Below are 115,343 nucleotides of genomic sequence, written 5' to 3'. Positions count from 1 at the left end.
AGCGCTGTAATTGACTTAAATCAAGATAATTGCTGCTGATATGATTTTCATTGCGGATATCTTTACTTAATCCTAATTCCTTTTGATAACGCGCATTCAATACCTCTTCTACTCGGTCGTTATAGGTAATCAAAGACAATCCTGAGGGTACACTGACACATTTTTGTGTACCAGCAATCGCAATATCCACTGCCCACTCGTCAACCATTAACGGCACGCCGCCATAGGTTGCAACCATGTCAACTACGAAGAAAATATCATTTGCGCGGCAAAACTGGCCAATTTTTTCAAGCGCCTGCATTTGACCGTTCGCCGTCTCTCCATGAACCATTGCTACGATTTTCGGTTGAACCTCTTTGATTGCCTGAATCACAGCTTCTTGTTCAAAAGGAGCATCCCACTCTTTTTCAAGATAATGAATTTCTGCTTGAGCACGTTCACATATTTCACCTAACAGATAGGCAAAACGTCCGTATACAGGAACCAAAACTTTATCTCCAGGCTCGATCAATGCAATCAATGCTGCTTCTAATCCTGAACGAGAGGTACCATCTATGGCAAACGCCTGCTCATTTTTTGTGCCGAAAGGAATCTTGATCATTTCCTTCACTTCATCCATGATTTGCAGGAATGCTGGATCAAATTGACCTAAAATCGACGCTGACATCGCTCTTAAAGCTGCCGGATGTGCTTCTACAGGACCTGGCGTCATAATTGTTCTACTTGGTATTGATATTTCTGAAAACATAACTCTTCCTCTTTTCTGTTTTATTTCCATCGTACTCTTCTAATCAAAAAAGTCATTGTGCCTATTCAACAAAAATACACAATATTCAGTTAACATGCACAACTCATTCTTGAATCTGCATACGCTATCATTTACAATAGTATTATTCTAATTATTGTTTACTCTAGGAGGAAATTGATTGACTATTTTAGAAGATTTATTAAAAATACCAAGATTTTCTGATTTAAAGTTACTTACACATCCATTACATGCAAATACAATTGTCGAAAGTATTGAGATTTCTGAAACACCAGACGTTGCAAATTTTATTCCAAAACGGATTTTTTTGTTAACAACTGCGATGGTTTATAAAGATAATCAACAGGAGTTGATCAAATTGATCGATTCACTAAAAGAACAGGAGGCTGCCGGAATTGGAATCAAAGTAGGACGTTTTATTGAAACCATCGATCCTGAGGTTGTCGCTTATGCGAATAAAATCAAATTCCCCCTTGTTCAAGTCCCAAGTACTCAGCCGCTTGGTGCGTTACTTCATCAACTTTTAAATTATTTATGGGATACTAAAACAGAGCAATTAAGTTATGCATTAGATATTCAAAAACGTTTTTCTGATTTATTAATTAACGATGTGAGCATCGCTCGATTTATTGCTGATTTTGGCAAAATGATCAACACACCTGTAATTTTGTTGAGTCCTTATCGCAAGGTCATTGCACATTCGAAGCATTTTACCCAGACGTCTAAACCTGCCGAATATTATGTTGAGCAGTTGGTAAATAAATATAATGATTGGAATGAAGATAGCCATGCTTCTTTTATTATTAAAGATTTAAATCAGCAGCCACTTCAAATTGCAGGCTTTTCAGTAATAGTCAATACCTATTTCCCACACTATTTACTGATTTTAAATCCAGAACAAGTACCTTATCCTATGTCAGAATTTGCGGTTGAACAAGCTTGCCTGGTTTTATCTTTTATGCTCTATAAAAACCAAAAAATTCAAGAATCACTTGAATTTTTAAAAAGTGATTTTCTAGGTCAACTGATCGAGCATCAACAAACGCCGCATCAAGTTCAGCGTGATTGGCTAGATTTAGGCGCGAATTATGGATTAAAGAAAAGTACACAATATCAAGTTGTATATGCGGTCTGCAGCCAAACGACGTCCACTGCAACAAAAATAAAATACCAGCAAGAAGAAAGTGACGTTGCCTTTCAATGGCTTCAAGAAAGCTTGCCTTTAAGAATCAAGAATACCAGCATTTTCAAAGTTAAAAATACGAATCATTTAGCGATACTGATTCAAAGCAAAGTAAATGATCTAGATCAAATTTTAAGTGAGATTTCCACTGAGTTAGCAGAAAAACTCCCCATCAAGATTAGGTTTGCTCTAGGTAATCTATATGAAACAGCAGAACAAATCGCAAACTCATTCATTGAAGCGAAAACTGCCTATGAAGAGACACTGACTATGACGGAATCACCGTTGATTCATCGCTATCATCCTAAAGGAATGAAGAGCCTTTTTGAAAAAATGAGCTTGGAAGATATTCACTACTTCTGTGAAACCACACTAAAAGAACTCGCTTATCCTGTTGAAGATTCTTTTATTGAACTTAGAAAAACACTGCAATGCTATCTTAGTTTCCAATGTGAAATTTCAAAAACAGCAAAAGAAATGTATTTGCATAGAAACACGATCAAATACCGCATTGATCATTGCGCTAAATTATTGGGTAAAAACATTCAAGATCCTAATAATAGCCTGAATCTCCGTTTGGCTTTGGAACTTTCTGAACGCTCTAATCAGCATTAAAATGGTTTCGTTACAAAAAAACAGAAAAGCAGCCACATCTAAGCACTAAATCTCTTAGATATGGCTGCTTCTCTGATTATGCTTTCTAGTCATTTTCCAGTTATAGAGAGTGCAGCAAACTTACTCTTTCGTTTTGCCTCAAAATCTATTTTTCTTAACCTGTAACTCTAGTACCAGCTTTTCCTGATAAAGCTAAATCCGCTTCTTCTAAAGAACAAATGATCGCTGTTTTTCCTTGTTTGGCAAAGGCAATTGCCGCTTCCATTTTTGGTCCCATGCTGCCATCTGCGAAATGTCCCTCGTCCATATAACGCTGTGCTTGGTCGACAGAGATCGTTTCTAATTTCTCTTGATTTTCTTTACCATAATTGATATAGACATTGCTTACATCTGTTAGCATCATAAATACATCCGCATCGACTTGTTCGGCTAATTTTTTACCTGTACGATCCTTATCGATCACAGCTTCAATTCCTTTAAGTAAGCCATTTTGACAACGAACAACAGGAATCCCGCCACCACCACCAGCGATCACGATCGTATTTTGATTCACCAGTTTAACAATTGCATCTACTCCGTGAATTGCTTTAGGTTGTGGAGATGGAACCACACGGCGATAGCCTCGTCCCGCATCTTCCATCATGACCCAGCCTTTTTCTTTTTCCATTTTTTTGGCTTCCAATTCCGAATAGAATATTCCAATTGGTTTATTCGGCTGTTCAAATGCTTTATCTTCTGCCGAAACTTCTGTTTGCGTCAGCAATGTCACTACATTGCTTGTCAGCCCTTTTGTTTCCAATGAATTTTTCAAACTTTGTTCTAACATATAGCCGATAAATCCTTGTGATTCTGCATTACACACATCTAATGGAAATGGCGGTACTACATCTTTTGCTTCTTCGTTCTGTCTTAAAATATTGCCGACTTGCGGACCATTTCCATGTGTCAAAATGATTTGATAATCTAGTTCTTCTATCTTGGCAATTAATTCTGCACTCACTCTTACATTTTCTAGTTGAACCTCTAATGTTGCTTCTTGGTTAGGCTTTAAGATTGCATTGCCTCCCAATGCGATAACGACACGATTTGCCATAATTTTCCTCCCTTGATCTATTACGTCCCTTTACTTTTAAAACATGGGCACAACAAATAACGCTTACATATACCTCTTTTTGTTTTTCTGTGAAGAGCTTAGTAAGTGAATCATCTACTTCTATTTGATTTTCTTTAAGAAGTTAGTAATCTTTACGACTACTAACTTCTACAGCACTTTATTCCGTAAAACCTAACTTTTTAGCATAAGCCAAGACTGCTTTTTCAAAACAATCGATTGGCGGTGTCACTGTTCCTGCACCAATTTGACCTAAACCTGCTTTTTTATTGGCAATTCCTGTATTAATTACAGGTAAGATCCCAGTTTCTACAACTTTTCTAGCGTCTATGCCTAAACAGATTCCTTTGAAATCCCATGTAGGTACTGGGAAATTTGGATTGCTGTCGATACAGATTTCAGTCATTTCGTTACTTGTATTCAATGCATCATAAAACCCACCAGAACCAACAAAACGAGTAACAGCTGGTGCTGCGATCATTGCCATACCGCCAACTCCAAAAGTTTCTGTAATGGCACTATCCCCCATATCTGGCGCCGCATCTGCTTCACTGAATCCAGAAAAGTACAATCCTTGTGGTGTATTAACTGGACCTGTAAACCACTCATCACCCATACCTGCAATTCGAATACCAAATTCATGACCATTTCTACACATTGCCGTCACAATTGTACCTGCTTGAATTTGTCTCGCACCATCCATTACTGCTTTTGCGGATGCCATCATAACATTCAAGAAGAACTGATCCGTATCAGCTAAAAATTGCACAACCTCTTCACGTTTTGTTTGGTCGATGTCAGTTAAACCAACAATGATCGGTGCCATTTCTTTTAGAAACGCTAATGAAGCAGCTATATTTCTCTGATGGAATTCATCCCCCATCGCGATCGCTTTTGCTACTAAAACATTGATGTTTAATCCATCTTCCTTCGTTTTTAAAGCAGCACTCAACACAGGTGCTAATGTATCTCTCATCCATCTTAAACGTGTAATCACTTCAGCTGAATAAGCGCCAAAACGTAATACTGCACCAATCCCTTCATTCATAGTACAAAATGCACGGTTACCATCTGTTTTATTTTCAACGACTAATACAGCCATATTTGCTGAGGTGATGCCTCCCATTGGTCCCACTGCATTCACGTGATGGCACGGGATCAACGTTACTTCACCAGATTCTAACATTTCTCTTGCTTCTTCTTCGGTCTCACACCACTCTTCAAAAAGTGCAGCACCGACACAAGCACCTTGAATTGGATCAACCATTTTATCATATGTGATCGGTGGTCCTGCATGTAGGAGAACCTTTCCTTCATTTAGTTCTTTAATAACTGTTTTTGCTGGAACTACATCTAATAAAAATGGAGAACCTGCAACGATCTTCGCTGCTACTGCCTGATTGGCTTCATCAATTGTTTTGTATACCATTGTTTGTTACCCTCCGTTAAAAGCTGAACAGGCTGCTTCACCTCAATGAAAAAATAAGATAGTGCCGTTCTTTTACACCTATTCTCTATATCAATGAGAAGCTAGCCTGCAAAGCTGGATAATTTTAATGCTAAATGAATGTATTCACAGTCACTTAAAAAAATGGAAAAATTAGAACGAAAACTCTTTTACAGCCACTTATCCTTTTCCAAGATATTCGCTCAATAAGTCTGATTTTTTCATTTACTTAACGCTACTTTGTTCAAAAATTGCAAGGCTTTTTGCAAAGTGATATTGCCGCCTGCAACTGGCTGCCAGTCATACTGAACAACTTTGCCGCCATGATTCGTAATGGCTTCTGAAAAGCTGCGCAACCCAACATTGATGAAGCTTTGAGTTGTTAATAAGGCTAACATTGCTTCTGAAGGGACAATGGACACAGGTGTAATCGACTTCTGTGCTTTAAGCGGCTTATCTTCCTGTTTCAAAGGATGATCCAAGATGGCTAAGGCCATCCGAACAGCTTGTGCATTACTGTCACATAGAATTGTACCCGCCTCTTTCATGATTGCTTCTTGTTCATGAATAGCTTGAGGATCTTCATCTGTCCCAACAATCGTACCAATCACAAATACTTCTCTACCTTCAGCCTTGGCGTTAGCTTTAACCTCTTTGATAGTCGGTGCTAGTTCTTGTGCCATATTGGCATGAGAGCCGTAACCTAATACAATATCCACTAAAATGATTGCCGTTTCTGGATCTTTTCCAACCGCTTCCAACATTTCTTTGCGCTTCGTAGGATCGATCATAGGATGTGGCTTGCCCTGCGTATATACATCATCGCCTAAATCAATGATTTCGTGACCTTTATTTTTTAGAATAAAGCCTTCTGGAGCATGTTCATCATCAACTAGATCCAGTCCTTCTTTGATTAGCATGGCGGCTTCATAAGCAAGTGTTCCACCTGAGTATAATCCCTTAACATATTTTTGTTCTGATTTGAAAGAATGTGCCGGCACACTCAATGTTTCTTTTTCTACTTTGATTTCCTTTTTATTCAATAATTGAACCGCAATTTGCGCCGCTTCTTCAAGCGTATAGGCACGATAAAGATTTTCCTCATGCGCTTCTGGCTTTTCTCCTAGAAAAATTGTCACAGCAGGCTTAGAAATACTACTTAAAAGATTCAATACATCATCACGAACTTCTGGTGCAGGTGGTTTAGAAATCACAACGACCACTTCCGTATTTGGGTCTTTTTCTAAAGTCATAATGCTGTCTTTAAGGGTGATGCCTCCGATTTCAGCTTTTAAATCACGACCTCCTGTACCAATAGCGTTGGTCACTCCGCCGCCTAATTTATGAATGATCGTTGTCACTTCTTGGATACCAGTTCCTGATGCGCCTACTACACCAATCTTTCCTTTACGAACGGCATTAGTGAAAGCAACAGGAATACCATTGATAATTCCAGTACCGCAGTCAGGACCCATTAACAACAGACCCGCATCATGCGCTTTTTCTTTTAGACGTTTTTCATCTTCGATCGCCACATTATCACTAAAACAGAAAACATGTTTTCCTTCGTCTAATGCTTTTTCGATTTCCAGTGCCGCATGCGTTCCCGGAATAGAAAATACAACTACTCCAGCATCTTTTCCCAGCTCAAAAGCTTTATCCCAAGTTTTTACAACTTCTTCACCAGCAGTGTCTCCGCCGCCTTTTGTTTGCTCTTCTAAAAACACATCGATCTCAGATAAAACTTGATCGATCAATGAATCGTCTTCGATATCAAGAACGATCACCATATCATTCGATGAAGCCTTTTCTAATTCGTCAGTATATAAACCACCTGTTTTGAAAATATCTTTATTCGCTGGAGTCCCCATCATTACAGAGACATTGTGAACACCATCAATCGTATTCAATTTATTCGTCAGCAACATCAATACGATGGAATCTTGATAACTGTTCGACTTGATTATTGTATGCAGCATTGAAATTCCTCCATTTGTTTAAAAGTGTAGCGGATTTGTCCAGCTCTGTGAAATGAAGGGAAACAACGATTGAACTGCTTTTATCATGATCTGACTTCCCCATTTTGCCAATGTTTTTCACTCTTTGACACTTACCTTTTAAAAATTGAAAAGATTGGAACAGAGCGTGGTACTTTTCCACATAGTTAGTGCATTTATTTTGCAAAAAAATTATTCTGCGAATTTGTTTTTGTGATCATAGCGATCATAGTGAACATCCTCACTGATCAGATACTCATAGATGTCATCAACAATTTCAATGCCATTTTCCTCATAATTTTTTTCGCGTGCTCGTCCACGTTCCCCTGGATAGTTTACTTCTGTAAATCCAGGACTTGGGCTGATCTCTTTGATTTCATCCAACATTGTTGAAATGTTCTTTTTAAATGTATCAATACCGATAAAGAATTCTGGATTGATCACAATATGAAGTTGGCCTAATTCTCGCCCTTTTGACAAATCATGATACATAGAAGAAACATGCTTACCAAAAGGTACACCTAATAAAATACCTGAGAGCACATCGACCATCATCATCAACCCATATCCTTTGGCTCCAGCAATCGGTAACAATGCATTAACTGCTGTAGAATCTGTTGTTGGATTGCCTTTTTCATCAACCGCCCATGAATCCGGGATCGCTTCTTTTTTTGAGCGAGCATGCAAAATCTTTCCCCAGGCTTGAACCGTTGTCGCCATATCAAACGTGATGATTCGTTCATCATTGCTTGGCGCTGCAAAAGCAATTGGGTTGGTTCCGAAATAGGGTTCACTCCCACCAAATGGAACAACCATAGGATCTGATTGACACACTGATATAGCGACCATCTCTTGCTCTGCTGCACGTTCCACATAATAGGCTAACGCTCCACTATGAGAAATGTTACGAACACCAACAACAGCAACACCATTTTTTCTAGCCATTTCAATAGCATGATCCATCGCTAATTTTGCTGCAACAAAACCAGAACCGTTATCACCTTCAAACATTCCGCAACTTGGTGCTGTCTGCTCAAAAGCAAACGTTGGCTCATTGGTTATGCCGCCTTTGGAGATCCTTTCAGAATAATATTCTACACGCATAGCTCCATGCGAGTGAATCCCTCTAGCATCGGCAAACGTCAATACATCGCTCACAATTGCAGCGTGTTCCTCTGATAAACCAGCTTTTGCAATTTTATTTTGAATCAATTGATGCAGCTTTTCCTTTGTAACTCTCATAAGTGAATCCCTCCTTTTAAATGATCAACACTTTCTTGCGAAAGTCTTGTACTGTTCAACATCAATTAACAAACCAAACGGAAGCAACGTTCCTTTCAGTCACCTTGTACCAATCAATAGCAACTCATCACTTCGTTGTATTTCTTGGCATATTTCTCAGCAAAAGCGGAACAAATCGCTTAATCCTTTAGAAAATTAGGAAATTGATTTTGTGATGCTTTTTGTCACACAGGCAGTTTGTCTATTTTCCTAAGGATTGATTTGCATAACTAAACATTAAAACTTATTAACTGTTCATTGATTTTATTTCTTTTCACCAAATGCATTCGTGTTTTCATAGCGATTGTAATGTAATGTATCACTCTTCAAATACTCATAAATATCCTTCACAATATCAATGCCTTCTGTCATTGATTTTTCGTAATTGATTTGATTGATTTCACCTGGATAGTAGACCTGATCGAAGCCGTCTGCCGCAGGAATTTCATGAAGTTCTTCCACCATTTCATTAACAGAAGCCTTAAACATTTCCAAATCTGTGAAACATCTTGGATCGATCAGAATATACATTTGACCGACATCGCGGCCTTTCGTTATATCGTCATACATAGAAGAAACATGTTTGCCAAATGGCAAGCCTAACAGCATACCAGATAAAATATCGACCATCATCATAAGTCCGTAGCCTTTAGGTCCTGCTATTGGCAATAAACCATTTACTTTATGAGGATTTGTCGTAGGTTTTCCCTCTTTATCGACAGCCCATGTATCAGGAATATCTTTATTTTTTGAACGAGCATCCAACACCTTGCCCCACGCCTGCACCGTTGTCGCCATATCAAAAACAACTGGCTCATGATCTTTTCTTGGCGCTGCAAAAGCAATTGGATTTGTTCCAAAATAATTTTCTTTGCCGCCAAATGGTACAACCATTGGATCTGACTGACACATAGCAATCGCAACTAAATCGTGTTGAGCGGCTTTTTTCACATAATAAGAAAGCGCACCACTATGACTGATCTTAGAAATACCAACGACGGCAACGCCAGATTTTTTCGCCATATCGATTGCATATTTAAGTCCAATATCAGCTACGTATTGTCCAGCACCATTTTTCCCATGAACGATTCCTGAACTTGGCCCAGTTTCCTCAAATTCAATTTTAGGCTCAAGGGTTACACCGCCTTTGTCGATCTGTTCTGCGTAATATTCCACTCTGACTGCTCCATGGGAATGGATACCGCATGCATCTGCAAATACCAAATGTGTCGCCACTTCATTTGCATGTTCTGATTTCAGACCAGCTTTTTTTAATTTATTTTCAATCAATTCATGCAATTCTTCTGGTTTCACTACAACAGTTTCATTCATTCTTAAACTTCCTCTTCACTAAATTAAATTTCCGGATCACGGTTACAATCTTTTGAATAGACATACATCAAGGGTTCATCACGGCCAACTGCATAGGCTGCTTGCTGTACATACGAACTCATAAAGATATAATCCCCTTTTTCAACCGGCATCCATTCGTTATCCAAATTGTACATGCCTTGTCCTGATAGTAGATACGCACCATGCTCTTGGTAATGGGTTTCAATGTAGCCATGACTAGCTCCAGGCTCAAAAGAAAGGATATGGAAATTCATATCGAAACCTAAATCTTTTGGCAAGAAATCCCACAAGAGGACATCCTTCATCCCTTCATATTCGATCGGTTCGATATCATTAACGTTTCCGACAACTTTATGTGCTTCATATCCCTCTAAAGGCTGATAGCGTTTTTTATACAAGAAAATTTCTGTGTCTTTATCTTGTCCATTTTCTAAATACATCAACGTACTAGCTGGTAAATACACATATCCACCTTTCGTTACTTCATGCGTTTCTGTGCCGTCACTGACTTTTAACACACCGTCTATGACATAAACGATCGTTTCAATTCCTTCACCGCCAAAACCACGTTTGTTATTGCCATCTTTGTGTAATGTAATGATGTAATCAACAAAATTTGCGCCTAATTGCTTTGAACCTAAGATTGAACAATCACAGTTTTCAAAACCTGGAATCACATTATTCACTAATCCGTCATGCGGGATCAAAGCATAATTATTTTTTTTGATCACAGCTCTTGATGACAACAAACCATCAAGATAACCTGTTTGATTATTTTTATACCCCATTTTATATTTGCCTTCTTTCTTATTTATATGCTAATTCGTACAACGTACTTGCTAAAACTTTTACGCCATTGACTAAATCATCGATATCAGTCGCTTCAGCTGGATTATGACTGATTCCGTCGATGCTTGGTACAAAAATCATAGCTGTCGGGAAATTCGGCGCAATGATCTGAGAATCATGGCCTGCACCACTATGCATGATTTTGTAGTTCATTTGTTCTTCTTTTGCTGCTTTTTCGATCGCTGTAACGATTGTTTCATCCATTGGAACTGGTGCTTCATCCATCCATAGATCAATATCAATTTCTAGTTCGTGCTCAGCAGCAATCTTTCTCATCAACGCTTCGATCTCTTTGGTAAAAGCGTGAAGTTCCTTGCTATCTGTGTGTCGACAATCCATCGTAAATAATACTTCTCCCGGAACAACATTGACTGTATTTGGTTTCGGCTCCACTTTACCAAATGTCAATACTAGCGGATCGCCTACTTCAAGAGCACGATCAATCGCTTGTGAACAAATTTTAGCAAATCCATAGACAGCATCTTTACGATAACCCATCGGTGTTGTTCCAGCGTGATTGGCTTCACCTTTCAACACGATCGTATATCTTCTTTGTCCAGCAATATTGTTTACCACACCAATTTGAAGCTTTTCTTTTTCTAAAACTGTTCCTTGTTCGATATGGATTTCAACAAAGGCTTTAATATCCTTTCGCACCGGTTGACTTTCATCGCGGAAGTCAAATCCATGACGACGCATTTCTTCGACGAATTTCAACCCATTGAAGTCAGCTATATCAATCACATCTTCTTTTTTCGCTTCACCAACGAAGTTTTTACTCCCCCAGAAAACGGTTGGGAAACGGCTGCCTTCTTCTTCCGCCATTGAAATAATTTCCAATGAACGTTTTGGCTTACCATGTGTTTCCAATAAATATTGAATCGCGACGTATGCGGCAATCACTCCGAATTGACCGTCTAGATTTCCACCATTTACAACTGTATCTATATGTGAACCTGATAAAATCGTTTCATCCGGAAAATCCGTTCCTTCGATTCTGCCAAAGAGGTTCCCGATCTCATCAAATGAAGCGGTCAGCCCAATAGCTTCTAATTTTTCTTTTACAGATTTTTGTGCTTCTAACCAAGAATCAGAATATAATAGGCGAGTCATTCCGCCGGTTGGATCATTGCCGATACTAGACAAGTAATCGATATTTTCTTGTAATACTTTATTTAAATCCATTTGATACATCTCCCTCTTTTGTTATCATATCCATTGTAAGCGGTTCCTGATTTTCACACACTATCCAACCTTCACAAATTAACTCTTATCTTTGTGCGCATTAAACATAAATATTGGGTTTACTTGGGTTAAAATAGAAATAAGTTCGTGAAACTATTTAAAGTTACGGAGGAATTCTCATGCTAAAACAAGAATTTTGCTATGGTCAATTAGACGATCTATTGTTATCTATGACCTTTTATTCTGATGAACGCACAACTGAAAGTAAAGCTACACTGCTCTATTTCCATGGTGGTGGTCTGGTTTATGGTGAACGAGATGATCTACCTAATTCTTATTGTGAACTACTTGTAGAAAATGGCTACAATCTATTGACTGTCGATTACCCGTTAGCACCAGAATGTAAACTTGCTGAGATCGACTCTTATCTTCAAAAAGCGATCGATTGGTTTTTGGCTAATCATCAAACTACATTGGGATTATCTAACGCTGATTATTTTTTATTCGGGCGATCTGCTGGCGGCTATTTGGCTTACTTACTCTCTTCAAAATACCAAAAAACCGAACAAAAAGGAATGATCAGCTTCTATGGGTACTACGATTTGACTGATCCTCGTTTTAGCCAGCCTAGTAGTTATTATAACCAGTTTGCTAAAGTAGCACCACTAGCAGCACAAGCGTTGATCTCTCCTAAACCCAAAGCAACCATATCGATCAACGAACGTTTTTCTCTTTACTTATCAGGTAGACAATTTGGGAATTGGTTAAATTATTTAGTGAAAACTCCTAGTGAAAAAAATACTTTTAGCTTATCCGAAACAGATTTAGCAAGCTTACCACCGGCTTTCTTAACTCATAGCTCTGATGATCATGATGTACCTGTTGAATTTTCTAGAAAAGCAGCTACTCTTATCCCAGCAGTGACTTATGAAGAAATCTCAGATTTGCCACATGATTTCGATCGTGACCTAAACAACGGAGAAGGGCTGCGTATTTATCGACTATTGATTGGTTGGTTAGATCAAATTACTTCAAAATGATGATTTTCAGCAAAAAAAAAAGGCATTCCTCATGAAAAGGAATGCCTTTTTTACTTGAATTATTTTTCTGTTGCAGTTTCAGTAATAACTTCTACAGCTTTCTTCATGCGAATATCATGTTTCAACATGTCTTCAGTTAAGACTTTTTTCACTTGATCGATCGGCATGTTGTATTGTTCTGATAATTCTTTGATTTCGTTTTCGATTTCTTCTTCAGAAATTTCGATATTTTCAGCAGCTGCGATCGCTTCGATCACAAGGTTTGTTTTCGTACGAACTTCTGCTTCTGCTTCAAATTGTTTGTGCAAGTCAGCTTCAGTTGTTCCAGTTAATTGGTAGTACATATCTGGAGCGATCCCTTGACGTTGCATGTTGTTTAAGAATTCATCCATTGAACGGTGAACTTCATCATGTACCATTACATGTGGAAGATCAACGATTTCTGCATTATCAACAGCTTGACGAATAGCAGCTTCGTCTTTTGCTTCTGTTGCAGCAGCTTCTTTAGATTCTGTTAATTCTTTGCGGTATTTTTCTTTTAATTCGTCTAATGATTCAACTGAATCGTCAACGTCTTTTGCAAATTCATCATCTAATTCTGGTAATTCTTTTGCTTTCACTTCGTGAACTTTCACTTGGAAAACAGCTTCTTGACCAGCTAAGTCTTCTGCTTGGTAATCTTCTGGGAAAGTAACATTTACTTCAACTTCTTCGCCAGCTTTTTTGCCAACTAATTGTTCTTCAAAACCTGGAATGAATGAGTTAGAACCTAGTTCTAGAGAATAGTTTTCACCTTTGCCGCCTTCAAAAGCAACGCCGTCTTTAAAGCCTTCAAAGTCGATAACAACTGTGTCGCCTTCAACTGCTGCTTCATCTTCTTTGATCACTAATTCTGCTTGTGATTCTAATTCACGTTGGATGCGTGCATCAACGTCTTCGTCTGTTACTTCGCGGTCTTGTTTTTCAACTGTTAAGTTTTTGTATTCGCCTAATTTTACTTCAGGTTTTACAGTGACTTCTGCAGTTACAACCCAATCTTCGCCTTTGTTCATGCTTTCAACGTCGATTTTTGGTTGAGATACTGGATCGATTCCAGCTTCTTTGACAGCTGCTTCGTAAACTTCTGGTAATACAGCGTTCAACGCATCTTCATACAAAGCTTCTTCACCATACATACGGTTGAATACTTGACGTGATACTTTTCCTTTACGGAATCCTGGAACGTTAAGATTTTTTTTGACTTTATCAAATGCTTGTTTCAAGCCTTTTTCAATTAGAGTTTGATCAACTGAAAAAGTTAACACACCATCGTTGGTGCCTTTTTTTTCCCATTTCGCAGACATTTGTTTCCCTCCGAATAACTTAATTTTATACATGAATTGATGTTATGCATACCTTTAAATAGTACACTATAGCTGGTTAATTGTAAACATTTTAGGTGAGAAGAAGCGAAAATATCCCAAGATTTTTTTATTCTTTCGCATTCTGGTTTATTTTTTTTACTTCTAAACAAATATCAAGGCAATAACAATGTTAAAAAACAACTGTAAAGCTTCTATTTTTTAAAATGTTTCTTGAGCTAATCTCTCAACTGATTCTATTGTCAAAAGTGAATCCAAACTTAATAAACCAATTCCAATAACCATTCTTTTATTTGCATTCATAACATATTACAATTTACTCTGTAGGTAATTTATTTATCTGCGGAACGTGAGCATATAAGCTTATCTATCCGACACACTATAATTTGTATGAGCAGCTACCTTCATCTCTAAAAAACTAAAATCAATACAGCCTTAGACTTAATATAGTACATTATCGTTTACAAATTACAAATACATCAGGATATTCAATTAATTTCACCCACTTAGAAATTGTTCTTCAAAGATAAAAAAACCAGTCTCACCAACCAAAGTAACTCCAGCTTCGCACTGAAATGCATGAAAGACTCTTCTTTAGCTTGTAGTTAATAAATTCCCTTTTCCCCAATTTTAATCAGCTTTTAGCTTTCAGATACACCATTTTTCAAAATATCTTTGCTCTACTTCTGTTACTCTTCCTAGAGGAACTCCAATTCCACGCCCACGATCATCAAAGATGAAAAAATAGTTTTTTTCAATTGCAATTGCTCGTGCACGACCTCGATGAAAGAGTAAATTCTCTTCATTTGTCCATACACAGATACTAGAAGCATCTCCTTGTAGCCTGCAGTTATTCATTCCTTGAGGATCTCCATTAAATTGATAGTTGATGACATGTTTTTTTATTTTAGTCTCTAATCTTTTCCACGTCCACTGATCACCAGATTTTCGATAGAATAAAATAATCGCAACAATAACAAATGGAAATAACAATATTCCAAAATCTGGTGCTAGATAGACACACAGAACCATTACCACTACAGCCACTAAGTACAAACTCATCAATGTACTCTTTTTTAATACCTTATAGCTATCGTTCAAGTCATGATAATAGCTATATTCTTCTACTGCTAAATAATCTTCCAACAACAAATTGTACTCCAACTCGATTTTTTCCATTCCAAACTCCTTATATTTATGACTTTTACCATTCATTATGTCATTTTTTACTACCTAAAACAACTGAACATTAAGATTCACAAAGAGTTTAGACTGTTATTTAAATCTATGCGTTAACTTTAAGCAAAAAAGCAATAGCAACGTCTACTTACGCTGATTCCATAATACTCATTAAATTGTCGAATCCTACCTATTTCCTTCATACCGCCCCTCATAATACTTCTCCAAGCGCTGTTGTCCCCAACCAATTGCGATACACAACAACCAATACATCACAGCCACTAAAACATACATCGACATATAATCAAACGTTCTTCCGCCGACAATTTTAGCTTTTTGAAAAATATCTGGAATCGTGATCATTGCTGCCAGTGAAGTGCCTTTTAATAAATCCATTGCCACATTTCCTAAAGCTGGTATCGAAATTCGAAACGCCTGGGGCAAAATAATTTTCCGCATCACTCTTCCAAAAGGTAATCCCAATGCATACGCCGCATCCCATTGTCCCGCATCCACTCCAGCAATTGATCCTCGATAAATTTCAGCTATAAACGCACTACTCGTCAAACTAAAACAAATACACGCTGCGGTCAGCGCACTTAACTGATACGGCAAGCCAAAGTACAACAGAAAAAGCAGTACCAGCCCTGGCACACCTCGCAAAAAAGAAATATAAAACCGGACAAGTCCTTTTAATAGTTTAGAAGGCAGCATACCCAACATCGTCAATAAAATTCCTAAAATGTTCCCGATAAAAAAAGTCACAATACTAATTCCCAAAGTATAAGGCAAACCTGTCAATAAAAACGGAATAGATTCAATCATTAACCGAACATCAAACACAGGAATATACATCTATTCTGCTGAAACACTTTCTTCAATTTTTTCCTTCGGTTCTACTGACACATCTGTTTGGAAATACGTTTCGGAAATTTTCTTCAAGGTACCGTCTTTTGACATTTCTTTTAAGGTAGCATTGATTTTTTCATTGAGTGATGTGCTTTCTTTTTTCATTAAAAAGCCCGTTGAGTTGACATTGAAATATACATCTTCTAAGATTTTAACAGGAATATCCGGTAGAGCATTTACAGACATTTTTTGTAAATAATAATCATTTAAAATCACATCTGTTCGACCATTGGCGACATCCGTTAGATATTGATCATTGGTCGCATTATCGTAGGTCACTAATGTTGCTCCATATTTCTCTGCGATTTTCATGTAGTTCGTATTTGGTTCTCCAGCCGCTTTTTTGCCTTTTAAATCTTCAAGAGAAGCAATTCCCGAATCATCACTTTTACGGACAATCATACTATCAAACGAATACTTGATCGGTGAGGATAAAAGGAACTTCTTCTTTCTTTCACCTGTTAGACTAAAATCATTTGCTGCTAAATCTGACTCGCCTTTTGCTACTGACGTGATTTGTCCATCTACGTTATATTCTTTAAATTCAACCTTAAGATCCAAACGTTTGGCAACCTCTTTGATTACATCAATGTCATAACCAGTCAATTCATTTTGATCATTATAGTAAGAAGAGGGAAACAGCGTTCCAGATGTAGCAACAGTTAATGTCTTTGCTTTTTCGACATTTTCCCAGCTTCGGTCTTTTCCTGAAGTCTTTTCATTTGAACCACCACACGCCGCTAAAACAAACAGCAATACAATAACACTAAAACTAGCAATGATTTTCTTCATATATTCCTCCTAAGGTTCTCTATAAAATTTAGGTAATAAGAATTTTTGTTCCTTTTCAAAAAGCTCTCCCACTTGAAAAAGCAAGTCCTCTCTTCCTTTAGAAGCCATAAACTGAACGCCTAATGGCAAGCCGGATTCAGCCACATGTGTCGGTAAACTGATCGCAGGCTGACCGGTCAAATTAGCTAGCTGAGTGAACGGCGTAATCGTCAAGCTTTTTTCAAACATGTCATAAATCAATTCCTGCAACTGTTTCTGAGAGAGTGTTTCTGCTTGCGCTAACTCCTTACGAATTTGTTCACTTTGCAATTCTGCATCAATTTTTGGTGCTGTGTCAGCAGCTGTCGGCGTTAAAAATAAATCATATTCCTCAAATAATTGCTCCATCTTATATGCCGCTTGATCCCACAATTGTAAAGATCGTGTATACTGACTTGCAGATAGCTGTATGCCATATTGATAAATTCCCCAAGTCATTAATTCCATATCTGCTTTACTAAGTGGTCGCTGCAATGATTCTTGAATCCCTTCAAACATGGCGGCTGTTTCTGCTCCATTCATCAAATAATAGCTGTCGATCAATTGACGGCCATTGACTGGATAGGAAACCTCAGTCACTTGATGTCCTTGTTTTTCTAAAAAATCAACGGCATTATGAACCGCTTTTACAGCTTCTGAAGAAACAGGAGTTCCTACCGGAGATTCAGTTAAAAAAGCGATCTTCAAGCTTTTTTTCTCTGTTGCCGCTTGATGGGACCATTCTGCCTTTGGCACTTGATACGGCGCTGCTTTTTCCGTTCCTCGTAAATGATAAAACAGTGTTTCCGTATCTCTCATCGAAACCGTCAAGGCAAAATCAATCGAAGCACCTTGCCAGCCCCGCCAACCATTTGGTCCTACTGGCATACTGCCACGTGTTGGTTTTAAACCAATCAAGCCGCTAAACGAAGCTGGAATCCGAATCGAACCACCACCATCACTTGCCCCAGCAATCGGAAACAAACCACTAGCGACAGCCGCGGCTGCTCCACCGCTAGAGCCCCCAGGTGAATAGTCTAAGTTCCAAGGATTTTTTGCAGGTCCATAAATCAGCGGATCAGAAATATTCTTAAACCCAAATTCAGGTGCATTGGTTTTTCCCAATGGAATAAATCCTAAACGCTCCAACCCTTGAACAAAATGATCCGTTGATGTCGCTCGTTGTTCTTTGAATAGGCGTGAACCTGATGAAGCCTTCATGCCTTTTTTATCCTGTCCCAACATTTTCAATGGAATTGGTAAGCCAAAAAACGGGCCGTTTTGCGTATCATTTGCTTTATATTGCTTTTTTGCTGCCTCTGCATCCCAGTCAACGAATGCATTTAATTCGGGATTTCGTTTGTTTAATTGCTGCTCTCGATCATCAATCCATTCAGTGACACTCAGCTTTTTGTCGCGAAATTGTGTTGCATAGTACAAGCCGTCCTTCATGATTCTTTCCTCCTTCTCTTCCGACGATTTTATTATACAGGCTGCTGTTGTTTTTTTATGTTGATTTGCTTAAAAAGACAGATTTAAATCAATTGACCTTCCTTTTGAGATGGTTTGCTTGTTTCATTTAGTTCATCCAAATAAGCAATAAACAAGCTACCAAGCCAAGAGCTACAACGGCAAAATTAATCAGCTGTTGCTTCGTTCCACCAATATAATCAGGTGTCTCGTGTTTATAGCTTGGATTGACCGATTTAATACTATAATCTAATGTACTGCTGAAAAAAACATCTGACGGAATCATAAAAATCAGCATGATCCCATAGATGATCGCCGTAATCGTAAAAATGGAGAGCTTGATCCATAGACTTGCTACTGCTCCTATTATTAAAGGAATAAGAATATAAAGTAAGCAAATAAGTAACTGTCTTTTTAATCGTTTATTTTTCATATCTGAACATCTCCTAATTTTATATAAATATTTTTAAGTGTATTAAAAAGAGTTCAGGCCTTGTTTCCTAAACTCTTTTTTGATTTATTTAAACAATCGTTTATTGAAAATCCACTTCATTTTTCTTTACGGTGTCATTAGAAAATTCGTAGTAGCACGGTTTATTATCATAGAATATTTCTTCAATAAAAGTAATTTTTTCTTCTGGTAAATCTGAAATGATCGCTGGTGGTACAAAGTATTCATTTGTGGGTTTAAATCGATAGAATAAGCTTGTCCCACACTTATGACAAAAGCCACGTTCACCAACCTCAGAAGAATTTAAAATCGACAGTCCATCTGTTTTAGTAAAATGAACATTTCCACCAGCTTCTAAACTTGCAAAGCCAGTAGACCCAGTTAATTTTCTGCACATTGAACAATGACAAACCGTTAAGCCAAAATTTTCTAAGTCCAATTCAAATTGCACTGATTCACAAAAACAAGCACCTTTATAATGAGTCATTTTCTCACGCTCCTTGTAGATAAGTCTAGGTGAAGTCCTTTGACATGTCTAGCGAACAGAAAATTAAATTTATTTGAACATATTGTCGATTCCCACTATCTTTTGTCATTCTTCATACACCATAAGACCATATCTTCTATGTATCAGTTCTGCTAATTGTCTTATTTGCTTTTTTGTATAAGGACGAACATTCCAAGCTACAATGGTTTGATCTTTAAAATGAAAGTGAATTTCTTGGGAAATATACGTCCCTTTCGCTCCATGGATTGTCGGCTCTTGAATTGTTGAGCCTAACTCTTTCGGCAAACAGAATTTCATTAATTTTTTCATATCCAATTTATCAATTTTTCTATCGAAGACATTTAAATTATTTCTTGCATAATAACGACTTATGATAAGCGTATCATTTTTCGCTGTATAGTACGTATTAAGATAACGCCATGGCATAAATATGCATAATATAAGATAAATGGGATTTTGTGGTCTGATTTTTTTCATTATTTTTCCTTTTCCACTGAAAAAAGTAAGACAATAATCAGTTTTTCCTGATTATTGTCTCACTTTTTTTCGTCTTAATTTTTATCGTTTTAGCTGTTTGTTTCAATCTGCTTATGCATCAATTGCTTAATCTTATCAGTTCCGTTCCTGCTTTATCCCATAAATCATTCATCATATCATAATACTCATCATCCATCACAACATCCACGAGCATTTTCGTTTGATCACCCATAGGCTTAAATAGGTAGTGCTCGAGCATTTCTGCAAATTCAGGAACTTCCACATATTTACCATCTGTAACTTCTCCTAAGAATGCGAATTTGATTTCTTTTTCTGGTTCAAAAACGACCACTTTAGAAACCAAACCATTCCCTATCTCATCAACAAATGAAATCGTTTCGTTCAATTTCATCTCACCAGTATAGGTTGATCCTGTTTGAAAAGCAGCCGCCCATATTTCATATTTGCTACGATCAACGACAAGCTGCCAAGCCTTTGCGGGAGTACAATTAAGTAAGAATTCTTTTTTGATATGTTTCATTGTAAATCCTCCTTTTACATCTTTTGGTGGAGATTTTTTAGTATATTTTTTCTGTATATAGTATATCATGTAAGCGGACTCAATACAGTCATACACGTACTGCTGATTGATAAATTGCTACATTTTATAATGTTACTTAAAATAAATTAAGAATAGTCGTTTTTAGCCTTCAAGTTAGTTTGAAGCTATCATCGATTAATCCAGCAATTTGACCAAGACTCTCCACAGCAGAAAGATCTATTGTGATCCAATGCTCTTTATTCATATGATACGCTTGGTAGTATCCATTTTTATTTCTTACTATCTCATTTAATTCTGGATTTATTTTTAAATTAATGACATCAATTTTTATCTCTTCATCTCCATAAAGTTTATTTCTAGGAATCGTCATTATAAGTCCAAACCATTTTTTCTTTCGCTTATGCCGAAAGACACAATAGTTAGGGAACTTTTCAAAAATAAATTCTGGATAAATCGTGTACTTTTCAACTATATAATCAATGATATTTTCACGTTCAATCATGTCTTTGATTTTCCTTTCATCAAGCTGAGCCTTCTTATTAAAAAAATGACTGCTTTCTGATTTTTTACTTTTACATTCTAGCTTCATTTGCAAAAGAACTCTATTGTTTGATCTTTTTGAGACCCTTTCTATGGATATGGAAAAAAAAATTGTTGTATGCTATAATACAAGTGATAAGAGAGATATGCGCTAACATACCTCTCCTATGTAGAGCCGTTTAAGACGGTAGCGAAGTTTTTATATGATTATGAAATAACCGAACTGGCTAAAGTTGACGGTTATTTCTTTTTGTCGTTTTTAAGCAATTCTACAACTAAACGAATTAAAGCAATGGTAAACATACCAAAGCTTAGTATCAGTTTAATTGTATCCAATGCTGACAAAAGGCTTCTCCTTCCATAGATTTTAGTACTCACTTTCATAAGCACCACCACCTTTCAGAAGTCGCCACCGTCATAACTTCTCTACGATGATAAGTATATCATACTAATTAGACTTTTTAAACGAAGGATTTCACTTTTATATGACTACCATTCGATAGTAAAAATAGTCTTTGGAAAAAAAATTTTGTTATTTTTCCTTATATATAAGAGGTTGATTTTAACCTGTTATTTAATTTTATTTTTTACAAAAGTGACTAGATTTCTCCCCTACTTTTTGTATATACTGAGGAAGTAGAATAGAAAAGATTGCTCATTATTAGCTTTGTAAAAAAACTGTGATAAGCAAAAAAAACAGTTCATGTGGAAATGGACTGTTGACATCAAAATATAAAATTGAATTGGCACTTCACTGTCCGGCAGCAACCAGACAGATGAAGCCTTGTAACGACAGCGGAAACTGCCCTGACAAGTTGCCAATAGTGCTAGCAGCAGATACTAGCTTTTTTCAGTGCACTCAAGGTTTGTCTATTTTTCTATAGACTTCTTGCTTTTAGTGTACGAAAAAAGTGATAGCTGTTTCTTTGGGACTATTGCAAACGATATTGGGTGAGTTTACCTGATATCGTTTTTTCTATTCTACAATTTAGTGAAAGGAGGTATTTTTCAAGTCTCAATTTAAAACAACATTAAGGTAACAACGTTCACCTTGTACTTTGCAGCATCTGCTCTGTCTTCATCAGTCGCAGTGGTGTAAAATAAAAAGGCACTTCATCATCTGACAGCAATCAAATGATGAAGCCTTGAATAGACAGCGGAAACTATCTATACAAGTTGCCAATTACTAGCACTTTCGCACTAGTTCTTTTATTGTACCTAATTTTTCTGTTATTTTCTAGCACATTTAGAAAGTTTTAGTTTAAGGAAGGTTTTTTATTTAGTTCTTGCGTTTTTTCTAGGAATTGATGGCGGTATTGGTAGTCCACAAACTCCAATAGCGTTTTTTTGTTTTATGTTGAGCAGACGGTGATATGAATACAGCGAGGCTTGGAGGGATAAGATGAAAGTCATTTGTGTCACTGGGTTTTAATTAGAAGTTGCCTTGGTCAATGTGTATAAACAGTACTGAAGAATGAAACGTTGAATGATGTTGTTCAGCGTTTCGTGTTACTGGTTTTAGCGTATTTTTAAAATAGGAGGAAATGGGTTATGAAAAATGAAGGTCAGAGTTTAAAAGCGATTCCTTATCAGGATATTACGGATTTACAGCATACGTTAGATCGGTTACAGTCTTGGGAGGAGCCGCTTGCTGTGTTGGAGCATTTTTTCAGTTTCGGAAAGGACCGATTAATAAGAAACAGGTTGTGAAGGAGTATTATGCTTGTGGGCATTTGTTTCATGCTTTTTTTGAGGAGTTTATGAGGTTGATGGTGGTTGAGGAGGAGAAGGTTAGGAAGTTTGATGGGGAGAGGAAGGTTTCGAGTGAAGTTTTGAGGAAGTGATTTGATAAAAATAAACTAGGTTCAATACATTGAATGCTCCTAGTTTATTTTGTATGATTATTACATTTCACCAAATACTGAGGATACCCTTATATACTATAACAAAATATTTTATTGATTTATATTTCATGATATATCCTTAATCTCTTCATTTGAAATTATAATATTATTTTCTTCCATGATATTTAAGGTTGCCTTTTCAGTTACTTTTTGTAATTTTGCTACACTATCAAATGAAAACTTAGCTGACTTACTCAATTTTGTTTTTGATGATAGTTCTATAGTTTTTGAAACAGTTTCTTCTCTCTTATTATTGTCTAGAAAGCTTTCCAAATCTTCTATTTCATTTTCTAAAATTGAAATTTCTTCATCACTGTTCTTACTTTGCTTTAAATTATAAACTCTTGTTTGGTGTAGATTAACCCTTTGTTTAGCTACGTTTATTAAAGTAGGTAAAAATCCTATTCCAAAAGCTACAATATAACAAAGAGGACTATTTTGAGAAATAGATTTATTTTCAAAAAATCTATAATTACTATGTTGAAATTTACTTCTCACAATCAATTCAGAACAGATGATTCTTAAATTATTTTTTTCTTTCACTAAAACTATTGGTCGGTTGGTGTTTAAAAAATTTCTTTTAAACTCTATATTAGGATCAATTTTTAGTTTACTATCTTCCATATTTTTAATAATGGATTCCAAAGAATAATTCATTGTTTCTATTTCTTCCATATTTTTCTCATAAAAATTAAGTTTCTTTTCTAGAGCCTTTATTTTTGCCTTATTAGCTTTATCAATAATATTTTTAGAAGTTATAAATCTAATTATTGTGTTTTTAAGAGAAAAGTTGGAACTGTTCATTTTTTGTTTCATTTCAAAAAGTGATTCTTTTTTATTTGGCAGAATTAGTTGATTCTTATTGCAAAAGGTAACAGTGGCTCTATAGGCTTCAAATATTACAAATATTTGTGATGAAAATTTATTAGGAAATAATGATATTGGTGAACCAAGATGATACCATTTGACTATATCTTTTTTATTATTAATATTCATAATACCAGATGAGTACTTAGTATATTGATTTCCAATATTTACTGAGTCATTCAATACGTATATATCTTTAGGATTAGTACCTTCAATTAATAATGCTCTAATGCTATTAATCAATTCATTCTGGTAATATACATTATTGATGGTCTTACTTATTCTTGTTATTTCCCAACCACTATACAAAGAATCCCGATTGCTAATAAGCTTAACAGTAGGCTTTCTTAAATCATTTTTTTTATTTTGCATTAATTCTGAATATCTATCCATTTTATTCTCCTTTTTGTTTCATTTTCAATAATTGATCCCTTTTTTCTTTTAGAAGCTTTTTATTTTTTTCTTTTAAACGTTCGATTTCTTTTACATGTTCATTTTCTTGTTCTATTTGTTCTTTAAAATCTAATTCGACTAAATTTAACAGAAGTAAACTGACACTGAGTGCCGTCAATCCCCCCCTTGAAGAAAATGATATGATATTTTTAATAATGCTAGAATCAATAATATTCCAACAAAATATCCCTGATACAACTAAAATTCCTATTAAAAAACTATAGTGCTTAATTCTATTACTGCTAATATTTTTGAACCAAGATAAAATTGGAGTTGAAATTGTCATAGTATTGGTAAGTATGGTTATGTATATTAAAAAATTATTAGCGATACTTGAATTATCATCTCCTAATAAGTATAAAGACATAAACATAGTGATTAGACTCAAAGCTATTAAAATATAATTTGGTAGATTAGTTTTTTTGATTTCAATCGCCTCGATTCAAATTAGATTTGTGTTTCTACTTAAGTATACAAATAAAAATTAGAATTTTTTACATTAAGTTCCAATATTATCTTTTGGCGTATCTATAACTCCGTATACTTCTCCTTAATCCCCTTACTCTTCTCAACAGGATACTTCCGATCATTCAACTCCAACTTCTTCTCAATAATCTCCTCAACGTTCAACTCCAAATCAGATGCCAACATCAAGCTATAAATCAGGACATCTGCCAATTCCTGTTCAATATTCTCTTGATTCTTCTCTTTCGCTTCTTCACTTGTTTTCCACTGAAAGTTCTCCAGCAATTCAGAAGCTTCTAAAGAAATTGAAATCGCTAAATCTTTTGGATTATGAAATTGTCGCCAGTCTCGGTCATCTCTGAATTGATTAACTTTCTTGATTAATTCGTCCATTTTGAATTCTCCTTTTGAATTGTCATTAACTTCTCTCTTAGTTTATCATCACTTGCGTAAATATATAAACCATTGATTCCCCGTTTTAACAAAACATTGATCGAATTCAAAATGATTTGTTCTTTCACTTTATCAATATTTTCGATTCCGTCACGACTTTTGAATGCTTCTGAATCTTTGTATTTTTCAATATCGATTTTCAATTCATTCTTTTCAGCATCGTAACCGATTGAAGGTCCTAAAATCACCCCAACATAATTTAAATCAAAGCCTTGTATTGTATAAATTGAACCAACCTCGTTAATTGTTGCTTCTTCTTCTGCCCAGCTTTTTTTATAATCAGTACGGTTCCATGGCGCAGAAAAATCCCCTTCTTCAACAAGATAATCTTTTCCATCTTTTTTATGTGTATAGTCAAAGGTTGAAACGATTCTACTTAAGCCAAATTTCTGATTTTTTGCTTTTATTTCCATTCGCATATCTTCAGCACTAGAGAAAAATCGGAAATCAAAATCCTTATCACCAAATCTTTTTTCTGATTCAGTCTTTTCTCGCTTTGTAACTTTAGGAAATGGCAAAATTTTTCGATTCACGAATGAATCTACCCAATGTACAATTTCAGGATCAGCTTTCATTCTAAATTGAGTTGTTAAATGGTATTCTTCATGAATTGGATATTTATTTTTTATTTCAACAAGACTATCTACATTCCAGTGACTTTTTAGTTTTAACACTTGTTTTTCATCAAATACAACAATCGTGACTTTACTTCTTTTGATAACCTCTTCCAGTTGGTTCTCAAATTCAAAGTTATTGTACTTGTCCTTTGTAGAAAGTAGTAAATGAGATTCATCTACCAACACGATGTCTGCTTTTTCTCGTTTTCCTTTATCAATGTCATTAATAAAACTTGTTGGTTTCATAAAATTTTTCTTTTTTAAATTTGGCAAACTTTCAGCAATGCTCTTATATGTTTTCAACATCTCATTATGATTCACCAAAAGATAATTATTATCCTGATTAAAGTCAGTAAACTCATTGACTTCTTTCTTTTCAGCTAAGTCTTGTATTGTTTTAAATATGGAGCTCAAAACTACGCTTTTCCCCGTTCCTGCTTCTCCTGCAATAAAAAAGACGTGGTGCTCGTTTTCCGTATCAGCTAAGCTTTGTTTACAAAAATCAATGACCTTTTCTTTTAAGTCTTGTTGTTCAGGTGATAATCCACGAAACGGTGATAATTTGAACGTATCTTTATTTCTTAAAAAATCAACGCTATGCTTAACAATTTTTTCATCTCTAAGCCGAGTCCAAATTTTTGGAAACAGCACTTCATCATAGTAGCTTTTGTCATAATAGTTATGCGATTCACTACCTTTGATTTGGCTTCTATTCACGACTGTATATTTTTCGTCAGCGACAAAACAACTGATTAAATTCGTCTCTATATTCAACGCTGCAGATACGTTCAATGTGTCATGTCCAATCATGACAATTTTTTTCATCATTGCTTTCTTATTACTTTTTAGATGCTCAGACATTCGTTTATCAAATCGATAACTTTGTCCGACATATGCTTCTGGTAGCTTTTTCTTATCTGTATTATATAAGATATATAAAATAGGATAATTTGTTTCAAAAGGATCTTTTAAATTTCCAACCTCTTTTTCACAGAAATCGTATTCTTTAAGTTGGATTTTTATAGTATCATCTTCATATTTCATACTTCCCACTCCCCTAAACACATTGTAACAATTATTTTCATAATAGGGAATCTTTTATTCAATAAAGTTCTAATTTTCAAATAACAATAGATATTTGAAATAAAAAAGGTCCTTTATAATTGTAAAATTTGATTTTCTATATCTGTTTGAGTTATTAAATTATTTTTCTATTAGTTGTAACTACGATAGATATTTCATTATCTACAAAATTCAGTCAAGAACAGACTTCACACCTAAATCGAGTTTTTAATTTTCTAATTCATCTCCATCATATAAGTTCTTCCAAAATAGATTTCAAATCTTTAGGACAAGATAAATGAATTATCTTGTCCTATTTCCTGTATCAACCATCTTCTACATATACCCAATCTACTGGTGTTTATTTATCCCAGAATCATTTCAAAAATAGTTCTATTTATCCGCAGATTTCCCTTCCCCCTTCAATATTTCATCAAGTGAAAAATCAAAGAAAAAACTTAACTCCACTAGTGTATCCAGATTAGGATACGACTGTTCATTTTCCCATCTTGAAACGGTCTGTCTAGTCACATGGAAGATATCTGCTACTTGTTGCTGTGTCAATTCTTTCTTTTCTCTATTTTCTTTTAGCAAATTTCCAATTTTCATCCTATTATCCCTATCCTTACCCATTTTTTCTCTACTTCTCCAATTCCTATAAGTTAAATATTGCATACTATAAGTGATTTAAAAAGCAATTACAATGTTACATAGACCTTGCAGGCACGAATCTTTTATTTCTTTTTTAACATAAAAAGAACAGGAAAAACAAAGGAAATAAATCACTTCGTTTGACCTGCGCTTTTTCTTTATGCTTCATTGCTCTTTATAGGAAGAACAGTCTGATTAAGTAAATCAGCTGATGATAGTGTCTGTTTATAAACCAGCCTTTATCTAGTAATTTTGAACAAAAAAATGAGTGGAACATGACTCTCTTAGTCATATCCCACCCACACTTTGATCAAACTATTTCCCTGTGATCGAATCCCAAAGACCGCTGAAGAAACTTTTGATGTTTTCCCAAAGTCCTTTTGATTTTTCTTGTAGCTGTTCTTTTGTTTTAGTTAAATCTAATTGATTAACAAAATCATCAAAAATATTCTTATCTTTCATATCGCTCATCAATGTCGTTAATTCGTTGACCTGATCTGATGTCATAACATCTTGAATTCCTTGACTTTTTAGAGCATTGTCAACCGCTTGTTGGATGTCATCTTTTGTTAATTTTGTTCCGTCAGCTGTTTTGGCTGCTAATTCTTTTTTGGCTTCTTCTTGTGCCGCATTCAGTGCTTCATCAGAATAGCCTTCTTTGTCTTTATTTTCTTCTGTGATTTTAGAAAGAACATCCATTTCGTCCTGAGCAACACCCACACGATCACGATTGATGATTCCACCTGACTCTTCTACGATTTTATAGACACCAGCTAAGGCACCTGAACCGTCGATCGGTACAGCTGAAGCAACTGTTAATTTAGCATCTGAGATACCAGCCGTCAGAGCGGCATTTTGATATTGAGCTGCAGTGATTTTGGTAATATTTTCTGGTGTAGCGATATCAACAGTGATACCATCACCTTTTTTCTGTGTCTCCATGCGAACAGAACTGTAGACCGCCCATTCCTTGTTGAAGCCGCCATCTGGGATGAAGCTCATCAAGTCAGCTCCGTTCGTGGTGTACGTTGGGGTTTCTCCTTTTGCACCTAAGGCTTTTAAAGTATACTCTTTTTGCTCTTGTGTTAATGCATTTCCTAAAGCTACTGCGTTTATTTGGAGCGCTTCTTCAGAAGTACTGCTTGTTTCTGTACTTGTAGCACTTGTCGCTGTGCTTTCGGTCGAGCTTTGTTGTGTAGCAAAGGCAGTTGTACCACTGTAAACTCCTGTAGAAAGTAAAAGTAAAGTCATCGCAAAAGCGAGTTGTTTTTGATTTCGTTTCATATAAATCCTCCTATAAAACTGTTCTTGTCATTAACTATACAACAATCTTTTTTGATATGCTTTACGGAAGATTCATTTTAAGAAAATTTTATTGTCTATCTTTCATTTTTGTCATAAAAATGCTATTTTTCTGTTCCCCACACCTCATTAGCGACATCGATCACCAATGCTAATTTTTTCCACTGATCCTCTTCCGTTAAAATATTGCCTTCTTCTGTTGAAGCAAAGCCGCATTGAGGACTTAAGCTTAATCTTTCTAATGGTACATATTTACTCGCTTCTTTGATTCTATTCACTAAGGTTTCCTTATCTTCTAATTTGCCGTCCTTACTTGTAACTAATCCCAAAACTACTTGCTTTTCTTCTGGAACAAAACGCAATGGCTCAAAATCTCCAGAACGTTCGTCATCAAACTCCAAGAAAAAGGCTTCAACATTTTGATTGCCCAACAATGTATCGGCAACTGGTTCATAGCCGCCGGAAGTAGCCCAGGTTGAATGATAATTGCCGCGACAGACATGGGTTGTTACATGTAAATCCTCCGGCAAGTCAGCGATCGCCTCATTATTCAAACGTAAATATAAATCCTGCAGCGCTTGAGTGTCATATTCGCCATTGGTCATCGTTGTCCAAAAGTTTTTATCCACTAACATGCCCCAAGTACAATCATCTAGCTTAATATCTCGACAGCCTAAGTCATATAAAGCCAAAATTGTTTCTCGATAGGCTTTGGCAATATCTTGATACAGCACTTCTCTATCCGGATAAAACTCATCTACCTTTTCTTCATTCGAACTACGAACCAATTCCGCTAACAATTGTGCTGGCGCTGGAATACTTTGACGAACAGGCGTCCCTTCCGCAATTTCCGTTAAAAACTTATACTCTTCAAAAACAGGATGATTTGGATTAAAGCTGATTTTTCCAGTTAAACGTGCTGAATCTGCACGCGTTTCTTCTCCATGAAACAAATACCCTTGATCCATCACATTATGCTCGATTCCATTGAATCCCCAGAAAAAATCAAGATGCCAATAACTACGGCGAAACTCTCCATCACTAATAACATTTAAACCAATTTCTTTTTGTTTTGCGACTAACGACCGAATCACTTGATCCTCGATTGTTTTTAATTCATCTGCTGAAATGGCACCAGATGCAAACTCTTCCCGCGCTTTTTTCAATGATTCCGGACGTAAAAAACTTCCTACGATTTCGAAATGATGTACTGAATTTTGACACATAATGTATTTCCCCCTCATTTTTTAAATAGAAAACAAAAAATCCCTAGAAAAGTCAAAGACTCTTCTAAGGATGTAATAAACATACATGGTACCACCTTAATTCACAAAAATTATAGGATTTTTGCCTCTACTCTAATACGCCGCCACTGCTTGATATTAGGATTCTTGCTAACGGGAATAACCGTGCACCTCTAAAATAATCTCTCGAAATGCCCACTCAAAAGCCATTTTCAAATTCGTTTTCTTCCGCCTCTTTTCAGCTACCAAGGCTCTCTTTTAGAAATTCCACAGAATTTTACTTTCTTTTTCTACGTGTTTTTTTATTCATTTTTAATTATGATAGCAGATGAAAAAGGTGGTGTCAAATGGATGCATGAAAGATTTTCTGATTTAATCTTCTACATGCAAAATATATCAAGGCCAATCGTATAGCACATCCGATTCTTCCTCTTCCATTAAGGTAATTATTGTATCAAATCTACTACCAAAAATTCTGTACTCAGATTCAATTACCTGAATCATCTGCCCTTTTTCTAGGCTCTCAAATAAATCATATGGTACTGTTAGTTTGTATATTTTCTTATACCCATCAATCTGCAAATTTAAATTAAATTCCTCTACAATGTTATCATAGTCTCCGCCAGGTGAACGGTATGAACCTACAACTTTTTCATTGATTTTCGCTTTCAATTCAATCTCTTTGACAGTACAAAAACTTGTTTCTGCTAATATATATCTGAACACTAACTGAATTCCCCAATAGATAAAAAACATCCCTGATATTCCAAATCCAGCGACTCCAACAACGATTACAGTTACAATAGCAAATTCAAACTTATCCTCATAGTTTGACCATTCTGTAAAATGTGTAGTTACCCATTGCCACATGTCTTTTAGAAATTCGATTTTACTGATCAGTAACCAACTTAGCAGGAATGTAAGTAACAAAATAATTATTTTATACAGATACGATGCTAGATAGTCCCCCAATTTATTTTCCTTCTTTACCATCTATTTACCCCTTTTTCTAGTGAAGATCCGCTTTTATTTTTAAATGAATCCATATTTTTTACGTGCGTTCTATAATAAATCTAATTGCTTATCTATAAATTAAATGCTTTCTTCACATTCTCATTTAAATATGACAAGAATTTTTTTCTAACCAAGAAACTACCTCTTCTTGCGAAACTTCATTAACGGCAATTCCCACACTTATATCTTCCAATTCACAGTCTTTCACTTTTAAAATAAAACCGTTTCTTTTCAAAAATATTAACATCGCTAAAACCGCCGTTCTTTTATTTCCATTATGAAAACAATGTTTCTTGATCAATTTTTCATATAGAATATAGGCTTTATCAAAAACAGTTGGATATAATTCTTTCCCAAATACTTCTTGCTTTGGTTGAGCAATCACCATTTCTAAAGAACCCATTTCTTTAACTCCAATTACTTCAAGCGGACTATAACGTTTAATCAAAGCATAATTCATTGCAATTACTTCTTCTATCGTCAAATACTTCATTATTTTTCAACCAAATTTTTAAACGCTTGATCATGTTTATTCATAAAAAAATCAATATCATCATAAAATTCCTTAGGAACATTATCTGATTTTATTGCTAAAGGTTTCTCCAATGAGACTTGTCCATCACGAATAATAAAATCTACTGTGTCACCTTCATTTAAAGATAATGCTTGAATGACTTCTTTAGGTAATGATGCCATATATGTACTTCCTTGTTTCCTAGTTTTTCTTGATTTTTTTATTATCTCAGTCATTTTTAATACCTCCTTGATTTTGTTTATTATAACATAAAAGAGTGTTTTCTGTAAAAAAAACACTTTTTTAAAATATATACATTTCTCGGTAAACCTACAATCTAGTATGATTCCCAACTTCAAAAACATTTCTCTCTCATGCTATAATAATCACAGATTAAAAACTCCACAACAAGAAGGTGACCCATCATGAAACTAAATAGAATGTTCGAAATCGTCTATCTTCTACTTGAAAGAAAAAAGCTTACCACAAACGAGCTAGCAGACTATTTTGAAGTCTCTAAAAGAACGATCCTGCGTGATATTGAAGCCTTATCCATTGCAGGAATTCCAATCTACACGACCAAAGGAAAAGGCGGCGGCATTTCATTGCTTGATAATTATGTATTAGACAAAACTCTTATTTCAACAGAGGAACAAAATCAAATTCTCTTTGCCCTTCAAAGTTTAGCTGCTACCCATCATTTAGACGCGACTGCTATTTTAAGCAAGCTGCAAACACTCTTTAGGAAAAGCGATACTAGCTGGATTGAAGTTGATTTTGCTCGATGGGGAAAAGCAAATTTCGATAATCATACATTCGATCTTTTGAAAAATGCTATTCTAGCAGAAAACGTGATTTCTTTTACTTATGCGAATTCTTATGGACAAACAAGCTCAAAAACTGTTTATCCATTAAAATTACTTTTTAAATCTAAATCTTGGTATATTCAAGCCTTTTGTATATCAAATCAAGACTATAGAACATATAAACTCAATAGAATCAGTCACATAGAAATACTAGACGAGTTTTTTTCTAGAAGCAGCTACACAGTACCAACTATCGGACAAGAAACTAGTCCTGTTCAGGTACATTTAAGCCTTTTGTTTTCAAAAGAGAGTGCCTTTAGAGCCTACGACGAGTTTGATATCAGTGAAATTCAAAAACAAGACGATGGTTCACTTCTTGTGACTACAGAGTTACCAGAAGACGATTGGTTATACTCTTTTCTTTTATCTCTGGGCGCTTCGGTTAGAGTCGTCTCGCCATTACATGTGGAAAAGAAGTTGATCAATTACATTGAAGAAATGAAGAAAAAATATTTCGATCTATAAAGTGACAGACAGTTGTCACCTTCTATATGATACGATGAGACTATAAAAAAGGAGAGTGAACATTATGCCAAGACCTACAACAAAAATTGATTTGATCACCACAGCGGATGAACAGTTTTCAAAATTATGGCAACTTATTGATTCTATGGATGATCAAAAACAACAAACCGCATTTGCGTTTAGCGAAGAGTTCTTACAAAAAAGAAAAGAAGCGCACTGGTTACGAGATCAGAATTTACGAGATGTATTGATTCATTTATATGAATGGCATCAGCTGCTCTTAAGCTGGGTGATTTCTAATCAAAATGGAGAAGAAAAATCTTTCCTTCCTGCTCCTTACAATTGGAGAAGCTATGGCAAAATGAATGAAGAATTCGTTAAAAAACATCAAAATACATCTTTGGATGAAGCAAAACAACTACTCAAAAAGAGCCATACTGACGTTTTGGAGATGTTTGAAACTTTTACAAATGAAGAGCTATTCGCAAAAAACACATTCACTTGGACTGGAACATCTACACTTGGAAGTTATTGTGTTTCTGCAACGTCCAGTCATTATGAATGGGCGATCAAGAAAATCAAACAACATATCAAATCGCTGGGGAAATAATTGTGCAAAAAAAATTTGTTGTCATTTGAATTGAATACGAATTTCTTTCTTAGAGCTTAACCTTATTTTTCTTTTTTTAATCATTTATTTCATAAAAAAAGTAGTCAAACCTTCAAAAGATTTGACTACTTTTATTCATTTCGATTACTTAGTGAACTCTTCAACTAATTCCATAACTTCTTCCATTGTATCGCAGTCATTCAACGCACGATCCGCAAGTTCAGTCATTTTCTTAGTATCTAGACGTTTCATCAAGCTACGTGTTTTAAGGATAGATGTAGCGCTCATTGAGAACTCATCTAAGCCCATACCTACTAATAGAGGCACCGCAGTTTGATCTCCTGCCATTTCTCCACACATACCAGTCCATTTACCTTCAGCATGAGATGCATCGATTACGTTTTTGATTAAACGTAAAATTGAAGGGTTGTAAGGTTGATATAGGTAAGAAACGCGTTCGTTCATACGGTCTGCTGCCATTGTGTATTGGATCAAATCGTTTGTTCCGATACTGAAGAAATCAACTTCTTTAGCGAATTTATCTGCAATCACAGCTGCTGCAGGAATTTCGATCATGATACCAACTTGAATCGTATCAGAAACGCTTGTTCCTTCAGAAACTAATTTTGCTTTTTCTTCGTCGAAGATTTTTTTCGCTGCTCTGAATTCTTTCAATGTAGCAACCATTGGGAACATGATACGTAAGTTACCATGAACAGAAGCACGAAGCAACGCACGCATTTGCGTACGGAACATTTCGTCACCACGTTCAGATAAACTAATACGTAATGCACGGTAACCTAAGAATGGGTTCATTTCATGCGGTAATTGAAGATAAGGTAATTCTTTATCTCCACCGATATCCATCGTACGAACCACAACAGGTTTTCCATCCATGCCTTCTAATACTGCTTTATAGGCTTGGTATTGATCTTCTTCTGTTGGGAAATCTGGAGAATCCATATATAAGAATTCTGTACGATATAAACCAACAGCTTCTCCGCCGTTATTGTGTACGCCTTCTAAATCTTTAGGTGTACCAATGTTTGCAGCTAATTCAATATGTTTGCCATCAGCAGTTACTGTTTCAGCATGTTTTAATTTATCCCATTCAGCTTTAAGGTCAGCATATGCTTTTCCTTTTGCTTCAAAATCAGCTTTTTCAGCATCTGTTGGGTGTACGATGACATCGCCATCGATCCCATTAACTGCTAAAATGTCGCCTTCTTTCACTTTAGAAGTGATTTCTTTTGTTCCTACGATTGCAGGAATTTCAAGAGAACGCGCCATAATAGCTGAGTGAGATGTACGTCCGCCGATATCCGTTACGAATGCTTTTACATACGTACGGTCTAATTGAGCAGTATCACTTGGAGTCAAGTCATGGGCAACCACAACTACTTCTTCGTTAATCATTGAAGGATTTGGAAGAGTCACTCCCAACAAGTGAGCTAAAATACGTTTAGCAACGTCACGAATATCTGCTGCACGTTCTTGCATGTAGGCATTGTCATCCATTGCTTCGAACATACCGATATACATATCAGTCACTTCTTTTAATGCTGCTTCAGCATTTACTTTGTTATCTTGGATGTTTTGTTTGATTTGACCAATCATTTCTGGGTCAGATAAAACCATTAAATGCGCATCAAAAACTTGCGCTTCTTCTTCGCCAAGGCTTTGTGCTGCTTTTTCTCTGATTGCTTGCAACTCAGTCGTTGATTTTGCTAATGCATCATCTAAACGGCTTTCTTCAGCAGATACATCATCTACAGATTTTTTGTCGAAAGATAGATCAGGTTGAACTAACAGGTAAGCTTTAGCGATAGCAACACCATCACTTGCGGCAATTCCTTTTAGCATATCAGACATTATTCTGACAATCCTTCTTTTTTCATTGTGTCAACGATTGCTGCTAATGCATCTGCTTCGTCTACACCATCAACAGAGATAGTAACGTCTGAACCTTGGCCAACGCCTAGAGACATAACGCCCATGATTGATTTAAGGTTAACAGATTTACCTTTGTATTCTAAGTTGATATCTGAGTTGAATTTACTTGCAGTTTGTACTAATAATGTAGCTGGACGAGCGTGAATCCCTGTTTCTGCTACGATGTGAAAATCTTTCTTTTCCATATGAATCGGTCTCCTTCGTAAGTAAAATAATTTTTTATGTTAGGGTTTTCCTTTCTCTGTTTGTTTCCAATGAAACACACATCTAAAAAATACCCTTTCAATTTTTAAGATTACCATTTTTTTAAAGTAGTTACAACACTTTTCACCTATTTTTTATCGGTTAAAAGGCTCTATTCATTTTCTTCCTTCATATGACGATATATAATTCGTCCATTTAATCCAGCTTCTCCGACAATCGACATCCGATCTGGTAAATTCTTCCATACTTCTCTAAATGCTGGAAAATCTTTTGGATCTACAATAATCTCTGAAATGGTCCCCACTCGTAAGTCCTCAATTTGTTTTTTAAATGGGTTTTCAATCACTTAATCACACCACTTTCTTTTTTATTTGTTGTCATTTTAGGATAAAATTGGTAAATTGTCTAATTTGTCAATCGAGTTCATTGTTTTAAAGTAAGTATATATAATGACGAAAAAAATATTTTTTATATGAAAATCACTAAACAGCTACTTTCTATTTCTTCATTTTGGTATAATTATTTTTTAATAACAAAAAAGGAGAGGGATTTAGGTATGAAGAAAAAAATTTGTTATTTTTTGTTGTTTGTTGGGTTAAGTATATTTTATTTTCCACAACTAAGCAATGCAGAACCAGCAGAAATGAGAGGCTTTGTAGAACTTAGTCAACCGACTAAGCAATCATTCAAGGCTGAAATCAGAGGCGATGAGTGGTTATCATATGCTGTTGTAGAAGACACACAGGAACTTTTAATTTTAGGTGAAAAAAATTATTGGTTCTATGCTTCAATTCATCCGGAAACAAAAGAATTGAAAGCAACTACAAGTAAGTATCTGATTGATTCTAAACCAGAAAATGTTGCTTATGAAAAAGATTTATCACAAGTGCATTTTAATCAACCAGAAGAGATTATTAAAGAAAATAAGGCTTTACGTACTATTAAAGGTCAAAAACAAAATCGAAATTTACTCGTAGTGATGATCGAATTTAATGATACACCACTTGAATATAGTAAATCAGATTGGTACAACAAGATCTTTGCTTCACAACAAGAGTCAGTGAATGATTACTATAATGAAGCGACTAAAGGCATGATCCAATTTAACCCAGTCAAAAATACACAGGTAGATGATACTCAGGATGGGGTAATCAAGGTTAAATTAAATAAAAACCATCCTAACTCTGGTTTTCTATCAGACGCTGAAGGTAAGTTCACTTTGCCACGTGAAATGCTCAATGAAGCTTTAAATCAGGCGAAAAATGATTTGAACCTAAAACAGTATGATAAAAATAATAGTGGGGTTATTACGCCCGACGAATTACATGTCTTAGCAATTTTCAGCGGCTACGCTGCAAGTGCAACAAATGCAACAACTGGGGTTTCCCCTACTATTTGGCCTCATCGCTGGGGTGGAAAAATAAATGTTGATGGTCTTTCATTAAATACGTACACAGCTGTTTCAGATAAAAGAAAATATTATTCACATGAAAAAGATAATCAGTCAACTATTGGAACGATTGTACATGAATTAGGTCATGACTTAGGGTTGCCAGATTTATACAATCCAGTTGGAACTACTGGACAAGGACTAGGTAGATACAGTGTAATGTCTGATAGCCATACTACAATGAATGGAAAATTAAGCGGTTCTTATCCCGCCCATTTTGATGCTTACTCAAAAGTTCAATTAGGTATAGTCGAACCAACTATAATAAATACGTCTCAAACTTTATCTATTAATGAGCTACAGCAGGATGATGTCAATATAGCAAAAATTGAAACATCCGATCCAAATCAATACTATTTGATTGAAAATCGTCAACCTAAAGGGTTTGATGCTGCCATGAAAGGATATATCCATTCAGGAGGAATCGGCATCTATTATGTAAATGAAAATATTGCTAAAAATAACGGTGTTGGCGAACAAATTGTGACATTAAAAGAAGCCGACGAAAGTCAACTTGGTTATTCTAAATTAAACGCAGGTATGTATAGTAATTTAGATGGTTTTTACTATAGAGGGATGAATATCAAAGGGACCAGACAGGTAACAGAATTAACTAGAACGACAACTCCTTCCAGTTTATTGCCTGACAATAGCCCAATCGATTTTGATATTTCTATAGAAGATTATTCTCAAGATAAAATGAATGTATCATTTAAGAGAAAAGTGGACGCTATTCAGATTTCTTCTATAGAATCAGAGGTTGAAGCTGGTCAAACATTAAAGTTATCTGCTACTATTTCGCCTGAAGATGCTCATGATAAGTCAATGCTTTGGAGTGTTTCAGATGATACCGTGGCAACAATCACGGAAGATGGACTTCTAACTGCCAAAAAATCTGGAAAAGTTATCGTAACTGTTACTTCTAAAGATACTGGTGTGAAAGATTCGATGACTCTGACTGTTAAGTCTAATTATTTTGGTACAGTGCCGTGGGAATGGGAGGAGCAAACACAAACTATTACTTTTGGTGAAGGAGCATTTCCTAACACAATTAATAATAATTCTTTACAAAAAGCAATAGAAAAAAATAGTCAATTGAATGGGATGAAAATCAAACATATTGTCTTTACTAAACCAATTGAATTAGCAGAGAACTCATCCTATCTATTCTCTAATTTGACTGAATTAATTAGTATTAACAATATTCAGCAGCTTCATACTAATAATGTAAAAAATATGAGCAATCTATTTGATAAAACAAGTAAATTACGTTCTTTGGATCTATCTAGCTTTAATACCTCTAAAGTAACGAATATGTCTGGTATGTTCAATGAAGCTTTTTCCTTAGCCACTATTGATTTATCTAGTTTTAATACTGAAAATGTTTCTACTATGAAATCTATGTTTGGAAGAACCCACTCCTTAACAAAAATAGACCTATCTAACTTTAATACTTCAAATGTTACAGATATGAGCCATATGTTTTATGGTATTGCCGCAACTTCTTTAGATCTATCTAACTTTAATACAGGAAAAGTTAAAAATATGTATGCTATGTTTTATGCAGCTTCCGCAATAAAGGAACTAAACCTTTCTAATTTCAAAACAGAAAATGTTACAACTATGTTTGCTGCATTTTCCGGAATGAACGCATTGACAAAAATAAATCTATCTAGTTTCGCTATAGAAAATGTAAAGGATGTACGTCAACTCTTCCATAAGTCAGATAAATTAGAAACGATTGTGTTAGGTAAAAAATCTAGACTTCCAAACTATGTTTATCTTTCCACAAAAGAAAACTATCCTCACAGCGGAAAGTGGATTCATAAAGAGTCTGGGGAAAAATATACTTCTAATGACGATTTTTTAAGCAATCACACTGAATCTGGAACTTATTTTAGAGAAGTTTATCAGGATAACCACTTTGGAACAGTGCCGTGGAAATGGGATGAGTCTACACAAACTATTACTTTCGGTAAAGGTGAGTTTCCTGATACTAGAATGAATACTTCTATTCACTCTATCATAGAGAATGACAAAAGCTTACAGGGTAAGAAAATTAAACGCATTGTCTTTACCCAACCAATTGAATTGGCTGAGAATTCATCTTATCTATTCTCTTATCTCTATGAATTAACGGATGTAAAAAATAGTAATTACCTTAATACCAAGAAAGTAATAGACATGACCTCTATGTTCAGTTACGCAAAAGCACTCTCAAAAATTGATTTATCAAGCTTCAATCTAGAAAGCCTTGAACAATCAAAAAATATGTTCAGTTTTACCCAAATGCTCGATACTCTAATCTTAGGTCAGCATACTAAATTTAACGGTACTGAGAATCTTATAATAAAAAACACTTACCCTTATTCTGGGAAATGGATTCACGAAGCTTCAGGAAAGAAATATCGTTCTAATAATGATTTCTTGGCAAATCAAAACGGAGCCGGAACTTATAATAGAGAATTCTTTCAAGAGAACCACTACGGAACAGTTCCATGGAGTTGGGATGAACAAACGCAGACAGTTACTTTCGGTAAGGGTGATTTCCCTGATACTAAACGGTATCATTCCATTAGGTCAATTATAGAAAAAAATCCGCAGCTAAACGAAAAAAAAATTAAGTCTATTGACTTTACCCAACCAATCAATTTGGCTGAAGACTCATCCTATCTTTTTTCCGACTTATCAGAACTAGCTGAGCTCAAAAATATAAGCTATCTCAATACTAAAAATGTAAAAAATATGTCTAGTATGTTTATAAACGCTAAAGCTTTGACTAATCTAGACTTATCTACTTTCAACACAACTAATGTTACAAACATGTCCACTATGTTCGCCTATTCATACGAATTATTGACACTGGATCTTTCAAGTTTTAACACGGAAAATGTTACGAATATGGGTTATATGTTTTCTTCTTTAGTAAAAATAACTAAATTAGATTTATCTACTTTCAATACTAAAAATGTAACTAACATGAACTCTATGTTTAAGTATATGAAAACACTTAAAGAATTAAATATTTCAAACTTTGACACGAAAAATGTAGTAGATATGACCTCCATGTTTGATAGTTCAATGACACTTTCTAAACTTGATCTTTCTGGCTTTAATACAGAAAAACTTCAACAATCAAAAAATATGTTTAGTTATACCAAAATGCTCGATACTCTAATCTTAGGTCAGCATACTAAATTTAACGGTACTGAGAATCTTATAGTAAAAGACACTTCCCCTTATTCTGGGAAATGGATTCACGAAGCTTCCGGAAAGAAATATAGCTCCTCTCTTGATTTCTTAACGAATCAAACCGATGCAGGAACCTACACTAGAGAAAAAATTTCCGAATAACTGAATCGTATTAAAGGAATAGCATTTTTGCTATTCCTTTTTTGATCACCAATTTTCTAGCTTTAGCATCCAACCGATCGTAGCTTCAAACAACGATTTACCCAAAACCAAATACTTGCTTCTTCTTAAAAAGATGCTATAATATTCTCAAAGGTCAAAAATGGTCAACCATTTTTTGACTTTCTTACATTGACTTTGATACATGATTAGTCTTATTTGAAAGGACGTGTTTTATCCTATGATCTGTCAAAATTGTCAACAAAATCCAGCAACAATCCATTTATATGCGAATGTCAATGGTCAAAGAAAACAACTGGACTATTGTCAAAGTTGCTACCAAAAATTAAAAGCACAAGCAAATGATAATCAACCTACAATGTCTCAACAAGATCCATTTGGTTTTGGAAGTTTAGATGATCTTTATCGTTCTTTGTCTCGTCAGATGCAGGAACAGCAAGGAAATCCGAATGGACAAACCCCACCGACTCAGTTTGGTGATGGAAATGGCTTTAATGGCGGACAACCTCCACGCGGCGGCGCTGGACAAGGCGAAGGGTTACTTGGAGAATATGGTATCAATATCACTCAAGCCGCACGAAATGGCGACATCGATCCTGTCGTTGGACGGGACGAAGAAATCAAACGTGTGATTGAAATCCTCAATCGCCGTACAAAGAATAATCCTGTTTTGATTGGGGAGCCTGGTGTTGGTAAAACAGCCGTTGTTGAAGGTTTAGCCCAAAAAATCGTAGATGGCGATGTTCCGCAAAAATTATTGGATAAAGAAGTGATTCGTTTAGACGTCGTTTCCTTAGTTCAAGGTACAGGAATCCGTGGTCAATTTGAAGAACGTATGCAAAAGTTGATCGAAGAAATCAAACAAGCAGAAAACGTCATTTTATTTATTGATGAAGTCCATGAAATCGTTGGAGCAGGTGCCGCTGGCGATGGAAATATGGATGCCGGCAACATTTTGAAGCCAGCTTTGGCTCGTGGTGAATTACAAATGGTCGGTGCCACTACTTTAAATGAATACCGAATCATTGAAAAGGATGCTGCTTTAGAGCGTCGGATGCAGCCTGTTCGCGTCGATGAACCAACAGTCGATGAAACGATCGCGATTCTTAAAGGTTTGCAAAAACGCTATGAAGACTATCATCATGTGAAATATACGGATGAAGCGATCAAAGCAGCGGCAACCTTATCAAATCGTTATATTCAAGACCGTTTCTTGCCAGACAAAGCGATCGATTTATTGGATGAGTCAGGTTCTAAAATGAACTTAACCATTCAAATCGTCGACCCTAAAACAATCGAAAAGAAATTAGCTGATGCTGAACAGCAAAAACAACAAGCGTCTGCAGAAGAAGATTTTGAAAAAGCGGCTTATTACCGTGATCAAATCAATAAATTGCAAGCGATGAAAGAAAAACAAATCAGCGATGAAGAAACACCTGTGATCGATGAAAAAAACATTGAAGCAATCGTTGAACAAAAAACTGGAATTCCAGTTGGTGACTTGAAAGAAAAAGAACAAACACAATTAAAAAACTTAGCAGACGATTTAAAAGCTCATGTTGTTGGACAAGATGACGCAGTCGACAAAGTGTCTAAAGCAATCCGCCGAAACCGCGTTGGTTTGGGCAAACAGAATCGTCCAATTGGTTCCTTCTTATTTGTGGGACCAACTGGTGTCGGAAAAACCGAGTTAGCAAAACAGCTAGCATTTGAATTATTTGGTTCTGAAGACTCAATGATTCGTTTTGATATGAGTGAATACATGGAAAAACACAGTGTTTCCAAATTGATCGGTTCACCTCCAGGATATGTTGGTTATGATGAAGCTGGTCAATTAACAGAAAAAGTTCGTCGTAATCCTTATAGCTTAGTATTACTTGATGAAATCGAAAAAGCGCATCCAGATGTATTGCACATGTTCTTACAAATTCTTGACGATGGTCGTTTGACTGATGCGCAAGGAAGAACTGTCAGCTTCAAGGATACCATTATCATTATGACAAGTAACGCTGGTACAGGTAATGTAGAAGCGAATGTTGGGTTTGGTGCTGCTCGTGAGGGAATCACTAAGTCTGTTTTAGGTCAATTAAACAACTTCTTTACACCTGAATTCTTAAATCGTTTTGATGGTATTGTCGAGTTTAAAGCATTGAGCAAAGAAAACTTGATGAACATCGTCAGCTTGATGTTAGATGACGTTAATAGCTTGCTTGGACATCAAAAAATCCACATTGAGGTACCAACAGACGTTAAAGAAAAATTAGTTGATTTAGGTTATGATCCGTCAATGGGTGCTCGACCATTACGCCGAACGATTCAAGAACAGATCGAAGATGGCATTGCTGAATACTATTTGGATCACCCTGAAGATCATGAGTTAGTGGCTAAATTAGATGATGAAGGAAAAATCATTGTTACTGGCGCAAACAATTCGGTTGTCTCAGATTCTACTCCATCAGATTCAAAAGAGAACGAACAACCAACTGAAGAATAAACTCAACGTTAGAATGTAAATGCTATTCACAAAAGCTCGGTATTGACCAAATTGGTCGGTATCGAGCTTTTTATTTAGCGCAAATATATTTTCTAAAGGTAAATGAGTCTTTGAAATCAAGAAAATGAGTACAAAAATCAAAATATTCTACGTTTTTTTAAATTTTTAAGACAAAATTCTTTTTATTTAGGCTAAAAAAATTTATAATAAAAATGAGTGAATATACATCAAATTTTAAGAAAGTTTATTCCAGCTCTTTTAGTCTGCGAATATTCCGTTTCTAATTTATCAAAACTATCGAACTAAATTGAGGTGAAAAAAATGAAATTAGTCAATGTAACCAACAGCTACAAACAATTAGTCAATAAACAACTGGAAAATACCGATGCCTATTTTGTTAAAGTCTATTCAGCGGGCAATACCACTGTTGTTTATTCTGAAGCAACAAAGCATGCTGAAATTTTGATCGTTAACAAAAAACGTGCAGTTCGAAAAACTGAAATCAATGAAATCTTAGCTTATTTTCTAAAACGTATTCCTAAAGAAAAATACAAGAAAGAAGATATTTCAATCATTGAACTAAAAGATGTGACTGAAATTTCGATTCCTGTTACATCAAGTTTAGTTGAACAATAACTAAAGGGGCACATTCTTTTTTGATTAGAATGTGCCTTTTTTCTTTTAACTAAATAGCTAGCAAGCTAGTCTTTACACAGTTGCAAGCGATGCTTTCTTGTTATACGACAACTTTCTCATTATGATTAAAGAACATCAACGAAAGGAAAATAGAAAATGGAATTTGGAGAGAAGATTAAAGAATTACGAACAACCAATCAAATGACACAAGAAAAATTTGCTTTGCGTTTAAATGTTACTAGGCAAGCAGTATCCAACTGGGAAAATAACCGCAACCTTCCAGATCTGGAGATGCTGATCCTCATTTCCACTATTTTTCATATCTCGCTTGATGAATTGATTCTAGGAGGAAGTACTGTGAACAACATGACTGAAAAATTGATCAAAGACGGTAGTGAAACAAGACGAGCAAAATTCAACATGATCACGACTTTGATTGGAGCTTTGTTTTTATTTTTAGGAGCTGCCTTTTTTTTTATCAAAGCACATTCCGTTGAATATATCGATTCATCTGGTATCCTACATGAGAATTTTTACCTTTTACCCACCGGTTTTTTCTTCATTTTCATTGGGATAATCATCTTTTTAACAACAGGTATTACATTCGTAAATTCGTATATCAAAAGCAGACGTTGATCAAGAATCGACGTTTGAAAAATTTTATCTAAAAAAGCCCGGAACAAAACTAAAAATCAGTTTTGTCCCGGGCTTTACATTCAAATAAACGCTTTTTTCTCGATCTTTTTTATTATAATAAGCTTTTTAGTTCGACATCTGGATATTTATCCGCAAACCAGCGTTCCGCAAATTGATTTTCAAATAAGAATAATGGTTGGTCAAAGCGGTCTCTAGCCAAAATATTACGGCTGGAACTCATACGTTCATCTAAATCCTCTGGTTTGATCCAACGAGCAATTTTACTTCCCATTGGCGTCATCACTACTTCTGCGTTGTATTCATTCAACATACGATGCTGGAATACCTCAAACTGCAACTGTCCAACAGCTCCAATGATATATTCTTCCGTCAAATATGTTTTGTATAACTGAATAGCGCCCTCTTGAACTAATTGATAGATTCCTTTATGGAAAGACTTTTGCTTCATGACATTTTTAGCAATAACTTTCATAAATAGCTCTGGTGTAAATGAAGGCAGTTCTTCATATTGAACATTCAGTTTTCCTTCAAATAAAGTATCACCAATTTGATAGTTCCCAGTATCGTAGATCCCGATAATATCTCCTGCTACAGCCTCTTCAACATTTTCTCTTGAATCTGCCATAAATTGCGTCACATTACTCAATTTGATTTTCTTCCCAGTTCTCCCAAGCGTTACATCCATCCCACGCTCAAAAGTTCCCGAACAAATCCTAACAAATGCAATACGGTCACGGTGAGCTGGATTCATGTTAGCCTGAATTTTGAAAACAAATCCTGAGAATTCTTCTTTGTAAGGACTGACTTCTTGCCCATCTTCAGTTTTATGACTGTATGGAGAAGGTGCAAATTGTAAAAATGTTTCTAAAAAGGTTTGAACACCAAAATTTGTCAAAGCTGAACCAAAGAAAACCGGCGTTTGATCGCCACGAGCAATCTTTTCAGTGTCAAACGCATCTCCTGCTTCCACTAATAGCTCAACCTCTTCTAAAACTTGACGATACACACTTTCTTTATGCAAAGGAGAATCACTTGGGATATCTCCATCAACTAATGGAATGAAGCGTTCGCCATTATTCGTTTCTGGACGATAGACCTCTACGCGCTTGTTATAAATATCGTATAGTCCTTCAAGCCCTTTCCCCATTCCGATCGGCCAGTTCATCGGATATGATTCAATATCAAGCAGCTCTTCTAATTCTTCTAATAAGTCTAACGGCTCACGGCCATCTCTATCTAATTTATTAATAAAGGTAAAAATAGGTATACCGCGTTTTTTTACAACTTGAAATAATTTTTTGGTCTGTGCTTCGATCCCTTTAGCACTGTCGATTACCATAACTGCACTATCGACTGCCATTAACGTTCGATACGTATCCTCTGAAAAGTCCTCATGTCCTGGGGTATCCAAAATATTGACCCGTTTTCCATCAAAATCAAACTGCATCACTGAACTTGTTACAGAAATTCCTCTTTGCTTTTCAATTTCCATCCAGTCAGATTTAGCAAAATTACCTGTTTTTTTCCCTTTTACTGTTCCAGCTTGACGAATTGCGCCGCCAAACAATAAAAGCTGCTCTGTAATCGTCGTTTTACCAGCATCTGGATGGGAAATAATTGCGAAGGTACGGCGACTATCAACTTGTTCTTTTAAATGGGTATTTTTCATTTGTTGCTCCAATCTCTCGTTTTTTCTTAAATTCGTTTAATAAGTATTCATCATTTATTTCAAAAACTTTCTACATAGGAAAATACTCCTTAGTCTTTATTATTCAACTAGTGTAGTATATCATGTAATTACCCTAGTTTTCAAAGGCTTTAGCTAAGTTTCAAAAAAGAGTAAGACGAAATCCTAAGATCTCGCCTTACTCTCAATAAAAGGGGAAGAAACAACTCTTAATAAGTCATTAAAAAATGTATCATTCAACTAAGAATTACTTTACACTTTTCAGAATAAGTATAATGTTCTCCTTATTCTTGTGCAAATATTCTCCGGTAGCACTCCCTACGGTGCTCTTTCCCCTGAAATTGTTATTTTAAGCAGCTTTTAAATTTTTATTTAGGAAAATCAAAAAACTATTCCGTTATTTATTCTGCTCAATCTATCTAAATTATTCAAAATAAACTAATTACTTTATTTTTATTGATAAATATTTATTAAAGGAAGTGAAAAAATGTTAGAAACAATGATGCTGGAAGATAATGACAAACGAAAACTAACTCTCTTTAGATTATTAACGATTTTCTCTGACAAACGGTATAGTATTAATTTTTTTGAAAACAAACTAGATTACTCCTATAGTCGAGTTGTTTATCTTCTAGAATTGATCCAACAGGACTTAACGGATATGACTGGTAAAACAGTCGATCTTCTCACGAAAGATGGGGTAAAACATACACAGGAAATCTCCTATGACATGTATTATCAGTACTTGATTACACAAAGTATCCCTTATCAACTCTTAGTTTCTATGCTTTACTTCCCGGAAGACAATCTCGATCAGTTTTGCGAAAAAAACTTTCAAAGTCGAACCACAGTTGTTCGAAAATCTAAACTGCTGATTACATACTTCAAAAAATTTGATATTAAAGTCAACATCTCTCAACTAGCTCTTTTTGGAGATGAACGTGTGATTCGAATCATGTTTTATAATCTCATCTGGTTGACTTCACAGGGAACAAATCTGCCTAAAGTTAGAAGAAATCCAATCGATTATGATCACGTCAGTAAAACTGTTAGCCCATATTTCCCAGATACCTTTAGCTATGGAGCAAAGAAACAGATATCTTTAATGGTCGAAATTATTTATTTGAGAATAAAAACCGGCAATATCTTAACCCAAAAAACAGCTATCGATCCTTATATCAATGTTAATGAAATCTATGACGATAACCGGCTTAGTACCCTGTTAACTGATTCTATGGCGATAGAAGCTGAAGCACAATTCGCAGCTTTCTTATTAACCGCTTCACCTAACTTTTTTAGAGAAGGAGAGCATCGTTTACTTCTCCTTGATTCTTATTTAGATACGCACAAAAACGAAGCGACCAAACTACTGGAAGAGTTCACTACTTATTTCAGTGAAAGATTCATGCCTTCTGGATTTTCTTGGGGAAATGAAGTAATACTTTTTGGAAATGTCGCTAATATTCTTTTTTCACTGACTATCCTTAAAAAGAATTTTCCTACTCTTTTTCACTTAACCGATCATTCTATTTTTTTTAATAATAAATCTCATCACAAATTATTTACTGAATTCAAACTATTATTTAAAAAAATTTCAAACCGAAAATATTTTGGCTGGCTTAAAGACCTTATTGTGCCTTTATCTGATACCCTAGCGGCTTTATTGCTACCTCTTTATGAATCTTTTCAACAGAACAATCTAATTCGTATTGCCTTAGTAGCAGAATCAAACTACCTACTAGTTGAACCGTTGACTCAATTTATTAAAGACATTCCCTTTGTTCAATTAGTTGCGTATAAGTATGGAGAATTTTCTTCATTTGATTTTATGGTAGCAACTTCATCTTTTTTGATCCCAGAAAACTGCCCGCTGCCGTCGTTTGTTTTTCGTTTCTCCGCTGATAGTGACGCACAATACCTTAATCTCTATCAAGCAATCAAAGAAGTCCATAATAAAAAAGGCAGTAACCTAACCTAAAAAAAAGAGACTAGGAAATTACTCCTTTGTCTCTTTTACTTTATCTTCTTGGTTCGTCATCTTCGAGTTCTTTACGGAAGAAACGACGATTCTCTTCGGGTTCTTCATCTACTATCTCTTCATCATGGAACACAACTTTTAAAGCTAAGACTCTAGTGCCTTCCATTTCTTCAGAAGTCAGTGTTAGGTTTCCGACATCAAAAGATAGTTTTTCCCCTTCATCAGGAATCGTTCCTAAGGCAGTAATCAAATAACCGGCCATTGTATCTACGTCACTCATATGAAGATCTGTTCCAAAAGCTTCATTAAATTCATCGATCAACATTCTTCCTTGAACGACATATTCATGATCATTGATTTTTGTATATAGATTTTCAACTTCATCTGATTCATCGTCGATTTCTCCAACGATTTCTTCCAATAGATCTTCTAATGTTGCTAAACCAACGACACCGCCGTATTCATCCAGCAAAATAGCCATTTGATTTTGTGTTCGTTTTAATTCATACAAGAGATCGTCGATAAAAATTGTTTCTGGTACGAATAATGGTTCTTGAATAATATTTTTTAATTGAACCTTATCAAAGCCTAATTTATGCGCTGCTTTTAATAAATTTTTTGTATGAAGAATTCCGACGATTTTGTCTTTGTCTTCATTATAGACAGGAATTCTTGAATAGTTTTCTGACAGTACTGCATCGATATTTTCTTGGATATCATCTTCGATATCGATCATAAACGCATCTGTTCGAGGAACCATCACTTCACGTGCAACTTTTGTATCTAAAGAAAAGACACCTTGAAGCATTTCTAATTCATCGTTATCCAACACACCCTCAGATTCTAGCATGTAACGCATCTCATCACGTGTCATTTTAGAATCAGCATCATCGAATTTCATTGGTGTAATCTTGGACAGTAAATCCGTCGAGGCAGAAAGCAGCCACACAAAAGGACGAGCGACCACACCGATCACACGGACAAAACCTGAAGTGGCTTGAGCAACTTCTTCTGATTTATTCATAGCGATTCGCTTGGGATACAGTTCACCAAAAACGATCGAAACATAGGTCAGTAAGGCTAAGATAATAATATTTGCAATATTTTTTGCTGCGGCACCTCCACCTAAAACAGGGGCTAGTTTGGCAGACAATGAGTCAGCTAAAGACGCACCAGATAAAATATTAACTAATGTAATACCGACTTGGATCGTTGATAAAAAGCTCGTTGGATCCTTCAAGACTTTTAATAGCTTGATTGCTTTTTTATCTCCGTCTTCTGCTTTTTGTTCGACACGATTCTTATTAACAGAAACTACCGCGATTTCTGATGCAGCTAGAAAGGCATTGATCAGTGTCAAAACAACTAATAATAAAATTTGTGCGATAAGCGACTGACTATCGGGGTCAGCATTATTCATAATGTTTTCTCTCCTTAAATGTTTATAAAAAAGCTGGATAAAGTACCAGACAATCCTATTAATTCGAAAGAATGAGCTCTTCCGTTTAAAAAACGTGACTACGAAATGTAGTCACGATAGAATCGTATCACAAATGGAAAGTGATTTCAATATTGCTAAACTATTTTTCCTTACTTGATGATGAATTTATTTCGCCAGAAAAATCTAACGCTAATTCTTCTGCCATTTTGTCCTTACGAATCATGCCATACACATGAACAGCAATCGTTTTGCAAATCGCATAAAATGGTACACCTAAGAAAATTCCAAGTAGTCCGGCAATATTCCCTGCTACCAATAAAATGATAATAATCGTTAATGGGTGAATTTGCAACGATTTACCAATCACATTTGGATAGATGATATTTCCATCGATCTGTTGAACGATTAGGACAACTACACAACAAAGCAAGGCTTTGAACGGTTCATCAAACACTGTCACAAAAACTGCTGGTGCTAGTCCTAGATATGGTCCTAAATAAGGAATAAGATTTGTGATTCCTGCGATAACACCGAATAAAAACGCGTAACGCACGCCGATCAATGAATACCCAATCACAGTAAATGTGGCTACAAATAAACATTCGATCGCTTGACCACTGATGTAATTGGACAACGTTTTATTTAGCTTTTCTAAAAGGTCAACAATATCATCCTGCCGTTTTTTCGGTAAAAAGTGCTTAATTCCAGGAACTAAACGATCGCCATCTTTCAACATATAAAATAGGATAAAAGGAGCAGTCACAACAATAATCGTTGTTGATGCAACAGTCGAAACGATCGAACCTAAACTACTGGATAAACCGCTGAGAAATTGTTGAATGATATTTCCGTAAGAAATATCGAGTTGTTCAATATATTTCGTCAACTCAGCTTCTTTAAAAATCGGCAGCTCAGACATTTGATTTACCCAAGCCTCAATACTTTTAAATACCTCAGGCATATTTGATGCCAAGCTGGATAGCTGAGAAACCAAACTGGGGATCACACTAACTAAAAGTAGAACAATTGCTGCAATCAATAGTAAAAATACGATCAAAATTGCATAAATCCGTTTCATTTTAGTTTTCATCAGTAAATTGACGATTGGATTCAAAATGTAATAAAGAAATCCTGCCACAAGAACTGGTGCAAATAATGTTGAAAAAAATGTACCGATTGGTGCGAAAATAAAATTGATTTTTGAAGACACAAAAATCAGCGTAGCAATCACCAATAATTCCGCTGACCAAAAAAATAACTTAGACTTCCTTAAACGTTCAAACACAGATTCTCCTCCTAAAATTAAAAGCTGAAAGAGCTGGGTAACTCTGACGAAAAATAGGAAAAATCGAGAGTGACTCTCCTTAGCACTCACTATTTTTATCTTTTTTCCGAAGAGTTGGCTCTTGATGCTAGATACAATAAAAGCTGAAAGAGCTGGTTACTATCTACTCCTAATGAATGCACTCATTCAGCTTGAAAATTTACTGTTTATTTATAGATTTTAGCATACCTGTTAAGAAATAAGATAGCAATACTTCTTAGGGCTGATTAAAAATTTATTCTTTATTGTATTTTTTCAAAAAATCCAGCGTATCTTGAAAAACGAGTTTAGCAGGGGCTGTTTCCATTTCAAACTGATATTCATGAGCTGTCTTATACTCTGTCTTTAAAAAAAATCGTTGACGAACTGGAATATCGCTGGCTTTCAGCTTTTTCACCATTTTTTTACTTTGATCTTCAAATGATAATGTATTACCGTCAGTAAGATAAGCTGGAGGAAATTCACGCGTAATAAAATTTGATATATTCGAACTTTCAGCTAATTTTCCATGGAGCCAATTTTTATCATGAGCATACCCCCAGCCAATCTTTTCAAACATAAATTTGACTGGTGGAATCGGGTAAAAACGCACCACTTCCGTCATATCATATACACCACAATAAAGTAACGTACCTCTTATCTGATCTTTACTTAACACTTGATCAATGTTTAATACTGCTCGGTACTTTTCATTCGTCTGAGTTGCAACAAATTGACTAGCAATTTGCGCGCCAGCTGAATCACCTGCTATAAAAAGATTATTTACATCAAATGAATACATTTCAGCATGCTTTTTTAAATGCGTTAAAAATTCTGCAGTTTGAACAACTGGAATGGGGTATTTTGTCTCTGGCACTAATGCATAATTCATCACAGCGACTGAATAGCCAGACTCAGCAAGCTTTGTCGCAAATTCTTTTTCCTCTAACTTATCACCGCCAACAAATCCCCCACCGTGTACCCAAGCAATTATAGGGTTTCCTTTCAATTGTTTTTTTGGTAAATATAGATCAAATTGATTATTCTTATATGCTGATTTATAGGTTTCATTCACTAAAACAGTGACATTTCCATCCACATATTCTTTCGCTCTTGTTTCCTTAGGGATTTTAAAAGCTGTGTATTTTGCAAAAAAGATAGCAGGAAAAGGCGAAAAATTGATGAAAACGAGAAACAAAGTTAAAAGAACAGTCAGTCCTCCAAGAATCCACAGTAGTTTCATTTTCATTTATCCCCCCTCCTCTAGGTGCTAATTATCTCACTTGATAGAAGTTTCATTATACCTGAGCTCTTTACAAAACAAAAGCTCTAAACTTTTTTTCCTTTCATTCTCAAAGATTTTTAAGGTATAATAAACAAAATAATAGATTTAGAGGTGCCAAATGAAAATCGTTCAAACTAGAGATACAATGAGTGACATTTATTTAGATGCCGTTCAGATTCGTCATCAAGTTTTCATGATAGAACAAGGCGTACCAAGTGACATTGAAATCGACAAGTATGAAGCATCATGTATTCATTTTGTTCTATATGATGATGTGAATACGCCAGTTGCTACTTGCCGTTTACTGCCACTTGACAATCAAATGATGAAACTACAGAGAATGGCTGTACAAAAAGAATATCGCGGGAAGGACTATGGACGCTTGATTGTGGAAAAAGCAGAGGAATTCTCAAAAGAACAAGGCTTCAAAGCAATTACGCTAGGTGCTCAAATCACCGCTTTAGGTTTTTACGAACGGATGGGCTATGTAAAAGAAGGTGAGATGTTCCTTGATGCAAACATCGAACATTATCAAATGACTAAGCAACTATGAAATAAGATGTATAATAAAACAGCACCTAAACCTTTATCAAGTTTAGGTGCTGTTTTGTTTTCACTTAACATCTTACATTCGCTATTTTTTTGATAGCTCTTGGTAACGTTGATACCAGATATCTACATAAGCCTCAGAGAACGGTCCTTTTCCATTATTAATCCAATCTACTAACGTTTTTACGTTTTCTTTTAGAATAAAATCGATATCTTCTGGATATTCCATGATTTTACTATGAAATTCGTATTCATCTACATCCAATAAACGCTTTTCTCCATCAGGAAAAACCTTGATATCCAAATCGTAATCGATATATTTCAATGCTTCATCGTCTAAAAGATATGGTGACGCAAGATTGCAGTAATAAGAAACCCCCTTTTCTCTGATCATCGCTATTATGTTGAACCAGTATTTTTTATGGAAATAAACGATTGCTGGTTCTCGAGTAACCCATCGGCGACCATCAGACTCTGTGACCAAAGTATGATCGTTTACGCCAATCAGTGAATACTCGCTTGTTTTTAATACCATAGTATCTCGCCATGTTCGATGCAAATGCCCATCGTGTTTGTAACTTTGAATCGTTACAAATTCACCTTCTTTTGGAATTGCCATAGTCCCCCAACTTTCCCTAGTACGAAAAATCGCGCATCAAAGCTGATTACGCTTCGTTTGGGTGTTCATTACACCGATATCATTTCAATTATATCATAATTTTCAACTTTGCATACTAAGGAGTTTTATTTCTCATGACAAAGAGAAATATCTATTAGAAATATTAACCTATTTTGTTTTTTTGAGGGTGAAATGGAACTGGGCAGTAAAAATAGAATGGACTCTTCGACAGAATTAGTATTTCAATCTACGAGCATATCTATTTATACTTTATCTAAATATGGTTTCAATTTACTAGCTCTAAACAGAGCTAGACCATTAATCGGTTATATAGCTGGACATTAGCACTCTATTTCAATCCACTAGCTCTAAACAGAGCTAGACTGTCAATAATTTTGTAAGTTAGCACTCTTTTATTAAGAATTTCAATCCACTAGCTCTAAACAGAGCTAGACTACTAATATTTTTGATGATGTTAACAAAATCGTTATTTCAATCCACTAGCTCTAAACAGAGCTAGACGTTCAGCTTTCTTAGGTAATGGCTTAGGATCGAATTTCAATCCACTAGCTCTAAACAGAGCTAGACAGTAGGTGGCAAAAACAGATTTAACAAAGCAAGCAGAATTTCAATCCACTAGCTCTAAACAGAGCTAGACGAAAAAAAGAATAATGAAACCAAGGAAAATTAGTTATTTCAATCCACTAGCTCTAAACAGAGCTAGACCCTAGCCACGATCTCACCACCTAAGCTATATAAACTGATTTCAATCCACTAGCTCTAAACAGAGCTAGACGAGTCCCTCCCTTCTATCTTTATTTTGGCGAATAAGAATTTCAATCCACTAGCTCTAAACAGAGCTAGACCTGTGCTTTCTGAAAAATCAATTCCTATATGCTTAGTATTTCAATCCACTAGCTCTAAACAGAGCTAGACTGTGAATTTGGTCAAAATACATGACATATCTTCCCCATCTCACTTCTTAAAACAGCATAACATTAAAATATAATTAGAAAAAACTGTTTTTTACTACTGAAATAAGCAAAATTTTGGTGCGAATCCCCTAGAGATTTTATGTGCACTTAGGGTTCGCACCAAAATCTTAATCCTATATCTTTAAATAATAGTTATATTTATTTTACCACAACCAAAAGTTGTATTTCCACCTAACTGAATATTTTTTAATCACTTACATATTGATTCTATCTTTTCAACATTAACTGTTCCTCCATATTTTCCTGTTTTAGATTTAGACTTTTTATCTTAGGTCTAGTCTCTGAGAAAGACACTTTATTAAAGAGACTAAGATCTCAAACTTAGCTTCTCGTAAACTTATATTATTTGTCCCCGAAGCTTGTGGGAGTAAATGATAAAGAATCAATTTTTATATTTTAAATTATTTCGAAATAAATGAAAAATAAAATTGACCATAAAATATTTAAATGATACAATCGACGTTGAGATTTGTGAATTCCCAAAAAAATTAGGAGGATAAGAAATGAAAAAAAGGTAGTATGGTTAATGTCTTGTTTGTTAGTGGTTGTTTCGTTAGGATTTACTGTAAAAGCTTACGCAGCTTATAAAACGAACTATGTTGATTTTTCTTTTACAATTAAGCCAAAACAACAAAACACTTATACTGGGACACGTTATAGACAAACAACGAACCGAGAAAGAGCGTGGATGGTACGACTTAGATCATCTGGCGAAGGTTGGATGACGTACACACGTTTTTGGTTAGAAAAGTCGAATGGTGAGAATGTTTCAAAAGGATTTAATGCGCAATCTGGAGGAGCTACACTTTATAATTCAGCGTATTCATCAGCGAGCAAACAAAACGTAAGGTTAACAGCAGAGAATAATAATTATAATAGCGCTAGCTATCCTTGTTATGGTACCTGGGATGAGGAAACTGCTTACATTATTTCTTCTTCTGGCGGCTTGCTGAATCGCCCATAAAATAACTTAGATTATTTATAGTAGATCTTTTGCTCTACTATATTTTCATAAAAGGAGTTAAGAATGAGATATTTTTTTAGACGTTTATTTAGTGATAAAAGAAGTTGTTTTATTTTTTTATTATTCTTTATGCTAGTATTACTTGATATATTTTTATTGTATAAATCGTTTGGTGGATATGTGCCCAACTACTCAACATTCTTGGCAGGTAATTCAGAAGGACATTATGCTCAGATGTTATTACTATGGCTATTACCCATATACTTGATATTTGGAACAAGTTCGTGGTTACTTAGTGATTTTAATTCTGGAAACGTACTGTCTGTAACTGCAAGGTCTAGTCGCAAATACTATTGGAAAAGTTATAATCAAATCAATTTTCTCTACGGCTTTTGCTTAGTATTCATAACAATGCTAATTAATTATATGCTTGTATCAGTAATTTTTATAAAAGAAACAACTGTTCCTTTTTTGATTGAAAAATCGGTTAATATATTTGATTTCAAAATATTTTTAACTAACTCCATCTATTGGGAACTTAATTATCCTGTACTGTCTAATTTCTTACATATAATAATGGTGGCAGTTATGGCTGGCTGTATGAGTGTGATTATCTCCACAATAAATATTTTTACTAAGTCTCTTTACTATACGGTTTTTATTGTTATTAGCATATGGTATTTATTAATTAGTTTTACGCCCTCAATAATGGTAGTATTTCAACCTTTTACAGAGTATTCATTTGCTTTAAAAATAGCGTACTTCATTTCATGTATAGTGCTATTTTTTATCTGTTTGATTATCCAAAGAAAATGGTGGCTTGAATATGATTTTGTATAATAAAAAATTCCTGCAAAGCAGTGTTCAAATTGTCGTTTTATTGGCATTATATACTACTCAATATTGGGCCAAAATTAATGATAAAAATAGTATTTTAGATCAGTTAACTAACTATTTTTCTTATTATGATCTCTCTTTTTTCATTCTTTTATTAATACCTTTATTTCTTTTTTCTCTAGCTGTATTTATACCTGAAAATAAGGTATATCAAGATGTACGATCAACCAAAAAAAACTTATATATTTCAATGTGCATTAGAAATAGTAAAGAGATCGGTAAATTCATAGCTATGTATTTTATTGTAGGGTTGCCCATATTTTTCATTTTTTCGAACCAAATAGTCTTATCTGAGTATGTAAAACAAACATTAATCTTTTTTCTTATATTAATTATATCTGTTCAATTTTATATGTTAATTGAAATAGTAAATGGGAATAAAAGAAAGTTTACAAACAGTTTTTTATCAGCCTTTCTAATTATGGGAAGTTATTTCCAATTTAAATCTTACTTTTCCTTTTTTAACTTGAACTATATTTATTATCTATTAAATTTGGATACAAGTATTACTTTATATTTGCCCATTCTAGTATCCATTCCATTGTTTTTATGTTGTTTGAATTATGAAATGTTCAAAAGGAAGGACTTTCTATGAGATATATTGAGATTAGTATAATATTGTTGCTCATTCTTTTTTTTGACTTTAGTTTTGATTATCACGGGAAAATAGAGTTCTCATTAATTGTTGGTTTGTCAGAAAACTATTCATTAAAAGAATTTTTATCATGGTTTTTAATCTACAGTTATATGTACACTTGTCTAATACTTTCATGTTTTCGTATAATAAACCAAACAATTACAAGTTATTCTCTTATCAGATATACGTATCGTAGACAAGTAATGAATTTCTATTTGAAAAAGGTTCTGATGGACTTATTTCTTAATGTAGGTATTATTGTTCTGGTAATTAGTATCAGAAAATTCTTAATGCCTGATTTAACAATTACAAGTGAATATCTTAGTCAATTGGTAATAATACTAACGATAGGAATATTTTCATCGTTAGTTATTTTTATCAGTAGAAATCTTTATTTTACAATAGTCCTAGTCAATGCTTATATTCTTGGAAGTATGGTCTTTTCAGATATACTATCCAATTTACCTATTTTAGGAGAAGTACTAAAGTTCCCTTTATTTTTAAGTAAAGAGTGGAGAGAAAGCTTCCCAGTCGTTTATTTTTCTTTGTTACTGATAAGTCTATTCACAGCATTGCATTATATCACGTCGAAAAAAATAAATTATTTGTGAGGAATAAAAATGTTAATTATTAATAATATATCAAAAAATATGAAGAAACATTCTGTTTTAAAAAATATAAATCTTATTTTTGAGGAAGGTCATGTCTATGGCCTAGTGGGAGAAAATGGTTCTGGGAAAACTATGTTATTACGTGCAATGTCAGGCTTAATACGAATTCAAGAGGGCTCTATCACGTATAATGATAAAATTCTTGGTAAAGATTTTGATTTTTTACCAAGGTTAGGTTTAATTATTGAACATGAGGGGCTAGAACCTACACTTAGTGCTTTTGATAATTTAAAACTACTTTCTGAAATTAACAAAGTTGCCAGTGAGAAAGACATAGATGATGCGTTAACTAAAGTTGGACTGGATCCAAAAGATCGAAGACCAGTAAAAAAATATTCATTGGGTATGAAGCAAAAATTGATTATAGCACAAGCTATTTTCGAAAATCCTAATGTATTATTGTTGGATGAACCAACAAATGGACTGGATGATGAAGCTATCAGCAGCTTCTACAAGCTTATAAAAGAATTTAAGTCTAATGGAAAAATCATCGTTATTGCTAGTCATAATAAAAAAGATATAGAGGAATTGTGTGATTCTATTATTACTATCAAAGATGGGAGAATTGTTTCATGAGAAAAGTATTATTGTCTAGCCTATGTGTCTGTCTGGTTATTTTTCTTGGAATAAGAATATTGAGTAATAACAAGGCTTCTGAAAATTTTACTTATGAAAATAACCCAGCTAAAGAGACACTCTTAAAAAGCAACAAAACATATACAGTAGTACCAAATTCCGAAAAGCTGTCATCAGGATATTACGATGTATCTGAAACAAGTAGTAAAGAATTATTTTTAGGTAATGAAAATTTAAATAAAAAAGATATTGTACGTAATCAAGCATTCTACGATACGAATAAATTTCAAACCCCTAAAAAAAGTTCAGTTTACCTAGTACCCTCAAAAGAAAAATATCTACCTGTTGAAGAAGAGGGAACTATTCATCTGAAAAATAGTTATGGTAACTTTTTCGTTCCAGATTCAATAAATGGTGAATACAAATTTGAACTTGTAGGTGACGGTGAAGTATTTTGCCAAATACAGGATATCAATGAAGATACAGGATTTATCAATAATGTGCTAGAAGATTTTGTGTTTAATAATTCTAATAGTGCTATAAAGAAGTTAAAACCAACTATGATTATTTCATTCTTTAAAAAATCAGGAGAAGGTGATATGTCTATATTAATATGTTCAAAAACTAAAGTATAAAGGTAGGAAGTTAAATCTCAATTGGCTATAGCATTACAAATGTCTAGCTCTAAACAGAGCTAGACAAAAGAACGGAAAGAATTTGCCCACTAATAACACCATTTCAGTCCACTAACTCTAAACAGAGCTAGATCTTACGCCCTTTAGCAGCAAACTGCTCCGCACGATCATTTCAATCCACTAGCTCTAAACAGAGCTAGACGAAATGAAACGACATTATCATTTTTTGATAACAGATTTCAATCCACTAGCTCTAAACAGAGCTAGACAGCTAGACCCATACAATGCAAACATATTTCTTTTATTTCAATCCACTAGCTCTAAACAGAGCTAGACCCAAAGAAGATTTGGACCTGTCAACGTATACAGAATTTCAATCCACTAGCTCTAAACAGAGCTAGACAGAGATGAAAAGACTACGCGAGCGCATGAAAGACATTTCAATCCACTAGCTCTAAACAGAGCTAGACTTTTAGCGGCATCTTGGTTAGATTCGACAAATGAGATTTCAATCCACTAGCTCTAAACAGAGCTAGACTGAAGCAACTCAAGCCCAAGTGATCGAAACAGTATTTCAATCCACTAGCTCTAAACAGAGCTAGACTTCATCATAAATTAAAATGGGATAATCTTCTAAATTTCAATCCACTAGCTCTAAACAGAGCTAGACTAATTAATTTATTCACTGGAACGTTCACAGATTATTTCAATCCACTAGCTCTAAACAGAGCTAGACTGCGATAAGAATATCGTCCAACCCTTCAAAATAATTTCAATCCACTAGCTCTAAACAGAGCTAGACGCGTTATTCGCAAGTCATATCTGCAGGTACCAAAAAAATTTCAATCCACTAGCTCTAAACAGAGCTAGACCAGAAAGAATCAGTCGTGATGGATATGTGTTGGTATTTCAATCCACTAGCTCTAAACAGAGCTAGACAAGCTTGTCGCTAGAGGATTGGTTGAAGTGATTGAGATTTCAATCCACTAGCTCTAAACAGAGCTAGACGTATGGAAACTTGGATCAAGAATGTGCATGAACGGATTTCAATCCACTAGCTCTAAACAGAGCTAGACTCCCTCTTCTAGCAAACCGAGGTCTACCTTGAGATTTCAATCCACTAGCTCTAAACAGAGCTAGACTATCAGATTGCTCAAATGTTCCAATCTTGGTTTTTTATTTCAATCCACTAGCTCTAAACAGAGCTAGACGCTCGTCGTCCTTCTCCTCGTTCTCAGCGAGATTGAATTTCAATCCACTAGCTCTAAACAGAGCTAGACGTTTCTCTGCATACAATGGGAATTTTTTTGATGTTATTTCAATCCACTAGCTCTAAACAGAGCTAGACATCAATAAGACCGTCTAAAATATCTAATATCTTTTATTTCAATCCACTAGCTCTAAACAGAGCTAGACTGTGAATTTGGTCAAAATACATGACATATCTTCCCAATTTCACTTCTTAAAACAGTATAACATTAAAATAGAATTAGAAAAAGCCTCGTTTTACTACTAAATTGACCGCAATTTTGGTGCGAATCCCCTAGCGATTTTATGTGCACTTGGGGTTCGCACCAAAAATTATTCTTCTATTCTTGATTCTTTCTTGTAAAGTTCTACCATTTTTTGTTGCGGTTTTGGAAAAACATAACTTGAAAATTCTTCTTTTGTTGACCAAATTTGATTTTCATTAGTGGTCAACGTCCCTGTTTGTCGTCCATAAAAAACTAACACATGCCATTTTAAGTGACTGAAAATATGCGTTACTTCTCCTAGAGCTCGCTTTTGCCAAACGACTTGGTCATACTCTTCGAAAATCTCTGGATTTTCTTCAGCAACTAAAAGTGGTTCTTCGAAATCAAGCGACAATTGCGCCTCTTCTTTTCCCCATGTTTTTTGTAGAAATTCAAAACGCTCTTTACTAACTTCTTTTATCGGGAATAACCACATATTTGCCAGTAACCCTTTTGAGTCGCGTTGTTCTAATAAAAATTCCTGTTGTTTATTTTCGATAATGCCGCCGATATAATAGACATCTTTGGGCTTTAATTTCTTTGATTTGACTGGAAAATTGGTCATCGTATTCTTTTCATAACTTAAACAATACTTTTGGATCGGACATTGATCACACTTTGGTGATGTGGGCGTACAGATCGCTGATCCTAGATCCATCATCGCTTGATTAAAGTCTCCTGGGCGTTTTTGATCGATGATTTTATACATAGCCTCTTCGAATACTTTTCGACTGCTGGCTTTGGCGATATCATCACTGATTTCAAATAGACGACTAACCACTCGCATCACATTTCCATCAATAGCCGGTTCAGGTAGCTGAAAAGCAATACTGCCAATCGCTCCTGCTGTATATGGTCCGATACCTTTTAATTGTCGAATTTCTTCAATTGTTTTAGGCATCTCTCCATTAAAATCTGTGACGATCTGTTGCGCTGCTATTTTGAGATTTCTTGCTCTGGAATAATAGCCCAAGCCTTCCCACGCTTTTAACAGCTTGTCATCTGGCGCTTCAGCCAAAGCTTTGATTGTTGGAAACCAGTCCATAAAGCGATAATAATAATCGATTACCGTATCTACTCGCGTCTGCTGCAACATGATTTCTGAAATCCAAATCCGATAAGGATCTAGATTTACTCGCCACGGTAAGTTTCGTTTTTCTTTTTCATACCATTCAATAAAATCTTCTTGAAAAGACTGGAGTTTTTCATCTCCCCAAGTCTCCCAATACTTCTCATTCTTCATTCTCTATTTCCTTTTCCTCAAAATATTGCTGAATCATATCTGGATCAAACTGTTTTTGAAATAGACCTTGTTTGACTTTCATTAAACGCTTATACGAATCGAGTTTACGATGTTTTTCCCATAAACGATCGCCTTCTTTTCTAATGACCTCTAATTCTTGCTCTTCATCTTTTTCGAAAGCTAATTCCTCAAACGCCAGATCGATCACTTCACGATTGAATCCTTTTTGCATCAAGTGCAACTGGACTTTTTGCAAGGCATCTTTAAAACTTTTTGTCCGGTAGCGTCTCATGGCTTTTTCAGCAGCGGCCTTCGCTACCTCGACCTGCTCTTCAATCAAGTAAAAAGTTAGACCGTACTGGATATCCTCATCTTTTAACCCTTTACGTTTTAACTGCTGTTCGATCATTTTAGGGCCTTTGTCACTTGTTCGCATCATCGTTCTGACAAAACTTTCACTATATGATTTGTCGTCCAACAGATTCATCTCTTCTAAACGAATAACGATTTTTTTACGATCTTCAGGTAAAATTTCTTTTTCCTTCAGATAGTCAAGAATCTCTTTAGTTGACCGCAGTTGATAACTTAAATAGTTTAGAGACATCTGCAAGCCTACGTCATAAGAGCCTGCCTTTTTTATTTGTTCGATCATTGCTTCTGTTACTTCTTGTCCTTTTAATAAGCGTTGGCGGACTAAGGTATCCTCTGATACGCGTAATTTTTCTCCTGAAGACAGCCAGATAAGATAAAACTGACCTTTGTCTTTCGTGATTTTCGTGATTGTTTCCATCTCTTCACGCCTTTCTAGTGAGAACATATATTCTACTATAACATATAAATGACAGAAGCTAAACTAAGCAAATTATGCTAAAATAAGATGATGTTGAAAGAAACAAGAAAAAGAAACGTGCTTATTTACTATAAAAACTACGAAATAAAAGGATGAAATCATGACCCCACAATTATTAAAAGAAGGACAAAGTATTTCTTTAAAAATAAAACGTTTAGGAATCAACGGCGAAGGCATTGGCTACTACAAAAAAACAATTGTTTTTGTCCCAGGAGCCTTACCTAAAGAGGATATCTCTGTAAAAATAACCAAAGTTGCCCCTCGTTTTGTTGAAGGACAACTGACGAAGATCATCAAAGCAGCTCCTGAACGAGTGATACCACCTTGTCCAGTCTATGAAGAATGCGGCGGCTGTCAGCTGCAGCATTTAGCTTATCCAGCACAGCTGACGTTTAAAAAAGATTTATTGAAACAAGCACTGAATAAGTTCAAACCAAGAAATTTTGAGAACTATCAATTACTTAAAACAATCGGTATGAACAATCCTTGGAATTATCGGAATAAAGCACAGTTCCAGCTAAGAAAAATCGATGGAGAAATCGAAGCTGGCTTATATCAAGCCGATTCCCACCATTTAGTGCCCATCGATAATTGTCTTGTCCAACAACCAGCAACTACAAAAGTCATGAATGTTTTAGTTGAACTGTTGAATAAGTATCAGCTACCGGTATACAATGAGCGGAAAAACAGCGGCATTTTTAGAACGTTGATGGTACGTGTTGGCATAAAAACCAATGAAGTACAGGTAGTTTTTATCACCCAATCAAAAAAATTCCCACAAAAAATGGCATTGGTTGATGAAATCACGCAGTTACTTCCCGAAGTGGTATCGATCATGCAAAACGTTCAAAACAAGCGAACATCGATCGTTATGGGCGATGAAACGGTCCATGTCTGGGGAAAAGAAAGCATTGAAGAACGAATCAATGAAGTAACATTTGATTTATCTCCACGAGCCTTTTTCCAGTTGAATCCCGAACAAACTGAAGTTCTTTATAACGAAGCAATCAAAGCTTTGGATCTAAAAGAAAATGAAACGGTCATCGATGCGTATTGCGGTGTGGGGACAATTGGCTTAAGTCTTGCTAAAAAGGCCAAAGAAATCAGAGGAATGGATATTATTCCTGCTGCAATCGAAGATGCAAAAGCAAACGCGGAACGTTTAGGCTTGACCAACACCCACTACGAAGTAGGAACAGCCGAAGAATTGTTGCCAAAATGGCTTCAAGCAGGATTCAAGCCAGATGCAATCGTTGTTGATCCGCCACGAACTGGGCTAGATCAAAAGCTACTAAAGGCAATCTTAAAGCAGCCACCAAAGAAAATGGTCTATATTTCATGCAATGTCTCTACATTAGCAAAAGATTTAGTAGATTTAGCCAAGGTTTTTGATGTCAACTATTTACAGTCAGTAGACATGTTTCCACAGACAGCACGTTGTGAAGCTGTCGTAAAATTGACTAGAAAATAAAAAACGAATGCTGCACTGAAAAAGAGGACTCTAGATCAAAATCCGATCTAGAGTCCTCTTTTTAGCGCTCTGCTTTCCCTTTTTCCAAGTAGCTCAAATCGCCGATTTTTTCAATCGTAAAGCTATCTCCTGCAACCTTGACTTTGGTCACACTACAATTTTTAATCTCTTCTCCCTGGTATCCACCAGGAACAAGTATTTCTAAAATTGTCGGAATTTCACTGCCATGAGCTACAATCAAAATATTTCCACCACCCTTATTTGAGGCTTCTTCTAAAATTTGATCCATTGCTGTTTTTGAACGTTCCACGATTTCTGCATAATTTTCAGCAGTTTTAGTTTTATCATTTGCAGCAATCTCATCAGCAATTTCTTCATCACTTAATTTTCGTGTTAATTCGCCGTATTGTGTCCACTCTTCATCAAATCTCAGTCCATTTTTTTCAAAAATCGGTGTCCACATCTCAGCATTATCGCGGCCTTCATAGCCACCATAATTCCATTCCCTTAAACCTGATAAGGTTTCTACGCTCAATCCTTTGCGGTCTCCTTCAGCTAAAATATAATTTGCTGTGGCGATTGCCCGACCTAAATCACTAGAATATGCCAAACTAAATGGTGTCTGCTTCAATCCTACAGCTAATTCTTTTGCGCCTTGAACTCCTTCTTCAGTCAATGGTGTATCAGACCAGCCCTGTACCTGTCCTGTTGTATTAAACATCGTCTTACCGTGACGGACAAAATACAGCACTGTTTCTTGCATTGGTTTTGTTTCAGATGATTGAGTTTTCTTTTCAACGTCTTTCGTACCACAGGCACTGAATAGAATAACCAAACTAATGAGCATCGCCCAACCTTTTTTCATAATGTCACCCCTTTGATCTATTATAAAACTTCCCCATTTGTTGCAATTACTTGTTTCATCCATTCATAGCTGTCTTTTAGATAGCGTGTTTGACTTCCTTTGCCATAGTCATCTTGGTCTACATAAATAAAACCATAGCGTTTGCTCATTTCTGATGAAGAACAACTAATAATATCGATCGGTCCCCACGCACAATATCCTCTAAGATCAACACCATCTTTAATTGCCTCTTTCATCTGCTCGATATGCGCTTTGTAATAATCGATCCTGTATTCATCATGTATCTTTCCATCCTTTTCAAGTACATCATAGCAACCGATACCATTTTCGGTGATATAGATCGGACATTGATAACGATCGTAAAAGGAATTCAACAACGTTCTTAATCCTAAGGGGTCAATCGTCCAGCCCCACGGATTTGCGGGCAGTTCTTTATTCCGATAGGGTTCAGCATGTTGCGCATTGCAAATTTGAGTATAATAATAAGAGAATGACATATAATCAGCTGTATTTCGTAAAATCGCTTCATCACCTTCTGAAAAGATGACGTTGATCCCTTGTTCTTCAAAGTAACGAAAAGCATAACCTGGATAATAGCCTCTTAATAAAACATCCGCAAAAAAATACTGCATTTGATTGATTTTTAATGTCGCCAGTACATCTTCCGGCTGACAGGTCGCTGCATATTCAGGACCACCGCAAAGCATCATACCGATTTCATACTGTTCATCTACCTGATGAGCGTATTCAGTAATAGCGGCTGAAGCAACCATCATATGGTGAACTCCTTGATATTTCGCTTCCAGTAAATTATCGACTTTATCCTCAGCGATTCCTAAATGATTAAAGGATTCGTGACTGATCAGATTGATCTGGTTGATTACGATCCAATACTTAACTTTGCCTTGATAGCGATCCAAAAGAACTTTAGCATAGCGAATGAAGAAATCAACCACTTCTCTAGAATACCAGCCTTGATAATTCAGCGTTAGATTTAGCGGCATTTCATAATGTGACAATGTGATCATCGGCTCCATACCGTTCGCAAGGATTTCATCAATCAATTTATCATAAAAGCGCAGACCAGCTTCATTAGGCTCTTGTTCATCTCCATTTGGAAAAATCCTTGACCAATCGATCGATGTTCTAAATAATTTTAACCCCATATCTCCTAATAATTTCAAATCTGCTGGATACGTTTCTTTAAAATTTATTCCCCAACGCTTTGGATAAATGCCTGTTTTGTCACGTAAAGCTTCTTCGATATACTGTGTAGAAATCTCGGCATTAGAACGCTTTTCTAATGGAAGATCCGCTCTAAATTCATTAATATCAGCAACACTTGTCCCTTTGCCTTCATACTCAAACGCCCCTTCACATTGATTTGCTGCTACCGCTCCGCCCCATAAAAAATCTTTGGGAAATCCTGTTGGTACTTGATACATATATATGACCTCTTTTCTTATTCTTGTTCAAGCAAAAGTAGACGCTCGTTGATTTGTTTTGCTATTTTGATCAAATGGTTCGTTAAATTGATTTCACTATAAATTGTCATCAGGGTATCTTGTGCGTGAGTGAATAATAACGAATGCGGATGAGGTTTGGCATCTTCACCCATTTCACTTTGAATCGCTTTTGTTTGAATCTGATGTGCCTGAGTAATATTGTCTTTGGCAATAGCCATCTCTTTTTTAGTCGTCTCAAAATCATTTTTCTCAACAGCGATAAGAGCATTTCGGCAGTTGACTCGCGCATCTCCTGCATACAAAATAATCTTCATCGCCTGTTCTGATAGCAAATCGTCCATTGATTTATACCTCCTTCAATCCTTGATTTTCAGCTTTTGTTTCCTGATCGTCATACGCTTTAAAAAATGGATACCAAATCGCTGTAGAAAGGACAAAAATAACAATCATTAAAATCAGCCCCGTAATCGTCCCTGTAGTAAACCAAGTCGCAAACGGAAATGGACAGTACCATAATTCAAATTGAACCTTTGGAATCGGCGCAAATGGGATCACTTTTGTAAAAATGTAAATAACAATCGGTAAAATAATTCCTTGCAGCCACATTGGGATCATCAAAAGCGGGTTCCAAGCGACAGCACCAAAAATCACCGGTTCATTAATATTAAAAATCGAAGGAACAATACATGCTTTTCCTAAAGCACTGATTTTCTTAGAACGAGCTCGGATCATCATCAACACTAGCGGCATCGTACAACCGATTCCACCGATCCAAAGATATGCGGAATACAATGTACTGCTTGTCACCAGATTCAGCGTCTCAACAGTCGCTGTTCCATTTTGAACAAGCGCAATATTTTCCGCAATTGCTTTCAATAGGACTGGCTGAACAACTGGTGTCAGTACCCAGGTTGAAATTCCCATAGAGTAAAGAAAACAAATTAGAAACATCATTCCGACAAAGCCTCCTGGAGATTCCATAAAACTGGATAAAGGCATAAAAATACTTAAAACAATATTATATAAATCCACTTTCATGATCAGAACAACGACCCAACCGAAAATAATAATGATTCCGATCGGCAGCATGGAATCAAACCAAGCTCTAACAAAATCGGGAATCACTGACTCTTCCTTAAAGAATGAGAATTTACCCAACATGACTAAAACAAAACCAGCGATCAATCCCGCCACGATTGCTACAAACATTCCACCAGCACCTAAAGCATCATGACCAAAACCAACAACTCCATCTTTTTCAATTTGAGGTGAAATAATCATTAAAAACAAGACGAGTCCACTCATTCCTGCAACGATTCGCTGCTTACGCAGTCGTTTTTTCTCCATCAAATTAAAAGGAATCAAAAAAGCCACAAATAACGAAATTTTGCCCATCGTCCAGCCAAACGGTACCCAAAAACTTGGCAAAGCTGGAAAATAATCATTCAGAATTGCCAACATTGAAAAGACTGATCCTAAAAAAATGAACGGCAGTGTCTGCATGATCGAATCCTTAATACTCACGATCCAGGGATTATTATTGATCTTATTCATCTTTGGTGAAAAACTATTTTCCAGCCAAAAAATCAATTTATTCATATTTTTCTCTCCTTTTTTGTATTAGTTATCTTCTGCTACAGATGCTAATAGATGTTCAATTGCCGCGGAGCCATCTAATGTGGCATAGTAGTCTTTCCTCATTAAGATAACTTTTACTGGAAATCCGTGGATGATTTCATCGATTTCGTCAATAATATACTCAAGATGAGGCCCAACCATCAAAGCATCAATTTCCTCTATATAGTTTTCAATTTCCGATTCACTTCTGGCGACAATATTCATACTCAGATTTTTTTCTTTAGCTGCTTTTCGCATATTAGCAGCCATAAAACCACTACTCGCACCTGACCCACAGACTAATAATACGTTTAATTCACTCATGTCTTATTCCTCCTCTATTAACCAAATTCATTTATTTTGTGATCAACAAGTCGCTAGCATTCTCTGTTTTTCATACTCTTATTTTCATTTTTTCAACTAATATTATCAAATACATTTCTTTCCTAATCGGCTATGTTTAGCGGAAAAAACTGTACTTGCTTTGACTTATAAAAGTCAGAATAATAAGAAGCATAAGAAATAGGAAGGAAAAATGAAGGAGGAAAATGATGTGCCGTTAAACAAAAAAGAAGCAGAACTCATTAGGCTATTAGTGCAGCATCAAGATTGGCTGTCAGCTATTTTTTTAGCTGAAGCGTTATCTACTTCAACTCGAACGATCCGTAATTACGTTACTCGAATCAATCAACATACTAAAACTGAGCTGATCAACTCTTCTAGACAAGGATATAAATTAAAAAAGGATGTACGTATTGAAGACATCCTTTCTCAAAATAATACAGAATTGAACACCCCGAAAGAGCGTATGAATTATCTAATGAACTTGTTGATCCAATATCGAGAAGTTGACTATTTTGAAGTAGCCGAAACATTATTTGTCAGTATCCCGACCATTGAAAAAGATACACTTCGCTTAAGGAAAAAGATAAGCAAGTACCAGCTAAAAGTGATAAAAAACGGCCATTTCCTCAGTATGAAAGGTGCAGAAGAAAATTTCAGAAAACTCACAAGTGATATGCTGCAAGATGAGGCTATGCACAATTTTCAGTCTCTTGATCATATTCAAACGATTTTCCCAACGATCGACATTGACGTACTCCAAACGATTGTTGTTGATCGCTTAAGTAGTCGAAATCTATATGTGAACGGCTATGCGATCAATAGTTTATTACTTCATATCGCAATTGCGATTGATCGTTTGGTTCATCATCAACGTTCAGACATCGAAAACATCTCAGAAATATTTTCAGAAGAACAACTCGAGCACCAAATTGCATTAGAAATCGGCAAAGATATCCATCAAGCTTTCTCTATAGAAATGGATCTTTACGAGATAAATAATTTAACACTTCTATTAATGACTAAAATTTCTTCAGCAAATGAGGATTTTTTAAAAAGCTATATGGATACAGGTATTTATTCTTTTATTGCGACAACGATGAACACTGTTGCAGAAAAATATTTTATCCCCCATACCTCTGATGATCTCGTTTTAAATTTGACCTTGCACGTATCTAATTTGATTTCTCGAGCAAAAAGAGGCAAACAAGTTCGAAACCCTTTATCTGAAGAAATAAAGCAATCCTATGCCTTCATTTATGAAGTTGCTGTCTTTATTGCCAAACAAATTCAAAAGCAGATGAGTATTTCTATTTCAGATGATGAAATTACTTTTATTGCTCTGCATATCGGTTCCTATTTTGAAGAAAAATTTGAAACTGAAAATAAACTAAGCTGCATTATTTACACACCAGAATACTATGATATGCATAAGCGTTTAGTTTATAAAATCAGTGATACGTTTAAGCCAAGTATGAACATTCTCGCTGCATTTTATCGATTAGACGGACACAGTATAGACGAAATGAAAAAAGTAGATTTAGTTTTAACGACTATCGAACTAAAAGAAATTCCTCATGCAATTCAGATATCCCCTTTTTTATCGAGAAAAGATAGTGAGATCGTGCAACAGGCTCTAAATCGGGCCAAGCAGCAGAAATTGATCAATAATTTAAGAGAAAGTATTCAAACGTATCTCACTCCTGAACGTTTTGAACGAAATATTTACTTGAATTCAGAGTCTTCCTACATTGATTATCTAGCTGCAAAATTAGTTGCAAGCAAACATATTGAGCCAGCTTTTATTGAGCTAATCAAAGAACGAGAAAAAATGTCGGCCACTTCTTTTAATAATTCAGTTGCACTACCTCATGCAATTGAAATGAGTGCAAATAAAACGGGTATTTCGATTATTTTAAACGACCGTCCAATTCAATGGGGAAGTCATTATGTTCAAGTCATCATCATGATTGTTATGAATCAGGGGGATATGAAAAAATTTAGGCAATTATTTGATTTTATGATCGATACCTTTTCTAATCAAGAAAAGCTTAGAAGACTTTTGAAAGTGGGAAGTTATGAAGAATTTATTGAAGAACTGTTTTTCGAATGAAAAACACATGTTACTGTGCTTAAGTCCTTCAAGTGATAGAGTAATCTTTATCAGTTAACATTGAACCATTCAGAAAAGTTGCCGTGTCAACTAGATAAAAAAGTAGCCTGTCTCATAATTATGAGACAGGCTACTTTTTTATCTATCTAATTTCTACCAAGGAAAAATGATACTACTGCAACTAAGATGACTGCACCAATAATTGATGGAACTAATGCCATTCCAGCAACTTGAGGTCCCCAACTTCCAAGAAGCGCTTGACCAATTGATGATCCTACTAAACCTGCAATAATATTGAAGATCCATCCCATTGATTTTCCTTTGCTAGTGATTGCACCGGCAATTGCACCGATAACGCCACCTACGATTAAAACCCATAACCAATGTAACATACTATGACCTCCTTACAAATAAAATTTAGAATAAAATATGATTACATAATTATGCTAACAGATTTGCGGAGAAGTTACGAAAGATATGCACTAAAAATCCTAAAAGTTCTTTTGGTGTATTGATTTAATCCATCCAAATAATTCTATAAAAATTACCATCCACCATGCTAATATCATCTAAAATAGGCTCACTAGGCAGTTTCTTTTTACAGATTCATAACTAAAATTAGTGAAGTAAAAGAGCTTGTGGTGTTTGTCCTATCTTTATTCCTTGTTGATTTGGATCATTTTAGAATAAACAGCTTGATATACTCTTCTATAAATTCTATTCTGTCAAATACTGTTGGTTTAAAATATGAGGTTACAGCAATAACAACATCATTTCCAGAATCAATGTAGATAACATTGCCACTATTCCCAATTGCTGAATATATATTTTTCTCAGAATCTAATATCCACCATAAATATCCATATTTCATATTTTGAAATTTTTCTAATGGATCACTTGTTGGTGTAATCATTTCTTCTATCCATTCAGATGGTACAATTTGCTTATTATTGTATCTACCTTTATTTAGGCATAGCTCACCAATTTTAGCCATATCTGTTGCCGAAAGACATAGTCCATATCCTGCAGTGCCGATTTTCAGAGGGTCACAAAACCAAATATGTTCTTTGGGGCTTTTGCTCATGGTAAACTGCTTATGTTCTTCTGCTGTTTCAGCATAATAATTTACGTGCTCTTTTACCCCAATAGGAGCAAACAAATATTCATTGGCAAAATCCACGGTTGTCATCTTACTTACTTCATATAATAAACCTGTTAATATATGCAAGCATACAGTTTGGTAATTAAATTCATCTGTCAGACCTTTTCTACCTCCTAAAAAATCTAATGATGTTTTAGTCCAATCTTCACTTGAACAAACTTTCGACCAAGGATCACCTTTTCCTTTATAGGGGGCTTTCATTGTCAGTAAATGCTTGATTGTTATTTCATATATTGTTTTTTCTCCACGTTTAACCTTATAGGCTGGAAAATAATCTAATATTTTATCATCGATGCTTTTAATTATTCCTTGTTTCAATGCAATTCCAATCAGTAAAGATACGATGCTTTTTGTTGCTGACATAACATGGCAAGTGTCCTCTTTGTTATAATTATTCCATTCATCTGAATAAACTTCTTCACCAGCCTTACGAGCTGTAATTTGACAGATATTAGGTTGCTTTTTGCTTATAAAATCATGCAATTCTTCTTTGGTCATAGAATGCACCTTCCTTTCATCTATAAGCATAAATCCATTAAAAATCGATTTCAAGGTTTATTTTAATTGGAAACTTCTTCAAAAACACTTTCGCTGTTCTTCATTTTCAACATATTTAACTGAAACAGAAGTCGTTGCTTGTATACCTGTGTCTAATGATGAATCGAAAATAGGTTATACTTTTTATTAGAACTTTCTTTATGCTGTAAAAACAAGCGTTTAGGCGAGATTTAGTGCATTATTAAATGAAGAATATTCAACGCTCCCAGCTTATTACCAAACAACATTTCTACTTGGAAAAAGTCAAAATGAATTTAAAAATAGACTAGAAATTTCTTATTCTAATGAATCATTGGAATCTTTAAATAACCTTATTAACGGATTTCGTAATTTTTACAATTTCAAGTTGAAAATTTCTTTATGTTTTGGCACGATTCTTTTTCAAGAAACAGAAAAACCTAGAGGAGGTTTCCTCTAGGTTTTATGATAAACGATTTATTTGTTTAGTTTTTCTTCACCAACATTCTTTGACAAAGAGCCAAATAAAAAAGTATAGTCAAACCAAAATTACAGAAAAAAAAACGTCCAACCCTTCGATATACAAAGGATTAGACGTTTTAAGACAATTAAGTCGATTATTTTACTGTTACAGAAGCGCCAACTTCTTCTAAAGCAGCTTTTAATGCTTCAGCTTCATCTTTAGAAACGCCTTCTTTAACTGGTGCAGGAGCGCCATCAACTACTGCTTTAGCTTCTTTCAAGCCTAAGCCAGTTGCTTCACGAACTGCTTTGATAACTTTAACTTTTTGGTCTCCAGCTGCAGTTAATTCTACAGTGAATTCAGTTTGTTCTTCGCCGCCACCAGTTGCTGGACCTGCTGCTGCTGCTACAGGAGCTGCTGCTGATACGTCAAATTTTTCTTCGATAGCTTTAACTAATTCGCTTAATTCTAAGATAGTTGCTGTTTCTAATTCAGCAACGATGTTTTCAATGTTCAATGCCATTTGAATTTCCTCCATTTAAATTAAAATTGTTTTATTTTTTTGTTGATAATTATGAATCAAGCTGCTATTAAGCAACTTCTTCGTTTTTCTCTGCGACTGCTTTGACAGCGTAAGCCACGTTGCGGACTGGCGCTTGCAATACAGATAATAGCATAGAAAGTAAACCGTCGCGGCTTGGTAGTTTCGCCAAAGCAGTGATTTCTTCTACTGAAGAAACTTTTCCTTCGATGACGCCACCTTTGATTTCTAATGCTTTTGCATCTTTAGCAAATTCGTCGATGATTTTAGCAGGTGCTACTACATCGTCATTGCTGAATGCTACAGCAGTTGGGCCTGTAAATACTTCGTCCAAGCCGTCTAAACCAACTTTTTTAGCTGCGCGAGAAAGGATAGAGTTTTTGATAACTTTCATTTCTACGCCTGCATCACGTAATTGTTTACGTAAGTTAGTGACTTCTTCAACTGTCAAACCACGGTAGTCCACGATTACTACAGAAGATGCTGCTTCAAATTTTTCAGCTGCATTTTGAACTAGGGTTTCTTTTTTAGCGATTGCTGCTTCACTCATTTATTTCACCTCCTGATTTTGATGGTGGAGTTTCACTGGGTTACACTATGTGGTTTAGAAGAATCAGATGAAACTTTGCTCACTACGTTCACCAAGTATTTATTTACATCAATTTTGAAAAAACTGTGTAAATAAATAAAACTCCATGCCACCGTAGACATAGAGGGACTGAATTGTATATAACTCAACAATTGTCCTCGGTAGGAAATTAAGACATACGTCACCTACTGTCTTCGGTACAGTTAATTATTTAACCTTGATTACCTTACCATAGATAAGGTAATCAAGTCAATATTTTTTTGTAAAACTTCTAATTAAAATGAAGCTTGGTCAACGTGGATTCCAGGTCCAAATGTAGTTGTTACTGAAATATTTTTGATGTATTGACCTTTTGCTGCTGATGGTTTAGCTTTTAACAATACGTCGTTGATTGTATTGAAGTTTTCGATTAATTTTTCGTTATCGAATGAAACTTTACCAATTGGTACGTGGATGTTTCCAGCTTTGTCAACACGGTAAGTTACTTTACCAGCTTTTACTTCGTTAACAGCTTTTGTTACGTCCATAGTTACAGTACCAGTTTTAGGGTTAGGCATAAGACCTTTAGGACCTAAGACACGACCTAATTTACCAACTTCAGCCATCATGTCTGGAGTTGCTACTACTACGTCAAAGTCAAACCATCCACCTTGGATTTTTTGAACCATGTCAGCATCGCCTACGTAATCAGCACCAGCTGCTTCAGCTTCTTTTGCTTTTTCACCTTTAGCGAATACTAAAACAGATTGAGTTTTACCAGTTCCGTTAGGTAATACTACTGCGCCACGGATTTGTTGGTCTGCTTTTTTAGGGTCTACATTTAAACGGTAAGCAACTTCAACAGTTGCGTCGAATTTTGCAATATTTGTTTCTTTAGCCAAAGCGATCGCTTCTGCTACTGGGTAAACTTTTGATGATTCAACTTTTTTTAATGCATCTTGCATTTTTTTGCTCTTTTTAGCCATTTTGTTTCCTCCTTGATTGTGGTTATAACGGTAGAACCTCCCACGTAATTCATATCTTTAAATATGAAATAAACTGAGAAGCTACTTCTTTGGGACGTTAGAATAAAATTATTCTACAGTGATTCCCATGCTTCGTGCAGTTCCTTCGACCATGCGCATTGCTGCTTCAACATCAGCGGCGTTTAGGTCTGCCATTTTAAGTTCAGCGATTTCTTTTACTTGATCGCTAGTTACTTTAGCTACTTTAGTTTTGTTTGGCTCACCAGAACCTTTGTCGATTTTTGCAGCTTTTTTCAATAATACTGCAGCTGGTGGTGTTTTAGTAATGAATGTAAATGAACGATCTTCATATACAGAAATTACTACTGGAATGATCAAACCAGCTTGATCAGCTGTACGAGCGTTGAATTCTTTTGTGAATCCCATGATGTTGATACCCGCTTGACCTAATGCAGGACCTACTGGCGGAGCTGGTGTTGCTTTACCTGCAGGAATTTGCAATTTAACTAATTTTTCTACTTTTTTTGCCACGAGACATACCTCCTTGAGTCCGTGATGTGGTTAATTGGAGATGAAGATTTCTCCTCCCACGTCAATCCTTCTTTGATCAATCAAAGAATTCTTATGCGCAAAATTGCACACTAAAATAGTATACTCTGCTTCTGATAAATTTTCAACACTTTTCTGTTGTTTTCTTACTGTAATTTTGATGATCAAAATGAGAAAAAGCTAATTTTTTCTAGCATTTCTATTCCTTTTCTAGTTTCTTCTAAACAATTATGATAGACTTTCGTTAGAAAAATTCTGATATTAAAATAAGAAAACAGGTGAATTGAAATGGAAAATTTACGCTACAAAAGTGTTTTTGATATCATTGGTCCAGTCATGATTGGACCAAGCAGCTCTCACACTGCTGGAGCTGCTCGTATCGGTAAAATCGTTCGTAGCATTTTTGGGGAGCAGCCGGATACCGTGGATATTTATTTATATGAGTCTTTTGCCAAAACCTATCGTGGTCACGGGACCGATATTGCTTTAGTTGGCGGTTTGCTGGATATGGAACCAGATGATGAGCGTTTAGCGGATTCTTTAAAAATTGCTCATGAGCAAAATATGGAAGTTTTATTTGTTCCTCTTAAAGAAAAAGCTGAGCATCCAAACTCAGTAAAATTATTGGTTTCTAAAGGCGATCGTACATTGTCTGTTACTGGAATTTCGATCGGCGGCGGTAATATTCAGATTTCAGAGCTGAACGGATTCAAGATTTCTTTAACCATGGGTACGCCAACGTTCATCATTGTTCATCAAGATGTACCTGGAATGATTGCTAAAGTGACCAACCTACTCTCTGAAACAAATATCAATATTGGAACGATGACCGTAACACGTGAATCAAAAGGTGAAAAAGCAATCATGATCATTGAGATTGATCATGCTGATATCGGTGATATCACAATGAAATTAGTTCAGATACCACATATTTTCAGTGTAAATTATTTTGATTAGATAAAGGAGCAGAAAAAATGTTTCTATCAATAGAAGAATTAGTAAAACAAGCAGCCAACTTTCCAAGTGTTGCGGAACTGATGATCGCAACAGAAATAGAAAATCATGGTCACAGTCGTGAAAAAATTATTGAAACGATGGAACGCAATCTTGCCGTAATGAAACAATCCATCGAAGAAGGTGTAGATGGTGTAACTTCTGTTACAGGCATTACTGGCGGAGATGCAACTCGTTTAAACAAATACATTGAAGCTGGCAATTTTCTTAGCGGTGAAACAATTTTGACTGCTGTAAGAAATGCTGTAGCTGTCAATGAGGTCAATGCAAATATGGGGCTGATCTGTGCAACACCTACCGCAGGCAGTGCCGGAGTGGTTCCTGGTGTCCTGATGGCGGCCATTGAGCGATTAGACTTAACACATGAACAACAAGTAGATTTCTTATTTACTGCTGGCGCTTTTGGATTAGTTATTGCGAACAATTCCTCTATTAGCGGTGCTGAAGGGGGTTGTCAGGCAGAAGTTGGATCAGCTAGTGCAATGGCCAGTGCAGCCTTAGTATGTGCAGCTGGCGGTACTGCTGACCAAGCAGCGCAAGCAATTGCAATTACTTTAAAAAACATGATGGGGTTGATTTGTGATCCAGTCGCTGGCTTAGTTGAAGTTCCTTGCGTAAAAAGAAATGCCTTAGGCTCTTCACAGGCATTCATCTCAGCAGATATGGCATTAGCCGGTATTCGTAGTGTAATCCCTCCAGATGAGGTTGTTGCTGCAATGTATCAAGTGGGTCGACAAATGCCTCAGATTTTCAAAGAAACTGCTGAAGGCGGTTTAGCAGTGACACCGACTGCACAACGGCTGGCAGAGGAAATTTTGAACAAACAAAGTGATAGTCACACTAATTAATCACTAAAAAGAGTATATGTATAAAAAGGCAAAAATAAGACGGGATACACAAAGATTGGTCTACCAATTTTCGTGTATCCTGCCTTTTTTTAACTATAAACTGCCTTTCAACACTCACTTTTCCAGGCTAAGCCTCTTCTACTCTTCCGTTATCTCTGATAATCTCACTTGGAACCGTGTCCTTATCAAAATTTTACTAAAAAGCTGCTTTTTTATTGTTTATATGCATTTTTGACTATCAACAAGCTAAAGCCTGTCATTAAAATCATGATTCCAAATAGAAGGGCTAATGTGTTACCTGTTTCTCCTGTACTTGGTAAACTTCTGCCATTTTTGGCACTGGATTTTTCTTTATTGGATAGCACTTGTTTATCTTTTACAGCAGTACTATTTTTTGTATGATTAAGAGCCTTATTTGGTTGAATAACTGTCATAGATTCTTTTTTACTGTTGAACACTGTGATTTCAGTTGTTTCGTTAAATTTAACCTTTACTTGGATAGAGGCTTTTTCTATTTGATAATTTTTTGGTGCTTTGGTTTCGATCAATTCATAGCTTCCAATCGGTAAATGGGCAACTTCGATGATTCCCTCTTCATTCGTTGTTAAATCACTTTTTACCACTTCTCCGGTTTCATTTTTCAGGTCAAAAACTGCGCCTTCTAGTACTTGTTGGTTTTCTTGGTCTTTTTTAATGACTTTAAGTGTACCAAATTGCTCGCTTGGCAATAGTTCTGTTGCTAAGATTTCCTTACTGTTGAAGACTGTGATTTCAGTTGTTTCGTTAAATTTAACCATTACTTGAACAGGAGCTTTTTCTACTTGATAATTTTTTGGTGCTTTGGTTTCGATCAATTCATAGCTTCCGATCGGTAAATGGGCAACTTCGATGATTCCTTCTTCATTCGTTGTTAAATCACTTTTTACTACCTCTCCAGCTTCATTTTTCAGGTCGAAAACTGCGCCTTCTAGTACTTGTTGGTTTTCTTGGTCTTTTTTGATGACTTTAAGCGAGCCGAATTGCTCACTTGGCAACAGCTCTGTTTCTAAGATTTCCTTACTGTTGAAGACTGTGAGTTCAGTTGTTTCGTTAAATTTAACCTTTACTTGGATAGGAGCTTTTTCTACTTGATAATCCTTTGGTGCTTTGGTTTCGATCAATTCATAGCTTCCGATTGGTAAATGAGCGACTTCGATGATTCCTTTTTCATTCGTTGTTAAATCACTTTTTACCACTTCTCCGGCTTCATTTTTCAAGTCGAAAACTGCGCCTTCTAGTACTTGTTGGTTTTCTTGACCTTTTTTGATAACTTTAAGCGAGCCGAATTGCTCACTTGGCAACAGTTCTGTATCTGGAATTTCCTTACTGTTGAAGACTGTGATTTCAGTTGTTTCGTTAAACTTAACTGTCACATGAATCGGTGTTTTCTCAATTCTATGTGCTTTGGGTGCTTTTACTTCTATTAGTTCATATTCACCAATAGCCAAATGAGAAACACTGATTATTCCTTGTTCATTTGTTGTTAAATCATCTTCTACAACTTCGCCAGATGCATTTTTTAACTCAAAAACTGCTCCCTTAAGCACACGCAAATCTTCTCGATCTTTCTTGATAACTTTGATTGCACCAAAATGTTCACTAGGCTGTAATTCTGATTCTGACAATTCTTTATTATTTAAAACAGTTACTTCAACCGTTTCATTGAACTGAACATTCACTTGGATAGACTTCGTGTCTAATTGGTAGCCCTTTGGTGCTTTTGTTTCTATTAATTGATACGTTCCAATAGGTAGATGTGCTACTTCAATTATCCCTTGATCGTTAGTCGTTAGACCACTTTCAACTGTTTCACCAGCCGCATTCTTTAGCTCAAAAACAGCATCTTTCAATACCTGATTATTTTCAGAATCTTTTTTGATGATTTTGATTCCACCAAATTGTTTCGCTGGTTCTAATGGTCGTAATGGTTGTTCCGGTGTATTTTCAAGTGTAATAAACGCGGTATTGTTTGTTTCTTTATTTTTTTCTAGTGTTACTTTGACCGGTGTAGGATCTAATTCAAAGCCAACTGGTGCTTTTGTTTCTTGCAAGATATATTCACCAAATTCAATTTTCTGAGAAGTTGCTTTCCCTAATTCGTCTGTGACTAATTGTTCAATCACACTATTATCCTTAGGATCAATCAGGTCAAATACAGCACCTTCCAATAGGTGAGTACTGTCTTCACTGCTTACCTTTTGCAATTCTATTTTACCAACCGTAGATCCTTCGATCCAAGAACCCACATTGATATTTTCGACTACTTTATTCACTGTTTGTGTTTCATAATCTTTATCACGTAATCGATATTCAGCTGTTGCATCATTTGTAAAAAATTCTACATCATTATTGATGATTTGAGTTTTATAAAGAATACGCATAGAGGTCTCAGATCCATCTGGGTAAGGTAAAACAACTTCAATTTTACCAGTGTTAACATCATAATCGAAAATCGCGCCTGAATGTTCACTCAAAAATTGCGCGATTCCTGAAAGTCCAATATAATCTTTATTTTCTCGACCAGCTAAGATAATTCTGAAGCTTTCAGGAATCAATTGGTGATCTGTAGGAACATTTCTGATCTGATCGATGATTGAAATTTTTCCATCTAATACATCTCTTTCTAAGTTTGCACTAACGTCCCATGAAATTTGTTCAGGATTTTCTGGATGAATCACTCCGGATTTAACCAAAAACGGATATTCTGATCCTGAAGATCCATGTCCTGCAGTATGAACATTTACGCCAGTCTGAATTTGTCCGCCATTTATGTAAATCGTTTCAGTAGACTCTTGTGAATTATCGTTGTGTACAACCGCCTCAAAATTAAAGCCGCCTTTGATATTCTCAATATCTTCTATGTTTTCATTAAAAGTAGCTACAGCTCCACTTGTTGTTATATGTACTGTTCCAACATTTACGCCCTCAATTGTTAGGTAAAATGTTTTCTCATACCCTTCAAGAATCGTCAACCCGATTTGAGGCCAAGATAGAGCAAGGTAATCGCCATTTTCTATTTCACCAGCAGAATTATCAAATAGTACTTCTATACTTATTTGTTCTCCGCTATTTACATTTGATGAATTCGTAGTAATTGATGTAATATGACTTTGAGAAATATCTCTCCCTGCTGCCTCTGCTTTCATAGGAACTAAATTTAAAAAAAGCGGTAAAATTAATGTGACAATCAATAATAAACTTCCTAGTTTTTTGTGCATTGTTTTTCCCCCTTGTATTTGTGAAACATCTATCTAGCAACGAGAGTATACACTATTTTTTTCTGAAAATTTTCTCAAATTTTTATTTTATTTTTCATTTTTTGATAAAACGTTTTTATTGACAGTTATATAAAATCAATACAAAAAAATGTGAGTAGTTCACAACACCGACAGTCATGACTTACTCACAAAAAACTATTTACACAAGGGTTCCAAAGCCTATACCACAGCTTTCTAATCTTCTTGCATATGCTCAAATTTATCTTGAGCTATTTTTTTTATAAATTCATTAAATTGATAAAATTGATATTCTCCAGGATAATCTTCAATTATAAATAAAGGACATGGGATATCTTGAAGTTGTACTGTGGAAACGATCAGATCATAGTTGCTAAATTCAATTTCCTCCCTATGATAAAAACCTTCCACTTTAAAATCAATGATCCCTAGGTGCTGGCTGCGATCTTTTAATCGGTTTACTATAAAATCAGCATGTGTTTTGCTAAAATCGCTAAGAACACCAATACTTAATGTGATTTTTCGATCAATCAAAAAAGGAAATTTCATAGATATTTCACTAATTAATGTGTCTAAAAAAATGGGTTCATTTAATTCTAGTTGATTTAGATAGGTTGAGCACATCTGAAAAAGCGCTGAATGGATCACTGGATTACGAAAGGCAAACAACCTATTGAACATTTTCAAGCGATCAACTATCGAATCAGTTGCATACGGAAACTGTTTATGATTTAGATAAAATTCCAGCAACATTTCTTGAAGATATTCATGCACTTCCTCCCATGTTGCATCAAATCTTGAAACAAATTCTCTAGAAAAATCAGACGCGACATGCAGAACACGCTCCAATTCAGCTTCAGAATCCCAGCCATAAAAGTAAGCAGAAAGTTTTTGCTTCAATCTTTCATGACTATCGGTAGTGGTTGTTTCATCTAAATGATATCCTTGATTTTCTCGCCACATGGAAACAAAATACAATACAGTTAGAAAAACGACCATTTGCTCTGATGGTTTTCGATCATTCGGAATAAGTTCCTCTTGGATTTGTTGCCGTAATTGATAGTAATTGGGGATGAATTCCAATAAGCGTCTGCGATAAAATCCAATAAATAAAAAAGTAAAAAAATGGCGCAATTCATGCTCGCCAGCTTCTGCTTCAATATAAAATACATTATTCTTTTTTACTAATTTTATTGGAAGACCTTTAAAAAATTTTTCCAGTTTTTTTATGGATCGATAAAAGGTTGGTAAACTACAGTATACTTGCTCTACGTAGTAGGTTGCATCTCTTTTTGTTTCTTTAAATAATAGTAATAATATCTTTAGATTGACATTATTATAAAGCAAACTTGTTAAAAGTTGATCAATGGTTCCGTTGGATAGATGGTTGATATGAACGATTTGATTTTCATCGATACGCACATCTAAGATATCATACCACTGTGAATCTAACTGGGTCAGGTCATTTTTTAGTGTATTCAAAGAACAACCAATTTGTTCTTTTAAAAGATTTAGCGGCATAGAACCATTATTTAAATCCATTAACCATAATTCATTTATGATACGTTTTTCATTACTGTCCAATAATGTCAGCATGTCGCAACACCTCTAGCCTATCCCAATTTTTATCGCTTGATCCAAATAAAGAATCTTAAGCTGCTCTTCTTGACACGACTTATAAAAATACGTGCTTCTTTATAATTTCATTCAATATTATATACTAAAAAATTGGATTGTTTAAATCATTCAGCCTCAAACCTGTAAACATCATATAAACAGTTCTATAGGTGTTTCCTTTTCATTATTCTATACATAAAAATGATCAAAACAAAAATCTTTCTCTCGTAAAAAAAATGCTTGAAGTTCAAGAAACCTGCCAAGCATCATAGTGAGTCTGTAAACAATAGCTACTTGCTGTTCTTCAATTTTTCCTAGCAGACAATAAAAGAACCCAATACAAAACCAAAAATCAGTTTTATATCGGATTCTAGGTGACTGGGTTGTCACTCATAGAGTGATCTCTCAGTCACTTTTATAAAATTAAAAATGTTCAATTTCGGACATGGTCGGCATTCCAGTTTGTGCGCCTAGTTTCGTAATGGAAAGTGTGGCGCCTTTTCCAGAAAGTGTTATCGCTTCTGAGATAGTCAGTCCTTCTGCCAAACATGCAGCTAAAATTCCATTAAACGTATCTCCAGCGCCCGTTGTATCAACAATTTTTACCTGCTCTGCCGGAATCGTAATGACATCGTTGTCTGTTGTGTAGGAGATCCCGCTTCCACCACGTGTTACGATCAACTGTGTCGCATTGGCCTTTGACCATTCAAGCATGTCTTTTTCAAATTGCCCCGCTTCCGTAATGTCATGCCCCAACAATCCCTCAAATTCTGTTTCATTTGGAGTAATGATATCAACGAAAGGCAACATTTCAATCACTTTTTCAGTATATGGCGCAGGATTTAAAATAGTTGTCGCACCTTTGTTTTTGGCAAGCTGTAGACTTCTTTTCACCGTATCAACTGGTATCTCCAACTGTGTCAAAAGAACATCACCAGTATTTATTTTTTCGTTTAATTCACTATCGATATCAGTCAATAACATGTTCGCGCCAGGTAAAACAACAATAGCATTGTCTTCTTTTAGTTTAAAAATAGACGCAACGCCTGTAAAAATGTTTTCCTCGTAAGTCACTGCACTTACATCGACCTGCTCATTTTCTAAATGCTTATATACCTTTGAACCAAACGTATCGTTGCCTATTTTACCAATCAAAGAGACCTCCGCACCCACTCGTGATGCTGCAACAGCTTGATTGGCTCCTTTGCCGCCTACATAATAATCAATTGTTTCTCCTAGAAGTGTTTCACCTATTTTAGGTAAACGGTCTGTTTCCATGACCATATCCATATTGATACTACCTACGATTACTACTTTTTTCATCTCGGACTCTCCTTATTTATATTTTCTTCAAATACTTATAGAAAGAACCCAGATGTTCTCTTTCAGTTTCAGTGTATTCTGAAATTTTTTCAAAACCATGTTTCTTAAAAAAACGCTGCATTTTGAGATTTGAGTGATTTGTACTTGAATAAATATATTTGCCTTTTCTTTCTTTTATTCTGTTTATTATATCATTCAATAAAATAGATGCATAACCATTTGACAAATAACTCGGATCTGTCGCTACTCTTCTCAGTACAAAATCGCCATTTCCTTGCTCGTTCAAGGTTGCGACGGCAACAATTTTTTGATCCTCACTTAGTTTATATAGTTGCCGCCTCGTTATATCTGATAGAATGATCGATTCATTTGGATAGGATTTTGTCCATTGTTCTACATGAGTCCGTTGCATTTGTCTTTTGGCTGCTTCAAACAGATAATTGATTTCTTTACTATCTTTTGGTTCAGCTTGTGTTATCTTCATTTTGCCTCTCCGTTTTTCACTATTTGATCAATAAGGCAGTAATAAAATCGATAAAACAACGACACAAATTATCCCTATGATCGTCGGTACACTTGTCCGTTTTAAAATTCGAACTGGGCTAACACCAACTGTTGATGCTACGATCATCACAACAGCTGCAACTGGTGAAATAGTCCTAGCTAAGTTAGCAATCATTTGCATTGGTAAAGAGATTAAAATACCATCGATCCCCGCTTTAGCGGCAATATCAGGAATCAGCTCGATCACTGCATAAAACATCGCTAAACCGCCGCCGCTCAGCATACCAAAAATGGTGGTAGCACCACTAAAAATCAACGTTGTAACTAAGCCTGCCGAAGCAGAAGATTCTACCGATGACATGATACTGTCAATGATTCCTAATGATTGAATCGCTGTGGTGAATAAAGATCCGCCAACGACCAACATAACTACTTGGCTAAAGCCTTGACCCATACCTTTGAACATTTCAGCTGCTGAATCTTGGATTTTTTTATAAGAACGATGTCTAATTGTTTCGAAAACAACGGCAACGAAAAAGGAGATAAATGTTAAAACAAAAATATCCATTTCAATGCCATCAACAAACATTCCTGTGATCCCAACGATTAAGATCAGAATCAACGGCAACAATGGCAAGATTGCGTAAAGCTTTGGTACATTAGATTCTTCTTGTGTTGTGAGTTCGTCATTTTCGATCGCAACAAATGCAGAAGCTCCTTCTTTCTTATCACAATATTTTTGCCAGAAATAGTGTGTGACTGCCATGATCAACAATACAGGGATTGAAATTTTTGCATTCCAAGCCACATAGGTCAAAAGATCATAGCCTAACGTTTCTGCTGCGATAACATTGTCTGCGCCAAGTGGAGTCGGCATGATCGTTGCGGTCATCGCAATTACTCCAGCAGCTGTTAGTGAAGAAATTCCCATACTAGACAACATAGGATACAAGATTGCCATCAAAATGATTGCCAAGCTGGAAGCACTTGGTACTACAAGAGACATTAAATTTCCAACTAAGAAAACTAAAGGAACAAACAACGCTTTTGATTTAATTTTCTGCAACGGTTTTACTAGAATATTTACAGCTACTTGATTCGCCCCAATAACATTCATATATCCTGAATAACCAAATAAAATCATGATCACGATTCCAGCAGAGCTAACTTGAGCAATAATCGTATCTTTGAATTTCAAAAAAACATCAAAAAATGCTAGACCAGTGCCTTCTCCTGCTGGATAAAGAGGATGACCTAATAAAGCGGCAAACATCAGTAAAATCAGGGCCCCGCTAATCAAACTCAACGCAGGATGATAATTTTTAATAATCAAATACGCAACAAGTGCTAAAACCACTAATACTAACAAAGACTCAATCATAATATGTCTCCTTTTTAATTAATTTTTTCTAAATTTGTTACAACCCACTTTTGAAATGCAGGAATATCAATATCCAAACAAACAACCGCATTCGTTGTGTCATGATATTTCATTTTTAAATCTGCAACCGTTGCTCCTGCTGCTGGTCCATCTAACGCAATTTCCACAAAGGTTTCCTGTGTTGTAAACAACTCTGGATCAGTCAGGTATGCAATTGCACAAACATCATGCATTTTAAGACCTGTTTGCAAACTGCCTCCGCGATAATGTTGAAACAATGAATAAAACATTGTCCCCACTCTGCCGAATTCTTTGATTTTTTCTGTTTCGCGCTTGGTTAATACCGCTGTGCTGGTTACATCCAATCCAACCATGACAATTGGAATGCCTGATTGAAAGACGATTTGTGCCGCGTGAGGATCTACGTATGTGTTGAATTCTGCACTGGTATTGGTATTCCCTCTAGATAAAGATCCGCCCATCATCACAATTTCTTTGATATTTTGTTTTGTTTCTGGATAGAGACTCAAAAGTAAGGCAATATTCGTCAAAGCAGCAATCGGAACTAAGGTAATCGGCTCTTCGCTGTTAAGAATACACTCTTTCATCGCCTCAACAGCATGAATATCAAGCGCTTTCAGATCAGAAGTTGGAAAATCATAACCATCCATCCCACTTTCCCCATGTATTTCCGCTGAGTCTTCCAACTGAATCAATAGAGGCTTATCACAGCCCTTAGCCACAGGAACATCTTTACCAAAAAAAGAGACTAATTTTAAGGTATTCTCCGTTGTTTTGTGTACGTTTACATTTCCTGCAACAGTGGTCAGTAACTTCACATTCAACTTGGGGTGATTCAGTGCGATCGATAAAGCAACCGCATCATCGATCCCTGGGTCTGTGTCGATAATAACTGCTCTTTCTTCTTTTATCATAAATCTATCTCCTCTCTTAGGTTAAGCGCATTACCAAAATGATAGAAAAAAATACTTTTCTTAATAAAAAAGTATTTTAGGTTAATCGCTTTACCTATCTGTCTAACATGATAGCGTTTTATTTTAGATTAGTCAATCACTATTTTAACTTTTTTACACTTCTTCCAAGAAACAGGCTAGGTTCCAAAACAATCGTTTCAGTCTGTTTCTGCTTGTTTGTTAGGATTTTCGTTAATAGATTGACAGCTTCTTCTGTTAACGAACAGCTGTTTTGCTCTATTGTAGTCAACGAAAGCCCTAAAATATCTGCCATTTCCAAACGGTCGTATCCGATGATAGAAAGATCTTCCGGAATTTTTACTCCATTGTTCAATGCTTGTTTCAGTACGCCAAAAGCAACCATATCATTAGCTGTAATTACGGCGCTGACTTCTTTTAACGCGAATAATTCTTTGGTTTTTTCCATTCCCACATTAAATCGGTAACCTGTTTCAATAAGATGTTCCTCTTTAACTGTAACACCATACTCATTCATTGCTTGCTTATAGCCGGTAATCCGCTCAAGTGTGCTGGGTACTTTTAAATCTCCAGTCATAAAAGCAATGGCTCGATGTCCATTTTTCAGCAAGTATTCAGTTGAAAGCTTGCCACCTGCCAAACTATCAAAGTAAACTTGGTTTACTCCATCAAATGCAACTTGTCTATCGATTAAGATAAACGGCGCATCGATCGTTTTCAAGAAGCGTTCCTGCTCGTCTTGAAAAGCAAAAGATTCATTGGACAAAGCAATGATCAAACCGTCAACACCTCTGTTTAATAACATTTGGATCAAATTTTTTTCTATTGAAAAATTGTCATTGGAATTGACAATGATCGTTAGATAACCGATTGCTCTAAATTGCTCCTCCAATTGTTTACATAGCTTCGAAAAAAATGGATTTTCAATATCCGGAATCACTACACCAATCGTTTGAGATGTGTTTTTTGCAAGACTTTGCGCCGCGATATTGGGAATATAGTTTAATTCCTCAGCGATTGCTTTGATTTCCTTTTTCTTTTTTTCTGAGATTCGAGAGGGTTTATCATTTAAAACTAGAGAAACTGCCGCTTCTGATACATTCGCCATTTTAGCGATATCTTTCATTCTGATTTTCATGATAGTCTCCTTTATTCATATACCATTTTCTAGTTCGTCTTTATTTACTGCCACAAAAAAGCTGCAACAGCCTGATCAACTTCGGTGTTTTCATGTAACTGACTATGCTGCGCGTTTTTTCCGTAAAAAACCTTGTACTGTACGTCATTTCCGTTTGACTTAAACAAAGATACCACACTCAAAGCATCAGCCACAGGAACAGCTTCGTCACTCAAACTACCGTCTTCTACATCGCCAGCAAGAATCAAAACCTTCATATCACGAGCAACCAAGTTGATTCCATTGACAAAATCTGCAAAACGTTCGCTTTGGACAGACGGACCATTACTAATCAGCTCATCCATCGTTTCTCCTTCGGATAGTTCAACAAAATTGTTGAATGGAACAGCGATCCCTACAAATTTTTGTACTTTAGGTAAACTAGCATCCCCACCAAATGTAGTCATATAACGTAAAGCACTGACACCGCCCATCGAATGACCGACAAGATTGACTTGATCAATCTTGTACGTATCACGAAGATAAATCAGACAATTTTTGATCCACTCAGCCTGATTCCATTCGTTATTTTTATTCTCTTCAAACAAGATTTGAACACTTGGGTTGTTCTCGCTTCCAGTAAGTTGTCCAGTTGCTGTTACTTGACCTTCAACATCGACAGTCAAAACGAGTTCCTTTTTTGTGAAATCAGCTGCTTCCATGCGTTTTAACATACCGCCAAAAGAACTATTGCCGCCACCATATCCATGAATGAACAGTGTTGGTATAGAAGACTTCGGCTCCATCTTACTGGAATTGGCTGTTTGAGTTATCGTTTGTTTGTTATTGTCTTTTTTACCAGCACAACTTGCTAAAAATAATAGGCAGATGACTAGCGTATAAATAAGCCAATGTCGTTTCAAAATTATCACCCTCCAGTATCAGCGAATCAAAAAAGCAAGAGTCTGGGACATAACTCTATGAGTGACAATCTAGTCACTTGACATCCGAATAAACGGTGGAAGCAAAAACAACCCCTTCGGAAATAAGCTGAAATTCACAAAAATTTGAAGAATAATTTTCGTGAATTCCAGCTTATTTCTCGGGGTTAAACGTTTCTGTCCCAGCCTCTTTTTTTCGACATTTTAAATTGAATCTACTTGCTCAAAGTCTAACTCTGTACTAGTTTCACGACCGAACATATCGATATTTACTTTTAATTTTTGGCGCTCTTCATCTACTTCTGTGACTTCTCCTTCAAGACCAGAAAATGCACCTTCAATGATTCGAACTGTATCGCCTAAGGCAACATCTAAATCAGACTGACGTGTACTCATACCGATCGAACGTAAAATGTGGTTGATCTCTTCTTGTAATAATGGTGCTGGCTTGCTTCCAGCTCCATGAGAGCCAACAAATCCAGTAACGCCTGGTGTGTTACGAACAACATACCATGAATCATCGGTCATCGTCATCTCAACTAAAACGTATCCTGGGAATGTTTTATGCACGATTTCTTTTGATTTTCCATTTTTCACTTCTGTTTCAGTTTCTTCTGGAACAACCACACGAAAAATGAAATCGCCCATTCCCATGCTTTGTGCACGTGATTCGATGTTTGCTTTGACCTTGTTCTCGTAACCTGAGTATGTATGAAGTACATACCAATTCTTTTCAAATGATTCCATTTGATTTAGCTCCTTTAGTTTTATAGTAAAAATACAGCAAAAGTCTTAAGAACATTCTTAAAACTCAGTTTCTTTTATAAGTGAAAATAAAAAAACCTCAGTTCCCCGAAGTTTTTCTCCTTTGTTATTATAGCACTGTTTGTACTAAAATACTAGTTTTAATTACTTAAGAATCCAGCCAAATACAGATTGAATTGCCGTATCCATCACGAAGAACAATGCTGCAAAAATAATTGATGTTTCAATAACAACTAATGTATCTTTGCGTAATTGTTTTTTTGATGGCCATGATACTTGCTTCATTTCATCTTTAACACTACGTAAAAATTTCATTTGAATACCTCCATGCTCTATTTCGTCTCTTTATGTAACGTGTATTTTTGACAGTATTTACAGAATTTTTTGATTTCTAACCGTTCTCCACGTTTTCCTTCACTGACGGCTTTAGAATAGTTTCTGGAGCCACAATCTGAACAAGCAAGTGCTGATTTTTTTGTTGCCATTGTTCAACCTCCTCTATTCACAAATTTACTCAATAACATTATCATTCTTTTGGTCGAATGTCAATGCATACTCAATAAACGTATGTGTCGAGTTGTTGGAGGTAAACGCTCATTCATTAGAATTTGATTAAAATACATATGAAATAAAAGTCAATTCTTTATGTTATTTTATGGAACCTCATTAAAATATAAGTGAGGTGTACTCCTTTAGTATACCATAAAATCGCCTATCTTATCATGCTTTTTGCTATAAAAATCAAAAGAAAAAAAGGAACCAGTCAAAGCCTTTCGCCTCTCCTGGTTCCTTTCAAGAAAATTTTTTCTCTTGATTCTCTCATAATTCTATGCTACCATAAAATCAATAAAGAATACGGAACACAAAGGGTCGACTTTGTGATACCCGCCTCAATCAAGCCTAAGGAACTTGATTGAGGCTTCTTTTTGGTTTTCAATCTGTCTTATTGTGGATAAGTTTAACAAAAAAAGTGCTATCCTGCAATCAGAATTACTATAAATGTGGATAACTTTTCCTAAATAGCCTTGCTAATTGCTGTCTTTCTAGCTCTGACTCCCTGTCTAATGCCACTTTGTACGTTTTTCCTGCATATTTTTCTTTAATGGCTCCTTGATTGTCTTCATCTGTCACAACCAAATAATCTGTGGATAGCTCTTTTTCCTCACGAATGAACCGCCAAAATTTTCCACAAATCTCCTCTAAGCTACCTTCACGATCACAAATAATGATTTTAGCCAGGTATTCTGCTCCCATTCCCCAGTGCATTCCTCGATGTTTCTGACGATAGGTAATTTTCTTATGTGTACTCTCAATCGCACCTAATCCTAAATGCTTCTTTTTAATAGCTAAATCAGCGCTCTTCAGTCTCCAGTTTATGGGTTCTAAATATGCCCAATTTCTAACCAAATACTTCTCTAACTTCTTTGTATGCTTTCTTTGACTACTATCTTCTGCTAAGGATTCCATTGTTGTTATGACTACCCCAACGTCCTCCATAGAATAGTTGTAAATCGCTCTTTTCATAATTGGAATCAGTTCTTCACAAAAAGACATACGCTGTGTTAACTTTAAATGCCAGTGGTATTCATCTAAAACATGAAAATGAGCTTTAGCACCCACAGAAAGCTCCTTAAAGAACTCTTCCTTTACACCAGGCCCATTATCTGAATTTGAAACAACCACTGTATTTTTCAAGTTGTACGTACTGTAAAGATATGCCTGAACTAATTTCTTCACTTCCCTCTTGTTAAACCCTACAAACTCTTTTACCGCAGTCAGCACACTCTCCCCTTCTTTTGCTAGGTCTTTACGCTTTTTTTCATGAATCAGGACATGTAATAACTCACGCCCCTTTTTTCGTTTGTTAAAAGGAATGATAATCCCATCTGCTTCTTCAACCAAAACATCGACTTCTTTTGTTCCTGGTTCTGCATAAGCATGTTCTAATTCATATGCTTCACAATTTTTGATTGTCTCTCCAACCGTATGAACAGCAGTTAAAACTGTATCTTTACTGATATGAAGTGGTGCAATTAAACTAGTAATCGTCGCTGCTGCTCGATAAGACGCATGTTCTGCCATACGTGCTAAAGTAACAAAGACTGTTTTAGAATGTCGTGCATATCGATCAATTTTCAATAGTTCATCAACCGGATAAACAATGTCTTTGTCCCTTTTCCAACATTTCCTTGAAAATGGAATCGTTCCAAATAGAAAAGTTACTTGTCGTGCCACTTCTTTTTCTTCCACATATCCTTGTGCTCTCATTTGAGAGGACTGTTTCCGATCATAGTTAGAGAGCCATTCACAGAAGTGCCCAGCGAAGGAATCATACATGAGTGAAAGCAGCTGACGCTCTCTTTCAAATTCATCGTATTCACTTGAAAGCATGATTCGTTCAATTTGATCTGTTAATATCTCCTTTTTCACCGGGACTTCATATTGCTGCATACACATTTCTCCTCATCGCCAAAATATCATTTATAAAAATTTACATAACCATTACGCCAAGCATATTCCATAATCCATGCGCTAAAACAGCCGCTTCAATTCTTCCGGTCTTCAGATACACACCACCAAAGGCTAGACCGAAACTAAAATAAACAATAAAACTTCCAATATTCGTTGGTGTATGACTAAAACTAAAAAGTACAGCTGCTCCAATCATCACTCTATATTTATATTTCTCTGGAAATAATGCCTGAATTCCTGCACGATAAATTCCTTCTTCAGTTATAGGCGCTGTGACTCCAGTAACTAATAAAAACAGACCTTTCGGTGTTTGATCCAATAACTTTTTTAGCTCTACCTGATTAATGGTTTGTTCTAATCCTTGCTGCTCAATAAGAAATTGACCTGCTGCTGATCCTAAAAAGCAAAAAGCACATGCTAGGATAATCCAGGGGATTGTCTTAAAAAGTCCTCTAAAGTTCCATAGCGCTATCTTTCTTTGTTTTTGCCAGGTTATAAGACCGAAGCAAATCACAAAACATAGAAGTGAAATAACAAAAAATTCAACACTTTTTGATATATTTTTTTGCAATTTTGTAAACAATTGAATGGTTCCCATAGGAACCTGGCTGATAATCAAGTAGCCTATTAACACTATCAATACACTTGATTTGGATTCTACTTTTTTCATTTTTCCAACTCCTAGCTTAAACTTACAGAATAATCTAAAAATTTTAACTTTACAATATAAAATAACACTTTTTATTGTTTTTTTGATCATATTGTCTGATTTCAAAATCTCATTGCGCAAGATTCTTGTGTACGATTATCCGTCAGATTGTTTCATTTCCACGTACTCTCCGTATTTCTGCACGTATTTCTTTCCACAATCTAAACATTGAAAGTAATACTTTAAATAAGCTCGCTCCGCTAATTCCCCACAATCACACTCTACATAAAATGTAAGGTTTTTATTAAAAGCTGTATTTTGAATTTTCCAGCGATCAAAGCTTTTCCTAACCATATTTTTCCCTCATTTCTATTTTGATTCTATACACACGATTGTTGTGTAAGATACTTGCGCAACAATCGTGTGTATAAATGTTGTGTAAAATTTTTTTAGCCCCCAAATGGCTGATCATTTTCTAAACACCATATAATGTGCGTTAGAAACTCTGAAGCATTTGCTTCCCCGCTGGGCTTAATAAATCCATAGTTTATAGCCAGCTGATCTAATGATTCTCTATCTTTCTTATACAGGGAAAAGTTAAACCGTTCTTTTTTTGGCTGTTGTTCTATTTTCTGAAGGTTAGCGTTTCCTTTTCGGACATTGGGCACATGGTGTGCTTGTTTGTTCAATTCAGTTTGCTCTTCTGCATTTTGTAGAATATTTTCAAATGGATTAGTCATTTTCCACTCTCCTTTTAGTACAATGTATCTAATGTTTCTTTGATCCTATCAATCAGATCAATAGTATCTTTCTTAAATTCATCATATTTTTTATCTTGATAATCTTTTTGTTCAAACAAATCTAGTACAGAAATTCTTTGCATTGCTGCTTCATTAAAGGCTGTTCTATCATGAAAATAGCCTAAATATCGCGAATTTCCTTTCATGGCTTCTTTAAATTGCCTACTAATTCTAGTATTGTGTCGGATCAAATTTCCTATAAAAAATACCTGAGCTTTGACATAGCTTTCATTAGTGACAGGGTGTGTTAGTTCACTTTTTAAATACTCAATATGTCCGACTAAATTTGTCAAAGCCTCAAACCCATCGGCTGAAGGATCGGTTACACCTAAAATCATGTCACTAGCTACCAGCATATTATTAGTTATAATATTGCTATCATTTCTAGTGTCAATCACTATATAATCATATTTTTCTGTTATTTTACTTTTGTTTAAATAAGATAAAAAAATTGTCGTGTTATTGATCCTACTGACTAGTTCAACGTTAACCGCTTCAAGTTCAGCGCTACCGGAAATAAGATCCAAATTGTGACGAACATTCATCGGAACAACTTCTTTCGACCGGAAAAGATTGCTAAGTTTTGATTGTTCATCAGCTGCAGACGTAAAACGCTTAGTAGCATTTCCGCTTTCATCAGCATCAATGAATAATACACGTCCATAGTAAGATAGTTTAACCCCAACATTTACTGCAGTAGCCGTTTTCCCAACGCCACCCTTTTTATTATTAACTGATAAAATTTTAATTGATTTCATTGTTTCATATCTCCTTACTCTTATTATTTATACACACGATTCTTGTGTACGATTCTTGTGTACGATTCTTGTGTACGATTCTTGTGTACGATTCTTGTGTACGATTCTTGTGTACGATTCTTGTGTACGATTCTTGTGTACGATTCTTGTGTACGATTCTTGTGTACGATTCTTGTGTACGATTCTTGTGTACCCGCCGAAATTTCATTCGGCGGTCACAGCCTTCAGTCTTGGTAAATAACTGCTGGAATATCTTCTATTTTTACCATGCCTGTTTGATAAGGAATCAGTATCGGCAACAGTGACTTCAGTAGTTCTTGATCGGTACATGTAGCAATCATATTGCCAAATGTATTTAACAGTAGATTATCTCCTGTATCCGTCACGATACATCGATGAGTATCCTCAATCCTCGCAACGTAGGAAGCTAAGTTTTTAGCTGTTCCCTTAATCCGCTTTCCTCCTCGGTGCTTTCCGTCTTCATGAATATCGTAGACCACAAATGTTTTCATAAAATTCCCTCCTGATTATTGAAACCCTTTTTCTGTCACATATCCCTCAATACTCCAGATGCCCAAATTCGCTTTTTTAGCCTGTTTTTGGCTTTCTTGGAGTTGCTGATGGTATTTTGTACTCGGTGGTGCAATATAAGCTATTCGAGCCAATCCTTCACGAATAAGAATATCTTGCAGTAATTCCCCCTCAATAAATACATAGGCTAGAACACGGTCGTATTTGTCTTTTGTGTCGCCCTGGTCTAATTCTATTTCTATTTTGTATCAGCTGTTCCGTCCGTTCACTCGCTTCTTTCCCAAATGGTTGTTGAGGGGTTCCCGGCTTTTTTGTTTCTGGAGTATCAATCAATAAATACCGCACTTTTATTGGTTGCTGGTTCAATAAAAACTCACTGGTATCACCATCTATAGGCTTACTAAATTGAACAGCTATTTTTTCCCCTTTTGGTAAGTCCGAAGGTTTTTCAAAGGATTCCCCACTAGTTGAAAAATCTATAACACTAAAAAAATGATGTTTTTTTGTTGCTGTATTAACGCTTACCGTTAAGAGGAGGGAAGCAACTGCGCAAAGCAGCCACTTCCATTTTTTCAGTTTTCTTTTCATTTAATTGTGTCCCCCGTATTGATTCATTCCTGGAATATTCGGCTGATTGTATGGATAAGCCGGCGGTTCATGTTGTTCATGATACACAGTTCCAGCTGGTTCTTGAGTATAAGGTGGCTGTTGGTTCATCTGCTCCCCTTGGTTGTTCCGCTTTCTTGCTTCAGACACAGCTCTACTTTCCAACAACTCTAAATACTCTACTTGAAACACGATTTCATAGCGCTTATTTCCTTCTTTATCCTCATAATTGTTATTATGAAATTCACCGATTAAATCGACCAATGCACCTTTACTTGTATAATTTTTTAAAGTCTCCGCTAAATTTCCCCATGCTTCAATTCTAAAAAAATCTGATTTTCGTTCATTGTCTTTTTTACTAAACCGATGACGTTTGACCGCTATTGTTGATTTTGCTACTTTTGAAATACCTTTTTCATTCGGGAACTCGTTGTAGTCAATTTCTTGTGTCAATCTTCCTGTTAATTTCACGCTTTGCATATTTTTTCCTCTTTTCTTCTTTTAGTTTTTCGTTTATTGCGAATAGATTAATCATCAAAATCTGGATATTTCTTTTCAAATGCTTCAATTCTTGCTTCAAAATAAGCACCAGCACTTTCACTTGTCGTTTGTAAAATCAATGTCAGAGCTTCTTCATATAATAAAACTTCTTGTTTTGTCGGAATTCTTATCCCTGATACATCAGTCAATAAAAGATTGATTGCATTTAATTCGCTTGTTGTTAGCTCTTCCTTTTTTGTTAACTTTTCCTTTACTGACCATAATTTTTCAACTATATCTTTTTTCAATATATGCACGTCCTCATTTCCCTGTCTGCTACTATACAAAACAAATGATCCATTCTTTTTCACTAGAGAGGGGGCAAGCCCCTCTAGTAAAAGCAATTCTATTTTTCTGTCTTTCGTCCGCAATAAGTGCAACGGTAGTAATCTGTTCCATGGCTCCACATACCAAAATGTATTAGAGAAGCTATATCGCTTGAACTCTCGATGAAGATACTTCCTTTATTTCCATAACCACAAGCTGAACAGTCATTTTCTGCACGTTTTCGTTCAAATCTTTTTTGTTCAAGAAAAAGTTTGTCAAATTCTTCATCGGTCAAAGGGCGATGAAGCCCTTTTTCCCAATGAAACCGATAATTAAATACTTTTTTTACCTTGCTCATGTCAATATTCCTCCGCCAACAGTACTGCAATACCTATTTCATTTGGTAGGATATAAATTTCTTCCTCACAAGGAGTAGGTTTTATTAGCGGTAGAAAATGATTTTCTATTAATTCCGGCTTTTCTTGTCGATGTTGGATAAGTTGCATACTCGGCAACTCTTCAGAAATCGAAAGTTTGAAAATTTGTAAGTAATCTGTATCTATTTCCGATTCAACAACTCTTTTCATTGTAAGAAAGAGTAAAAACTCTATTATTTCTTCTGGTACTCGCTCTTGTATGCCCTTTGTAATTGCTACTGGTATCATTTGTTCATTCCTCCAAAAATTAATTTGCCTAACGCTCTTTGACTTAGAAAAACAATCATCTATCAGACGACGCTTAGCAATCTCTTAGGCTCTTTCTTCTCCTTTACTCGTTGTGACCCATACATTTCTCGTATATCGTCCATTTCAAAACTTTTTTTACTATATTTTTTATAACCTTTAGGGGATAAATACCATGCTGTTTTATTTTGGCTCCACTTAAACCCTAAGCCGTTTTTCCCTAACTGTTCTTTATAAGGTTTCGTGTTACCAGATATCCATAGGAACGAACCTACAACTTCAATCACAACACCGACCATTTTTAAAGCTAACAATTTAGAAATGATTTCTCGCCATTCTTCCGGTGTCTCTTCCGTTTCCTTTTTGTAAAACTCACCTTCTTTATTTTTGTGTATGTGTTTCAATTTCTGAAAAAGTTCGTCATACTCATTATTTAGTGCCTTCATGTTTTCTTCATCGCCACCACAATCAGGGTGATGTTTGAGTGATAAGCGCTTGTATTCACGCTTCAATTCTTCTAACGTTTCAACTTCTTTGATAAATTTCATTGTCTCGTTCCTTCCTTTTCGTTATTTTCAACAGAAATGTATGTTAAATTTTTCAGCCGACCCACCCTACTTTTCGGCAGCGGTAGTTTGGCCGGGGATTGGGGCAGAGCCCCGAGGTCTTAAGGTTTTGAAACGCTTTGCGTTTTTAAGGCGTGCGCCTTACCTTTTTTAGACGGTTGTTTTTCTGTTGTCAAAGATCGTGAGTGAAAATCAGTTGTTAGATTTCCTTTTCGTATAGCTGGCGTTCGGCATAAACGTCTCGAAGCTATGTTCTGAATTTTGACAAGGGCGAGCTTGCTCGTACATTTACCCTTGTCAAAATTCAGGTTATCGCTTAGTTTATACTGTCCGAATGCCTGGTATGCGATTAGGAAATCTTCAACTGATTGGAACGGGCATCGACACAACGGCAAGACGTTCTCAAAGTAGGACACCCCCGCTTGAAAAACCTGCGTTTCCTCGTGAAAGCTTGCTTTCACTTTTTGCAGTCAAGCGTGCGTACGCTTGGACGGGGTGTGGGGCTGGCAGGTCCCACGGTCTTGTTCTTAATCATTTTCACTGAATATCCGACTACAAATCAGTTCATACTCTTCTTTAAAAGAAGCTTGCGGAAGTATATAGAACCGTTCAAACTCTTTATATTGGTATCGATTAATAAAATATTCTCTGATCTGATTTAGCTTTACATAGATTCCAGGATTTCCCGTAACATAAAATAAAACATCATTTGGATAACTTTTTAACTGTTCTCTATACCATGGGAAAATCTCTTTCAAATAACGATTCTTTGATTTGATTGATAGTTCAATTTCAAAATAGAATCGTCTCTTTGTCTGACTCTCTTCTTCAAAGTGCAACTGAAAATCGGGAACGTTCATCGCTATAACTTGTTCAAAATCTACACCGTCTCTCATTTCAAAAAAAGCTCGTTGTTCAGTTTCCACATATGAAAATCTCGGCTGCTGCCTTGTGATTTCTAAGGAATCGATCAATACATCATTAATTTGCATAAAGTGATTTAAATGATAATCAGGATTTTTTACGGGCACATAAAACGAACTGATCGATTGGTTCCCTTTTTCGGTTAAAAAATACTTTCTTCCATTTCCAATCCGGATAAAATCCAGATATTCCTTCTCAACTAATTTTTTTACTACTCGATAAACAAATTTTTCTGATACAGCTTTATCTAAACAAATAACCTGATATAGCTGCCGAATAGTGGTTATTCGTAATTCATTTAGTACAAGCAGCACCAGCTCACGGACTGTTCGTTTGGCTAAATCCTCTTTACTGGAATAATCTCGTAATAACTCGTTCATTCTATGTCTCCTTATTCGTATAAATTGCGTAATGTAAATTTTTCTGTCATTCATTTCAATAAAAACTTTTTATAGCTGCCTCCACTACACAAAATGAAGTGCCTGCTCTTCAGCGACAGTCCCCTCTTAAAGAGTAAGAGGGGACGCAGGCGCAAGGGGTGTTTTTGAGACCCCATGATTGGGGTAGGGGTTGATACTACTCTCTTCAGTTGTAAATAAGTTTCAGCTGCTACTACTATAAAAATTTAGTGCTTGCTCTTCAGCGACAGCCCCCTCTTAAAGAGTAAGAGGGGGCGCAGGCGCAAGGGGGTGTTTTTGAGACCCAAGACTGGGTAGGGTTGATCATTTCTCTTTCTATTTTTATTTCCATCTGTTTTATTGTATTTTTCATTTTTCCATTTCTAGTTTTAACCGTCCGTCCACGCCGATTCTGATAATTGTTGTTATTTGTTTATTACCGGTTTCCTGACCTCACGATCTATACTTGGCTTTAGCCACGTAGAGAGTGTGAGGTCAGGAAATTTTTCTTATGCACCGCATATGAAAAAAGGTAACTAAACACCGCTATAACAACGTTTCCGCCTCAGAATCGGCGTGGACGGACAATCCCATAAAGTGCACCACTTTTCCTACACAGAGTAAACGTGTTTTCGTATAGAAAGTGGAGTAAAAAATAGAAAGAGTATTCAAGGATATCTTTACTCTTTCTTGTTATTTTCAATAGAAACTACTGTAAGAATTATTTTGTTTTTGACTATAAATTGAATATAAAACAAGTATGCTTTGAACACTGTTCATATTTCTACATCGAATAATCAGCAGATAAATAAAGAATGTCTAGCTTACTTTGCGCATATAAACTACTTTCGGACGTTCATTAATACTATCTGCTTTTCTGTAAACATAGTACTCACCTTTACGTAACGCTCTAATCCGTTTCGGATTTAAATAGTACCTTTCAACGTCACGAACAGTCCCACGTTGGGCAAGAAAATCTTTCTTTCCTATATCATATAATCCGGCTTGCTGTTCGATCATTGACGTTTTTTCAATATCATCGTATGTTCCGGCTAACTTCGCTAGATAATCGATTTGTACTCCACTGTTGATTTGTCCGATCATATACGTATTTACACTTCCAATTAACAACTCGAGCATACCTTCTTCTTTATCTTCAATATCCTGTGGCGTTTGTGGGCTGAAAATGCAACCTAAACCTGCACCACGCCCTTTATTTACACTGCTTATCGCATTCTTAGTTAAGTAACTTTGTGGCTCATCACCGATTAATAGAAATTCTGATTTATCAAAGTTGGCATATTTTTCACTAGCCATAAAGTTCAGTTCTGAGACCACAAAATGTCCCAACATGGAAATGTATTGATCATAGACTAAGCCGTTTAGAGTAATGAAGACGATCTCCTTTTTCTTATTCACTTCAAGAAAATCAAGTTCCTCTGCAGTTGAATCTGTTGTATCAAAGAGATACCCCAATTCACTATCCAGTAACATTGATAGATTCACTCTGAGCATTTCAGAACTCTTGTAAAGATACATAAATCCTTCTTTTTCATACTCATACTCTTCCATAAGCTGTGTGAACAAGCGGCGATACGCAGGTGTCAATTTGTCTTTCCGTTGTTTAATCTTCGTAAATCGTGTCTCCACAAGGCTTTCTCTCTTACGTCTTTTCTTAGCCGTTTTCTGTGCTTCTTCAGACTTTTCAACAAAACCACTTCCCACAAACAACTCCTCTTGCTCACCTACAATAGACGGTGTATCTTGTGTCAATCCTAATGCTTCTTCAAACAAGGAAAGCACTTGCCCCACATTAATATATTTACGGACGTTATGCAGCGTCCTGGCAATTTTGAACGTATCGAGTAACTGGATTGTATTCATTAATAGTGTTTGAGCATTTGCGGTATAGAAAGAACTCTCTGATCTTGCCAGTGTGACTAATCGATCTCGTATCGCTACACTATTTCCATGTTTCACCGGGTTATAGCGCAACTGATTTAATTCACTTAACACTTTAACCGATTTCCCATATCGAGCAGCTATACGCTCAATATCAGCGAGTGTCTCTCTCGCACCTTTTCCATCAAGAAAAACTAAAGGTAAATCATACTTACAAGCATGTTCTACAAAAATCATTAGTGCAGTAGTCTTACCTGATCCAGTTGTTCCGGAAAGTAATACGTGTTGGAATAATTCCACAAAACGGATATAGTTTGGCTTCCCGTATTCATCGATTCCTAATGAAATCTGTTGTTTTCCCTCTTCTAATTTGATGGTTAGATTTCGCTTTTTCGCTTCCCTATAATTTGTCTCTAGCGATTTGTTCTCTGCGGCAGCTTCTTCAAATCGATTTTCCCGGCGTTCTTGATATGCAGCACTACTCTGTACTTTCCGTTGCTTTTCTTCAATACCTTCTACTCGTCTTCCAGCTACAAAAGCGTGGATAGATAGTAAAAAGAAAACACCCCATGCAACACCCATAGGGAGTGCAAGAAGTGTTTGAGCATTAAATGATACCGTTGTGAACGGTAAATAGCAGGATAGAAAACCGTCCATTAAACCGCTAATGAATAGTAATGGATTAATCACTGTCAATGTTCCTACAACAATCAACCAAAACTTAAAATTACGAACAATCAATGATTGAAAGTTTGGATCATCTGGTTCATACTCCATGCGTTCTACTTTGTCTTTATACAAAAGATAGAAGTAAAAAAGGCTTCCTACAAGTATGTAGGGATATCCAACGAGTCCAATGACCATCGTTAATACAATCAAGGGATTAGTTTCTTTCTTCTCTTGTTTCTGTGATTTTTGGAACCAATCTTGTTGAAACATTTACTCTATCACTCCTTACTCAATTAGACCTTTTCCGTGGTAATGGTTTAGGTCTCCTTTGATTTTCTTCTGAAAATCCTCTCTTGTCCCAACGATCTGCACGTGCCCTCTCGTGTGTAGACGTTTGATCTGCGTAGCCTTGTTTCACATCGGTACCAAATTGACGAACGCTTTGTATTCCTCGACCAACAGCTTGTACAGCTGGATCTTGCCTAATTTCTTGAACTACCCTATTTCTTCCTCGTTGAATGTATTTAATCGTAGCTCTCCTCTGTTCAGTCGCACGTTTTGGAATATGCCGAGTATATGCGGCCATTGCCCCAATATTTTCAGCTGAAGTTTTAGGCATCTGATTATAGTTTTCTAACCCCGGCTGAAGCTCAATACTTCCAACTCTTTCTGCCTTTTTCACCATACGGTTACGAGTTGCAACTCGGTCTAATTTAGATTGATCCTTAGTTGCTCTATTTTTTGATGTTCTTTCGATCCTCTCTCTTTCTTTGGCTGGTATTTTTCCTGTTTCTTTAGGATTTTGCTTGGCTTTTGGCTCATTTACTACGCCTTGTTTCTTCTCTGGCTTTTCAGATTTTTCGGTATCTTTCTTATTTTTAGAAGTAGGGTTATCCTTCTTCTCTTGGTGCGTTCTTCTATATTTTGCCTGACGCTCTTTGGCTTGTTCATTCCGCTGATCAGCTTTCCCAGCATTAGGATTATTTTTGGTACCAGAATCTTCAGTTGCTTCTTTTTCTCTTGAAAGACCTTCTCTCTCTTCACTAACACCAAGTGTTTCTTTTACTTCCTTCGGCTTTTGCTGATTTTCTCCAGAAGGTATTTCCTCATTTTCCTTCTCTGATGTTTCTTGACGGTTAGAGGCTTGGCGATCTTCAGACAGAGATTCTTTCGTTTTGGCTTGTTTTGTTTGTTCCTTATTTTCTGCATTTTTTTCTTTGCCATTTTCCTTCCCTTTTTGTTCCTTATCCCTATCTCTATCTTGATTTCGCTCTTTCGATAATTCCCGCTTCTCTTTAGCATCTTTAGGACTAGAGGACGCTTCTTCTTTTTTACGTTTTTCAGCTTCTTCTTTTTGCCGATCACGCTCTTGCTGTTGTTTTCGCTCTTTAGCTTCAGCCTGGGCAAGTTTCCTAGATTTAGCAATATCTCGCCTCATTTTTACATTTCTTGCCTCCTGCATGGCTCCTCTAAGATCACCTTTTACCGCAGCAATGAAGAAGTATCTGAAGTAATAGAAAAAGACCGGCAAGAAAATGAACAGTAACATCATGAAAAATCGACCAATTCCGGATTTTCCAGCTGTTGACTGAAAACCAAAACTAATAATTGTTGAGTACATTAATAATAGAAAGAAAACGCCAGCTTTCATAAATACTAATGTTCCGGCACTTTTTCCATATTGAATCAGCACGCTTCCATCGGATTTGAATAGTGATATGATCAATACGATTACGAAAGCTGGCAAAATAAAGTAGCAGAAAAAGGCAAAGATATTTTTAAGAATAACGCCGACAAATAGAATAATCACCTGAAAAAAACCAACTATACTGAAGAGTAATGAATTACCAGCAACACCCATTGCTTTGCTGGGTGTTACTGTTTTATTTTCCAGTGTATCTAATTCATAGGTTGTCGCTGCTTCTAAAAAGGGCTGTTTCCCTTCATTATCTAACAAACCAGCTATCCGGTCGTATTCTTCACCATCAATTTCAAGTTTCTTTTCCTGAATCTTAGATACATTCGCTGTTCCATACTGCATTTCTAAGTATGGAATGAACAGATTATTTTTAAAGTTATTTGCTGCTAGTATTGTTGCACTTTTCTTTAATGGTGCTTCACTGGCTTCAACATTTAACTCTTCATTCGTTTTCCCAGTGGTCGGTGGTGCTGGTTGACCAGTGTTATCTTCTACAACTATTTTTCCTTCAGCGTTTAGTGTTGGTGACGCTTTTAACAAGGCGTATTCTATCGTATCACCCGTGTTATCTATAAAATCTAACGCTTCACTGCTATAACTTTTAAGTGCAGATAAACAGGTAAAAATAATGACAGCTAATCCAAACACACGAATAGCCGCCCATGCTTTCCCAGTCATTGCATATCGATAAACTAATACAATGACTGCAAAACCTGCTATAATACTACCAGCAATACTAGTCATACTGACTGCTAATGATTCGGTTAATACCTTCACAAAATCCCTCAATGAACTAGTAATATCGACGGCATACGTAAATTCTGCTAATGTCATAGTGGCACGACCAAAAAACAGGGCAATTCCCCAAAAAATCGATTTAAGCCCGACACCAATTTGTTGCCCGATTTTATTTGTCACGCTTCCTTCTATCTCACTTGTCATAAGCTCGAATGAATGGTCTTTATACCGTTTATAAAGCTCTTCATTTGTTTCTGGCAAGGATTGATTAATGTACTCTTCTTTCGCTTTCTCCTTCTCATTCTCTGTCTTATTTGGCTTTTCAACAGGCTTCCCTTGATCAGGAGTTCCAACGTTTGTAGCGTCACCGTCGATCGATGTCTCTATATCTGTTTGAGGCATTGCCGGGTCTGTATCTGCTTGTGCCTCAATAGATGATAGCCCAATGAGTAAAAGGAATAAAATAACGAAAGAAATAGATTTGAGTAGTTTTTTCATTTCCTACCCCACCTTTTCCATTTCAAGGGCAAATTGTGTCTGTTTGTTATCTTGCTTCGTGGTTTTCAACATTTCATGCCATTCTTCAAATAATGCGTCTACTGCAACTAAGCCTTTTCTTCCTTGGTGATCACTAAACAATGTAATCCCCGATTTCATTTGTTTTATCATTTGAATATTGGCTTCATTCGGTGCCAAGTCAAAGTAATTCAATAGGTCTACAATCGATTCGTCTGACTTAGGCTTATAGGCAAATTTATACGAAATCAATTCGTCTTTATTTGCAGCGTCTACTAACATTTGAGAAAGAAGAACAATATCTGTACCATTTGCCCGCCCTTTTCTCAAATTATCTTCAATAATAAAACTACCTGCCGGGCTATCCTCAATTGATTTAAATTCATCGATAACAACCATAGCGTCCTCGTCTTTATTGATAGAAAAGACTTGTACAAGCTTGTTCATAACTTCAAGTACAATAGCGCTTGCTCTCATGTCGTCCGTTTCCATTCCTGCGTCAAGAATTTCTTTAGTAGCAGGCTGTGCTCCTTGCATACCTACAACATTGATTGTGTGCTCAAAAGAAATTACCTTGCTCTCTGGTGTCCCAATCAATACTTTTCCAATACCATCGCTATAACTTTCTAAGGTTTTTGCAAGTTCTTTATCTGCAGCATAAATCCGTTGAATTGCACCACTCATACATGGACGTCCTGCTTCTTTTAATTCACTAGAAATTGCCTCATTGATAGTTAATTCTTTTGCAGCTTGAACTTCTGGGTGTAAATGTACTTTCCCTAAACGATAAAGAACTTGCCTTGCAGTTGAAACAGCTTCTTCCTTCTCCATGAATAGTAATGGATCCAAAATCCCTCGGTTTTCTTCTTTTTTATTGATTGTGATGAAATGTATACGATCTAGCAACGCCATAAATTCAGGAATATGTGAATATTTTTCCCGGGCTTCAGCCACAAACTCAATCATTTCATTTTTTGGTTCCAGGTATAACACCTTCTGACCAAAAAAAGCACTCCATAAGAAAATCAATTTTGCAAGGTAGCTTTTCCCTTCCCCAGGTGGTCCAACGATTAACGTATTCCCATTTGCTATGCTTGCTCCTGGAATCGCCTTTTTTGCCAATCCCAAAAATAACCAGACAACCTGCGCATTGACTTGGATAGCTTGCGCAACGTCTTCTATATTTTTTAAGCTGGTTACTAGACGACCTAAAGGAAAACCTACGTTATTTCCTAAGCGATGCACAAGGTTCATTCCCAAGTCCGCAATAAAACCTGTAGATACCGTTTGTTCAAATACTCGATAATGGAACGGGCTGCCAATCTGCCCTTGGTTGAAATACGTCAACTGATCTTTTTCTGGTCGATACAATTTGAATTTAGAATTTTCATGGGCATACTCTAAACGTTCTACTCGTTTCTCCAATTCTTCCAAACTATCTGCTGCTACGGTCAAATGAATATCGGCACGTAACAAACGTTGTTCCCCTTCATTTAGCCCTTTATGCAATCCCTGCAGCCTTTCTTGACCAAAAAGAAGCACCTCGTCCTCGTCAAAAAGTGCTTCTTCTTCCGCCTTTATACTTCTATCCTTTTCTTGTTGGAACAATCGTTTTCTCATTTTCCGATTAATTCGCTTGTCTTTTTCGTTATTTTCAAATCGAGAACGGCACTGTGACATAAACGGAAAACTGACGCTATCTTGCAATTTTTGAATCCAACTAGCACCGAATACAGAACTAGGGGTGTCAACCATTGCTAGAGTAGCGATATAATGCGTTCTATCTCTCTGCTCAATCTTAATGTACCCGTTATGATTTGAAATAGCTCCCTCATTGATTTCTGCACTAGACAATTCTTTTGTAGGCAAGTAAGGATCTGCCGGGTGGTACATAAAATAGGTACATACTTCATAGTCAGCTTCAGTAATTCGTTCAACAGATTCATATAAATTCAAATGAGCAAAAAGGTCTTCTTCTTGCTCAATAAATGAATCAACAACTTTATCGCTTACCTCTTTAAAGCCAAACATTTCTACCAAACTATGACCGAACGTTTGCCGTGCCATTTTGACATATTCAATCGGATTACTTGGCAAAGGAACATTTGTTAATTTGACAAATAAATACGTTCGATACCTCGTACTGTTTGCCTCTTTCACTAAAATATTAGACGTCACATCAAGGTAAGTATCCGCAATATCTTTTAATTCACCTTGTGTGTAATGGTCTTTCAATAATCCTATCTGATTCTCAATATCGAATGCCTCTGGAATATTTATTTGATGATATTCATATTGATCATGATCATACAACCCTTTGCCGTTTTGGTTGTGTTCCTCAAAAAAGTTTATATCATTTATTGGTAAATCCTTTGATTTCAAGCGATAACCAACCCATACATGACCACCACTATTACTGAAAATAAAATTTTTGAAATAATCATAAACTGGTGGTTCTACTATCTTACGCTTTGTACTTCGCACGACGTTTCCCCCTTCTCATTTTTCTATACATGAATGTCTGATTTTCTTCGTAAATAACTGCATGACTATGTTCATATTGATTCCCTTTACTGGTATAGAAAAGACCTCTTCCTAGTAGAAACTGAAAAATATTTTTTTGATCCCAGTTCATACTAAACAGTGTCCAAACAAGAAGAAAAAGAAGAATAATTAAGTGAATCCAGTGTTTTAAATAGAAGGTAATTATTCCTTGATTCCCAGTAATCACACCAAAAAATAGAACAAGTATACTCCCAATAGCAAAAACACCAAAAACAACCAGTCGATAAATAGATAATCCGTTAGGTGCCCATCGATTCAACGAAATCCGCCCCAAGTTGTACACTCGATGCCCGTGATTGTATTCTTTTGTGAAATTAAACTCCATAACTCACTCCCTCCTAAATCATCATTTTAAACAAATCAAGTAAGTCCGGAAAATAGATCATTCCTGTACCTGTAAACTTGATAATGACATCTGTTATTGCTTCGCCAATTTCCTGCAAATGAGCCATTAAAGTGATTCCTACAGCTAAGAGAAGAGGAATAACGATTGAAAGTACCAGTCCGACAATACTTTGTTGTGAAATTGAAATGACAATAAATAGCAATGCAGCAATTCCTAACGCCCAATAGGCTTGTGTTTGAATACTTTTAAAGAAATCCTCTAGTCCCCCGCTTACGCCTAGATAAAAGAGTGTTTGATTAAACATGTTTGTTTTTCCTCCTAAAAAAAGATCAATTCTATTTATAAAAGAATTGACCTGTTAATTATTTATTGTTGTTACAAAATAACCATTTCCTTCTTGCTTAAAGGTTACGGTAAAACTTGTTGATAATTGAATACCACTTGTTTCAAAGAACACTTCTGCTGTTCCGTTTGCTTTGTATTCATTTTTACCAGTCTTCACTAAATTGCGAATGGTCACATTTTTAGCTTCAGCTGGAGTTGGAAATCCGGATTCATGCGTAACAATGTTCAATTTTTCGTCATTGGCTGTATACATTTGATAGAACTTTGTCAAAAAATCCACAATAGGAACTTGTTGTTCTTCAGCCACTTTCTCGCCCCTAGCATACAATGCAGTACCATCATATGGAACAATTTTCTCTTTTGATAGATTGCTGCTCTTACCAAAACTAGCAATTTCCGGTAGTCCTATTACTCGAAAATCACCTTCAGTAGTGACAGTTGGAATCGTCACTTGAAGGAAGACTTTCTCCTTTTCTGAAGATTCCTTGTTTTTTCCCTCTTCTGCCTCACTGACTTCTTGTGATTCTTCTGTAGAAACCTTATTTGCCTGAAGAGTGACTTCATAAGAAAGATAGACAACACGATCATATAACGTATTATTTTTCGTTTCTTGTCGTGTAAACTGAATATCTACTACTTGACTTTCTTCACCTAACTTCAATGTTGGCAGACTTAATCCGATTGATAAATAATTATTTAACCAGCTGTCTCTTCTTTCTTTTTCTTCATTTGTTTTCGGTGATAGATAGTACCAGTAAAGAAAAGATTGACCTTGATAAACGGCAAAATCGTCCTTCTCATTTTCTTGCTTTTGATCCGCCTGAAGTTTCCCAACTGACTGATTCAAGCTGGAGATACTTGAAAGCGTACTTCCTGAAGTAAACACATTCAATAAAAGAAAGAACGCCATACTAAGCAGTAAAAGCCATAAAAAAACTGCGACAATTTTGTTTGGGGACGTTCGATTGAATTTGATACTTCTTGTTCCTTCTCCAATATTCCCTTTAGCCCAACCCCAGCCTTTTTTCTCTTTCTTTGGCTTTTTCTTAAAAAATCCGGATTTTCCTTTTAATTTCTTCTCTTGTTTTACAGCTGGTTGAAGTGCTGCCAAATTCACTTTATTTGCCATGAACAATCACCCCATATCGTTCAATAAGAGTAGCAGGCACTTTTTCTTCTATCACTACTTCATTCACGATTAATCCAGCACCTTCTAAAAATTCTAGTGCCATTTTATAAGCATTATTTGGAACCGTTATTTCTTGTGATAGTCGTTTATAACTAAGCGTTGTTCCTCGTTTCCATTTCTTATTTTCAATCTGATAGAGAACGTATAGCTTTACCTTATCCTTATTCTCTAATTCGTGGGTAAATCGAGTAAAATCGTTGATTTCCTTAGTAGTCTCAATAGGTGCATGTATCTGTTGATTAGGTGTTACCGGTTGTTGTGTCTCCACTATTTTCACGCTCCTTTCTAGTAAGCTTGTTTCACGTAATGAACCGTCAATTTACTTATTCTTAGTGCAGCATTTTCTTCCCGAAGAGAAACAGTAAGAAGTATTCCCTGCTCACCAGCTGACGATCGTTCTTTTCCCACAATGATATAAGACTGGGATTTATCATCTTCAAATGGTCGATAAATCTGAAGGACTTCTCCTTGTGCCGTAAAATCAGCATTTACTTTTACTGTCATACCGTTTTCTTTGGCACAGTCTTCAGTTAAAAGTCCTTTAACAGCACCGTTTCTTTCATCAATGCTCTTGTAATTTACAAATTTTTCACCAAATTCTTTTAAAAACGTCTGAATTTCTAAATCATTCATAGAAAGTTCTGCAGCTGACGGTTCCGTTTCTTCTTGTTTCTCTGTTGATTCTTCGCCGGAAATCTCGGCACTACTTTCCTTTGGTTTTGATTCTGTACTACTGATTTCTTTAACAGTAGAACCTTCAATTAGATGTACTTCTTCACTAGAATTGGCAACATTATTTTTCCCTTTCTTAGAGGGGCTGCAAGCTGTTAATATCATTCCCGCTAAAAGTATGAAACACAGGAACAAACTTGTTTTAGACATGTTGTCATTCTCCTTCCATTATTTTTTTATTTTCCGTACGATACTAGTGATCGGTGCTGATTGCATAGAACGATTGTGTTTTGTAACAAATTCCCCCGCACTATTTTGTTCATAGGTCACGAAATTTCCATTTGTTCCTACTGCAGCAATCGCACCCGTGTGTCCATATTGGGTGATTGCAATGCCACCAGCTCCCCAGTTGATCACGTCCCCTGCTTTTAATTGTTCAAAAGTCGGATTGAAAATAACTTTCCAACCATAACTACTCCAGTCATAATCATTGCCTATTTGACTAGCATAGATTTTACCTGAACCGTCTAATTCGGGACCGCCTTGTGACCGTACATAATAAGCGGTCATAGCGTAACACTGCCCAGAACCTACTTTAGAGCCTAAAACACTCTCCAAAACAGCAATTTTACCATTTCCAATAATCGGATCTAGCCCTGGTAACTCTAACCAGCGAGAAATTGCTACTTGATCATACTGTTCTGACAATCGATTACTCTGAATGATCGCCAAACAATTTGTATAATAGGGGCTAGTTTCAGTAATCCCCGCGGCTGCATAACCACCACGACCTAGAATAAGCAGGCATTCTCCTGGGCTTTTATTTCCTACACATGCGTTGAAATTGGACTGTTTAGCCACCATGTATCCGTAATAATTAAAGGCTGTCTTTGCGTCTGGGAAACGCATATACCAGCCGCCCTCACTGCCACCAATTCCCCGGGCTGTTCCTTTTGGAAAAGGGCACCCTTCAAACCAGGTAATACCAAAAAAATTATTATCTGCCGTTGCACTGTGTGAACGCCCCCACTCGCTTTCATAAGCGAATTGTGAAAGAATCACACTAGGTAATAAGCGGTATTTAATCGCTGTAGCTACAGCTAGTTGAGCTGTTTCATCTGAAAAATTTCCTGTTCCCTTAATATCTGGAACAGCTGGAAGCTCTGGTGTAAATTCTCCGGTAAAAGCGATTGAATCACCGGAAGGTTGAACAGGCTCTTCTTCTTGTATACCAAAAACTAAAGCAATACTCATTATCAGGATTAGAAGTGGCGCTACAGTAAATAATAGACTAGCAATCAGCCATTTCTTCACGACTAAATTTCTTCCATTTCCTGTGTATACAGAACAATTTGGTTCATTAATACTTGAATTTCTTCTGCATGTTCAATCGGTTCTGCCTGAAGAGTAGAAAGTTTTTCTTTACTTGCATTGACTAATGCCTGTAGCTGATCCATTAAAAGAATATCTTGTGTGAGCGCTGAACTAATCAGACGTTCATTGACTATTTTAGCTTTTTGAAGCTGACCTGTACGTAAATAACTATATCCTACTGCGATCAATTCATTCCTTCCACTCAATATGGCTGTATAGCCTTCATACAATCGAATAGCTTCAGGATAGCTTTCTATATCTAATGCAGCTTCAAATTGTTGTAAAATGTCCTGGCTCAAAGATTGAGCACTGGAGCGCTGCGCCGGAAGAATCACTTGCTGATCATTTGGTGCTTCCACAATAACCCCAGCTTGTTTTTTAGACTGTCGTTTAAAAAATTTAGCTAAAATAGATTTTTTTGCTTTTTTATTTTTAGGAACGGGCTGCGTTTGTGCTGCTGGTGCTTGAATCTGAAGAGGTCTTTCAGCTCTTCTAATTTTCTTCCCGAATCCTTCTTCTAACCAGGGTACAATGAGCTCTTGCTCTTCTTCTGAAAAAGTTGGTAATTCTTTTATTATTGATCCTAACAAGGAAAAGTTAGGTTCAGGAAACTTGTAGCTGAATTGTACAACGTCCACATTGTCCTCATTTAGCAACGAATAGGTAAACGTCATTTCAGATTGTTCTTCCACTGCATAGCTATTTTCTTTTTCTAGTAAAGCTTCTGCTTGACTAAGTGGCAGCGGCTCTTTTAACGGAACACGCATGTTACTTGTTTTCTCAAATTGAAACTGTATGGCCATTTTTTCACGCCTCTCTGTATAATAATGTGATAAACTGATAGAAAAAAAGGAGTTTTCTCATGAACACTGCTATTACTACGATTCAACACTTGACCACAAAATCAGTCCTATTGCTGGAAACGTTAAAAATTCTTTTTATTGCGTCACTCTTTTTTCCTGAAGGAACACACGCTCTTTTCTCGATTGCTATTGATTTGCTCCCTGAAGAATTCAATCAAGCTTTCACTATTGATCGAATGATTACAGTTCTAGTTTTATTTTCTGCGACTGCTGCAACTATTCTTTTCATTCAGTTAATTGGAATTTCTTTTGATATTATAGATAGCAGCATGACAAAACCTAAGCCTAAAGAAGACGACTTTACATTGCTAGACAAAGTAAGCTCTGGTTTCATGTCAATCGTATTAGCTATTGTTTATTTACTATTGATTTATAAACAATCATTTTCAACTTCATTTATCATTTTTCAGACTATACACTTAAATATGGTTAATGTAATCGTCATATCTTTTGCGACTTTCTTAATTTTTCCATTTATCCTACACTTTTTTAGTTTTGCACCAATACTCTGGAAAAACAAAGCTTGCGAAAGTTCTCTTATCCTGACGCTTTTATTAAAATTAGTGACAATTGTTACTGCTGCATGGTTGGCTATTCAACTGATACAAACCATTATCAACTAAAAACCAAGTATGCTATAACCGAAAATATAATATTGTAACCTACTAAAAACCAACCTGTCTCTTTTCTTTCTTGATTTGTCATTTCCCTTTTATAACGATCTATTACGTATGCCCACTTTAAGAAAAAGTAACTGACAATACTGAACGCGCTTGTAATATAAAGTCTGAATGCTATCTCTAATAAGGACACTACCTGTACTCTCCTTTCTAGCCTAGATTGATTCAAAAATTTTGTATAGCAGCTGATATCTGTCAACAAATTGTTCTAGCATACGATCATTGTATCTAGCACTAAACAACGACCTTTTATCTGCAGAAATGTAGTTTAATGTTCGTACCCATAACTTTGCATGAATATAATCCGGAAAAGAACAAGCTATTTTATTCAACTGCTTTTCCTTTATATATTGATTGCTTTTTTTACATGCTTTAACTCCATTTTTTCAAAGGATTCATGCTATAAGCAATGAGCAGTTCCGGCTCTGACAAAAGAACAGATAGAATCATTTTTTCCAATTCAGCATTTTTCACTTGAATGTACCTCTCTCCCTCCTTGCCTCCCGATTCAATCAGGAGGCATTTTTTGCATACAAAAAAGGAATTCCTTCTGAAATTCCTTTCATGACTTATTTTTCAATATAATACTCGGTTGTTTGCTGTGTCATAGTGCTTACTCGTGTTCTTCTTTGAAGAATTAAGTACGTTGCTGTAACTAACAAAATTAGGATTACTCCTGCAATCATTGGATAATGACTAAGCAACGCACCCATTGCTGGCAAATAAGTGGCTGGATTACTCGGAATCAATTCTGGTGTTGGTACAAGACCATGCCAAGTATCTTCATCGATTACGGAGGTTTTGGATTCCGTCCCTACCGCTTCTACAGTAATGGTATCACTATGAAGTTCACCAACTGGGAGCTTCGGTAAAATACCTTTTCCGATAAATGTTTCTCCTGGTTGTAAAACAAGCGGTTTCCCGTCTTTACCAAGAATAATTCCTTTGTCATTCATCGCAAAATCCCAAGTAATTTCTTTGATTGAAATAGATCCAGCAGTTGTTTTGTCTACTGGTTTAATCTCTGTTAAAGGTTCTCCACCAGTATTAGTTATTCTGAAATAAATATCTGTTTCTTTGTCGGTTTCAACGTTCGCAGGTTTATCTTTATCGTCAAAGTCATTATTGACATTATTTGGTTTATCTTCCTTATTCCCTTTTCCAGCTTCTGGAGCTGCTCCACTTGCCTTTTCTACATCGATACCGGGACCTTTTGGTTCTGGATCAAGAGCATAAAAAGGGTCTTCATCGGTAACTGGTTTCTTCGATTCTGTGCCTGTTGCTTCTACAGTAATCAAGTTCCCGTGTAATTCTCCTTTTGGTAAGGCTGGTAAGACACCTTTTCCTGTGAAAGACTCTCCTGGTTTCAAGACCAATAATTCATCTTTTTCATCAACGATAAAACCTTCTTTGTTTAGTTTAAAGTCCCAGGTGATTTCATTAATTGAAATAGAGCCATCTGTAGTTTTATCTACTGGTTTGATATTACTTAATGGTTCTTTGCCAGTATTTGTAATTTTAAAGAATATATCTGTTGGTTTACCAGAAGTAACCGCAAATGGCGCTTCTTTATCATCAAAATCTTTATCCACATTATTTGGTTTATCCTGTTTGTTTCCTTGCCCTGCTTCTAATTCTGAAGAAGTACCTTTTTCAATATCAATTCCCGGTTCTTCCGGTTCATCAATACCATACCAAGGGTCTTCGTCTTCAACTTGTTTCTCTGAAGTTTTGCCGGTAGCGGTAACTGTAATCAAGTTTCCGTGTAATTCTCCTTCTGGAAGGGCTGGAAGCGTCCCTTTTCCTGTAAAACTTTCACCAGGCTTCAGAACCAATACTTGACCATTCTCGCCTAAAACAAAACCTTTTTCATCAAGTGAAAATTCCCACTTGATTTTCTCAATAGAAATACTTCCTTCTGTCGTTTTATCAACAGGCTGAATGTTTGTTAAATCTTCATTTCCGGTATTCGTGATTTTAAAGAAAATATCGGTTGGTTCACTAGGTGTTACAATAACCGGTGTTTCTTTGTCGTCAGCGTCGTTTTCAACATTGTTTGGTTTATCCTGTTTGTTCCCTTGCCCCGCTCCTGGAATTTCCACATTTGATTTTTCTACGTCAATCCCTGGTTCTTTTGGTTTCTCTGGATTGTCGTTAAAACGAATCGTTGATAATGAAGCAACAAAATTTGTGCTGTCCAGATTTCCAGCGGTTCCTTCAGCATTTGGATTTTTCTCTGAAGAACTATCAGACAACGTAAATTCACGTTTATTGAATGGATCAGAAAAGTCTTCATTGAAACTTGCGATAATCAATAGTTTGTCTGTGGCTTCGTCAACCGTCATTCGAATATAAATATCTCGTACATTGTCGTAGCCTGCCACACCGTCTGTCTCCTGAAGTTTCCAATCACCAAAAACCAACTTCGCTTCAGCATATCCGTCTTCTCCACTAGTTGGATTGATTCCAGTTTTTAATACAACTGGCTCCGCAACAGTGCCATTGATCGGAAATGCGGTGAACTCTACACCATTAAATCCTGAACCACCTTGATTTTCAGGTAAAGTTAAACTCTTATCTAATCGCAACAATACATTGATGATTTGTTCCAAAGAAGTTTTCTCTTCTGCGATCACAACAGCTGTTTTGTCGTCTTTCTTTTTAATTTCAAAAACATGTCTCGTTGGATCAGTGACATAACCAGCTCCGGCATCGACTTCCAACCACTCATATTTCCCTAATGATAGATTCCCGATAGCTGCCTGTAAGGCTTCATCGTCAATATCAATTACTACAGAATCACCAAAGTTTACCTTATTACCGCCTATAATCGCTTCCTTAACTTTCTCACCCTTCAATAATTTTGGTGTTGGCACGTCCGTCCATTTCACTGGATCACCTTTTTTATGTGCACTTGATCCTGTGGAATCATCGGCATAAAATAGCTGATATTTAGCAGTTTTCATGTTTGCTTTTCCATTGGGGCTTTTTTCCGTGTCCACATCGACTTTTTGAAGTGTATTTTCCCCAGTAACTTCTCTATTTGTACCTGAAGTTTCCCCGAAAACAATTTCTGTTTCCTTGTCTTGATACGTCAAAGATACTTCTTTTTTACCAAACGTATTTACGAAGCCTGGAGAAGAGGTCTTCTCTTCAATGATATAGTCCCCTAACGGTAGTCTTTCTTTACTTGCGACACCTTTTTCATTAGTTGTAATCTCGTAAGTTTTACCGTCTGTTTTAGAAGTTAAGATAAACACATTTCCAGCTAGACTATATCGATCATTCCATAAATCCGTTCCCGAAAACTCACCTGATTTTTTAATGGTGATTTTCCCTGTAACAGCTGTATTTTTTACGTCTAATGTCACTGTTTTCCCTGCTTCAACAGTAACCTGGATATCCTCATGTTGCGTTTGTCCGGTCGCAGCCCATTTTCCTGATTTTTCTTTTAATGTATAGGTACCGACCAGCAAATCCTTAGATGTTGCTTTTCCGTCTCGATCCAGTTTTAGAGTATCGACAACTTTATTATTTTTGTCAATAACATCAAACTCTAATCCTTCAAAAGAATACTTGTTGTTCCACTCGTCTTTCCCATACTGCAGTGTGGACTTATCAATCGCTATTTTTCCTTTTACTTCTAGTTTAAAAGGATACTGTCCAAATAAACCGACCACAACATCACAATGAACATCGATTTGATTCGCAGTATATTCATATTGCGTAGCAGCTGAATTATACTGTCGCAAAGTAATATAGGACAATGCAGTTAGATATTTTGAATCTGCATTTACTGCACCAGTAGTATTTGCGACTAAACCAGGAGGATCAATGGATAACTGAGTATCTGGAGAAACAATAATTCCCTTAGCTCCAGAAGTATCTAGCGTTGCTCTCTGCAAAGATAGCGATAGGTAACCTTTTGAAGTTTGCTTTCTTAGCTACTAAAAGCAAATAACTTCTCTAGGTTTTCCCCCGCTCCACACCGTACATGCACCTT

General features: G+C 35.9%; 104 protein-coding genes, 2 CRISPR repeat arrays and 2 other annotated features (1 of these 108 running past the window's edge). Of the genes, 19 read left to right on the top strand and 85 right to left on the bottom strand.

The genetic code is table 11. The features are described from left to right. Nucleotides 1-748, bottom strand: the 5' portion of a protein-coding gene (locus tag BCR25_RS10900) for a pyridoxal-phosphate-dependent aminotransferase family protein (protein WP_069663632.1). The gene continues 461 nt to the left of window position 1, outside the view; 748 of the gene's 1,209 nt are visible here — the first part of the coding sequence; the start codon lies at nt 746-748; the stop codon falls past the left edge of the window. A gap of 178 nt (nt 749-926) precedes the next feature. Between BCR25_RS10900 and BCR25_RS10895 the strand changes: the two genes are divergently transcribed. Next, the gene (locus BCR25_RS10895) at nt 927-2,564 is read left to right on the top strand and encodes a PucR family transcriptional regulator (protein WP_069663631.1); all 1,638 of its coding nucleotides are present in this window, start codon (nt 927-929) and stop codon (nt 2,562-2,564) included. A 154-nt stretch (nt 2,565-2,718) separates the two neighbouring features. On the opposite strand, the gene arcC is transcribed toward BCR25_RS10895, so the two are convergent. From arcC to allC, 7 genes are all read right to left on the bottom strand, one after another. Beyond that, nucleotides 2,719-3,657 carry a carbamate kinase gene (gene arcC / locus BCR25_RS10890; RefSeq protein WP_069663630.1) on the bottom strand — a complete coding sequence of 313 codons (939 nt, stop codon included), beginning with the start codon at nt 3,655-3,657 and terminating at the stop codon, nt 2,719-2,721. A gap of 178 nt (nt 3,658-3,835) precedes the next feature. Further along, nucleotides 3,836-5,104, bottom strand: coding sequence for a YlbE family protein (locus tag BCR25_RS10885; RefSeq protein ID WP_069663629.1), 1,269 nt, complete (start codon nt 5,102-5,104; stop codon nt 3,836-3,838). A 239-nt stretch (nt 5,105-5,343) separates the two neighbouring features. After that, a complete protein-coding gene (gene fdrA / locus BCR25_RS10880) occupies nt 5,344-7,101 on the bottom strand; it encodes an acyl-CoA synthetase FdrA (RefSeq protein WP_069663628.1) in 1,758 nt (585 codons plus the stop codon). A gap of 210 nt (nt 7,102-7,311) precedes the next feature. Next, nucleotides 7,312-8,361, bottom strand: a complete 1,050-nt coding sequence (gene allD, locus BCR25_RS10875) for an ureidoglycolate dehydrogenase (RefSeq protein ID WP_069663627.1) — start codon at nt 8,359-8,361, stop codon at nt 7,312-7,314. Nucleotides 8,362-8,664: 303 nt separating this feature from the next. Beyond that, entirely contained in the window at nt 8,665-9,732 is a 1,068-nt protein-coding gene (allD, locus tag BCR25_RS10870) for an ureidoglycolate dehydrogenase (RefSeq protein ID WP_069663626.1), read from the bottom strand. Nucleotides 9,733-9,755: 23 nt separating this feature from the next. Further along, on the bottom strand, nt 9,756-10,541 hold the full coding sequence (allE, locus tag BCR25_RS10865; RefSeq protein ID WP_069663625.1) for a (S)-ureidoglycine aminohydrolase: 786 nt from the start codon (nt 10,539-10,541) through the stop codon (nt 9,756-9,758). A gap of 19 nt (nt 10,542-10,560) precedes the next feature. After that, nucleotides 10,561-11,787: an allantoate deiminase gene (gene allC, locus BCR25_RS10860; RefSeq protein ID WP_069663624.1), complete on the bottom strand. Its 1,227-nt coding sequence runs from the start codon at nt 11,785-11,787 to the stop codon at nt 10,561-10,563. A 179-nt stretch (nt 11,788-11,966) separates the two neighbouring features. Here allC and BCR25_RS10855 point away from each other — a divergent pair, with 179 nt between their 5' ends. Beyond that, nucleotides 11,967-12,827 carry an alpha/beta hydrolase gene (locus BCR25_RS10855; RefSeq protein WP_083242652.1) on the top strand — a complete coding sequence of 287 codons (861 nt, stop codon included), beginning with the start codon at nt 11,967-11,969 and terminating at the stop codon, nt 12,825-12,827. 59 nt (nt 12,828-12,886) lie between these two features. Here BCR25_RS10855 and tig read toward each other — a convergent pair whose 3' ends face one another. The 11 genes from tig to pepG1 form a co-directional block, all read right to left on the bottom strand. After that, entirely contained in the window at nt 12,887-14,170 is a 1,284-nt protein-coding gene (gene tig / locus BCR25_RS10850) for a trigger factor (RefSeq protein ID WP_069663623.1), read from the bottom strand. Nucleotides 14,171-14,836: 666 nt separating this feature from the next. Then, complete coding sequence (locus BCR25_RS10845; RefSeq protein WP_069663622.1) at nt 14,837-15,367, bottom strand: hypothetical protein; 531 nt, start codon at nt 15,365-15,367, stop codon at nt 14,837-14,839. Nucleotides 15,368-15,553: 186 nt separating this feature from the next. Continuing rightward, nucleotides 15,554-16,222, bottom strand: coding sequence for an amino acid ABC transporter permease (locus BCR25_RS10840; protein WP_069663621.1), 669 nt, complete (start codon nt 16,220-16,222; stop codon nt 15,554-15,556). After that, nucleotides 16,223-17,068, bottom strand: a complete 846-nt coding sequence (locus BCR25_RS10835) for a transporter substrate-binding domain-containing protein (protein ID WP_069663620.1) — start codon at nt 17,066-17,068, stop codon at nt 16,223-16,225. It abuts the gene before it with no gap. 9 nt (nt 17,069-17,077) lie between these two features. After that, complete coding sequence (locus tag BCR25_RS10830; protein ID WP_069663619.1) at nt 17,078-18,538, bottom strand: amidase; 1,461 nt, start codon at nt 18,536-18,538, stop codon at nt 17,078-17,080. 127 nt (nt 18,539-18,665) lie between these two features. Beyond that, nucleotides 18,666-18,989 carry a hypothetical protein gene (locus tag BCR25_RS10825; RefSeq protein ID WP_069663618.1) on the bottom strand — a complete coding sequence of 108 codons (324 nt, stop codon included), beginning with the start codon at nt 18,987-18,989 and terminating at the stop codon, nt 18,666-18,668. Nucleotides 18,990-19,089: 100 nt separating this feature from the next. Then, nucleotides 19,090-19,494, bottom strand: a complete 405-nt coding sequence (locus tag BCR25_RS10820) for a GFA family protein (protein ID WP_069663617.1) — start codon at nt 19,492-19,494, stop codon at nt 19,090-19,092. A gap of 105 nt (nt 19,495-19,599) precedes the next feature. Beyond that, nucleotides 19,600-19,992, bottom strand: a complete 393-nt coding sequence (locus tag BCR25_RS10815; protein WP_069663616.1) for a hypothetical protein — start codon at nt 19,990-19,992, stop codon at nt 19,600-19,602. Nucleotides 19,993-20,110: 118 nt separating this feature from the next. Further along, a complete protein-coding gene (locus BCR25_RS10810; protein ID WP_069663615.1) occupies nt 20,111-20,533 on the bottom strand; it encodes an activator of HSP90 ATPase in 423 nt (140 codons plus the stop codon). A 169-nt stretch (nt 20,534-20,702) separates the two neighbouring features. Next, entirely contained in the window at nt 20,703-21,056 is a 354-nt protein-coding gene (locus tag BCR25_RS10805; protein WP_069663860.1) for an MmcQ/YjbR family DNA-binding protein, read from the bottom strand. A 278-nt stretch (nt 21,057-21,334) separates the two neighbouring features. Continuing rightward, on the bottom strand, nt 21,335-21,478 hold the full coding sequence (pepG1, locus tag BCR25_RS19905) for a type I toxin-antitoxin system toxin PepG1 (RefSeq protein ID WP_071879532.1): 144 nt from the start codon (nt 21,476-21,478) through the stop codon (nt 21,335-21,337). Nucleotides 21,479-22,645: 1,167 nt separating this feature from the next. On the opposite strand from pepG1, the gene BCR25_RS20895 reads away from it, so the two are divergent. Next, the gene (locus BCR25_RS20895) at nt 22,646-22,804 is read left to right on the top strand and encodes a hypothetical protein (protein WP_342715820.1); all 159 of its coding nucleotides are present in this window, start codon (nt 22,646-22,648) and stop codon (nt 22,802-22,804) included. A 260-nt stretch (nt 22,805-23,064) separates the two neighbouring features. On the opposite strand, the gene BCR25_RS10795 is transcribed toward BCR25_RS20895, so the two are convergent. From BCR25_RS10795 to BCR25_RS10755, 10 genes are all read right to left on the bottom strand, one after another. After that, a complete protein-coding gene (locus BCR25_RS10795) occupies nt 23,065-24,258 on the bottom strand; it encodes a hypothetical protein (RefSeq protein ID WP_069663614.1) in 1,194 nt (397 codons plus the stop codon). A 1-nt stretch (nt 24,259) separates the two neighbouring features. Next, nucleotides 24,260-24,691, bottom strand: a complete 432-nt coding sequence (locus BCR25_RS20160; protein WP_139124571.1) for a hypothetical protein — start codon at nt 24,689-24,691, stop codon at nt 24,260-24,262. 155 nt (nt 24,692-24,846) lie between these two features. Beyond that, nucleotides 24,847-25,176 carry a nucleotide pyrophosphohydrolase gene (locus BCR25_RS10790; RefSeq protein WP_069663613.1) on the bottom strand — a complete coding sequence of 110 codons (330 nt, stop codon included), beginning with the start codon at nt 25,174-25,176 and terminating at the stop codon, nt 24,847-24,849. After that, the gene (locus BCR25_RS10785; RefSeq protein WP_069663612.1) at nt 25,164-26,897 is read right to left on the bottom strand and encodes a DNA/RNA helicase domain-containing protein; all 1,734 of its coding nucleotides are present in this window, start codon (nt 26,895-26,897) and stop codon (nt 25,164-25,166) included. Before BCR25_RS10785 ends, BCR25_RS10790 begins: the two co-directional genes overlap by 13 nt. A gap of 411 nt (nt 26,898-27,308) precedes the next feature. Then, nucleotides 27,309-27,524, bottom strand: a complete 216-nt coding sequence (locus BCR25_RS10780; RefSeq protein ID WP_069663859.1) for a helix-turn-helix transcriptional regulator — start codon at nt 27,522-27,524, stop codon at nt 27,309-27,311. A gap of 357 nt (nt 27,525-27,881) precedes the next feature. Then, entirely contained in the window at nt 27,882-28,850 is a 969-nt protein-coding gene (locus BCR25_RS10775) for a DUF1002 domain-containing protein (protein ID WP_069663611.1), read from the bottom strand. A 122-nt stretch (nt 28,851-28,972) separates the two neighbouring features. Then, the gene (locus tag BCR25_RS10770) at nt 28,973-30,094 is read right to left on the bottom strand and encodes a 5-methyltetrahydropteroyltriglutamate--homocysteine S-methyltransferase (protein ID WP_069663610.1); all 1,122 of its coding nucleotides are present in this window, start codon (nt 30,092-30,094) and stop codon (nt 28,973-28,975) included. A 63-nt stretch (nt 30,095-30,157) separates the two neighbouring features. Then, nucleotides 30,158-30,414, bottom strand: a binding site (T-box leader). Between the two features lie 94 nt (nt 30,415-30,508). Beyond that, nucleotides 30,509-31,105 carry a hypothetical protein gene (locus BCR25_RS10765; RefSeq protein WP_069663609.1) on the bottom strand — a complete coding sequence of 199 codons (597 nt, stop codon included), beginning with the start codon at nt 31,103-31,105 and terminating at the stop codon, nt 30,509-30,511. A 124-nt stretch (nt 31,106-31,229) separates the two neighbouring features. Beyond that, entirely contained in the window at nt 31,230-31,619 is a 390-nt protein-coding gene (locus BCR25_RS10760) for a type II toxin-antitoxin system death-on-curing family toxin (RefSeq protein ID WP_069663608.1), read from the bottom strand. Continuing rightward, on the bottom strand, nt 31,619-31,876 hold the full coding sequence (locus BCR25_RS10755) for an AbrB/MazE/SpoVT family DNA-binding domain-containing protein (RefSeq protein ID WP_069663607.1): 258 nt from the start codon (nt 31,874-31,876) through the stop codon (nt 31,619-31,621). The genes BCR25_RS10760 and BCR25_RS10755 overlap by 1 nt, the downstream gene beginning before the upstream one ends. A gap of 189 nt (nt 31,877-32,065) precedes the next feature. On the opposite strand from BCR25_RS10755, the gene BCR25_RS10750 reads away from it, so the two are divergent. Both BCR25_RS10750 and BCR25_RS10745 read left to right on the top strand, forming a co-directional pair. Continuing rightward, complete coding sequence (locus tag BCR25_RS10750) at nt 32,066-32,971, top strand: helix-turn-helix transcriptional regulator (RefSeq protein WP_069663606.1); 906 nt, start codon at nt 32,066-32,068, stop codon at nt 32,969-32,971. Between the two features lie 64 nt (nt 32,972-33,035). Then, complete coding sequence (locus BCR25_RS10745) at nt 33,036-33,581, top strand: ClbS/DfsB family four-helix bundle protein (RefSeq protein WP_069663605.1); 546 nt, start codon at nt 33,036-33,038, stop codon at nt 33,579-33,581. A 144-nt stretch (nt 33,582-33,725) separates the two neighbouring features. On the opposite strand, the gene ptsP is transcribed toward BCR25_RS10745, so the two are convergent. The 3 genes from ptsP to BCR25_RS10730 form a co-directional block, all read right to left on the bottom strand. Continuing rightward, a complete protein-coding gene (ptsP, locus tag BCR25_RS10740) occupies nt 33,726-35,453 on the bottom strand; it encodes a phosphoenolpyruvate--protein phosphotransferase (RefSeq protein ID WP_069663604.1) in 1,728 nt (575 codons plus the stop codon). Further along, nucleotides 35,453-35,719, bottom strand: a complete 267-nt coding sequence (locus BCR25_RS10735) for a phosphocarrier protein HPr (RefSeq protein ID WP_010765749.1) — start codon at nt 35,717-35,719, stop codon at nt 35,453-35,455. The genes ptsP and BCR25_RS10735 overlap by 1 nt, the downstream gene beginning before the upstream one ends. A 170-nt stretch (nt 35,720-35,889) precedes the next feature. Continuing rightward, the gene (locus tag BCR25_RS10730) at nt 35,890-36,084 is read right to left on the bottom strand and encodes a hypothetical protein (protein ID WP_069663603.1); all 195 of its coding nucleotides are present in this window, start codon (nt 36,082-36,084) and stop codon (nt 35,890-35,892) included. 210 nt (nt 36,085-36,294) lie between these two features. On the opposite strand from BCR25_RS10730, the gene BCR25_RS10725 reads away from it, so the two are divergent. From BCR25_RS10725 to BCR25_RS10710, 4 genes are all read left to right on the top strand, one after another. Beyond that, the gene (locus BCR25_RS10725) at nt 36,295-40,542 is read left to right on the top strand and encodes a BspA family leucine-rich repeat surface protein (protein WP_069663602.1); all 4,248 of its coding nucleotides are present in this window, start codon (nt 36,295-36,297) and stop codon (nt 40,540-40,542) included. Between the two features lie 238 nt (nt 40,543-40,780). Continuing rightward, nucleotides 40,781-43,054, top strand: a complete 2,274-nt coding sequence (locus BCR25_RS10720; protein ID WP_069663601.1) for an ATP-dependent Clp protease ATP-binding subunit — start codon at nt 40,781-40,783, stop codon at nt 43,052-43,054. Between the two features lie 321 nt (nt 43,055-43,375). Continuing rightward, the gene (locus tag BCR25_RS10715; RefSeq protein WP_069663600.1) at nt 43,376-43,690 is read left to right on the top strand and encodes a DUF1827 family protein; all 315 of its coding nucleotides are present in this window, start codon (nt 43,376-43,378) and stop codon (nt 43,688-43,690) included. A 156-nt stretch (nt 43,691-43,846) separates the two neighbouring features. Further along, nucleotides 43,847-44,326: a helix-turn-helix domain-containing protein gene (locus BCR25_RS10710; protein ID WP_069663599.1), complete on the top strand. Its 480-nt coding sequence runs from the start codon at nt 43,847-43,849 to the stop codon at nt 44,324-44,326. Between the two features lie 112 nt (nt 44,327-44,438). On the opposite strand, the gene BCR25_RS10705 is transcribed toward BCR25_RS10710, so the two are convergent. Further along, nucleotides 44,439-46,016: a peptide chain release factor 3 gene (locus tag BCR25_RS10705; RefSeq protein WP_069663598.1), complete on the bottom strand. Its 1,578-nt coding sequence runs from the start codon at nt 46,014-46,016 to the stop codon at nt 44,439-44,441. A gap of 505 nt (nt 46,017-46,521) precedes the next feature. On the opposite strand from BCR25_RS10705, the gene BCR25_RS10700 reads away from it, so the two are divergent. Beyond that, nucleotides 46,522-48,012, top strand: coding sequence for a helix-turn-helix domain-containing protein (locus BCR25_RS10700; protein ID WP_069663597.1), 1,491 nt, complete (start codon nt 46,522-46,524; stop codon nt 48,010-48,012). A 40-nt stretch (nt 48,013-48,052) separates the two neighbouring features. On the opposite strand, the gene BCR25_RS10695 is transcribed toward BCR25_RS10700, so the two are convergent. From BCR25_RS10695 to BCR25_RS10685, 3 genes are all read right to left on the bottom strand, one after another. Further along, a complete protein-coding gene (locus tag BCR25_RS10695) occupies nt 48,053-49,432 on the bottom strand; it encodes a hemolysin family protein (RefSeq protein WP_069663596.1) in 1,380 nt (459 codons plus the stop codon). 160 nt (nt 49,433-49,592) lie between these two features. Then, complete coding sequence (locus BCR25_RS10690; protein WP_069663595.1) at nt 49,593-50,738, bottom strand: AI-2E family transporter; 1,146 nt, start codon at nt 50,736-50,738, stop codon at nt 49,593-49,595. 274 nt (nt 50,739-51,012) lie between these two features. Further along, complete coding sequence (locus tag BCR25_RS10685; RefSeq protein ID WP_069663594.1) at nt 51,013-52,005, bottom strand: alpha/beta hydrolase; 993 nt, start codon at nt 52,003-52,005, stop codon at nt 51,013-51,015. A gap of 154 nt (nt 52,006-52,159) precedes the next feature. On the opposite strand from BCR25_RS10685, the gene BCR25_RS10680 reads away from it, so the two are divergent. Then, nucleotides 52,160-52,594, top strand: a complete 435-nt coding sequence (locus BCR25_RS10680) for a GNAT family N-acetyltransferase (protein WP_069663593.1) — start codon at nt 52,160-52,162, stop codon at nt 52,592-52,594. 81 nt (nt 52,595-52,675) lie between these two features. Here BCR25_RS10680 and bph read toward each other — a convergent pair whose 3' ends face one another. After that, nucleotides 52,676-53,209 (bottom strand): biofilm phosphatase Bph, encoded by a 534-nt coding sequence (gene bph / locus BCR25_RS10675; RefSeq protein WP_069663592.1) that lies wholly within the window; start codon nt 53,207-53,209, stop codon nt 52,676-52,678. A 283-nt stretch (nt 53,210-53,492) separates the two neighbouring features. Further along, a CRISPR array of direct repeats spans nt 53,493-54,145; the repeat unit is 33 nt; unit sequence ATTTCAATCCACTAGCTCTAAACAGAGCTAGAC. Between the two features lie 585 nt (nt 54,146-54,730). Between bph and BCR25_RS10670 the strand changes: the two genes are divergently transcribed. From BCR25_RS10670 to BCR25_RS10645, 3 genes are all read left to right on the top strand, one after another. After that, the gene (locus tag BCR25_RS10670; protein WP_083242648.1) at nt 54,731-55,168 is read left to right on the top strand and encodes a DUF2712 domain-containing protein; all 438 of its coding nucleotides are present in this window, start codon (nt 54,731-54,733) and stop codon (nt 55,166-55,168) included. Between the two features lie 2,154 nt (nt 55,169-57,322). Continuing rightward, nucleotides 57,323-57,949 (top strand): ABC transporter ATP-binding protein, encoded by a 627-nt coding sequence (locus BCR25_RS10650; RefSeq protein ID WP_069663588.1) that lies wholly within the window; start codon nt 57,323-57,325, stop codon nt 57,947-57,949. Further along, a complete protein-coding gene (locus tag BCR25_RS10645; protein WP_069663587.1) occupies nt 57,946-58,584 on the top strand; it encodes a hypothetical protein in 639 nt (212 codons plus the stop codon). Before BCR25_RS10650 ends, BCR25_RS10645 begins: the two co-directional genes overlap by 4 nt. 32 nt (nt 58,585-58,616) lie before the next feature. Further along, a CRISPR array of direct repeats spans nt 58,617-60,000; the repeat unit is 33 nt; unit sequence ATTTCAATCCACTAGCTCTAAACAGAGCTAGAC. Nucleotides 60,001-60,165: 165 nt separating this feature from the next. On the opposite strand, the gene mutY is transcribed toward BCR25_RS10645, so the two are convergent. Both mutY and recX read right to left on the bottom strand, forming a co-directional pair. Beyond that, complete coding sequence (gene mutY, locus BCR25_RS10640; RefSeq protein ID WP_069663586.1) at nt 60,166-61,341, bottom strand: A/G-specific adenine glycosylase; 1,176 nt, start codon at nt 61,339-61,341, stop codon at nt 60,166-60,168. Then, nucleotides 61,331-62,131 carry a recombination regulator RecX gene (gene recX / locus BCR25_RS10635; RefSeq protein ID WP_069663585.1) on the bottom strand — a complete coding sequence of 267 codons (801 nt, stop codon included), beginning with the start codon at nt 62,129-62,131 and terminating at the stop codon, nt 61,331-61,333. Before recX ends, mutY begins: the two co-directional genes overlap by 11 nt. 160 nt (nt 62,132-62,291) lie before the next feature. Here recX and rlmD point away from each other — a divergent pair, with 160 nt between their 5' ends. Beyond that, a complete protein-coding gene (gene rlmD / locus BCR25_RS10630) occupies nt 62,292-63,662 on the top strand; it encodes a 23S rRNA (uracil(1939)-C(5))-methyltransferase RlmD (protein WP_069663584.1) in 1,371 nt (456 codons plus the stop codon). A gap of 61 nt (nt 63,663-63,723) precedes the next feature. Here rlmD and BCR25_RS10625 read toward each other — a convergent pair whose 3' ends face one another. From BCR25_RS10625 to BCR25_RS10605, 5 genes are read right to left on the bottom strand one after another with little or no spacing between them, the layout of a single operon-like run. Beyond that, nucleotides 63,724-64,527 carry a histidine phosphatase family protein gene (locus tag BCR25_RS10625; RefSeq protein WP_069663583.1) on the bottom strand — a complete coding sequence of 268 codons (804 nt, stop codon included), beginning with the start codon at nt 64,525-64,527 and terminating at the stop codon, nt 63,724-63,726. Between the two features lie 20 nt (nt 64,528-64,547). Next, nucleotides 64,548-65,972: a glycoside hydrolase family 1 protein gene (locus BCR25_RS10620; RefSeq protein ID WP_069663582.1), complete on the bottom strand. Its 1,425-nt coding sequence runs from the start codon at nt 65,970-65,972 to the stop codon at nt 64,548-64,550. A 17-nt stretch (nt 65,973-65,989) separates the two neighbouring features. After that, a complete protein-coding gene (locus BCR25_RS10615; protein WP_069663581.1) occupies nt 65,990-66,334 on the bottom strand; it encodes a PTS lactose/cellobiose transporter subunit IIA in 345 nt (114 codons plus the stop codon). 4 nt (nt 66,335-66,338) lie between these two features. Further along, nucleotides 66,339-67,592 (bottom strand): PTS sugar transporter subunit IIC, encoded by a 1,254-nt coding sequence (locus BCR25_RS10610; RefSeq protein WP_069663580.1) that lies wholly within the window; start codon nt 67,590-67,592, stop codon nt 66,339-66,341. Nucleotides 67,593-67,613: 21 nt separating this feature from the next. Next, nucleotides 67,614-67,934: a PTS sugar transporter subunit IIB gene (locus tag BCR25_RS10605; protein ID WP_069663579.1), complete on the bottom strand. Its 321-nt coding sequence runs from the start codon at nt 67,932-67,934 to the stop codon at nt 67,614-67,616. 211 nt (nt 67,935-68,145) lie between these two features. Here BCR25_RS10605 and BCR25_RS10600 point away from each other — a divergent pair, with 211 nt between their 5' ends. After that, the gene (locus tag BCR25_RS10600) at nt 68,146-70,065 is read left to right on the top strand and encodes a BglG family transcription antiterminator (RefSeq protein ID WP_245792279.1); all 1,920 of its coding nucleotides are present in this window, start codon (nt 68,146-68,148) and stop codon (nt 70,063-70,065) included. 146 nt (nt 70,066-70,211) lie between these two features. On the opposite strand, the gene BCR25_RS10595 is transcribed toward BCR25_RS10600, so the two are convergent. The 6 genes from BCR25_RS10595 to rplK all read right to left on the bottom strand — a co-directional run bounded on the left by BCR25_RS10595 (nt 70,212) and on the right by rplK (nt 74,832). Next, on the bottom strand, nt 70,212-70,457 hold the full coding sequence (locus tag BCR25_RS10595; protein ID WP_069663578.1) for a GlsB/YeaQ/YmgE family stress response membrane protein: 246 nt from the start codon (nt 70,455-70,457) through the stop codon (nt 70,212-70,214). A 284-nt stretch (nt 70,458-70,741) separates the two neighbouring features. Further along, nucleotides 70,742-71,725: a serine hydrolase domain-containing protein gene (locus tag BCR25_RS10590; protein ID WP_069663577.1), complete on the bottom strand. Its 984-nt coding sequence runs from the start codon at nt 71,723-71,725 to the stop codon at nt 70,742-70,744. 635 nt (nt 71,726-72,360) lie between these two features. After that, on the bottom strand, nt 72,361-72,729 hold the full coding sequence (gene rplL, locus BCR25_RS10585) for a 50S ribosomal protein L7/L12 (RefSeq protein WP_069663576.1): 369 nt from the start codon (nt 72,727-72,729) through the stop codon (nt 72,361-72,363). Nucleotides 72,730-72,796: 67 nt separating this feature from the next. Beyond that, a complete protein-coding gene (rplJ, locus tag BCR25_RS10580; RefSeq protein WP_069663575.1) occupies nt 72,797-73,297 on the bottom strand; it encodes a 50S ribosomal protein L10 in 501 nt (166 codons plus the stop codon). Between the two features lie 125 nt (nt 73,298-73,422). Beyond that, nucleotides 73,423-73,552 (bottom strand) — a sequence feature (ribosomal protein L10 leader region). 59 nt (nt 73,553-73,611) lie between these two features. Next, on the bottom strand, nt 73,612-74,301 hold the full coding sequence (gene rplA, locus BCR25_RS10575; protein ID WP_069663574.1) for a 50S ribosomal protein L1: 690 nt from the start codon (nt 74,299-74,301) through the stop codon (nt 73,612-73,614). A 108-nt stretch (nt 74,302-74,409) separates the two neighbouring features. Continuing rightward, nucleotides 74,410-74,832, bottom strand: coding sequence for a 50S ribosomal protein L11 (gene rplK, locus BCR25_RS10570; protein ID WP_069663573.1), 423 nt, complete (start codon nt 74,830-74,832; stop codon nt 74,410-74,412). A 306-nt stretch (nt 74,833-75,138) separates the two neighbouring features. Here rplK and sdaAB point away from each other — a divergent pair, with 306 nt between their 5' ends. Both sdaAB and sdaAA read left to right on the top strand, forming a co-directional pair. Then, nucleotides 75,139-75,807, top strand: a complete 669-nt coding sequence (gene sdaAB / locus BCR25_RS10565; protein ID WP_069663572.1) for an L-serine ammonia-lyase, iron-sulfur-dependent subunit beta — start codon at nt 75,139-75,141, stop codon at nt 75,805-75,807. Between the two features lie 17 nt (nt 75,808-75,824). Next, complete coding sequence (gene sdaAA / locus BCR25_RS10560; protein ID WP_069663571.1) at nt 75,825-76,712, top strand: L-serine ammonia-lyase, iron-sulfur-dependent, subunit alpha; 888 nt, start codon at nt 75,825-75,827, stop codon at nt 76,710-76,712. Nucleotides 76,713-76,924: 212 nt separating this feature from the next. Here sdaAA and BCR25_RS10555 read toward each other — a convergent pair whose 3' ends face one another. From BCR25_RS10555 to BCR25_RS10390, 34 genes are all read right to left on the bottom strand, one after another. Then, nucleotides 76,925-79,969, bottom strand: a complete 3,045-nt coding sequence (locus BCR25_RS10555) for a SpaA isopeptide-forming pilin-related protein (RefSeq protein WP_069663570.1) — start codon at nt 79,967-79,969, stop codon at nt 76,925-76,927. Between the two features lie 234 nt (nt 79,970-80,203). Beyond that, entirely contained in the window at nt 80,204-81,583 is a 1,380-nt protein-coding gene (locus BCR25_RS10550) for a helix-turn-helix domain-containing protein (RefSeq protein ID WP_069663569.1), read from the bottom strand. Nucleotides 81,584-82,027: 444 nt separating this feature from the next. Next, nucleotides 82,028-82,927 carry a ribokinase gene (gene rbsK / locus BCR25_RS10545; protein ID WP_071879578.1) on the bottom strand — a complete coding sequence of 300 codons (900 nt, stop codon included), beginning with the start codon at nt 82,925-82,927 and terminating at the stop codon, nt 82,028-82,030. 16 nt (nt 82,928-82,943) lie between these two features. Beyond that, nucleotides 82,944-83,411, bottom strand: coding sequence for a GNAT family N-acetyltransferase (locus tag BCR25_RS10540; protein WP_069663568.1), 468 nt, complete (start codon nt 83,409-83,411; stop codon nt 82,944-82,946). A 27-nt stretch (nt 83,412-83,438) separates the two neighbouring features. Continuing rightward, nucleotides 83,439-84,812, bottom strand: coding sequence for a C4-dicarboxylate transporter DcuC (gene dcuC, locus BCR25_RS10535; RefSeq protein ID WP_069663567.1), 1,374 nt, complete (start codon nt 84,810-84,812; stop codon nt 83,439-83,441). Between the two features lie 14 nt (nt 84,813-84,826). Next, complete coding sequence (rihC, locus tag BCR25_RS10530) at nt 84,827-85,747, bottom strand: ribonucleoside hydrolase RihC (RefSeq protein WP_069663566.1); 921 nt, start codon at nt 85,745-85,747, stop codon at nt 84,827-84,829. 139 nt (nt 85,748-85,886) lie between these two features. Further along, on the bottom strand, nt 85,887-86,903 hold the full coding sequence (locus tag BCR25_RS10525) for a LacI family DNA-binding transcriptional regulator (RefSeq protein ID WP_069663565.1): 1,017 nt from the start codon (nt 86,901-86,903) through the stop codon (nt 85,887-85,889). A 44-nt stretch (nt 86,904-86,947) separates the two neighbouring features. Beyond that, nucleotides 86,948-87,808 (bottom strand): alpha/beta fold hydrolase, encoded by an 861-nt coding sequence (locus BCR25_RS10520; RefSeq protein WP_379975177.1) that lies wholly within the window; start codon nt 87,806-87,808, stop codon nt 86,948-86,950. A gap of 219 nt (nt 87,809-88,027) precedes the next feature. Then, on the bottom strand, nt 88,028-88,570 hold the full coding sequence (gene nusG, locus BCR25_RS10515; RefSeq protein ID WP_010773265.1) for a transcription termination/antitermination protein NusG: 543 nt from the start codon (nt 88,568-88,570) through the stop codon (nt 88,028-88,030). A gap of 162 nt (nt 88,571-88,732) precedes the next feature. Further along, the gene (gene secE, locus BCR25_RS10510; RefSeq protein ID WP_069663563.1) at nt 88,733-88,903 is read right to left on the bottom strand and encodes a preprotein translocase subunit SecE; all 171 of its coding nucleotides are present in this window, start codon (nt 88,901-88,903) and stop codon (nt 88,733-88,735) included. 17 nt (nt 88,904-88,920) lie between these two features. Then, nucleotides 88,921-89,073, bottom strand: a complete 153-nt coding sequence (gene rpmG, locus BCR25_RS10505) for a 50S ribosomal protein L33 (RefSeq protein WP_010760564.1) — start codon at nt 89,071-89,073, stop codon at nt 88,921-88,923. A 508-nt stretch (nt 89,074-89,581) separates the two neighbouring features. Continuing rightward, a complete protein-coding gene (locus BCR25_RS10500) occupies nt 89,582-91,039 on the bottom strand; it encodes an ISLre2 family transposase (RefSeq protein ID WP_069663562.1) in 1,458 nt (485 codons plus the stop codon). A 40-nt stretch (nt 91,040-91,079) separates the two neighbouring features. Continuing rightward, a complete protein-coding gene (locus tag BCR25_RS10495; RefSeq protein WP_069663561.1) occupies nt 91,080-91,730 on the bottom strand; it encodes a CPBP family intramembrane glutamic endopeptidase in 651 nt (216 codons plus the stop codon). Nucleotides 91,731-92,158: 428 nt separating this feature from the next. Next, nucleotides 92,159-92,449, bottom strand: coding sequence for a hypothetical protein (locus BCR25_RS10485; RefSeq protein ID WP_069663559.1), 291 nt, complete (start codon nt 92,447-92,449; stop codon nt 92,159-92,161). 14 nt (nt 92,450-92,463) lie between these two features. Then, nucleotides 92,464-93,267: a ParA family protein gene (locus tag BCR25_RS10480; protein WP_071879579.1), complete on the bottom strand. Its 804-nt coding sequence runs from the start codon at nt 93,265-93,267 to the stop codon at nt 92,464-92,466. 224 nt (nt 93,268-93,491) lie between these two features. Beyond that, nucleotides 93,492-93,779 carry a hypothetical protein gene (locus BCR25_RS10475; protein WP_069663558.1) on the bottom strand — a complete coding sequence of 96 codons (288 nt, stop codon included), beginning with the start codon at nt 93,777-93,779 and terminating at the stop codon, nt 93,492-93,494. 15 nt (nt 93,780-93,794) lie between these two features. Next, a complete protein-coding gene (locus tag BCR25_RS20980; protein WP_379975175.1) occupies nt 93,795-93,959 on the bottom strand; it encodes a thermonuclease family protein in 165 nt (54 codons plus the stop codon). Nucleotides 93,960-93,969: 10 nt separating this feature from the next. Then, on the bottom strand, nt 93,970-94,386 hold the full coding sequence (locus tag BCR25_RS10470; protein ID WP_139124570.1) for a thermonuclease family protein: 417 nt from the start codon (nt 94,384-94,386) through the stop codon (nt 93,970-93,972). Further along, entirely contained in the window at nt 94,387-94,884 is a 498-nt protein-coding gene (locus BCR25_RS10465; protein WP_069663557.1) for a single-stranded DNA-binding protein, read from the bottom strand. It abuts the gene before it with no gap. 47 nt (nt 94,885-94,931) lie between these two features. Continuing rightward, nucleotides 94,932-95,192: a hypothetical protein gene (locus BCR25_RS10460; protein ID WP_069663556.1), complete on the bottom strand. Its 261-nt coding sequence runs from the start codon at nt 95,190-95,192 to the stop codon at nt 94,932-94,934. Nucleotides 95,193-95,290: 98 nt separating this feature from the next. Continuing rightward, on the bottom strand, nt 95,291-95,569 hold the full coding sequence (locus BCR25_RS10455; RefSeq protein ID WP_083242645.1) for a hypothetical protein: 279 nt from the start codon (nt 95,567-95,569) through the stop codon (nt 95,291-95,293). Between the two features lies 1 nt (nt 95,570). Then, nucleotides 95,571-95,876 carry a DUF960 family protein gene (locus BCR25_RS10450; RefSeq protein WP_069663555.1) on the bottom strand — a complete coding sequence of 102 codons (306 nt, stop codon included), beginning with the start codon at nt 95,874-95,876 and terminating at the stop codon, nt 95,571-95,573. A 62-nt stretch (nt 95,877-95,938) separates the two neighbouring features. Continuing rightward, entirely contained in the window at nt 95,939-96,442 is a 504-nt protein-coding gene (locus tag BCR25_RS10445; protein WP_069663554.1) for a molecular chaperone DnaJ, read from the bottom strand. A 545-nt stretch (nt 96,443-96,987) separates the two neighbouring features. Next, nucleotides 96,988-97,764 (bottom strand): replication-relaxation family protein, encoded by a 777-nt coding sequence (locus BCR25_RS10440; protein WP_069663553.1) that lies wholly within the window; start codon nt 97,762-97,764, stop codon nt 96,988-96,990. Nucleotides 97,765-98,601: 837 nt separating this feature from the next. Next, nucleotides 98,602-100,623 (bottom strand): type IV secretory system conjugative DNA transfer family protein, encoded by a 2,022-nt coding sequence (locus BCR25_RS10435; RefSeq protein ID WP_069663552.1) that lies wholly within the window; start codon nt 100,621-100,623, stop codon nt 98,602-98,604. 19 nt (nt 100,624-100,642) lie between these two features. Then, on the bottom strand, nt 100,643-103,288 hold the full coding sequence (locus BCR25_RS10430; RefSeq protein WP_069663551.1) for a TrbL/VirB6 family protein: 2,646 nt from the start codon (nt 103,286-103,288) through the stop codon (nt 100,643-100,645). Nucleotides 103,289-103,291: 3 nt separating this feature from the next. Then, on the bottom strand, nt 103,292-105,790 hold the full coding sequence (locus BCR25_RS10425) for an ATP-binding protein (protein WP_069663550.1): 2,499 nt from the start codon (nt 105,788-105,790) through the stop codon (nt 103,292-103,294). Continuing rightward, entirely contained in the window at nt 105,771-106,196 is a 426-nt protein-coding gene (locus BCR25_RS10420; protein ID WP_069663549.1) for a TcpE family conjugal transfer membrane protein, read from the bottom strand. The genes BCR25_RS10425 and BCR25_RS10420 overlap by 20 nt, the downstream gene beginning before the upstream one ends. 13 nt (nt 106,197-106,209) lie before the next feature. Next, nucleotides 106,210-106,521: a hypothetical protein gene (locus BCR25_RS10415; RefSeq protein ID WP_069663548.1), complete on the bottom strand. Its 312-nt coding sequence runs from the start codon at nt 106,519-106,521 to the stop codon at nt 106,210-106,212. 54 nt (nt 106,522-106,575) lie between these two features. Further along, entirely contained in the window at nt 106,576-107,691 is a 1,116-nt protein-coding gene (locus tag BCR25_RS10410) for a conjugal transfer protein (RefSeq protein WP_069663547.1), read from the bottom strand. Next, entirely contained in the window at nt 107,681-108,019 is a 339-nt protein-coding gene (locus BCR25_RS10405; RefSeq protein WP_083242643.1) for a hypothetical protein, read from the bottom strand. The genes BCR25_RS10410 and BCR25_RS10405 overlap by 11 nt, the downstream gene beginning before the upstream one ends. Before the next feature lie 17 nt (nt 108,020-108,036). Then, complete coding sequence (locus tag BCR25_RS10400; protein WP_069663546.1) at nt 108,037-108,633, bottom strand: EF0163 family protein; 597 nt, start codon at nt 108,631-108,633, stop codon at nt 108,037-108,039. 18 nt (nt 108,634-108,651) lie between these two features. After that, the gene (locus BCR25_RS10395) at nt 108,652-109,677 is read right to left on the bottom strand and encodes a glucosaminidase domain-containing protein (protein WP_083242665.1); all 1,026 of its coding nucleotides are present in this window, start codon (nt 109,675-109,677) and stop codon (nt 108,652-108,654) included. Nucleotides 109,678-109,739: 62 nt separating this feature from the next. Continuing rightward, nucleotides 109,740-110,600 (bottom strand): hypothetical protein, encoded by an 861-nt coding sequence (locus BCR25_RS10390; RefSeq protein WP_069663544.1) that lies wholly within the window; start codon nt 110,598-110,600, stop codon nt 109,740-109,742. A gap of 59 nt (nt 110,601-110,659) precedes the next feature. Here BCR25_RS10390 and BCR25_RS10385 point away from each other — a divergent pair, with 59 nt between their 5' ends. Next, entirely contained in the window at nt 110,660-111,283 is a 624-nt protein-coding gene (locus BCR25_RS10385; RefSeq protein WP_069663543.1) for a hypothetical protein, read from the top strand. Nucleotides 111,284-111,909: 626 nt separating this feature from the next. On the opposite strand, the gene BCR25_RS10375 is transcribed toward BCR25_RS10385, so the two are convergent. Beyond that, nucleotides 111,910-115,245 (bottom strand): MSCRAMM family protein, encoded by a 3,336-nt coding sequence (locus tag BCR25_RS10375; RefSeq protein WP_069663541.1) that lies wholly within the window; start codon nt 115,243-115,245, stop codon nt 111,910-111,912. Nucleotides 115,246-115,343: the final 98 nt, after the last annotated feature.

This window comes from Enterococcus termitis, from assembly GCF_001730305.1.
Lineage (GTDB): Bacteria > Bacillota > Bacilli > Lactobacillales > Enterococcaceae > Enterococcus_L > Enterococcus_L termitis.
This window is presented reverse-complemented; position numbering and strand designations above follow the sequence as displayed.

Bases quoted from the DNA above. Each gene is read 5' to 3' on its own strand.
- arcC (WP_069663630.1), bottom strand. From the start codon at position 3,657: ATGGCAAATCGTGTCGTTATCGCATTGGGAGGCAATGCAATCTTAAAG.
- BCR25_RS10885 (WP_069663629.1), bottom strand. From the start codon at position 5,104: ATGGTATACAAAACAATTGATGAAGCCAATCAGGCAGTAGCAGCGAAG.
- fdrA (WP_069663628.1), bottom strand. From the start codon at position 7,101: ATGCTGCATACAATAATCAAGTCGAACAGTTATCAAGATTCCATCGTA.
- allD (WP_069663627.1), bottom strand. From the start codon at position 8,361: ATGAGAGTTACAAAGGAAAAGCTGCATCAATTGATTCAAAATAAAATT.
- allD (WP_069663626.1), bottom strand. From the start codon at position 9,732: ATGAATGAAACTGTTGTAGTGAAACCAGAAGAATTGCATGAATTGATT.
- allE (WP_069663625.1), bottom strand. From the start codon at position 10,541: ATGGGGTATAAAAATAATCAAACAGGTTATCTTGATGGTTTGTTGTCA.
- allC (WP_069663624.1), bottom strand. From the start codon at position 11,787: ATGGATTTAAATAAAGTATTACAAGAAAATATCGATTACTTGTCTAGT.
- BCR25_RS10855 (WP_083242652.1), top strand. From the start codon at position 11,967: ATGCTAAAACAAGAATTTTGCTATGGTCAATTAGACGATCTATTGTTA.
- tig (WP_069663623.1), bottom strand. From the start codon at position 14,170: ATGTCTGCGAAATGGGAAAAAAAAGGCACCAACGATGGTGTGTTAACT.
- BCR25_RS10845 (WP_069663622.1), bottom strand. From the start codon at position 15,367: ATGGAAAAAATCGAGTTGGAGTACAATTTGTTGTTGGAAGATTATTTA.
- BCR25_RS10840 (WP_069663621.1), bottom strand. From the start codon at position 16,222: ATGTATATTCCTGTGTTTGATGTTCGGTTAATGATTGAATCTATTCCG.
- BCR25_RS10835 (WP_069663620.1), bottom strand. From the start codon at position 17,068: ATGAAGAAAATCATTGCTAGTTTTAGTGTTATTGTATTGCTGTTTGTT.
- BCR25_RS10830 (WP_069663619.1), bottom strand. From the start codon at position 18,538: ATGAAGGACGGCTTGTACTATGCAACACAATTTCGCGACAAAAAGCTG.
- BCR25_RS10825 (WP_069663618.1), bottom strand. From the start codon at position 18,989: ATGAAAAATAAACGATTAAAAAGACAGTTACTTATTTGCTTACTTTAT.
- BCR25_RS10820 (WP_069663617.1), bottom strand. From the start codon at position 19,494: ATGACTCATTATAAAGGTGCTTGTTTTTGTGAATCAGTGCAATTTGAA.
- BCR25_RS10815 (WP_069663616.1), bottom strand. From the start codon at position 19,992: ATGAAAAAAATCAGACCACAAAATCCCATTTATCTTATATTATGCATA.
- BCR25_RS10810 (WP_069663615.1), bottom strand. From the start codon at position 20,533: ATGAAACATATCAAAAAAGAATTCTTACTTAATTGTACTCCCGCAAAG.
- BCR25_RS10805 (WP_069663860.1), bottom strand. From the start codon at position 21,056: ATGATTGAACGTGAAAATATCATTGATTATATAGTTGAAAAGTACACG.
- pepG1 (WP_071879532.1), bottom strand. From the start codon at position 21,478: ATGAAAGTGAGTACTAAAATCTATGGAAGGAGAAGCCTTTTGTCAGCA.
- BCR25_RS20895 (WP_342715820.1), top strand. From the start codon at position 22,646: ATGAAAAATGAAGGTCAGAGTTTAAAAGCGATTCCTTATCAGGATATT.
- BCR25_RS10795 (WP_069663614.1), bottom strand. From the start codon at position 24,258: ATGGATAGATATTCAGAATTAATGCAAAATAAAAAAAATGATTTAAGA.
- BCR25_RS20160 (WP_139124571.1), bottom strand. From the start codon at position 24,691: ATGTTTATGTCTTTATACTTATTAGGAGATGATAATTCAAGTATCGCT.
- BCR25_RS10790 (WP_069663613.1), bottom strand. From the start codon at position 25,176: ATGGACGAATTAATCAAGAAAGTTAATCAATTCAGAGATGACCGAGAC.
- BCR25_RS10785 (WP_069663612.1), bottom strand. From the start codon at position 26,897: ATGAAATATGAAGATGATACTATAAAAATCCAACTTAAAGAATACGAT.
- BCR25_RS10780 (WP_069663859.1), bottom strand. From the start codon at position 27,524: ATGAAAATTGGAAATTTGCTAAAAGAAAATAGAGAAAAGAAAGAATTG.
- BCR25_RS10775 (WP_069663611.1), bottom strand. From the start codon at position 28,850: ATGAAACGAAATCAAAAACAACTCGCTTTTGCGATGACTTTACTTTTA.
- BCR25_RS10770 (WP_069663610.1), bottom strand. From the start codon at position 30,094: ATGTGTCAAAATTCAGTACATCATTTCGAAATCGTAGGAAGTTTTTTA.
- BCR25_RS10765 (WP_069663609.1), bottom strand. From the start codon at position 31,105: ATGGTAAAGAAGGAAAATAAATTGGGGGACTATCTAGCATCGTATCTG.
- BCR25_RS10760 (WP_069663608.1), bottom strand. From the start codon at position 31,619: ATGAAGTATTTGACGATAGAAGAAGTAATTGCAATGAATTATGCTTTG.
- BCR25_RS10755 (WP_069663607.1), bottom strand. From the start codon at position 31,876: ATGACTGAGATAATAAAAAAATCAAGAAAAACTAGGAAACAAGGAAGT.
- BCR25_RS10750 (WP_069663606.1), top strand. From the start codon at position 32,066: ATGAAACTAAATAGAATGTTCGAAATCGTCTATCTTCTACTTGAAAGA.
- BCR25_RS10745 (WP_069663605.1), top strand. From the start codon at position 33,036: ATGCCAAGACCTACAACAAAAATTGATTTGATCACCACAGCGGATGAA.
- ptsP (WP_069663604.1), bottom strand. From the start codon at position 35,453: ATGTCTGATATGCTAAAAGGAATTGCCGCAAGTGATGGTGTTGCTATC.
- BCR25_RS10735 (WP_010765749.1), bottom strand. From the start codon at position 35,719: ATGGAAAAGAAAGATTTTCACATCGTAGCAGAAACAGGGATTCACGCT.
- BCR25_RS10725 (WP_069663602.1), top strand. From the start codon at position 36,295: ATGAAGAAAAAAATTTGTTATTTTTTGTTGTTTGTTGGGTTAAGTATA.
- BCR25_RS10720 (WP_069663601.1), top strand. From the start codon at position 40,781: ATGATCTGTCAAAATTGTCAACAAAATCCAGCAACAATCCATTTATAT.
- BCR25_RS10715 (WP_069663600.1), top strand. From the start codon at position 43,376: ATGAAATTAGTCAATGTAACCAACAGCTACAAACAATTAGTCAATAAA.
- BCR25_RS10710 (WP_069663599.1), top strand. From the start codon at position 43,847: ATGGAATTTGGAGAGAAGATTAAAGAATTACGAACAACCAATCAAATG.
- BCR25_RS10705 (WP_069663598.1), bottom strand. From the start codon at position 46,016: ATGAAAAATACCCATTTAAAAGAACAAGTTGATAGTCGCCGTACCTTC.
- BCR25_RS10700 (WP_069663597.1), top strand. From the start codon at position 46,522: ATGTTAGAAACAATGATGCTGGAAGATAATGACAAACGAAAACTAACT.
- BCR25_RS10695 (WP_069663596.1), bottom strand. From the start codon at position 49,432: ATGAATAATGCTGACCCCGATAGTCAGTCGCTTATCGCACAAATTTTA.
- BCR25_RS10685 (WP_069663594.1), bottom strand. From the start codon at position 52,005: ATGAAAATGAAACTACTGTGGATTCTTGGAGGACTGACTGTTCTTTTA.
- BCR25_RS10680 (WP_069663593.1), top strand. From the start codon at position 52,160: ATGAAAATCGTTCAAACTAGAGATACAATGAGTGACATTTATTTAGAT.
- bph (WP_069663592.1), bottom strand. From the start codon at position 53,209: ATGGCAATTCCAAAAGAAGGTGAATTTGTAACGATTCAAAGTTACAAA.
- BCR25_RS10670 (WP_083242648.1), top strand. From the start codon at position 54,731: ATGTCTTGTTTGTTAGTGGTTGTTTCGTTAGGATTTACTGTAAAAGCT.
- BCR25_RS10650 (WP_069663588.1), top strand. From the start codon at position 57,323: ATGTTAATTATTAATAATATATCAAAAAATATGAAGAAACATTCTGTT.
- BCR25_RS10645 (WP_069663587.1), top strand. From the start codon at position 57,946: ATGAGAAAAGTATTATTGTCTAGCCTATGTGTCTGTCTGGTTATTTTT.
- mutY (WP_069663586.1), bottom strand. From the start codon at position 61,341: ATGAAGAATGAGAAGTATTGGGAGACTTGGGGAGATGAAAAACTCCAG.
- recX (WP_069663585.1), bottom strand. From the start codon at position 62,131: ATGGAAACAATCACGAAAATCACGAAAGACAAAGGTCAGTTTTATCTT.
- rlmD (WP_069663584.1), top strand. From the start codon at position 62,292: ATGACCCCACAATTATTAAAAGAAGGACAAAGTATTTCTTTAAAAATA.
- BCR25_RS10625 (WP_069663583.1), bottom strand. From the start codon at position 64,527: ATGAAAAAAGGTTGGGCGATGCTCATTAGTTTGGTTATTCTATTCAGT.
- BCR25_RS10620 (WP_069663582.1), bottom strand. From the start codon at position 65,972: ATGTATCAAGTACCAACAGGATTTCCCAAAGATTTTTTATGGGGCGGA.
- BCR25_RS10615 (WP_069663581.1), bottom strand. From the start codon at position 66,334: ATGGACGATTTGCTATCAGAACAGGCGATGAAGATTATTTTGTATGCA.
- BCR25_RS10610 (WP_069663580.1), bottom strand. From the start codon at position 67,592: ATGAATAAATTGATTTTTTGGCTGGAAAATAGTTTTTCACCAAAGATG.
- BCR25_RS10605 (WP_069663579.1), bottom strand. From the start codon at position 67,934: ATGAGTGAATTAAACGTATTATTAGTCTGTGGGTCAGGTGCGAGTAGT.
- BCR25_RS10600 (WP_245792279.1), top strand. From the start codon at position 68,146: ATGAAGGAGGAAAATGATGTGCCGTTAAACAAAAAAGAAGCAGAACTC.
- BCR25_RS10595 (WP_069663578.1), bottom strand. From the start codon at position 70,457: ATGTTACATTGGTTATGGGTTTTAATCGTAGGTGGCGTTATCGGTGCA.
- BCR25_RS10590 (WP_069663577.1), bottom strand. From the start codon at position 71,725: ATGACCAAAGAAGAATTGCATGATTTTATAAGCAAAAAGCAACCTAAT.
- rplL (WP_069663576.1), bottom strand. From the start codon at position 72,729: ATGGCATTGAACATTGAAAACATCGTTGCTGAATTAGAAACAGCAACT.
- rplJ (WP_069663575.1), bottom strand. From the start codon at position 73,297: ATGAGTGAAGCAGCAATCGCTAAAAAAGAAACCCTAGTTCAAAATGCA.
- rplA (WP_069663574.1), bottom strand. From the start codon at position 74,301: ATGGCTAAAAAGAGCAAAAAAATGCAAGATGCATTAAAAAAAGTTGAA.
- sdaAB (WP_069663572.1), top strand. From the start codon at position 75,139: ATGGAAAATTTACGCTACAAAAGTGTTTTTGATATCATTGGTCCAGTC.
- sdaAA (WP_069663571.1), top strand. From the start codon at position 75,825: ATGTTTCTATCAATAGAAGAATTAGTAAAACAAGCAGCCAACTTTCCA.
- BCR25_RS10555 (WP_069663570.1), bottom strand. From the start codon at position 79,969: ATGCACAAAAAACTAGGAAGTTTATTATTGATTGTCACATTAATTTTA.
- BCR25_RS10550 (WP_069663569.1), bottom strand. From the start codon at position 81,583: ATGCTGACATTATTGGACAGTAATGAAAAACGTATCATAAATGAATTA.
- rbsK (WP_071879578.1), bottom strand. From the start codon at position 82,927: ATGAAAAAAGTAGTAATCGTAGGTAGTATCAATATGGATATGGTCATG.
- BCR25_RS10540 (WP_069663568.1), bottom strand. From the start codon at position 83,411: ATGAAGATAACACAAGCTGAACCAAAAGATAGTAAAGAAATCAATTAT.
- dcuC (WP_069663567.1), bottom strand. From the start codon at position 84,812: ATGATTGAGTCTTTGTTAGTATTAGTGGTTTTAGCACTTGTTGCGTAT.
- rihC (WP_069663566.1), bottom strand. From the start codon at position 85,747: ATGATAAAAGAAGAAAGAGCAGTTATTATCGACACAGACCCAGGGATC.
- BCR25_RS10525 (WP_069663565.1), bottom strand. From the start codon at position 86,903: ATGAAAATCAGAATGAAAGATATCGCTAAAATGGCGAATGTATCAGAA.
- nusG (WP_010773265.1), bottom strand. From the start codon at position 88,570: ATGGAATCATTTGAAAAGAATTGGTATGTACTTCATACATACTCAGGT.
- secE (WP_069663563.1), bottom strand. From the start codon at position 88,903: ATGAAATTTTTACGTAGTGTTAAAGATGAAATGAAGCAAGTATCATGG.
- rpmG (WP_010760564.1), bottom strand. From the start codon at position 89,073: ATGGCAACAAAAAAATCAGCACTTGCTTGTTCAGATTGTGGCTCCAGA.
- BCR25_RS10500 (WP_069663562.1), bottom strand. From the start codon at position 91,039: ATGCAGCAATATGAAGTCCCGGTGAAAAAGGAGATATTAACAGATCAA.
- BCR25_RS10495 (WP_069663561.1), bottom strand. From the start codon at position 91,730: ATGAAAAAAGTAGAATCCAAATCAAGTGTATTGATAGTGTTAATAGGC.
- BCR25_RS10485 (WP_069663559.1), bottom strand. From the start codon at position 92,449: ATGACTAATCCATTTGAAAATATTCTACAAAATGCAGAAGAGCAAACT.
- BCR25_RS10480 (WP_071879579.1), bottom strand. From the start codon at position 93,267: ATGAAATCAATTAAAATTTTATCAGTTAATAATAAAAAGGGTGGCGTT.
- BCR25_RS10475 (WP_069663558.1), bottom strand. From the start codon at position 93,779: ATGAAAACATTTGTGGTCTACGATATTCATGAAGACGGAAAGCACCGA.
- BCR25_RS10470 (WP_139124570.1), bottom strand. From the start codon at position 94,386: ATGAAAAGAAAACTGAAAAAATGGAAGTGGCTGCTTTGCGCAGTTGCT.
- BCR25_RS10465 (WP_069663557.1), bottom strand. From the start codon at position 94,884: ATGCAAAGCGTGAAATTAACAGGAAGATTGACACAAGAAATTGACTAC.
- BCR25_RS10455 (WP_083242645.1), bottom strand. From the start codon at position 95,569: ATGAGCAAGGTAAAAAAAGTATTTAATTATCGGTTTCATTGGGAAAAA.
- BCR25_RS10450 (WP_069663555.1), bottom strand. From the start codon at position 95,876: ATGATACCAGTAGCAATTACAAAGGGCATACAAGAGCGAGTACCAGAA.
- BCR25_RS10445 (WP_069663554.1), bottom strand. From the start codon at position 96,442: ATGAAATTTATCAAAGAAGTTGAAACGTTAGAAGAATTGAAGCGTGAA.
- BCR25_RS10440 (WP_069663553.1), bottom strand. From the start codon at position 97,764: ATGAACGAGTTATTACGAGATTATTCCAGTAAAGAGGATTTAGCCAAA.
- BCR25_RS10435 (WP_069663552.1), bottom strand. From the start codon at position 100,623: ATGTTTCAACAAGATTGGTTCCAAAAATCACAGAAACAAGAGAAGAAA.
- BCR25_RS10430 (WP_069663551.1), bottom strand. From the start codon at position 103,288: ATGAAAAAACTACTCAAATCTATTTCTTTCGTTATTTTATTCCTTTTA.
- BCR25_RS10420 (WP_069663549.1), bottom strand. From the start codon at position 106,196: ATGGAGTTTAATTTCACAAAAGAATACAATCACGGGCATCGAGTGTAC.
- BCR25_RS10415 (WP_069663548.1), bottom strand. From the start codon at position 106,521: ATGTTTAATCAAACACTCTTTTATCTAGGCGTAAGCGGGGGACTAGAG.
- BCR25_RS10410 (WP_069663547.1), bottom strand. From the start codon at position 107,691: ATGGCAAATAAAGTGAATTTGGCAGCACTTCAACCAGCTGTAAAACAA.
- BCR25_RS10400 (WP_069663546.1), bottom strand. From the start codon at position 108,633: ATGTCTAAAACAAGTTTGTTCCTGTGTTTCATACTTTTAGCGGGAATG.
- BCR25_RS10395 (WP_083242665.1), bottom strand. From the start codon at position 109,677: ATGAGTATTGCTTTAGTTTTTGGTATACAAGAAGAAGAGCCTGTTCAA.
- BCR25_RS10390 (WP_069663544.1), bottom strand. From the start codon at position 110,600: ATGGCCATACAGTTTCAATTTGAGAAAACAAGTAACATGCGTGTTCCG.
- BCR25_RS10385 (WP_069663543.1), top strand. From the start codon at position 110,660: ATGAACACTGCTATTACTACGATTCAACACTTGACCACAAAATCAGTC.